Source organism: Paenibacillus sp. FSL R10-2199 (assembly GCF_038000235.1).
Taxonomy (GTDB): Bacteria; Bacillota; Bacilli; order Paenibacillales; family Paenibacillaceae; genus Paenibacillus_AQ; species Paenibacillus_AQ phytohabitans.
The window spans coordinates 115,344-230,686 of record NZ_JBBOBO010000001.1 but is presented as its reverse complement, the minus strand read 5'-3'; the positions used below and the strand labels follow the sequence as shown (position 1 = coordinate 230,686).

Genomic DNA, 115,343 nt, shown 5'->3' with positions numbered 1-115,343 from the left:
CCAGCCATGCCTGGAGCGGATGGTTTCCCGGATTCAAATGTAGTTAAATCGTTCCTGTCCTGTATAGCGGCAGGCAATCCTTCATATACATAGGACTACATAGGACAGCAGCCAAAACGGGAAGGGGAACGGCTATGCCGCCCTTCAAAAGGACGGCACAGTTTCAGCGGGAAATAGAAGGATTATTTATAGTGCCAGAGCCTATAAATTCTTATATTTGAACGAAAGGGCGGAGAATGAATGGAGCAGCAGTGGAAGAAAAGTCTCTATGTCTATGTGGATCAGCTGAACAAGGGGCGGGTTGCACCTGGAATTGAACCGCGCCAAACCACAATCAAGGATCCGCGGTTCCTGGACGAACAGCGTACACGCTTCCGCCGTATTGCGCAGTGGTACAGCCAGCGGGGGATCACTCCGCTGCGCGGGGAAACAGGCGTCAGGACACTGCGTACCGTGCGGCAGAATCCCGCCGAGGTGGTCGCCGATGTGGCGCTGCACAGCGCATTCTATTATGAGAAGGGCGGAATGACTCACCGCGAGGATGTGATTGAGTCCGAGCGGCTGACCTTTGTGCGGAAAGGTGGAGACTGGGAGATAATCAACGTGGAGCGCAGTGTTCCCGAGCGGAATGCTGTGCGCAAAGTGGTGGAGACTGAGCCTGCCTTGCGGCTGTCGCAGTGGGGGGAGGTGCTGCCTTCACCGCGGCCATCCCAGCCGCTGCTGAACCGCAGGGTCCTGCGCGGAGTGAGCGGCGCAAGAGAGGTCCGCTACCGCCGCGAAGAGGCGGCGGCGTATGCCGACCGCTGGTGGAAGGACGGCAATCCGGAGTTCGAGATTTTCGAGGTGGACTGCACCAATTATGTCTCCCAATGTCTCTTTGCAGGGGGAGCACCTATCAACTATACTGGTAAAAGAGAAACGGGCTGGTGGTACAAGGGCTACAACGGGGCACAGGAATGGTGGAGCTTCAGCTGGGCGGTTTCAGACAGCCTGCAGCGTTATTTGAGCGGCAGCCGCAGCAGCGGTCTGCGCGCTGAAGTTGTCGAGCGGCCGGAGCAGCTGATGTTAGGCGATGTGATCCAATACGACTGGGACGGCAACGGACATTACCAGCACAGCACGATTGTTACCGCCTTTGATGCGGGAGGCATGCCGCTGGTGAACGCCCGGACGGTGAGCAGCCGCCACCGCTTCTGGGATTACAAGGATTCCTACGCCTGGACGGACCGCACGGCCTACCGTTTTTTTCATATTAATGACTACTTATAATTCAGAAAGAGGTTAGGGCATGGGGAACGCTAAATTGACCGTAGGACTAGTGTACGGCGGCAAATCCGGAGAGCATGAGGTATCGCTCCAGACGGCTTATGCGGTTATGAACGCTTTTGACTACGATAAATATGAAATTATTCCATTCTACATTTCCAAACAGGGAGTGTGGAAGGTAGGGGCAGCCCTGGAGGCTCCATTCAGCGGAATTGAAGAGCTTAAGCTGTCCGGAGCTTCCGGTGATATGGGGATGGCCCTGAATGCGTTATTCAGCGGTCTCAGCGGCGGAGATTCCATTGTGGATGTGATGTTCCCGCTGCTGCATGGTACGAACGGGGAAGACGGTACCATCCAGGGGCTGTTCGAAATGGCGAATATTCCGTACATTGGCGCAGGTGTGCTGGCTTCATCGGCAGGTATGGATAAGGTTGTCATGAAGAAGCTGTTCGGCGAGGCAGGGCTCGAGCAATGTGAATATTGTTATTTCAATGCTGCTAACTGGAAAAGCAAAAGCCATGAGCTGATCGTTGGTGTAGAGGATAAGCTGGGGTATCCGGTATTCGTGAAACCGGCCAACCTTGGCTCCAGCGTAGGCATCTCCAAAGCAGCCGACAAAGAAAGTCTGATCAAGGCTGTTGATTACGCCTTCCGTTATGATACCAAGGTCATCATCGAGGAATTCATCGATGCCCGTGAGGTAGAAGTTGCCGTACTTGGCAATGAAGAGCCAGAAGCCTCAGTTCCGGGTGAAATCGTCTCTTCCGGCGAATATTATGATTATGCGGCCAAATACACGGACGGCAAATCGCAGATGCTGATCCCGGCACCTGTCGATCCCGAGGTGGCAGACCGCCTGCGCGAATCGGCACTGCTGGCTTTCAAGGCCATTGAGGGCAGCGGCATTACCCGGGCTGATTTCTTCCTGCGGAAGTCTGACGGCAAAATTCTCATTAATGAAGTGAATACAATGCCCGGCTTCACCCCGTTCAGCATGTATCCTCTGCTGTGGCGCGAGACCGGCGTATCCTACCAGGTGCTGCTGGACCGGATGATCGGGCTGGCGCTGGAGCGGTACCAGTTCAGACAAGGGCTTAAGTACGATAACGAATAACATATGGTGATCGGCGGGAGCATTCCGGCCGGGAAGGAGAGAGAAGCATGGGGTTTCAATCAGAATTCAATTCAGTGTGCAAATTCAAGAATGAACAGGAGCTATATGAGCTGCTGGAGTACGGACGAACCAAAATGGTGAAGCAGGGCTTCCGTGTATACCCGACCGGCCAGAAGGTCATCGCCTACAATCCGGAGAATGTTGCTGTAGCGATCGTCAAAATTTCTGCTTCCATTGCTGAAATCAACTTCCAGGGCAATGAGGTTACAGCTGTGGAGATGGATCTGGTACGCAAGCTGAATGAGGAAGAGTCGCGGGTACAGACGGCCCTTGCCTACGAAATGTTCTTCGGAGAAGAAGGATGATTGTCCGCTTCGGCTATGTCGCCATGTCTACTGTCATCCCGGACTGCTCACCCTCTAAGACAATGACTATGGCAAGCTTTAACAAGCTGGGCGACCGGGAAGCCGGATTGCGTAAGCTGGAATCAATCGCACGGATCAATCTGCATAATACACTCCGCCTGCTGAAGCATAATGCAGGCTCGGATATTATGGTCTACCGCCTGACCTCCAAGCTGATTCCGCTGGCGACCCATCCTGATCTGGCGGATTGGCATCCGCTGTCCGCACTGGCGGAGGAGTTCGCTGAGGTGGGCACTTATGTGAAGAAGCACGGCATGCGGGTCAGCTTTCATCCGGACCATTTCACGGTTCTGAGCACTCCGCGTCCCGAGGTGCTCGCAAGCTCGATCCGCGACCTGCAGCATCATGCCGATATGCTTGAGGCCATGGGGCTGCCGGCAACCGCCAAGAGCAATATCCACATTGGCGGTGCTTATGGGGACAAGCCTCTGTCTGCGGCGCGTTTCTGTGAGCAATGCTCCGCGCTTCCGCTTGCACTCCGGGAACGGATGACGCTGGAGAATGACGACAAGACGTTCAATGCGGTGGAGACACTGGAGGTTAGCCGGAGCCTCGGACTGCCGATGGTGCTGGATATCCATCATCAATGGGTCAACAACGAAGGCGAGCTTCCCTGGGAGCTGTGGCCGGAGATCCAGAAGACATGGACAAGCAGTCTGGCCCGGAAGGATGTCCTGCCCGGGGAAGTACTGCCACCGAAGATTCATGTCTCCAGCCCGCGCAGCCCGTCCGATCCGCGGAGCCATGCCGACGGTGTGGAGCCGGCTCCGCTGTTTGCTTTTCTGAAGCGGATCGCCGCAGATACCCCGGCAGTGGATGTCATGATCGAAGCGAAGCTCAAGGACGGAGCCTTGTTTGGCCTGATGGAGGCCATGAAGGAGCTTGCACAGGGCGGGAACGGAATTACGGTACTAAACGGAGCCAGCGTGAATATACAAGCATAACAGGCAACAAACAAGGGGATTAGGCCTTATTACGGTGCCAGTATTAACTTGATAAGTGGGCGGAAATAGGGTACGTTGAATGAAAGTTGAGCAGCAATTTGACGTCCTGCGCGTAACAGCGTTCCATGGGAGAACGATCATGCTCAAAGAAAGCGGAGTGAAGAGATGAGTCCTGTAAGTCCTGATAACCGAAATGAACGGGAACCCTATGTAGTTACAAGCAAGGGACATACGGCGGCGGCAATTAATGCTGCAGCCAAAGCGGGGGAATGGATCAAGAGCAGACAAGGCCAGGTGAAGGAGCTGGGCAGCAAGACATCCGCCCAGGATCTGGTTACAGAGGTCGATAAAGGTGTGGAGCAAATGATCCGCCGGCTGATCCTGACCCATTATCCCGACCATGCCATCCTTGGGGAGGAAGGCGTTCAGCCGGGAGCGGACGCGCTGACTGCCGCCCTGGATGAAGCGCGGGAGCATGAGTATTTGTGGATCGTTGATCCCATTGACGGGACTACCAATTTCGTACACGGCTTTCCTTTCTACTGTGTCTCAATAGCCCTCGTCGTTAAGGGGGAGCTGACAGTCGGTGTTATTTATGATCCGATCCGTGACGAAATGTTCGTTGCCGAGAAGGGCAAGGGTGCGTATATGCACGGGATTCCTACCGCCGTGTCAGCGGAGACGGAGCCTGGAAGCAGTCTGATTGCCATGGGCTTTCCGCCGGACCGGGTATTCGCCCAGCCTGCCAATATGGCCGGACTGCAGCAGATTCTGCCGCAGGTGCGCGGCGTTCGCGCCGGCGGCTCGGCAGCGCTGCACCTGGCATATGTTGCGGCAGGCCGGGTGGACGGCTACTGGGAAGTGGGCCTGAGTCCGTGGGACTGTGCGGCAGGCGTGCTGCTGGTGCTGGAATCCGGCGGGAAAGTCACTGATACCCAGGGCAATCCCTACGATATCAGTACACGCCATGTGGTGGCGAGTAATGGACGGATACATGATTATCTGGTGAACTCCCTGCAGGCAGCTGATGCCACGGGATTCAAGAAGCAGTAAGGAGGCGGCATTGCCATGAGTGACAATGATGATCTGGAGCGCAGACTGAGTGAGCTTCTGGAGGATGGCGAGATGGAGCCGGATGACCGGCAGGCCAAGGAAATCCGCCAGATTTCGCCCAAGTATGAGATCCGGATACAGACTACGCTTGATCCTATAGTTGAAGAAACGCGCCGATACCGCAAAATCGCTTACGAATTGGACAGCCGGTATGATAAATATGTGCAGCGTTCTGAACAAATCAGCGGCCCGTCTAGCGCGGGCGGCCATAAGAATTCTACAGAATCCGGCAGCGGAGAGCAGTAAGCCGCAGCAAGCCTCAGGAGCGGTTTTCCGAACAATCGGGAAACCGCTCTTTTGCGCAGCGTGGCTGGGTGTTAGAATGGAATTATACTAATTTAGGGGGAATACGATGCTGAAGACATGGAGAAGATTCATATCAGCCGGAACTAGCGGGCTGCTGCTGTTCGCTGTATTAATTAATGTGCATGCAGGCCCTGCCGGTGCCGCTGCAGCAGCCGTTACGACGGCCCCGGAGCAGGATGTCTTTCGCATCGTGGCACTTGGAGATTCCATTACTGCCGGATATGAGCCGGGGATGACTGATTCCAGTGTGAAGCCGTACGGATATGCCGAGAGATTACTGGAGCAGGGCTGGTATCATGGCAGAAGCACGTTAAGCAATTACGGTATATTAGGTCTGAAGACATCCGGATTGCTTCAGTATACCGCATCCATCAAAGACGGCATCGCAACTACGGCAGAGGCAATCCAGCCGGGGCTGCCTGATCCGCGCATCGCCCAGTTTGCCGCTATGACGCCGCAGATTAGAACGGAGCTTGCTGCAGCGGATTTGATTACGCTCACTATAGGCGGCAATGATGTCAGCAGTCTGTTTCTGAATGTTAAGACACTAACGGAGGCTGACTTCACAGCCCAGCTTGCGGAACGCCTCGCGGCGTACAGCAGCAATGTGAAATCGGCACTGGACAATATCCGGGCCGTGAATCCCCTGGCAACGATTCTGCTGGCCGATCAATATCAGCCTGCTCCCAGAATTGCCCTGGGTGCTTCGTATGACAAGCTGATGAGTGCCGCTGCACAGTTTACAGTAGCCGCCGAGAATATTGCAGCTACCCTGAACCAGGCGGGAGCACCTGTAAAGGTAGCCCATGTAGCCGCCAAGTTTGCCGGTGTAGAGGGATCGCTCACCCATATTATCGGGGCTGGAGCGGCAGACTTCCATCCGACGCAGCTGGGCTATGAACGGATCGCCACGGTGTTCGCAGAGCTGCAGTGGGGGGAATACCTTACTCCGGCAGCTGCAGTGATGACTTCAGCCTCCGCACCGATGTCAATTGTAGTGAATGGGACCACGCTTAACACTCCCAATAAGCCCATTCTGAAGAATGGACAGAATTTCCTGGCGCTGAAGGACATTCTGAATGCGGTAGGCGCAACTGGTAAATGGGATAACAAAACATCCAGCGCGACGATTATTTACGGCGGAAGAACCGTGGTAATTACGATTGGCTCGAAGACGATTAAGGTGAACGGAACGGATGTAGCGATTGATACCCCGGCATTCCTGCAAAAGGTCGGCAAAGAGGATAAAACGTACCTGCCGCTCGCCGCGCTCGCTACCGGGCTTGGCTTCGATGTGAATTACAGCAGCAAGCTGCGGACAGCTTTCATTAATCCATAATCCAGCATAATATATCAATATTGCATAATAAAATCAGGCCCGTAAGGCAAAGGTGGATGAACGCAGTTGTCTAGTACAAAATATAATGCCGGATATATAATCACGATGGATGATATCGTGCGTGAAGGGGATCCCGTACTCCGTGCGGTAGCAGAACCCGTGCAGCTGCCGTTGCAGGAGGAAGACCGCGAGGCGCTGAAGTGTATGATGCAGTTCCTGAAGAACAGCCAGGATGCCGAAATGTCTGCCAAACATAAGCTCCGTTCAGGGGTGGGCTTATCCGCCAATCAGGTGGGGCTGAAGAAGCGGATGTTCGTGATGTGCCTGAAGGACGATAACGGCAAGAATGTAGAGTATACCTGGGTGAACCCCAAGATCATCAGCCATTCTCTGGCGATGGTGTATTTACCGGAGAGCGAAGGCTGCCTGTCCGTGGACCGGCCTGTACACGGCTTTGTGCCGCGGTATGAAACCTTGAAGGTTCGGGGATTTGATCTGAACGGTCAGGTGATTACCCAGAAATTCAAGGGTTATCAGGCGATCGTGATTCAGCATGAGATGGATCATCTGGACGGGATCATGTTCTATGACCGGATCAATCAGCAGAATCCGTTCAAGCTTCCGCAGGATGTGGAAATCCGCAGCCTGTATGAACAGAAGAGCAAGGGGTAATGATGGATATTCAAGGATTGCCGCTAACCCTTCTATATATAGGATTGGCACTTGTCATTGCGCTGGTTTTTGTCTACAGGATTAGAAAAGGTATATTCCACAAGCACATCATGGCGGAAGCGGCCATCGTTGTAAGTTATGTGGTTGTCGCTATTGCGGGAGGCAGTATGCCGCTCGCAGTAAGGCTGGTGACCCCGCTCGCGGTTGCTGCGCTGTTCATGTATGGACAGCGCAAGAGCGGCGGGAGCTGATCATTTCAACCTTGAAATCGGGAGTGAAGCGGTTTGGAGTGGAACAGAATAGCCATAAGAGGCTTGCAGAATGTATACAACGATGAAGCGAAGCAGATTGATGAGCAGATTCTAAGATTAGTACAGCAGAGGAAGTCGGTCGCGGAAGGGAAACAGCTGTTTCCGGATCCGGAGATGATACAGCAATGGTCTGCTGAACTGGGGCTGGAGCTTTCGGAAATATCGCTTGTACTGGGCAGCTTGAATGAATCGGTGCCCAGACGCCACTTTTGGGAAGAGCCGGGTGAATTACGCGGAGTGCTTCCGATCATGAAGACAACACGGGATGGGGATTTCGAATATGCTCTTACTCATTCCATGCAGTATGAGAACCTGAGTATTCTCTCGGTCGAGATCAAGTGCCTGACAGCGGCCGTAGAAAGCGTCAGCATCGAAGCCCCTCTTACGCTCGCAATTTTGGGAGAGGCTGAATATGAGGTGCAGATGCATGGTGGCCGGGGCGGCGGTGCCCAGGTAGAGATGCGGTTTCTAATTTGGCCCCCGCTGCCGGAAGCGCTGGATTCCATTGAATTCTCACTGGTCCCTGACGGCAGAGGACTTAGACGTCCGCGCCATAAGGAAGTCACTCTGGACAAGCAGATTGATTTCTAAGGAACCTGCACGTTATATTGGGTGTGAAAAGAGGCTGGCCCCATTGGGGCCAGCCTCTTTATCTAGAGTTTCTTACAGCTGTTGCTGCTCCGCTGCCATAGCCGCGAACGAGGCCTCTGCTGCCTCCAGCGTAATATCGATGTCGGCGTCCGTATGGGCAGTGGTCAGGAACCACGCTTCATATTTGGAAGGCGCCAGATTAATGCCGCGGTTCAGCATATGGCGGAAGAAGCTGGCGAACATTTCACCGTCGGTATCCTGCGCTTCATCGTAATTAGTAATCGGATGATTGCAGAAATGCGTAGAGAATGCACCGCGTATCCGGTTGATGGTCAGTGGAATGCCGTGCCGTCCGGCAGATTCCTGCAGCCCTTCAGTCAGGCGGATAGCGAGCCGTTCCATCTCGTCATACACACCCTCGGCACTCAGCACCTCAAGGCAGGCAATCCCTGCCGAGATCGAGGCTGGGTTACCAGCCATCGTTCCGGCCTGATATGCCGGACCCAGCGGAGCGACCTGCTCCATGACATGCTTACGTCCGCCGTAAGCGCCGATAGGCAGCCCGCCGCCGATGATTTTGCCCAGTGCGGTCAGATCGGGAATGATATCCTCATGGCCCGCAAGACCTGCATAGGTCTGAGTGGAGCCGTAATGGAAACGGAAAGCGGTGATGACTTCATCGTAAATGACAAGCGAGCCGTTCTCATGCGTCAGCTTGCACAGGCCTTCGAGGAAACCGGGATGCGGCATGACCATGCCGAAGTTGCCGACAATCGGCTCGACCATAACGGCAGCCACATCTTCGCCCCACTGCTTAAGCGCCGCGCGTAGCCCGTCCAGATCATTGAAGGGTACAGTGATGACTTCCTGGGCGATGCTGGCCGGAACGCCTGCACTGTCCGGGATGCCCAGCGTAGACGGTCCAGAGCCTGCAGCTACAAGCACCAGGTCGGAGTGGCCATGGTAACAGCCGGCGAACTTGATGATCTTGCTGCGCTTCGTGTAGGCACGGGCCACGCGGATGGTCGTCATAACGGCTTCTGTACCAGAGTTGACGAAACGTACCTTGTCCATGGAGGGGATAGCTTCCTTCAGCATTTTGGCCAGCCTGATTTCAAGCTGGGTTGGCGTGCCATAGAGCAGTCCATTCTGTGCAGCCTCTGTAATGGCAGCGGTGATATGCGGGTGGGCATGTCCGGTAATGATCGGGCCATAGGCGGCCAGATAATCAATATATTCATTGCCGTCCTCGTCCCAGAAGCGGGAGCCTCCGGCGCGTTTCATGAATACGGGAGCGCCGCCGCCTACGGCCTTGAAGGAACGGGAGGGGCTGTTGACGCCTCCGACGATATGCTGCAGAGCTTCCTGGTATAAATGTTCTGATGTGCTGCGGTTCATGGAATAACATCCTTTCGTATGCCGGAGGCGCAAGGGAAAGGGCGAACTGGCGGTGTATCCCGCTGTCCGCCCGCCCCTGTGTGCCAAGCATGGTTATATTGTATTCTAGTTAGATCCCGGTGTAGCGGAAGGGCTGCTGCCCGGGGAAGCCTCTGCCTCAGGAGTCGGAGTAGGATCAGGCGCAGTGACTGTATCCTGCACGAACTGCTTCAATTCTTCATCACTGGTGAAGCCGATGACCTGGGAGCCATCCTTGGTGGTTTTCTCTCTGATCAGCTCCATCGGCGGGATTTGCGCACTGCCGCCCATGGAGCTGTCATAGCCGACGCTCCCCAGCTTCCACATATCACTTAAGGTAAGATTGGTATCAATATAAGGCGTAACCTCTGACAGAATCGTGGGCAGCTTAATAATAGAAGTGGTACTGATCACCTTGTCCGCCACGGCCTTGAGGAATCCGCGCTGACGTTCCGTCCGGGTGAAATCGGAAGTGGCGTCATGGCGGAAGCGCACGTACTGCAGCGCCATATTGCCATCCAGGTGCTGGAAGCCTTTTTTGAGATCAATATCGAACTCAGGCCCGTCCGCCTTGGAAGTATAGTGCATGTCTTTCTCAACCTCATAGTCGACACCGCCAACGGCATCTACAAGCTTCATGAAGCCCTGGAAATCGGTATACACATAATATTGAATCGGGATGCCGAGCAGGTCGCTTACCGTCTGCATCGCCGTATTGGGTCCATAGGTAATTGCAGCATTGATCCGCTGTGTCCCGTGGTCAGGGATAGGGATATAAGTATCGCGAAGAATGGAGAAGACATAGAATTTTTTCTTGACCGGGTCTAATGAGGCAACCAGCATGGTATCCGAACGTGGGACCTCGCCTTTCTTCACTCCGCGCGCATCGACACCCATAAGCAGGATGTTCACAGGCTCTGTACCTTCCCATTCGGGGGGCTGAACAGTTTCCGCCGAGGCTGTTGGCACATTGGCAAACGGAGAATCTTCACCTGTCTTGTGCAGGTTGTCGAGCTGGTTGTAGATTGCGGTGAAATAATAAACCAGACCTCCGATAATTAGAAGGAGTATGATTGCCAGAGTCCAGAGCAACGTCTTCTTTTTTGATTTGCCGGCTTTTGCGTGCCGGTTCTTTCTTGGCGGCATTTCGTTCTTCCTTTCCGGTTCACATTCTCTACATTATAATTTCTTTTGGGAATACACGCAATTTCCGAATCATCAGCCATATCCATAAGGAGTGAACATTAAATGAATATCAAGCTTGGACAAGCGGTTCCGGACTTTACGCTCCCCGCTTCCACAGGGCAGGAAATCAGCTTAAGCCAGTATCGCGGCAGGAAAGTCCTGCTCTACTTCTATCCCAAGAATATGACACCCGCCTGCACGCAGGAAGCCTGCGATTTCCGTGATGCCCATGACAGGGTTACAGCCCATGGAGCGGTTCTGCTGGGAATCAGCCCCGATAATCTCGCCTCACACGGCAAATTTATCGCGAAGAACGGTTTGCCATTCCCTCTGCTGTCCGATGAGGAGCATAAGGTAAGCGAATTATTCGGAGTGTGGCAGCTGAAGAAGCTCTACGGCAAAGAATTTATGGGCATTGTGCGCTCCACCTTCCTGATTGACGAAGAAGGAATTCTGATCGCGGAATGGAGAAAAGTCCGGGTCAAGGGCCATGTGGAGGCCGCATTAGAACAAATCGTGAAATAATTAAGTATGCTAGGAGTTAATTGTATTTGTCTGTTACTTTTTTAACAGCTTTGGTCAGCCTCTCTCATGATATAGTTGCCTCATATTACTTCAAATTTGGAGCAAGGCATGGGGGATGGCATGAAAATACTGCGTATTGGGCTTGACGTCGGATCAACTACGGCCAAATTGGTTGTTATGCAGCGGGATACAATTATTTATCAAGATTATGTGCGTCATTTCAGCGATATAAAAAAAGCGGCGCTATCTCTCTTGTCCGATGTACAGGACCGGTTCCCGGATAGCGAAGCAGCACTCACTGTAAGCGGCTCCTCCGGTTTATCACTATCCAAACTGGGGGAGATTCCGTTTGTCCAGGAGGTCATTGCCTGCACCAAGGCGATCAGCGAACGGATTCCGCAGTGCGATACAGCGATTGAGCTTGGCGGGGAAGATGCCAAGATTATCTATCTCAGCGGCGGCATTGAGCAGCGGATGAATACCGCCTGTGCTGGCGGTACCGGAGCGTTCATCGATCAGATGGCCTCGCTGCTGCAGACCGATCCCGGCGGGCTCAATGAGCTTGCAGTGAAGCATGAACGGATCTATCCAATCGCTTCACGCTGCGGGGTATTTGCCAAGAGTGATGTGCAGCCGCTGCTTAATGAAGGAGCACGCCGCGAGGATGTGGCGGCCTCCATCTTCCAGAGCATTGTGAACCAGACGATCAGCGGACTTGCCTGCGGACGGCCGATCCGCGGCCGTGTGGCTTTTCTGGGCGGACCGCTGACGTTCTTGTCTGCACTCCGCGACCGTTTTGCGGATACGCTGGGACTTAAGGAAGGCGACATACTGTTCCCGGAGCATTCACAATATTTTGTAGCGATCGGTTCGGCGCTTGCGCAGTCGGATCCCCTGTTCCTGCCGCTGTCTAGCTGGATCTCGCGGATTGCTTCCGTGGACTTCTCGCTGGACCGTGCGGAGGATGCCGAGCTGGCACCGCTGTTTGAGACTGCGGATGATCTGGCGCAGTTCAGACTCCGCCACGGCCAAGCGACAGCACCGCGTTCCGAGCTATCCGCCTATCGCGGACCTATTTATCTCGGCATTGATGCCGGCTCTACAACGACAAAGCTGGTGATTACCGGGTCGGCGGATGAGATTCTATACACTTCCTATGGAAGCAATAAAGGCAATCCGCTGCAGTCTGTTACGGATGCGCTGAAGGAAATCTACCGGATTCTGCCGGAGGGCTGCTACATCGCCGGAGCTTATGCTACCGGTTACGGCGAGGGATTGGTCAAGGCCGCACTGCGGACAGACGGCGGCGAAGTGGAGACGGTAGCGCATTATAAAGCGGCCTCCAAATTCATGCCGGAAGTAGACTTTATCCTCGATATCGGCGGCCAGGATATGAAGTGCATCAAGATCCGCGGCGGCGCTATCGACAGCCTGATGCTTAATGAAGCCTGCTCGGCAGGCTGCGGCTCCTTCCTGGAGAGCTTCGCTTCCGCGCTGGAGCTTGGCATTGAGGAGTTCGCGCAATCGGCGCTCGAATCCAGCAAGCCGGTGAATCTGGGATCACGCTGCACCGTGTTCATGAATTCCAAGGTGAAGCAGGTACAGAAGGAAGGCGCGTCTCTGGCCGATCTCTCGGCCGGACTTGCCTATTCAGTTATCAAGAATGCCCTGCAAAAGGTAATCAAAATCCGCAATCCTGAGGATTTGGGCCGCAACATTATTGTTCAGGGCGGCACTTTCTACAATGAAGCCGTACTGCGGGCCTTCGAGCAGCTGACCGGGAGAACCGTGGTCAGACCTGATATTGCCGGCGTTATGGGCGCCTACGGCTGTGCGCTGATTGCCAAAGAACAGGCTGGCCCGGAAGGGATTAGCACTATTCTGGGACCTGAAGAGCTGCATACATTCCAATACTCAGTCTCTCCCGGCCGCTGCAGCCGCTGTGCCAATAACTGCGCGCTGACCATCAGCCGCTTCCCGGACAAGAGCTTCCACGTGACCGGGAACCGCTGCGAGCGCGGGGCAGGCGGCAAGAAAGAGAAGAATACGCTGCCGAATCTGATGCAGTATAAATATGAACGTTTCTTCGATTATGAGGGATTGCCTGAAGAAGCGGCGGTACGGGGCACGGTCGGAATTCCACGGACGATGAATATGTTCGAGAATTATCCGTTCTGGCATACCTTCTTCACCTCTCTGCGCTACCGGACTGTACTGTCGCCGAAGTCCACCAAGAAGCTGTATGAGAGCGGAATGGATACCATTCCGTCGGAATCCATCTGTTATCCGGCCAAAATGGCTCACGGGCATGTGCAGAGTCTGATCGGCAAAGGCGTCGACTTCATCTTCTATCCTGCGGTTGTCTTTGAGAAGAAGGAGGATGAAGCCGCCCAGAATCATTTCAATTGCCCGGTGGTTGCCTCTTATCCAGAGGTAATCCGCAACAATATGGATGGGTTGAAGGAGCAGGGGGTTCCTCTAGTCAGTCCGTTCCTGACCTTCGATGATATTCCGGCGCTGACGCGGGTGCTGGTGAAGACCTTTGCCGATGTTCCCAAGGAGGAGATCGCTGCAGCTGTACAGGCGGGACTTGCGGAAGCCGATCAGGCGAAGAATGATGTGCGTACGAAGGGTGAAGAAACGCTGGTCTTCCTTACGGAGACAGGGACGAAGGGGATTCTGCTCTGCGGACATCCGTACCACGCTGATCCGGAGATCAACCACGGTATTGCCGATATGATCACCGGCATGGGTCTTGCGGTGCTGACCGAGGATTCGGTCTGCCATCTGGACCACAGTGAAGGAGACGTAGGCGTAGTCAACCAATGGACCTACCATGCGCGGATGTACCGTGCGGCCCGGCTGGCTGCGGGAAGAAACGATCTGGAGCTTGTCCAGCTGACTTCCTTTGGCTGCGGTATTGATGCGATCACCTGCGATGCCGTTCAGGAGATTATGGAACGCCACAATAAGGTCTATACGCTGATTAAGATTGATGAGATCAGCAATCTGGGGGCCGCACGTATCCGTCTGCGTTCCCTGCTGGCAGCTATGCGTGAGCGGGAGCAGGGGGATGTGCAGCCTCAGCTGCTGTACAAGACGCAGGCAAATGTGCCGTTCACGAAGGAAATGAAGGAAACCTATACCATTCTGGCTCCGCAGATGTCACCGATCCATTTCGAGCTGTTTGAACGGGTGTTCCAGGATGCAGGCTATCGTCTGAAGATCCTGGAATCAACCGGACCGCAGGAGACCGAGGAAGGTCTAAGGTACGTGAACAATGATGCCTGTTATCCGGCGATTGTAACCATCGGGCAGATGCTGTCCGCGCTGAAGAGCGGGGAATACGATCCGGACCGGACTGCCGTAATCATGTCACAGACCGGCGGCGGCTGCCGGGCGACCAATTACATCTCCCTGCTGCGCAAGGCACTGAAGGATTCGAATCTGGGGCAGATTCCGGTTATTTCACTGAATGCATCCGGCATGGAGAATCAGCCGGGCTTCCGGATCAGCCTGAAGCTGGCGAACCGCCTGATTGCTGCGGCCTGCTACGGTGATCTGATGATGCGTCTTCTGCACCGCTTCAGACCGTATGAGACTGTTCCGGGAAGCGCCGGAGCCTTATTCCGCAGCGGTATGGAGCGCTGCAAAAAAAGCCTGTCGAACTTCTCGTTCCGTGAGTACAAGCGGCTATGCCGTGAGATCGTCGCTGAGTTCTCCCGGCTCGCGGTTAACCCGGCAGTGAAGCCGAAGGTGGGCATTGTCGGTGAAATACTGATCAAATTCCATCCGGACGCCAATAACCGCATTATCGATATGATTGAGGCAGAAGGCGGAGAGGCTGTAATGCCGGATTTCCTGGACTTCATTTTCTATTGTGTCTATAATCCGATCTACAAAGCCGAGCAATTCGGCAAAAGCAAACGGCTGGGATATATTAATCCCATGCTGATCTCGTATCTGGAGATTTACCGCAAGCCGGTCAAAGTGGCGCTGGAGCAAGCGGGACTGGCCAAAGGCCGGGAGAATATTTATGGGCTGGCCGAGAAAGCAAGCCGTCTGGTCTCTGTAGGCAACCAGATGGGCGAAGGCTGGTTCCTGACAGCGGAGATGATGGATCTGCTCGATAATGGCGTGAACAATATCGCCTGTATTCAGCCATTTGCCTGCCTGCCGAATCATATTACCGGCCGGGGCATGATTAAAGGACTGAAGGAGCTGTATCCGGGCGCGAATATCGTTGCCATCGACTATGATGCCGGGGTCAGCGTCGTGAATCAGGCTAACCGGATCAAGCTGATGATGTCAATTGCCAGCGGACTTGCGAGCGGCAAACAACCGTCAGCAGAGGAAATCGCACGGCTGCAGCCTACTTTAACTGGCACTGTGGGCTGCGGGATATAAGCCCAGTGATGCTGTAAAGCCCTGCATATGCCAAAGAGCGGACCGGATTAATCTCCGGCCTGCTCTTTTTAGATTCATCCGCTTTCTGTGGTGGAACTCCCGTAACTCTTCATAAATTCCTGCCCATAATACAACAATTCCCTCCTCCTATCGGCCCAAAACCAGAATTGTTGTATAAAAGGCAGCATTTCACCTTTTTCAAGCAGCTCAGCAGGAATATTCTTGCATTTCATACAACAATCCTCCCGATCACCCCGTAATCCATGAATCAAAGTTGCAAAACGTACAACATTTATGTCTACAGAGCTTCCTAAGAGGTCTCCATTCTGCCGCTAAAGAATCAAGTGTAAGGCATTGAGCATTGACGTATTCCGCCAGTCCGCAGCGACTGACCGGAATTTGAATGGTTGTTGCCTTAAGTGCGGTTAATATAGCTCACTTCTGCAGCTTCTGCTTCACGCGCATCGCTTTGTTAAGATGGACGAAATTATGCCGTGTGGAAGGCATCAGCACCAGTCCGGCAAGGGTCTTGCCGCCCCAGTAATCGAGTAGCCACTGCTCGGTTTCCAGGACGGCTTTTTCCTCCAGCACCCTGCTGAACTGCGCCGGAGTGGCTTTGCGCCCGAATTGCCCCGGCTGCACAGCGGAAATGATGGAGCGTGTTCTGATTGCTACAGCACGCCGGTATGCCGCTAATGCCCCGATATTCACCTCTGCACTGAATGCAGCCACTTCCTGATCACTCATTCCATTACCGGAGTGGATGAAAGGGGTCTGCAGGCTCTCTGCATAGTGCTCTGAATGAAGCACCTGCGCACGGTCTGCACCAAGGATGTTCATGGTGATGTCCTCGATCCGCGCGCTGTGCCATATATGCCAGACTATAGAATTACGGCTGCCGGGCGTATGAACAGGATAGCTGCGCAAAGTAGACTCTAACAGATTGTTCCATAAGGAATCCTCGAAACTAGGCTGTTCCCCGCTGCTTATGTCTGCAGCATACAGGGCTGAATGCAGCCTCAGGAATAAAGCGGCAGCTTCAGCATGCGCTTCAGGCTTTACGATGATCTCCGACAAAAGCTTATGGTCCCCGCTCCAGCTCTTACGTTGTTGCTCCAGACTCATTTGTTTTCCCCGCTTTCCGTGTAATTCATATTTTGGACCCGGGAAGTCCACAATAAACGCAAACTTTTGCCGGTGGCATCCCGGTAGGAGTGAAAGAATAATTACTTTTTCAGAAAATTTCTGCAAGTTATTGACGAATAAATAGGTAAATAGTAAAATAGTTCGTATGCGAAGTATTATTTCATATTGGGCGATTGGAGGGATTGAGGTTGGAGGAAAAGGAAAAGCAATTGGACGATATTCTGTCCTCTTTCCGATGCATCAACCATAATTTCCAGCAGCTTTTGTGGAAGGACGCAGAAGAGCTGAAGATTACATCTACCCAGCTAATGGTATTGCGTAAGTTGTCGGCACATCCCGATATCGGTATCACTGAGCTTGCAGACCTGCTGCATCTTGGCAACAGCGCGGCAAGCGGAGTGGTGGACCGGATGGTGAAGGCTGGACTGATTACCAGAGAACGCTCGCAGAGCGACAGACGTATATTTAAGCTGGCGATGACCGATAAGGGCAAGGAGATCCGGGAGTTAAGCAAACAGTCTCTGCGCAGGTATCTGCAGCCACTGGCTAATATACCTGCTGAGGATGCTGGAGAATTGCTGCGGTTGCATGGTGAAATCATCAAAATTCTAGAACAAGGGAGAGACAAAAAGAAGCTATGAGTACAATTACTGCAGACACTGCATCGTCTAAAGCGATCCGCAGAGGTCCGATTATCGCAGCGCTCCTGATCGGCGCCTTCGTGGCGCTGCTGAATCAGACACTGATGAATGTGGCGCTGCCCAAAATGATGGAGGACCTGAAGATCGCCGCCAATACGGCGCAATGGTTGACTACAGGGTTCATGCTGGTTAATGGTGTACTGGTGCCAATCAGTGCTTATCTGGTAGAGAAATTTACGACCCGCCAGCTCTTTACGACGGCGATGATGCTATTTTCCATAGGTACACTGGTTTGTGCAATAGGATCAGGCTTTGAAATGATTATGGTCGGCAGAGTTATCCAGGCGGTAGGTGCCGGGATTCTGATGCCGCTGATGAACATTGTGTTCCTGCGCATCTTCCCGATTGAAGAACGCGGCAAGGCCATGGGACTTATGGCGGTTGCGATGATTTTTGCTCCGGCAGTCGGACCTACCTTGTCCGGTTGGGTGGTTCAGAACTACTCCTGGCGCGTGCTGTTCTACATCGTGCTTCCGCTGGCGATCTTCTCGATGCTGCTTGGCATGAAGACGATGCAGAATGTAGGCAAACTGACTTCTCCGAAGCTGGATAAGCCGGGTGTGGTTCTTTCGACCCTGGGCTTTGGCGGCTTGCTGTATGGCTTCAGTGACGCAGGAACGGACGGCTGGGGCAGCACCACAGTTATCCTCTGTCTGATCCTGGGTATTGTCTCCCTGGGGCTGTTCGTATGGCGTGAGCTTACAGCGGATAAGCCGCTGCTTGAATTCCGCATTTTCCGCTACAACATGTATTCACTCACTACAGTAATTAACATTATTGTGACTATGGCTATGTACGCAGGTATGATCCTGCTGCCGATTTATCTGCAGACGATCCGCGGATTTACACCTATGGAATCCGGACTGATGCTGCTGCCGGGTGCGATTCTGATGGGTATTATGTCTCCGATCACCGGAATTATATTTGATAAAATCGGTGCAAGATGGCTGGCGGTTATCGGCCTTGCCATCACAGCCATTACGACCTGGGAATTCAGCCAGATCAGTGACAGCACAACCTATACACATCTGATCCTGACTTATACTGCGCGGATGTTCGGGATGTCCATGCTGATGATGCCAATCGTAACTGCCGGCCTGAATCAGCTGCCGCAGCGTTTGGCTTCGCACGGTACGGCAATGTCCAACACCTTGCGGACCGTTGGCGGTGCACTGGGTATGGCGCTGTTCGTCAGCCTGATGACCAACCGTACGAAGAGCAACATTACCGATGCACTGACAAGCGGTGCGGTATCGCAGACCGATAAGGCGGCGATGCTTAAGCTTACGCAGGAAGCAACAATTAACGGGATTACCCATGCGTTCACTGTAGCTACCTGGGTGACAGTTCTTGCCCTGGTGCTGGCGTTGTTCATCAGAAAGACTTCCCCGCAGCCGGATTTCCTGAAGACGGAAGAAGAGGATGCAGTACAGCCGCAGCCTAACAAGGTGAAATCGCAAAGAGCTTAGTTGTATGAACAGGCTATAATTTCAACAAAGGGACTATCCGCAAAGCCGTACGGTTTTGCCGGGTAGTCCTTTTGTTGTCCGTTTACAGCCTCAGCTAATCCCGGCTCCCTTGCTCCAGCGCTTCAGCTGCGGAAGGGAATACCCCAGCATCTGGCGGGCGGCAGCTTCATCCATCCCTTCCTCCACCAAGTACCCGGCACAGAGATCGGTCATCTCCTGCAGAGTGATATCCGGCTGCTTGAATTCACCATGCTCATAACAGTAGATGCAATACTCCTCCGTTTTGTTGCCTTCCTTGTCGCTGCCCTGCAGCTCAGTTTCGTTAACCGGCATTCCGCAGCTTTGGCAGAACAAGCCCTCCGTTTGTTTCATTGACGCCGTTTCCATATTGCACACTCCTCAGGGTTCTGGTTCAGGCGGTGTTTGCCGCCTCTTCCTGTCCAGTATAAGCCGGCAAACCTGACAGCATAGATTCAGGTTCATGTGCGGGTTATGGAAAAAAGATACTATCCCCTTCTTTGTTCAGCAGGTAGTGCTGGCTGCGGGAGGCTGGAGGCGTATTTGGCAGCAACGCCTCCGGCCAGCTCGCCTATTCTCCGGCGGATATGTTCCGGCCCAAGCACCTCCAGTACGGTTCCGAAGCTTAGCAGGAAACCGAACAGCCAATCATTCTCAGGATAATGGACGGTGAGGGTGTACCCGCCGCGGTCATCCTGCTGCAGCTCCTCGGAGTCGAAATACTCTTCCGCAAGATGCCTGCCTTCCGGTGCGAATTGCAGCCGGATCGGCTGGATATTCTGCGGTTCTTTCCAGCCGTCCGTCCAGGGCAGCTCCTTCAGCGGAATATCCTGGCGGGTATAGTGCCGCTTCTCCTTCACCAGCGCTTTCATCCGCAGCAGCTTGAAGAGCCGGAAATCCCGGCGTTCTGTGCAGAAACCGTATAAGTACCAGCTTTGTCCTTTGAGTACAAGGGTGTAGGGTTCAACGGTACGCGTACTTGCCCGGCCTTCGGCCGAGATGTATTCGAAGAAGATGACTGTATTTTCCTCCAGCGCCTCTTTAAGAAGGCTGATCCGCTCCTCCAAAGGGCCCATCAGTCCCCAAGGGGAGAGATCAACGATCATCTGGGTGGTCTTGCTGCGGAAGGCAGCTGTCTGGGAAGGGGGGATCACACTGCTGATTTTCTCCATTAACAGCTGGTGCCCTTCACCGCCATAAGAGGAGACGCTTTGCAGTGCGCCGAAGATATCGGCCAGCTCACGCTCGGATAGAACATTACGGTCCAGCCGGTAGCCTTGCATGAGGCCGATACCGCCCCCGGCCCCCTGATACGTGACGACAGGAATACCTGCGGTATTAATGCTGTCTATATCGCGGTAGATGGTGCGTACGGAGACTTCGAACATATCGGCCAGCTCCTTGGCCTGAATCAGCGGCCGGTTCAGCAGCAGAATGACAATGGAGAGGAGACGGTCTATTTTCACAGAAATGCACCCGCTTTCTTTCAGGTTAATGGTCTAAGCTTAGCAAATTGTCTGAAATAAAGCATTGCTCCAAATTTCATATTATATTATCATCTAATTAGATATTTATATAATTTAATGAGGGGCTAAAGTTATGAGCACAAATGCAGGATCACTTGCGGGACGCAATAAAGGCTATCAAAGGCTGTTTGCAGCCGGGTTAATCAATGGTATCGGCGACCGCTTCAGCAGTATTGCCATGCTGGCCCTGGTTCTTCATTTGACCGGGTCGGGAATGGCCGTAGGGATATCGCTTGGCGTGCGGGTGCTGCCTTATCTGTTCATGGCACCGCTTGGAGGGTTACTGGCTGGCAGACTGCCGCGCACAACAATCATGATGGCTGTGGATTTCCTGCGTGTCCCCGTAGCCTTGTCCTTGCTCTGGGTAGACGGGGAGCATATGCTGTGGCTGGTGTATACCGGCAGCTTTGTGATGGCAGCGGGTGAAGCCATCTATAGTCCGGTGCGCAAATCTTCCATCCCGCTGCTGGCAGCGCCGGAGGATTTGCTGCGGATCAACAGCCTGGAACAGCTTTTGAACGGCTGCGTGCTGATTCTTGGCGCCTTTACAGGAGGGATTGTCTCGCTGTATCTCGGTCCGGACATGGCCTTTGTTATGAATGCTGTGTCGTTCCTGGCGGCCGGACTGCTGATAAGGGGGATTCATTATCCCAAGCAGGCACTTGCCGGAGATGCAGGCCGGGAGTCAACACCGCATGCTGAAGGCAGAAACCATACCTTAGGCTTGTCTGCCAAAGGGACACGGCGGCGGGCGCTGTGCACAGTCCTTGGAGGCAGTCTGGCACTGCAGATTGTGCTCTGCTATGAATTACTGGTGCCGGTAATCAATGGCTGGGACAATGTGCTGATCAGCGTATATGCTGTGCAGGTATTTCATGCGGGAGACAGCGGGGTGGGGGCGTTCTACGCAGCGCTTGGCATCGGGCTCAGCCTGAGTTTCTTTGCCGGGCGTTTATTCCGCAAGAGGCTCTTAGCGGTAGCACTGGGCGGTCTGCTGCTCGAGGGCATTCTGCTCATGATGATTAGCAGCAGCGGTCATTTCGCTGCAGCATTTCTGCTGTACATTCTGCTATCGTTGGCCGGAGGGATCGGCAATGCCTGTCTGGATACGCTGGTGATGAGAGAAACGCCGCCTGCGCTGCAGCCGGCCGTATTCGGCCTGCTGGCGGCAGTAAGCGGAACCTTGCTGGGTCTGTCCATGCTAGGGGCAGGCTGGCTGCTTGATGATGTGGAGCCCAGAATGCTGGGATTCGCGGGCGGGGCGGGTTTTGCTGGGATTGCGCTGCTGCTGGGAGGTTATTACCTGCTGCGCAGCAAATGGAATAAGCGGTACAGGGAGTCCCGGCCTTAATGATCTGAAAGAATCAGCGGCTCTTGGAGGTTTCTTTGACCTTGACCTTTACTTTGGCCTTCGTCTCCAGCGGAGCAGCGGATTTGTGCCGGGACAGCCGGAGAAGGATGGCATTCCGGTAACGGTACATCACAATCAGCGCAGCAATGGCTGCTGCGAAGAGGGCAATCCAGAGGGCGTAGGTTTCGATTAAGTGGAAAATGCCCATCCACTGCGGTCCGAAGATTTTGCCGATACCCAGGAATAACAGTACCCAGAACAAGGCGCCGCCATAGGCGTACATTGCGAATTTGCGGAAAGGCAGTGCGATAATACCGGCGAAGTAGCCGGTGAAATGGCGGACGCCCGGAACAAAGTAGCCGATTGAGATCAGCACGCTGCCGTACCGCTCGAACCAGCGCTGGGTCTTTTCCAGCTTGGCCGGAGAGAACATGAACCATTTGCCGTAACGCTGGATGAAGGGCAGCCCGGCCCTAAGTCCAATGAAATAAGTAATGGTCATGCCAACTGTGGTCCCTGCAAAAGCTACGATAACCAGCGTGAAGAAATCCAGCCTCCCGGTATAGGACAGAAACCCGGCGAAGGCCATGGTAGTCTCTCCGGGAAAGGGAAGAGCAATGAATTCCAGCAAAAGCCCAAAGAACAATACGCTATATCCATAGCTGGCGAACAATTCCTGTATCCATTTCAGCATTTCCATACATTCATCACTCTCCGAAGGCGGCGCGCCTGATTCTATTCTGAAGCTTGTCTTCATACAATCTACCAAATGGCGTGAAATCGCCAATAGAATGCTGGAGGTAGAGAAGATGAAGGATAGCCGGGAAAATCCTATCCGCCGGGTTATGATCCGCGGGTTGCTTGTTATGGCAGTGCTTCTAAGTATGTCAGCCCTTGGGGGCAAGGGGCAATCCCCGGCTTCATGGAGGACATTCTCCCTGCAGGCTGAAGCAGGCAGTGCAGCATCTTTACTCTCTAAGAATAATCCTCCGGAAGTCCCGGTGCAAGATTTGCCGCCGGCTGCAGTCAAGAATGCTGAAGCAGAGCCGCTGCAGCCCCACGGTTCAGGGGGTTCAGCTTATGCACTTGCTACCGATCCGCAGGCTTCTACCCTACAGAAAGTATCCGCCGCTGCGGGCACATCTAATCAGGAAGCTAAGCACAGCAAGGCAAGACGGGTCGTCTACCTTACATTCGATGACGGGCCAAGTGCGGTTACTCCCCGGGTGCTCCAGATATTGCAGGAGCAGGGAGTGAAGGCTACCTTCTTCGTGCTGGGGGAGCAAGCTGCCAGCCGCCCCGAGCTGGTCAATGCCATCTGGGAGCAGGGGCATGCCATCGGCAATCATACCTATAACCATAATTATCATGATCTCTATAGCGGATTCACGGAGTTCTGGCGTCAGATCAAACAGACAGAGGAAACGGTCAGAGGCATTACAGGGGTTCGTCCGCAGCTGGTCCGTGCACCGGGAGGCACCTTTGGCCATTTTGACAATACTTATTTTTATCTGCTGAAGCAGGCGGGCTATGAGGTGATGGACTGGACCGTAGACAGCGGAGACTCCAGCCGGCGGGGAGTGCCTGCCGCAGAGATCCTTCAGCATTCGGTTGCTGATCTAGACTCCGGGAGTGTTATCCTGCTGCTGCATGACGGGTCGGGTCATGAGCAGAGTGCCAAGGCCTTGCCGGCCATTATTGAACGCTACAAAGCCGCCGGTTATGAATTCGGCTTACTTAATGCGCAGAGTGAGCCGGTACAGTTCAGAGTGTCGGCTCAGGCAGCGGCACTGCAGCGGGTGAAGCCGTCCAAAGCCTGGATCTCGGCGAATATTGTTCCGAATGCTGAACTGTTTGCACCCGGCAAACCGCTTGCTCTGGAGGTAGGCAGGCTGGAAACCATCCTGAAGCCTGGAGAGTACAACCTTAGAAACGGGCAATATTTCGTGCCTCTCCGTACCGCCGTGGAGCGGCTTGGCGGGCAAGTCGGCTGGGATACGGCTACCCGCAGCGGACAGGTAAGCTGGAATGGGCGGACAGTGACTGTAAATTCAAAGAAACAGCAGATAGAGGTCGTCCAGCCGGACGGAGCGGTGGAGCTTAAGACAGCAGAGATACAGCTCATTGGTTCTTCCTTATGGGTATCCCTGCGGGATTTGCTCGAAGCTACAGGACATCCGCCGCTTGCGGCCAGTGTAAATGTAGAAGAGCGCAGAGTGAAGGCACTTTGAACCGATGTGTCAGCCGTTGATATAAATAGCCGGGAGAGTCGGGGCTAAAAAGAATTCGCTGAATGTCTGGGCACCCTTTTTGATGGAAAGAATAGATAGTAATAGGCTCCCGGAAGCCGAATAGCCAGTGAAATTGCGGGCAGGCGGGGGAGCTAGTCTATGACCGAAAGAAGGGTGTCATCCTTGTCCTCCTCATCATTGATAGATCAGATCAAATATGAGCATGGAAAGCGGGATAGTTCCGGGAAATCTGCGGCTGCGTTCCTGTCCCGCCGGCGTGTCCGCAGCACTGTACAGGAGTGGGCGCGGATGCTGCTATTAACCGCAGCAGTCTTAGGGTTATATCTGTGGCGGGGCGGAGAATCACTGTTGCTGCTTCTGACGGCTGGCGTAATTGTAATGTCCGGCGGGCTGCTCATGCATCTCTGCGGTCCACGGAGGGCAGCCGTTCTCCGCACAATAACTCCCGCACGCCCGTCGGCCGGGGATACCGTTACCGTTAAGGTACAGATCAGCTTTGTCTCCAAGATCCCGCTTCCATGGATAGTTGTTGCCGATTACTGGAGTGAAGGCAGCCATCAGGAGCTGCTGTTTCCCGGATTCCGGCGCTCCTTCACTTATTCGTATGAACTGAAGTCTGTTCCCAGAGGGGTCCACCAGCTTTACGGCTGCGGTGTCACCTGGGGGGATCTGCCTGGTTTGTTCACTGGCGGCTGTCAGCCGGGCGGCAAAGAGAGCTTCAAGGTGCTCCCGAAGGCGCTGTATCTGGCCGGCAGCTTGCCGGATAACCGTGTAATGCCGGGAGACCGGATGCTTCCCGGACGGGGGAAGCAGGGCAGTGCAGAAGCAGCGGATATCCGTGACTATGCCCCCGGTGATCCGCTCAGCCGGATTCACTGGAAGAACAGCGCCCGCAAGGGAACCCTGCAGAGCAGAGTACCTGAACGGGAAGCCGGGCAAATGACCTGTATCGTGCTTGCCAATTCTCCGGAGGATTATGAGGTTCCTTACGGTGCCCTGGTACCTCGCGGGCAGCGCGGAACGGTTATGCCTGCTTTTGAACGGGCGGTGTCGGCGGCAATGGGACTGATGCTCTCTGCCGAACGTTCCAGCAGTTACCTGCAGCTCTTCAGCGGCGGCTGGCCTGAAGGGATGGCCAGATATGAAGGCCTGGGTCAAATCCCCGGCAGGGTACAAGACCTGCTGACGGAAATATCCCCATCCGGCTCACAGAGTCTCAGCCGGCTGCTGGAGGATGCTTCGCGGGGCTGGATTCCCGGTATGACGGTGTCTGTCATTACCGGCCGGCTTGAAGAAGAGTCTGCCCGGACGCTTGCCCGCTTTTTGGTCCAGGGAATTAAGGTCGAGCTGTACTATGTCTGGGATCAGCCCTCTCCGGGGGGAGGACCGGCAGAAGATCCGGTACGGAGTTCAACCGGAACCAAAGAGGCCAGGGAAGGATTCCCTGAGCCTAAAGAGAGTTATCCGGCTGTTAAGTATAGCCCTGGTTCCGGCGGCAAGCAGCGTACATCGGGCACTATAGCCGGAAGTCTGATGCGGCTGGGTGCGCGGATCCATTGTCTGAACGATGTCTCTCCTGCACAAGGGTACAAGGGGGCGGAGTATTATGGATATCCGGGCCAACCGACATCGCATTAGGGTTACTCCAGCAGACTTAGGGGGCCCTGTGAATTCTCCAGGGGGCAGCCGGCAGCCGGAAGCGGAAAGTACGGAGAACAGCTTCGCCGATAAAAGGGAGAGCAGTCCCCTGTATTATCGCGGGCTGTTCTCTTTAGCTATTATGGGGATGTTCACCCTGTGGCTGCTGCCGCTCAAGCGGCTGGCCGCATCGGCGGATACCGCCGAGCTTCTGAAGCTCCTGATGCTCTCGGCTGCCGGACTGCTGTTATGGGGATGTATTCAGCTTCCCCGCCTTCTGCAGGCCTGCGGGCAGTTCCTCCTGATCTTCCTGACCTGGTTCTACCTGTGCGCGGCACAGGAAGGAACTGCCTGGCTGCTGCTCTATGCAGCAGATATCCGTGAGGATGCCCTTCTGCTCCTGTCAGGCCGGATTTCAGCCTTAAGTGAGGACAGCCGGCTGCTGATTCTGGTGCTTGGCTGGGGCCTGTTAGTGTCATCTGTCCAGCAGCTGGCTCTTTACAGGGGAAGTATCACCTTATTTACAGGTGTAACCCTGGTATATCTGCTGGCGCTCGATATGGTCTATGCTGTCGATACGTCCGGTGATGTACTGGTCTCAGCGGGGCTGATTCTCTGGATGCGGTCATTAAGCGGACTGCTCCGTCTGCAGGAGCGGACAGGAAGCCACGCTCTTCCTTACGCCCGCTGGGGAATATGGGCGTTCTCTACAGCGGTGGCCGTGACGGTGGCAGCCTGGATAGGCGGGCAGGGACTCGGTGCCCGGCCAGTGGTTCCCATTACACTGCAGCCGGTTCTAAACAAGCTGGAGAATTGGGCGGAAACGCAAAGGCCCGGAGAATCTGCCGGACCTCAGGCGGCCAGCACCGGTTACAGTGCGGGAGACGGGGAGCTGGGAATGCCCTTGTCGCCCAGCAGAGAGGCCGTCTTTAGCGTAACGGCTGCCCGTCCGTCCTACTGGCGGGGAGAAAGCATAGCTTATTATGACGGCCGCCGCTGGATCAGAAGCGGGGTGTCCTATGAACCGCTTAATTTAACGAGCCTCCCGGTTGCGGAGCCGGAAGCGGCCGGGCCAGCGCCGCTCATTCAGCGGATTCAGTTCGCCAAGCCTTCATCCGGCGGGCTTCCTCTCTTCAGCGCCGGCACGGCAGTCGATGTACAGAATATCCGGCTGGCTGATGGGAGCCAGCTTGGTTATGTCCTTGCGAACGGCGAGAAGAGCAGCTTCCGGCTGCCGGAGGTCTCCGGGTCCGCCAAGTTAACGGAATATACGGTGAAGTCCGTGCTTCCGGAAAGTGATCCGGCTGTGCTGCGCAAGCTGCAGGGGATTGATCCTGAGCGGGTGAGCAGTCTGTATTTGCAGCTCCCCGCAGCCGTGCCGGAGCGGGTGAGGCTTCTGGCAGAGCAGCTTACCGCTGCTGCGGCTAACCGTTATGATGCCGCTGCTGCGGTTGCAGATTATTTGCAAACCGGCTACACCTACACCCTGCAGACCCGAGTGCCGCCGTCCGGTGCCGATTTCGCCGACGATTTCCTCTTCGGGACCCGGCAGGGCTACTGCGTGCATTTCGCCACGGCGATGACGGTCCTGCTGCGCAGCAGCGGCATTCCGGCCCGTTACGTCCAGGGCTACGGCCCGGGGACGCTTGTGGCCGGCTCCATGCCGCAGCGCTACAATGTGACTGGAGGCGATGCCCACGCCTGGGTCGAGGTCTATTTCCCCGGCGCCGGCTGGGTTCCCTTCGACCCCACGCCTGCTGCCTCCGCCGCTGCCGCAGGCGCGGCCGAGACGAATCCGGCGGCTGCATCCGCGTCGCCGGGAGCCCGCATGTCCGCTGCACAGCTCGCGGACGCTCTGTCCGCCGCCCTGCCGCAGGCGGGCGGCACAGCTCCGGCGCCGCTTGCCGCAGCGGCGCTGGGGCTGGCCGCCGCCATCCGCTGGCGGCGTTGCCTGGCCCTGCTGCCGGCGGTGCGCCGCGCCGGCAGATTAAGCCGTGAGCGGCAGCTTCGCGCCGCCGCTCTGGCCTGGCACGGGCTGGCGGCGCGGTATGGGCCGCCGCTGCCCGGGGTTACCGCCAGGGAGTACGCAGACTCCCTGGCCATTGAGGACGGGCGGCTGCGCGCCGCCGTCCGGGACTTCGTACGCCAGTGGGAAACCCTGGCGTACAGCGGATGCACGGGCGGGCTTGCCGCCCGCGCGCAGCCATCGCACCGGGGCGCAGTCGTCGCGGACCCGCAATCGCCGTGCCCCGGCGCAGGCGTCACGGTCCCGCAATCGCCGTGCCCCGGCGCAGGCGTCACGGTCCCGCAATCGCCGTGCCCCGGCGCAGTCGTCGCGGACCCGCAATCGCCGTGCCCCGGCGCAGTCGTCGCGGACCCGCAATCGCCGTGCCCCGGCGCAGGCGTCACGGTCCCGCAATCGCCGTGCCCCGGCGTAGCCGGCGCGGTTCCGCAGCCCCCGCGCCCCGGCGCATCCGGCGCGGTTCCGCAGCTCCCGCGTCCCGGCGCCTCCGACCCGGTCCCGCAACCCCTGCGCTCCAGTGCTCCTGCCAAGGATGCGGAAGCCAATGACGCTGCCGCGTTTATTGCCAGATGTTTGACGATTACATTCCGTCTGACCCGATAAGATGAAAAGGCGTTCACTGCTAATGCAGCGAGCGCCTTTTCATTTACATCAATATTTAAGCTGAACTTGGATGCCAACTGAAATCCTGCACGAAATACAACAATCTCCTCATAATAACGAGCCAAATCAGAAATTGTTGTATAAAAAGCAGCTTTTCCCCATAATCAGGCAGCTAAGCGCATCAATTCCTGCATTTCATACAACAATTGTTACGAATCCCCCAGTATTCATGAATCCATGTTGTAATACTTACAACATTTAGGCCTTTCTTTACAGGTGAACTTAAGTGAGCCCGCTTTGCTGCTGTGCGGCGCCCCGGAGAGTACAGCGTGACCCTTGGAGGGCTGCAAAAGTATAGCTCTGGCGTATTAGTTGGTTTTCCGGCGTATTAGTTAGTTCATAGTAACTTCCCCGGTGTCGCCCGCCGGCTAGCCCTCTGTTCTGTCCAGCATATGACGGCATTCCTGAAAGAGGAAATCACTTGTTAGCAGCGGTAGCGTCACACTTTTCCCCAGCATGCAAACGTGGAAGCGGATACGCATTCCAAGATCTGGATACTGTCTTTACAGGCTCCCCTAAATCGCCCCAGACCCCGTCACATATGGGAGAAATCCCCGAAGACAAGACGTCTCCTTTCCTTGACGCTGAGAATTAACCATGAGTATAATGAATCCAATAATCAAGGGAGGCAAGTAATGAACAAGCCAAATGAAATTATCGTTGTTCTGGATTTCGGGGGACAGTATAACCAGCTTATCGCGCGCAGAATTCGGGACCTGGGGGTATACAGCGAGCTTCTGCCGTACAATACACCAATGGAGAAGATAAAGGCACTGTCGCCAAAAGGGATTGTTTTCTCAGGCGGGCCAAGCAGTGTGTACGCTGAGGATGCACCACATGTAGATCCGGCGATTTATGAACTCGGACTTCCGATCTTCGGAATCTGTTACGGGATGCAACTGATGGCCCAGCAGCAGGGCGGCAAGGTAGAACGCGCATCCAAGCGGGAATACGGCAAAGCGGATGTGGAATTCTCGCCAGGGTCTGTGCTTGCAGCAGGTCTTGAGAGCAATCAGACCGTATGGATGAGCCACGGTGACCATGTTGTGGAGCTTCCGGAAGGCTTTAAGCTGGACGCCGGGACAGAGAGTGCTCCAATCGCAGCTATGAGCAATGATGCACGCAAATTCTTCGCCGTACAGTTCCACCCTGAGGTGCGCCACTCTGTGAACGGGAATGAGATGATTTCGAACTTCCTGTATGAGGTCTGCGGCTGCGAGGGCAAATGGACGATGGAGTCGTTTATTGACGATGCCATTAAGGATATCCGGGACAAAGTCGGCGACAAAAAAGTGCTCTGCGCACTCAGCGGCGGTGTAGATTCCTCTGTTGTGGCTATGCTGATTCACCGTGCCATCGGCGACCAGCTGACTTGTATGTTCATTGACCACGGCCTTCTGCGCAAAGGTGAAGCGGAGAGCGTTATGGAGACTTTTGTCGGCAAATTCGATATCCATGTGGTCAAAATCGACGCCCGTGACCGCTTCCTCGGCAAGCTGGCCGGTGTTTCCGATCCCGAACAGAAACGTAAGATCATCGGCAATGAATTCATTTATTGCTTCGACGAAGAATCGGCCAAGCTGGGTGATTTCGCGTTCCTGGCACAAGGCACACTGTATACAGATATCGTGGAGAGCGGTACAGCAACGGCTCAGACCATTAAGTCCCACCATAATGTAGGCGGGCTGCCTGAAGATATGAAATTCAGTCTGATCGAGCCGCTGAACACCCTGTTCAAGGATGAGGTCCGCAAGCTGGGTGAGGAGCTCGGAATGCCGCATGCCATCGTCTGGCGTCAGCCTTTCCCGGGTCCGGGTCTGGCCATCCGTGTTCTGGGTGAAGTAACCGAAGAGAAGCTGACTATTGTTCGTGATTCGGACTTTATCCTGCGTGAAGAGATTGCCAAAGCCGGTCTCGACCGTGAAATCTGGCAGTATTTCACTGCATTGCCTAACATGAAGAGTGTTGGCGTTATGGGCGACGAGCGTACGTATTCCTATACCGTAGGTATCCGCGCTGTAACTTCCGTAGATGGAATGACCGCAGACTGGGCGCGTATTCCGTGGGATATTCTGGAGAAAATCTCCGTCCGCATCGTCAACGAAGTGGATAACGTCAACCGTATCGTGTACGACATTACTTCGAAGCCGCCTGCAACGATTGAGTGGGAATAGGCCTCATCAACAGCTGACTATCAAATTCCGGAGCCGGAACGCCTTCACTGGCGTTTCCGGCTTTTTTGCTGATATAAGGGCAAGCCGTTTCTATTTGAGAATCTTCTCTTTTCTGTCCTGCATACAAACGGAAGGACAGTCAAATGCTATACACAGAAAATGATGCCACCCGGCTATCCCGCTTAGCGCTCCATCATACGTGTATAACCTGGCTTAAGTACAGTACCGTCCGCGTTTATACCGCGATGTTTGGCGGATCATCCCTGTACCAAGCGAAATTTGTCATGAAAATGTTCGATTTACGAACAATTGTATAAACCTTACGCTTAATGTTCGTATTTACCATTGACAACTCATGTCATATACACCTAAAATGATAAAGCGCTACAGCAAATACATATTCGTATAATTCCGGGGATTGGCCTGGAAGTCTCTACGAGGTCACCGTAATGACCTGGCTACGATTAAGAAGAGCAGCTTACCTGGAATTCCGGTTAACACCGGATATGCCGGGCAAGACTCTCTTTTTTCGGGCCGGTGTCTTCCCAGATGCCGGCTTTTCTGTTGCTGTGATGGCATAACATACACCTTAGGGGGAGAACAATTTGAATCGCTTTTTCAAGTTGAAAGAGAACGGCACCACAGTACGCACAGAGATCATGGCCGGTTTGACCACGTTTATGGCAATGGCTTATATCCTATCGGTTAATCCCAATACCCTGACTGCCTTTGGCCGCATTGATATGGGCTGGTATTCCGTATTCCTGGCTACAGCACTTGCAGCAGGTATTTTCACAATTGCCATGGGATTATTCATTAACTTCCCGGTAGCTCTGGCACCTGGTATGGGCCTTAATGCATATTTTGCTTCCGTAGTGTTGTCTTCGGCAACCACCGAACATGAGTTTACCTGGCAAATGGGTCTTACTGCGGTATTTATCTCCGGTATCATCTTCATCCTGCTGACCGTTACCCGGGTCCGGCAAATATTGCTTACCGCAATTCCTGACAGCCTGAAGCATGCCATCACGGTCGGTATCGGGATGTTCATCACCATTATCGGCCTGAAGAACAGCGGATTGATGACGATCGGCGTTGAAGCCGGTAATGACATTGCCGCTAATAAATTCACGGATGTTCTTTCCTTCGAAACTGTAATTCATATGGGCAGCCTGGAGAACACCGATGTTCAGCTCGTAATTATCGGCCTGCTGCTGATTTCCATCCTGATGGTGCTGCGCGTACGCGGCGCAATCCTGTTCGGTATTCTGGGTACTACGCTGGCTGCGATCCTGATGGGCGCTGTAGATTTCAGTTCCATTAATGATTCACAAGCCCATTGGATTCCGGACTTCACGCAACTCAACTTCTGGGAATTTGACTGGGAAGGCATCATGCACACCGGTATCGTTTCCGCAATTGCTACCTTTACCTTTGTAGAATTGTTTGATACCTTCGGTACACTTGTAGGTACTGCCGAACGTGCAGGAATCATGAAGGATGCTGAAGAAGGCAAAAGACGTGTTGGTAACGCCATGTTTGTAGATGCAGTAGCCGTTGCCGGTGGTGCGATGCTGGGTACTTCCACAACCACTGCTTATGTTGAGAGTGCTGCCGGTGTAGCTGAAGGCGGACGTACGGGTCTGACTGCAGTAACTACAGGCGTGTGCTTCCTGCTCGCATTGTTCCTGGCTCCGATTGTAGCGCTTATTCCCGGCCCTGCAACAGCCGCTGCACTGATTATTGTCGGTGTCCTGATGGCCCAATCCATCCGCGACATTGATTTCCAGGACATGGTCCTGGCGATCCCGGCCTTCCTTACCTTTGTTATTATGCCTTTCACTTACAACATCGCTAACGGTATTTCGTTCGGGATTGTCACTTATGTTATTCTGGCTTGCGTAGCGAATCTGGCCGGCAAGAAGAAATATGATATCCACTGGATGATGTGGGTACTGGCTGTTCTGATTATTCTGCGTTATGTTCTGATCGGCAGCCAAGGCTAAGAGAGAACGACATCCGTCTTTAAGTACACGGTTCCTTCATTAATATGAAGGGGCCGTTTTTTTTATAAAAATATAAGAATTTATTTGCTTCACGCTATCAATTATCCTTCTATTTCTCGCTGAAACGGTACCGTCCTTATAGAAGGACGGCAAAGCCGTTTCTACTTGTTATAGAAATGTTCGGTTTCACTGGAGAATCCCTCATAAGGAGGCTGCAGCCGGGGTTAACCTCTGCTTTACCCTTTTCTTCATCCAGTATTTAGATTATATTGTTGAAGAGGTGATAAACGTTGTCCGGCTTACTTACGAGAGCTTACAAGTCCTGCATTAACAATCCCTGGCCGTACCTATTGTTTCTGCTGGGGGCAATCGTTCGTATCATATACATAAATTCTATTCCTCCGGGACTGAACCAGGATGAAGCATCTATCGGCTATGATGCTTACGCCATTCTTCACTACGGAATGGACCGCAATGGTGTACATCTGCCCGTTCATCTTATCGCCTGGGGCAGCGGACAGAATGCGCTGTATGCCTACTTGTCCATGCCGTTTATTCTGCTGTTTGGCCTGACGCCGCTGTCTGTGCGGGCACTCAGTCTGGTCATGGGCTTACTGGCCATGATTGTCTTCTACCTGATTATGAAACGGCTGTCCGCCTCATCCGGAGCAGGAATCGCTGCCATGTTCTTTATTGCGATCAATCCCTGGCATATTATGATGTCCAGGTGGGCGCTGGAATCGAATCTGTTTCCTACGATGATTTTGATAGCTGTGTACCTTCTGCTAAGATCCTTCGACAATCCGCGATGGTTTTATGCGTTTACCGGCATGCTGGCCCTCTCGCTGTATGCCTATGGAACAGCTTACTTTTTTGTCCCGTTATTTGCGCTTGGTACGGCAATTCTTCTATTGTATAGCAAGATACTTAAGCTCAGGACTCTTGTGTGGAACAGCCTGCTGTTTGCAGCAATGGCCCTGCCTATACTATTATTTATTGTTATTAACCGTTACTCCATGCAGGACATAGCCACTCCATTGTTCACTATTCCCAAGCTTACGATGCCGCGTGTGGAGGAGATTTCATCCGTGTTCAGCGGACAGCTTGGGAGGGCAGCTGCGGATAACTTCAGTGCATTCAGCAAGCTTATGCTTAGCGGGACTGACGGCTTGCCATGGAATTCAATTTCTCCTTATGGCTATGCGTACCCGATCGCGCTTCCCTTTGCGCTGCTGGGGCTGGTTGTCCTCATACATTCGTGGTGGACCAGGCGGCGGGAGAACGCAGGGTATGGAGTGTTGCTGCTCTGGTTCCTGATTGCCGTGCTGATGGCGTTTATTACAAGTGTAAACATCAACCGGATCAATATTATTTTTTATCCGTTCATCATGCTGGTAAGCGCCGGATTTGTGTGGCTTGCGGGGAGAGTCAAGGGAGCTGCCGTATTGGCCGCTGCAGTGTTTACAATATTTTTTGTCCTGTTCTCAAGTGATTATTTCCGTGAGTTCCCCGGCCGGATCGGACCGGCTTTTTATGATTCTTTCGGTGAGGCGGTGCAGTATGCCTCCGAACACAGCCCGGGAGAAATCTATATTACCAATAATGTGAATATGCCCTACATTTATGTGCTGTTCTATGAGCGGATCAATCCGCATGACTTCCAGGATTCCGCCGTTTATGCTAATCCGGGAGAAGCTTTCCAGCGTGTATCCTCCTTTGGGAGATACAGATTTGACGATTTGAACATGGTGCCTGCAAATGCCGCATATATCTTTGGGAATAGCTCTCCGCTTCCTGCGGCAGGTACAGAATATACAGTTAAGCGTTTCGCCAACTACAGCGTAATGCTTACTAAAGACAAAGCGGACGGGCTTCCGGCAGCTTCGGAGGTTCCCGCTGCTGAATTTAGGAACGGGGGGTTTGAAGAAGGGACTTCGGGCTGGACATTCTCTGCGGGAGCGGGAGTGGCTGACAATAAGCCTTACGCCGGAACTAGGCTGGCTTATCTTGATGCGGGAGCTGACAGGAGCGTGTCACAGGTTTTTGCCGCGGCAGCCGGTGACTACAAGCTATCCGCAATGGTTAGTGCAGGCGGCAGCGGCGGCGGGAAGATCGGAATCCGTGCAGCCGGCACTGTGCTGGCAGAAGCCGAACTGCAGGCGGGGGAAGATTATCATCAGGTTACACTTCCTGCGGTCACGCTGGAGCAGGGGATGCAGGCAGAAGTTTACATAACCGGCGGTAACGGCTGGATTAACATTGACGAGGTGAGGGTGGAACGATGACCAAGAATACACGTGCGGCGGCAACCGTTATACTGATGCTCTTATTATTTATTCTTCCTGTAACAAACGTTTATGCTGAGGGGAATTTACTGCAGAATCCGGGTTTTGAGGATGGGGAGGACGGTGCGCCTGCCAGCTGGAGCAAAGATATGTGGATCTCGGGCGATGCCTCCGGTCTGCTGTCCGTTCAGTCCGAGGATGTTCACTCCGGCAGCAAAGCGGCAGTCATTGAGAACCTTGAACCCAATCACCTGAAGTGGGTACAGACGGTTGCCGTCTCGCCGGACAGCTACTACAAGATCTCGGGTTATGTCAAAATAGTCAGTACAGCAGGCGGAGGAATGGGTGCTAATATATTCCCGGTCGGAATTGGCGGCGGTTATCCCGCCACCCAGGATACAGCTGGCGAATGGCAGTATCTCGAGTTCATCGGCCAGACCGGCAAAGAGCAGACCGAGATCGGGATAGGTGCTGCCCTGGGCGGATATGCCAACCTGATTCAGGGCAAGGCCTATTTCGATGATCTGTCCGTAGAACAGCTGGATGCTGCTCCGGAAGGCGCGAACATTGTATCGCTGGACAGCGGAGCACCGGCGGCTGGGGCGGATGCGGGCGGCGGGAGCCAGCCGGCAGAAACACCGCATAAGGTGTCACCTGCCAAGCTGCTGCTGATATCGGCAGTGTTCAGTGTGTTCTTTGCTCTTTTATATCACAGAGCCTTCAGCAGTAAACGCCTGCTGAACCAGCAGGATGTGATCTATACACGCTGGCTGTATGTCCTGTTTGGTGTAGCATTCATTCTGCGGATCTGGATTGGCCTGACTGCGCAGGGCTATCAGAATGATATGAATACATTCATGGCTTGGAGCCATCGTCTGACAGACCTTGGTCCGGGCAAGTTCTATGAAGAAGGCTATTTCGCGGATTACCCCCCAGGCTACTTGTATGTGCTGTACCTGCTGAGTCTGCTCCGCGGATTGTTTAATTTTGCGGGCGGGTCAGGCGCAGAGACTGTGCTATATAAGCTGCCGGCCATCATCTCCGACCTCGTGCTCGGCTGGATCATCTACAAGGGCGCACGTGCCAAGATCGGACCCGGACTTGCGATCGGGCTGATGATGCTGTTCCTGTTTAACCCGGCAGTGCTGATGGACTCTGCAGCGTGGGGACAAGCAGACTCCTTCTTCCTCATCTTCCTGCTGCTCAGCATAATGGGAGTAGTGGATAGAACCTTTGTACGCGCAGCGATCTTTTTCGCCATTGCCACACTGATCAAACCGCAGGCGCTGATTTTCACACCGGTCCTGCTCTTTGCCTTCTATCATCACCGTGCCTGGAAGCAGCTTGCTCTGGGCGCTGTCTACGGACTGGGAATATTTGCTCTGCTCGCAGCCCCGTTCTTCTGGAATAACGGCGGTTTTGCCGGAGTGATTGATTTATATAAGAGCACTTTATCTTCTTATCCGTATTCTACAGTTAATGCATTCAATCTTTATGCTTTGACGGATCCGATGTGGTCAGCGCTTGATGTCACCTGGCTCGGCATACCTTACCGCATATGGGGGTTTATTTTCATACTTGTAGCGGTAGCTCTTGCAGCTTATTATTCCTTCAATACCAAGGACCGCAAGGATCTTTCTAAATCGTATTTCCTCGGCATGGTGCTGATCACGGTTGTCTTTGTATTTGGCACCAAAATGCATGAACGCTACCTGTATCCTGTTCTGCTCCTGTCTCTATTCACCTTCATTGAGAGCAAGGACCGGCGTTTCCTGACACTGTTTCTCGGATTCTCGCTGACTCAATATATTAATGTAGGCTATACGCTGGCCTATCTCAATACCGGCAGCAATCCGCCGACAGACGGAATTGTCCTGGTTACAGCGATTACTACCGTAGTTCTGGCATTATATCTGCTGTATGTTGGGTACGATGTATATATCCGCAAAGCAACAAAGCTCCTGCCAGAGCCTGTTACAACGCAGGCTGCATTTGAAGCAGATGTGCGGCTTGCAGAGGGGATTCAGCCCCTTGCCAAGCAGGAACGGCGTTCCCCGCTGAAGCTGCAGCGCAGAGATTGGATCTGGATGATCGCGATCACGGTACTCTATGGAGCGCTTGCGCTTTATCATCTGGGGGACAACAAGTCGCCTGAAACCCTGTGGGAGCCTGCCGCCAGCGGCGAGAGCTTCTATGTGGATCTGGGGCAGGCCCACCAGCTGGAGCGGGTAAATATCTTCGGCGGTGTCGGCACAGGCAAGTTTCAGCTGGAGTTCAGCCAGACTCCGGATAATTGGAGCAGCCCGCTTGATGTGAGCGAGGATGTCGGCAATGTCTTCATATGGAAAAGCCAGCCGCTGAACGTATCGGCAAGATACGTCAAGCTGACAGTCACCTCTCCGGGCTTCACCCTGAATGAAGTGGCTTTCTATGGCCAGGAGGCACCGAAGACGCCTCTGCAAATTGCCGGTGTTACACCGGATGCCGCTGCGGCCCCCAAAAGAGGGACGCCGGCCAATCTGTTCGATGAGCAGTCCATAATCCCGGAGAACTCGAATTTCATGAACAGTACGTATTTTGATGAAATCTATCATGCGCGGACAGCTTATGAACATTATCATGATATTGTCCCTTATGAGAATACGCACCCGCCGCTTGGCAAGCTGCTGATCGGTGCAGGCATGGAGCTGTTTGGCGTCAATCCGTTTGGCTGGCGTATCATCGGCACCCTGTTCGGCATTGCAATGCTGCCGCTGATCTATATCATGGCGATGCGGCTGTTCCGGAAGACTACCTATGCTGCATTAGCAGCCGGACTGTTCGCGCTGGACTTCATGCATTTCACCCAGACACGCATTTCAACGATTGATGTATACGGCGTATTCTTCATTATGCTGATGTTCTATTTCATGCAGCGGTATTATACGATGAACTTCTACCGTATGCCGCTGCGCACAACGCTGGTTCCGCTGTTCTGGTCCGGACTGTTCTTCGGAATCGGAGTTGCTTCCAAGTGGATTGTTCTCTACGGAGGGGCAGGACTTGCGGTGATGCTGGCACTGGCGCTGTTTGAGCGGTATAGGGAGTATAAGGCTGCAGGCCGTCTGCTGGCTGAGGGCAAGCTGACCGGTCAGGAGCTCAAAGCTGCCTGCCGGACAGCGGACCAATCCTTCTGGAAGAACACCATCATCACTTTGGCCAGCTGCATCGTATTTTTCATTGCTATCCCGGTTATCATCTATAGCCTGTCCTTTGTCCCGGCGCTCTCTGCTTCGGCGGAAGGCTTCACCATTAAGGGACTGATTGATGCCCAGAAAAATATGTACAACTATCACAGCCAGCTTGTAGCAACGCATCCGTTCGCCTCCTCCTGGTGGGAGTGGCCGTTCATGAAACGTCCGGTCTGGTTCTTCAGCGGCGGTGAAGGCTTGCCGGAAGGTAAGGCCAGCAGTATCGTGACCATGGGGAATCCCCTCATCTGGTGGACAGGAATCTTCGCTATGCTGGCAGCCGTGTGGCTTACCGTGAAACGCAGGGACAAGAATCTGTACATGATCTGGATCGGGTTCTTCTCACAGTATGTCCCGTGGATGCTTGTGCCGCGTGAGACGTTCCTGTACCATTATTTTGCGATGGTGCCATTTATGATTCTGTCGGTTGTCTATATCCTGAAGCTGCTTGACAGCAGATTCGGCGACGCCAAATATCTGCGGTATGCCTACGTGGCTGCTGCAGCCATCCTGTTTGTAATGTTCTATCCGGTGTTGTCCGGAATGCAGGTTAACAGCAGTTATATAAATACTGTACTGCGCTGGTTCCCTTCCTGGGTATTCTAGGGGGCACTATTTAAGAAGGCATATGTTTCAGAAGACAGTTTTATTGCGGGGTATCTCGTAGAAACTTATAGGAGGAACTAAGGTGAAAGCCAGATACAGTGTAATTGTCCCCATGTTCAATGAGGAGGAAGTCATTCAGGTAACCTATGAGCGGCTCAAAAAAGTAATGGATGGTTGCGGTGATTCCTATGAACTGGTTTTCGTCAATGACGGCAGCCGGGACCGCACGGCGGAGATCATGCGCGAGATCAGCAGCCGGGATGAGCATGTCAAGCTGATCGACTTCTCCCGTAATTTCGGCCACCAGGTGGCGATTACGGCTGGTATGGATTATGCCGAAGGCCAGGCAGTCGTGGTGATTGACGCAGATCTCCAGGATCCTCCTGAGGTTATTCTGCAGATGATTGCCAAGTGGAAAGAGGGCTACGAAGTCGTGTATGCCAAGCGGTTGAAGCGTCACGGGGAGACTTTCTTCAAGAAAGTCACCGCTAAGATCTTTTACCGCCTGCTCAGCAGTATGACCAGTGTTGAAATCCCTACCGATACCGGGGACTTCCGGCTGATCGACCGTAAAGTCTGTGATGTGCTGCGCGGTCTGAAGGAGAAGAACCGGTATGTCCGGGGTCTGGTAAGCTGGGTAGGCTTCCGGCAGACCATGGTAGAATATGTGCGGGAGGAGCGCTTTGCCGGGGAAACGAAATATCCGCTCAAGAAAATGATCCGGTTTGCGCTCGACGGCATCACCTCCTTTTCCCACAAACCGCTCAAAATCGCATCCTATATCGGATTCTTTCTGTCCTTTTCCAGCTTCATCTATCTGTTCCTGGTATTGTTCCAAAAAATCTTTACCTCCTGGACCGTACCCGGATGGGCATCTATAGTCGGCGTGAACCTGCTCTTCAACGGGATTGTGCTGATGCTGCTGGGGGTAATTGGTGAGTATATCGGACGGATCTATGATGAGTCGAAGGACAGACCGCTCTATATTGTACGTGAGACCAAAGGCTATCCGGATGCGGAAATAGAAGACACGCGGAAGGAAAGCGATTATGCCAGATAAGAAATGGAGTGCGGGGTTCATCCAGTTCCTGAAATTCAATGCGGTAGGCCTGCTGAATACACTGATTGATTTTGCTGTATTCACACTGCTGCATTCCCTTGGGATGATCAACACCCCTGCGCAGATTATTTCCTACAGCGCCGGTACGGCCAACAGCTTCTTCTGGAACAAAAAGGTAACCTTCCGTGATCGGGACAGAGGCAATAAAGAGGGCTTCGACCGGATGCAGCTGATCAGGTTTATCGTGCTGAATCTGTTGGTGCTGGGTATATCGGTGCTGCTGATTCATATATTGACCGATTCTCTCGGTATTCAAGTGCTGGTCGCCAAAGTGCTGGTCACATTTGTTACGGTGATCATTAATTTCTTCGGAAGCCGGAAATGGGTATTCTGATAATTAAGAAGCATTGCTTCTTAATTATTCCGGAAGGGTAACATCTATTCTATATTACGGAGGCGATTGTCATGCGGAAATTATCCTATTTGATTATACTTGCCGGGGTGCTTATTATGCTCTATCCCAAAGGAAGCGAATGGTACAATGACCGTCAGCAGCAAAAGCTGCTGGAAGAGGCTGAACAGGCCTACAGTGAAATCGTTCCGTCTGCGTCAGCTCCGGCCAGTGCTGATCTAAGTAAGCCTTACGCGGAAGTAACCCAGCTGCTGGCGGATGAGTCGGCTGCGGAAGAGCCAGAACCCTCTGCTGCGCCTGAGATTGAAGTCGGAGGCAAGGTGATGGCAATCATCGAAATCGACAAAATAGATCTGAAGCTGCCTGTCCTGGAAGGCGCCACCAAGGCGAATATGAAGCATGCTGCTGCGCATATGAAGGAGACGGCTCCGCTTGGCTCTGCTGGGAATGCTGCAATTGCAGCGCATAGATCAAGAACTACGGGAAGGCTATTCAACAGATTGAATGAAGTTGGAGTCGGGGACACTATTTCCGTTACAACCGGCAAGCAGGCATACAATTATGTAGTTTATGATGTGACTATTGTGGAACCAACCGATGTATCCGTATTGAAAGGGAATAAGGATGACAAGATTCTAACACTCATTACTTGTGATCCGCTGGTGAATCCAACGCATAGACTTATCATTCACGCAAAGTTATCGTGATGTTTGTAGAATAATGACGGAAAAACTTAAAATACTTAAAATTTTTATTTGTTTTCGCGGAAATCTAGTGATTTAGGTCTTGATAATAGAAATAGATATGGTAAGATATAACTATACAAAGCTAATACACGATAAACGGCAAACCTATCGAAAGGTAGGGACGCAAAGCTAGAGGGCCTTCCCGTAAGGATGGCAGCCAGCTACCGAATGAAGAGGCTTTTTTTGTTTGTTCTTATTGTGAATCTAGCATTTTATGGTAGAAGCAAGGACAGATAAAGCTTATACGATAACGGCAAACCTATCGAAAGGTAGGGACGCAAAGCTAAAGGGCCTTCCCGTAAGGATGGCAGCCAGCTACCGAAAGGGGTTTTATCCAATGAAGAAGTTCTATTTAATGTTGGTTACACTATTCGTAGTGGTTACGTCGGTGCAGACAGGTACAGCTCAAGCTGCTAATGCAGATGCAAGCTGGTTGAACATAGGTCAACTTGATCAGGGTGTTATCGGAGTTTCTTATAATGTTCCTAAGGATAAGAAGATTAAGCTGATGATCACCAAAGATAATAACAGCTACACCTACAACTTATACACTTCCAAACCAACTGAAACATTCCCGCTTCAACAAGGTAACGGTTCATACAAGGTTTCCGTACTTGAGAACACTACCGGCAACAAATACAAAGTAATCTCTTCCGAGACGGTAGATCTTAGCCTGAGCAACGCCAACGCCGTATATCTGAGCTCCGTACAGAATGTTAAATGGAGTTCTTCCGATAAAGCAGTTCTGAAAGCAACACAGCTTACACAAGGTTTGACATCAGATGAAGACAAAGTGAAGGCTATCTATAATTATATCGTAGCCAATGTGAAATATGATTATTCCCTGGCTTCCAGTGTTACTACAGATTACATCCCTAACAACGACAGCACCTTGGCTACCAAGAAGGGGATCTGCTACGATTACGCTTCCTTGTTCGCTACTATGCTTCGCAGTGAAGGCATTCCTACCAAACTGGTTATGGGTAACACAAGTTATGTGACTTCTTACCACGCTTGGAATGAAGTGTTCCTTAATGGCAAATGGGTAACTATTGATACTACAGTTGATGCTGGACTTGCCAAGAACAGCAAAACAGCAGATCTGGTTAAAGTAGCAAGTAAATATACTGCAGCTAAGTTCTACTAAGAGCACAGATGCATTCATAGTTTCATTGAGGATAACCCGCTTAGTAATTAAGCGGGTTATTTTTATTTTGGAAAAGGTTGCTTTTTGGTAGAGAGATAGGGTATTATAAATAAGCGTTGTTGGAGCGGCAAACTTAATAAGAAATGGCTTAAATAAGTGATTTCAAAATAAAGCTTGCATTACTCGAATGAACGTGATATATTATAAGAGTTGCTGGTGACGCGATGAGCGGCGCTAACGACGAGCTTGATCTTTGAAAACTGAACAACGAGTGAGTATCGGAAATCACGAAAGTGACTTCCAAAAAAGAGAATGAAAATTCTCGTCAGATGTTTCAAAATGAGCAATCGCTCTTTCTAAATACAATTTGGAGAGTTTGATCCTGGCTCAGGACGAACGCTGGCGGCATGCCTAATACATGCAAGTCGAGCGGAGTTTGAATGGAAGCTTGCTTCCATTCATGCTTAGCGGCGGACGGGTGAGTAACACGTAGGCAACCTGCCCTCAAGACTGGGATAACTACCGGAAACGGTAGCTAATACCGGATAATTTCTTTCCTCTCCTGAAGAGAGAATGAAAGGCGGAGCAATCTGCCACTTGGGGATGGGCCTGCGGCGCATTAGCTAGTTGGTGGGGTAACGGCTCACCAAGGCGACGATGCGTAGCCGACCTGAGAGGGTGAACGGCCACACTGGGACTGAGACACGGCCCAGACTCCTACGGGAGGCAGCAGTAGGGAATCTTCCGCAATGGGCGAAAGCCTGACGGAGCAATGCCGCGTGAGTGATGAAGGTTTTCGGATCGTAAAGCTCTGTTGCCAGGGAAGAACGTCCGGTAGAGTAACTGCTACCGGAGTGACGGTACCTGAGAAGAAAGCCCCGGCTAACTACGTGCCAGCAGCCGCGGTAATACGTAGGGGGCAAGCGTTGTCCGGAATTATTGGGCGTAAAGCGCGCGCAGGCGGTCATTTAAGTCTGGTGTTTAAACCTTGGGCTCAACCTGGGGTCGCACTGGAAACTGGGTGACTTGAGTACAGAAGAGGAAAGTGGAATTCCACGTGTAGCGGTGAAATGCGTAGATATGTGGAGGAACACCAGTGGCGAAGGCGACTTTCTGGGCTGTAACTGACGCTGAGGCGCGAAAGCGTGGGGAGCAAACAGGATTAGATACCCTGGTAGTCCACGCCGTAAACGATGAGTGCTAGGTGTTAGGGGTTTCGATACCCTTGGTGCCGAAGTTAACACAGTAAGCACTCCGCCTGGGGAGTACGGTCGCAAGACTGAAACTCAAAGGAATTGACGGGGACCCGCACAAGCAGTGGAGTATGTGGTTTAATTCGAAGCAACGCGAAGAACCTTACCAGGTCTTGACATCCCGATGAAAGCATTAGAGATAGTGCCCCTCTTCGGAGCATCGGAGACAGGTGGTGCATGGTTGTCGTCAGCTCGTGTCGTGAGATGTTGGGTTAAGTCCCGCAACGAGCGCAACCCTTGACTTTAGTTGCCAGCAGGTAAGGCTGGGCACTCTAGAGTGACTGCCGGTGACAAACCGGAGGAAGGTGGGGATGACGTCAAATCATCATGCCCCTTATGACCTGGGCTACACACGTACTACAATGGCCGGTACAACGGGAAGCGAAACCGCGAGGTGGAGCCAATCCCAGCAAAGCCGGTCTCAGTTCGGATTGCAGGCTGCAACTCGCCTGCATGAAGTCGGAATTGCTAGTAATCGCGGATCAGCATGCCGCGGTGAATACGTTCCCGGGTCTTGTACACACCGCCCGTCACACCACGAGAGTTTACAACACCCGAAGTCGGTGGGGTAACCCGCAAGGGAGCCAGCCGCCGAAGGTGGGGTAGATGATTGGGGTGAAGTCGTAACAAGGTAGCCGTATCGGAAGGTGCGGCTGGATCACCTCCTTTCTATGGAGAATCGTCACCTGCAACGGTGACATTCAAATCGGAAGCTAAAGCTTCCACAACGAACCTTAGGGTTCAAACACTCACTCGTTGGTCAGTTTTGAGAGCTCAAACTCTCATCTTTAAACTTGATCCTTGAAAACTGGATACCGAAACGAATTTGCGTTTTAGAACATCTTTTAGCTGGAACTTGTGTAAGCAAGTTGAAATAGTTATTAGTTGCTACAGCGATTTTCCTAACGGAAAACGCATTGGTTAAGCTAATAAGAGCACACGGAGGATGCCTAGGCGCCAGGAGCCGACGAAGGACGTGGCGAACAACGAAACTGCCTCGGGGAGCTGTAAGCAAGCTTTGATCCGGGGGTGTCCGAATGGGGAAACCCAGCTGTGGTAATTCGCAGTTACTCGTATCTGAATACATAGGATACGCAGAGGCAGACCAGGGGAACTGAAACATCTAAGTACCCTGAGGAAGAGAAAACAATAGTGATTCCGTCAGTAGCGGCGAGCGAACGCGGAACAGCCTAAACCAAGGGGCTTGCCTCTTGGGGTTGTGGGACGTCTCACATGGAGTTACAAAGGAATATGGTAGGCGAAGAGGTCTGGAAAGGCCCGCGATAGAGGTAAAAGCCCTGTAGCCTAAACTGTGTTCTCTCCGAGACGGATCCCGAGTAGTGCGGGGCACGTGAAACCCCGTATGAATCCAGCAGGACCATCTGCTAAGGCTAAATACTACCTGGCGACCGATAGTGAAACAGTACCGTGAGGGAAAGGTGAAAAGCACCCCGGAAGGGGAGTGAAATAGAACCTGAAACCGTGTGCTTACAAAAAGTCAGAGCCCGATCTATGGGTGATGGCGTGCCTTTTGTAGAATGAACCGGCGAGTTACGTTTAACATGCAAGGTTAAGGTGAGAAGCCGGAGCCGCAGCGAAAGCGAGTCTGAATAGGGCGAATGAGTATGTGGACGTAGACCCGAAACCGTGTGATCTACCCCTGTCCAGGGTGAAGGTGCGGTAACACGCACTGGAGGCCCGAACCCACGCATGTTGAAAAATGCGGGGATGAGGTGGGGGTAGCGGAGAAATTCCAATCGAACTCGGAGATAGCTGGTTCTCCCCGAAATAGCTTTAGGGCTAGCCTCGGTGAATGGAGTGGTGGAGGTAGAGCACTGATTGGGTGCGGGGCCCGCAAGGGTTACCAAGCTCAGTCAAACTCCGAATGCCATTAACTTCTTGCCGGGAGTCAGACAGTGAGTGCTAAGATCCATTGTCAAAAGGGAAACAGCCCAGACCATCAGCTAAGGTCCCCAAGTGTGTGTTAAGTGGGAAAGGATGTGGAGTTGCACAGACAACCAGGATGTTGGCTTAGAAGCAGCCACCATTGAAAGAGTGCGTAATAGCTCACTGGTCGAGTGACTCTGCGCCGAAAATGTAACGGGGCTAAACACACCACCGAAGCTATGGCTAGATGCTCTGCATCTGGGGTAGGGGAGCGTTGTATGTAGGTTGAAGGTGTACCGTAAGGAGCGCTGGACAGCATACAAGTGAGAATGCCGGTATGAGTAACGAAAAGATCAGTGAGAATCTGATCCGCCGAAAGCCCAAGGTTTCCTGAGGAAGGCTCGTCCGCTCAGGGTAAGTCGGGACCTAAGGCGAGGCCGAAAGGCGTAGTCGAAGGACAACAGTTTGAAATTACTGTACCACCGTAATCCGCTATGAGCGATGGGGTGACGCAGGAGGGTAGTGACGCGGACTGATGGATATGTCCGTCTAAGCAGTGAGGCTGATGTGTAGGCAAATCCGCACATCACTAAGGCTGGGCTGTGATGGGGAGCGAAAATTGTAGTAGCGAAGGTCATGATCTCACACTGCCAAGAAAAGCCTCTAGCCAGGAGAAGGTGCCCGTACCGCAAACCGACACAGGTAGGCGAGAAGAGAATTCTAAGGCGCGCGGAAGAACTCTCGTTAAGGAACTCGGCAAAATGACCTCGTAACTTCGGGAGAAGAGGTGCCTCGGTAGGGTGAATAGCCCGAGGGGGCCGCAGTGAAAAGGCCCAAGCGACTGTTTAGCAAAAACACAGGTCTGTGCGAAGCCGCAAGGCGAAGTATACGGGCTGACGCCTGCCCGGTGCTGGAAGGTTAAGGGGAGTGGTTAGGAGCAATCCGAAGCTGTGAACCGAAGCCCCAGTAAACGGCGGCCGTAACTATAACGGTCCTAAGGTAGCGAAATTCCTTGTCAGGTAAATTCTGACCCGCACGAATGGCGTAACGACTTGGGCGCTGTCTCAACGAGAGATCCGGTGAAATTTTAATACCTGTGAAGATGCAGGTTACCCGCGACAAGACGGAAAGACCCCATGGAGCTTTACTGCAGCTTGATATTGAATTTGGGTACGATCTGTACAGGATAGGTGGGAGCCGGTGAGGCAGGAGCGCAAGCTTCTGCGGAGGCGCCGTTGGGATACCACCCTGATCGTATCTAGGTTCTAACCTAGTGCCCTAATCGGGTACGGGGACCGTGTCAGGCGGGCAGTTTGACTGGGGCGGTCGCCTCCTAAAGAGTAACGGAGGCGTTCAAAGGTTCCCTCAGAATGGTTGGAAATCATTCGCAGAGTGCAAAGGCATAAGGGAGCTTGACTGCGAGACCTACAAGTCGAGCAGGGACGAAAGTCGGACTTAGTGATCCGGTGGTACCGCATGGAAGGGCCATCGCTCAACGGATAAAAGCTACCCTGGGGATAACAGGCTTATCTCCCCCAAGAGTCCACATCGACGGGGAGGTTTGGCACCTCGATGTCGGCTCATCGCATCCTGGGGCTGAAGTAGGTCCCAAGGGTTGGGCTGTTCGCCCATTAAAGCGGTACGCGAGCTGGGTTCAGAACGTCGTGAGACAGTTCGGTCCCTATCTGTCGTGGGCGCAGGAAATTTGAGAGGAGCTGTCCTTAGTACGAGAGGACCGGGATGGACGTACCGCTGGTGCATCAGTTGTTCCGCCAGGAGCATGGCTGAGTAGCTACGTACGGACGGGATAAGCGCTGAAAGCATCTAAGCGTGAAGCCCCCCTCAAGATGAGATTTCCCAACTAGTAAGACCCCTTGAAGACGACGAGGTAGATAGGTTGGAGGTGGAAGTGCAGCAATGCATGGAGCTGACCAATACTAATCGGTCGAGGGCTTATCCAAATTCTTAGAGCGCAGATTCGTTTCGGATTCAGTTTTCAGGTGATCAAGCCTGTACGCCATGAAATTCATTCACACGTCCGTGATGAACCGAATTTCAAGCGGCAGCGTCTGTTTCACAGACGCATGTTTGGTGGCGATAGCGGAGGGGTTCCACGCGTACCCATCCCGAACACGACCGTTAAGCCCTCCAGCGCCGATGGTACTTGGACCGAAGGGTCCTGGGAGAGTAGGACGCCGCCAAGCACATGAAGCCATTGTTGAGTAATCGACAATGGCTTTTTTGTGTCCTTTAGAGAATAGTATTACAATTACTTAGGGCCCTATTTCTGGTACTGCTTGTGCATTTTGTGCATAGCTTGTGTATAATTCGGTGGTAAATAGAAAGAAATGAAAACTTATACACATGTGGATAGATTATATTTTTTAACAATTACTCCCCAATTCATGTGGATATCATATTAGATAATGTGGATACAACAGAGGGAATTGTGGATGAATGCGTAAAGGAGCGTAAAGTTATGGACAAGCACGGCAACCTTTTGTGGACAGAGGAATTTATGGTTCATGCAAGTGACACTGATTTTCGGTCAAGAGGCAAGCTCTCCTTTCTTCTTGATATTATGCAGCGTGCTGCGGATTCGGCTGTAAGCAGCCTGGGTCTAAGTATTGATACAATGCTTAATGCAAGAATGGGCTGGATGGTTATCACACTCGATCTGGATCTTCGACGTTTACCGTCGCCTAACGAGCTTCTTAATGTGCGTACCTGGAGTAAAGGAAACAAAGGAGCGCTCTGGCAGCGGGATTATCGGATTTTTGATAGTAATGCTGTAGAACTGGCGGCGGCACGCTCAATCTGGGCACTTGTGGATATGGATAAGCGAAAGATCCTTCGTCCTTCAGCCCTTCCCATTGCTGTAGAGCCTTATCTGGAGGATTCGGTAGGAAGCCTCCCGGACAAAGTAGTGATTCCCGCTGATCTTTCTCTGCAGGAAGCCTATCGCTATCAAGTAAGGTATAGCGGGCTCGATAACAACGGGCACCTTAACAATGCAAGGTATGTAGATTTATGCTGCGATGCGCTGACTTTGGAGGAATGGGAAGAGCTGGAGCTTACCGGTCTTCACATAACCTATGCGCAGGAAGCCCAGTATGGTGAGGAAATTAGCATTTTACGGTCTTCGCGGACTGAAGAAGGAATATATGTACGTGGCCAAGGCGGCGACAAGGTGTTTTTTGAAGCTTGTCTAAGGTTTGAGAGATAAACCTTTAACAACAACAGTCTTAAATGTAATATCTTCTTATGGCAGCCACTCTGTTTTCAGAGAACTGCCTTTTTTTCGTATCCGGCCCATTTCGTGATGTCACAAATAAGCAGTTGGCATTCGTTATACAGGTGTAAAAGGAAAATGGAGGTGATTCTTTTGGAGCAAGGCAACCCCGGGGGCCAAGTGAATCCAAAACGAATTGAAGAAGCAATTGATAAGGTGCGTGCAGGTGAAAAGCATGCTTTTACTTCAGTGATAACTGCATATGAACGGCAAATATATACATATTGCTATTATATTTTGAGGAGCCGTGAAGAAGCAGAGGATGCTGTGCAGGATATATTTGTGAAGGTGTATCAGGAGCTTGGGCGTTATGAGAAGCGTGTCTCTTTTTCAGCGTGGTTATATAAGGTAGCTTATCATCATTGCCTGGACCAGCTTCGCAGGAATAAGCGCCGCAACCGATTAATGTCACTTTATAAATTGCAGCTGGTACGGGAAGCTCCTGAGTCTCCAGACGATTCGCCTGTGGACAGAATATTCGGAGACCTAACTTCGGAGGAGCGCAGTTTGTTGATCCTGCGTGTCATTGAACAATACAGCTTCGAAGAAATTGCGCAAATTACCGGGAGAAGTTCAGCGGCGCTCCGCAAGAAGTATGAACGGCTCCGGAGAAAACTGATCCAGCAAAAAGCGAACGAAGGAGGATGCACTCGTGGAGAAGTGGCAGAATCAAACTGAGAAGCAAATGTTGGAGCAGATTCGCAGCAGCATCGGAAAGGTTCAATTCCCTGTGGACAGCTATAATGAGCAAATTATGAACCGTATTGAGCATATGGAGATAAAAAGAGGCGGTAAATTGTATAAAAAGACGTTAGCATCCGCATGTGTGGCCGTAATGATCGGGTTAGGTACAGTAACAGCAGGATTCATCTCCCCTGTGTGGGCCGATACATTGAGTCAATTCCCCGTATTCAGCAGTATATTCAAGCACATGGAGGACCCTGGTTTGAAATTGGCGGCGGAAAAGGGCCTGACTACTTCACCTAACATGAGCGTTACAAAGGATGGAGTTACATTAAGTGTTACAGAAGTATTTTATGACGGTACCCGTTTGGCTTTTGGATTTAAAAGAGAGGGAGTTATGGATGAACGGGTTCAGGCGCAAATTACTGATCATAAAACCCATGATTTTGATCAATCGACCAAAGGGATGGTGGGCTGGCCGGTCGTTACCCTGCCATCAGGGGAGCCTGTGAGCTTCGGCTCCGCTTCAACAGGTGACGTACATGGACAACCTCATACTCTTCTATTAGAGCTGAATAATCTGCGGAACACAGCAGCCTTAGGAGACGAATTCAAGGTGGATATCCAGGTGCCTGTTGCTCAGATCGCAGAGCCTTTCGAGTTCCAGGTAACGGTGAAGAAGCTAACGGAGGGGATAATCAACCTTACTCCGGATCAAGGTGCAAGCAGGGGCTCCTTCCATTATAGAGTCAAGAACCTCGACATCACACCTGTTACCATGAGGTTGATCATAACCAGTGAAGGAGAAGTGCCTGCCTCACCGGAGCAGACAGGAGAATACGCTCCAACTGAGGTATTCTATGAGCTTGTAGATGATGTTGGAAATGTTATCAATCCCGGGCAAATGGGATATGGGATGGGCAAAGCACTTCGGCATCCTATTCTGGATAATATATACGACGTCTTCCCGCAAAAACCAAAGACGGTTACGGTTAGACCGTATACTTGTACTTTTGATAGTGAATTCAATCTCTTGCTGGATGGTAATGGTGAAAGGTTAAAAACTTATTATAAAGAACTTGAGACCACTATAGTAATTCCTTAAATCAGAAAATTAGTTATGTGTAAAATGAACTGTATTCTTGTCCGCGTCTGCTCTGCAGAGGCGGACTTGTTTGTATTCAAAGCAAAGTTAAAGGAATGTAGATCTCACTTACCGAGTCCGGATTATCCGGGCCAAGATAACCTGCACCGTAATATTCAAATTCAAAAGTGAGGTTTAGGCGATAATCAGTTCCGGGCAGAAATACGCCATATATATATTTGTATGTAGCGGAGACTTCTGCTGAGGGACCTTTATGCAGAAATTTAAGATAACGCGCTGGTGGCAGGATGTGGACGGGAAGATTGCTATCTGCTTGTCCTCTGTTTGCCCGAAATGTAGTGCCGGATGGTAAAGGCGATGATGCGTTCAACTCACAGGCACAGAGAAAAGAGATGCCGCTATCCTCATAGTTATCCGGCCAATAACCAAGCTGATAATACCTCTCCGGAAGCTTACGGCAGGGAATAGAGGCGATACCGCTGAATAGCTGTTCCCAAGCTGCACCTATAATAGAAGGATCGTTGTTAACCGTAATAAACGGTCCCTGAAGTCTGATTTCCCCAAGCTCAATGATTTCCGGAGATCCGGTGTTGTGGACAGTCCAGTGCGGCAGATCCATTCCCCGTATAGGATGCAGCAGCAGAGGGATGTCCGGATTTGATTTTTGGCGGATACAGGTGGGAGTGGTATGGAGCAATCTTTTGAAGGCACGGGTGAAGGTCTCATAATCGTTAAAGGAATAATCCAGCGAAATATCCTGGAAGCTGCGGTCAGGCGTTCTCAGAATCTCACGTGCAGCCTCGGAAATTCGACGTCTTGCGATATAGTCGCCGGGTGTCAGCCCGGTAACCCCCTGGAACAGCCGGATAAAATGATAAAGCGAGTAACCGTTCACTCTGGATAGGGTCAGGACAGACAATGGTTGCTTCAGATTGGATTCAATGTACTCAATCGCTTGCAGAATAAGCTTGCAGTTAGTCATGAGCTCTCTCCTCGTACTAGTTTACTCTAGAGCCCACTCTCCCCAAGAGGACGCCCATACAGGGACTCTGACATGACGGACACGGTCGGTAGCAGGAAAATAGGCTTTGATATCGAGCACAGGCGTCCCCGGATAGGCATCCAGTCCGGTAACCTCAACAATTCCCTGTTCAACATCAACGGACACAATTTCGGCCACAGAAAGGCCAATAGGATTAGGGCGTACGGGAGAACGTGTGGCAAATACACCCGTTACCGGAGCCTCATATGGAGGCTCAATCTGCGTAGTACGCCGGAAGGCATCGTCTGCAAATTCATGAATCCACCAGAGAATCTGGCAGTGGCTGAAATCAGCCAGCCCCTTCAAGGCAGGTCTGTATTGCAGTTTAATCTCGAGACGCAGGTTGTGCTGTGATCCGGATACGGATACTACACCTACTGATATAACATTATACGGTTCTGTTGTGAGCATTGGCTGTGACTCCTTTCGGCTGGGGAATAATTCTAGTTTATCTGAAATGAAGCGAAATCAGCCTGATGATATTTGCGGTCTTTTATCCCGTGGTATAATAGGTTGTTGATATGGAGGGGAGAGAATTATGAAGGTACTGGTACTGGCGGAGAAGCCATCGGTTGCCCGGGAGATTGCCCGGGTGCTGGGCTGCGGAAATAAGCAAAAGAGCTATATGGAAGGTCCGAAATATGTGGTTACCTGGGCTCTGGGTCATCTGGTTGGCCTGGCTGAGCCTGAGGACTATAACAATAAATATGCTACCTGGGCATTGGAGGATTTGCCGATTCTTCCGGAGAAGGCCAAGCTGAAGGTGCTGCGGGAGACCAGCCAGCAATACAAAGCGGTACAGCAGCTGATGAAACGGCAGGATATTGAGGAACTGATCGTTGCGACGGATGCTGCGCGTGAGGGTGAGCTGCTGGCACGCTGGATCATGAATATGGCTGGCTGGAAGAAGCCGTTCAAGCGGCTGTGGATCTCCTCGCAGACGGATAAGGCGATTAAGGAAGGCTTCGCCGCGCTTCGTCCGGGCAAGGACTTCGACCGGTTGTATGAGTCTGCCCGCTGCCGTGCAGAGGCGGATTGGATGATCGGACTGAACATTACGCGCGCCTTAACCTGTAAGTTCGGTGCGCCGCTCTCGGCAGGACGTGTACAGACACCTACGCTTGGCATGATTATGGACCGGGAAAATGAAATTACGGGCTTCCGTTCCCAGGAATACGATCAGCTGACTGCCGATTTCGGCAATTTCCAGGCGGGATGGCGTGCGCAGGGCGGGGACGGGCGGATTTTTGATAGAGACAAGACGGGTATCCTGAAGGAGAAGCTGACCGGCCGCAGCGGACGGATTACCAAGGTGCACAAAAGCGAGAAAAGCGAACCCCATCCGCTGGCCTATGACCTGACGGAGCTGCAGCGGGATGCAAACCGTAAATTTGGCTTTTCGGCCAAACAAACCTCAAGCCTGCTGCAAAAGCTGTATGAACAGCATAAGCTGGTTACTTATCCGCGTACGGACAGCCGCTACCTGACTGCCGATATGACCGGTACGCTAAAAGAAAGATTGGACAGCGTAGCAGTCGGACCGTATGCGGCCCTCGCTAGACCGCTACTGCGCAAAACGCTGCTGGTTACGAAACGGATTGTTGACGACAGTAAGGTCAGTGACCATCACGCAATTATTCCAACAGAGCAGACGGTATTGCTTAATCTGTTAAGTGCAGAAGAACGGAAGCTGTATGATCTGATTGTACGGCGGTTCATCAGCCTGTTCTATCCACCGGCACGTTATGATGCAGTGGCTGTGACGGTGAGCGTGGAGGGAGAAACGTTCCAGGTTAAAGGCACTACGGTTAAGGACGCGGGCTGGCGCGAAGTCTATGGCGGGGATATGAGCTCGGATGAGGAGGATGAGAACGCGGGCGACGAGCCTGCAGCGGGCAGTGTGAAGCTGCCGGAACTGCGGGAGGGCGACAGCGTGAAAATTGAGCGCTGCATCATCAAGCCCGGCCGGACGCAGCCGCCGAAGCGTTATAATGAAGCTTCGCTGCTGACGCAGATGGAGAAGTACGGGCTGGGAACACCGGCAACCCGTGCGGATATCATCGAGAAGCTGGTCAGCTCGGATACGATTGAGCGGCAGGGTAATCTGCTGCATCCGACCGGCAAAGGCAAGCAGCTGATCGGACTGGTCTCAGGACAGCTGCGCACTCCGGAGCTTACGGCACGCTGGGAAGCGGAGCTGGAGAAGATCGCGCGCGGGCAAGGGCGTCCGGAGCCTTTTCTGCAGGGAATCCGTAATATGGCCCAGGAGCTGGTGTCCGGGGTAAAGAATAGCGGAGCGGAATACAAGCCGCATAATGTCTCTAACAGCCATTGTCCGGAATGCGGGACAAGAATGCTGGAGAAGAAGACCAAACGCGGCAAGCTGCTGGTCTGTCCCAAAGAGGACTGCGGCTATACCCGGGCAGGGGAGAAGCAGTTGTCGAACCGCCGCTGTCCGCAGTGCCATAAGAAGATGGAGCTTAAGGAAGGCAAGGCAGGGATGTATGTGCAGTGCCTCGGCTGCGGGATTACGGAGACGATGGATAAGGACCACAAGCATATCAACAAACGTGAACAGCAGAAGCTGGTCCAGCAGTACAGCAAGCCGGAAAGCGCCGGCGGCTCTAACCTTGGTGAATTGTTGAAGGCAGCGATGGAAGCCAAGCAGAAGGGGAAATAAAATAACCTAAAGTGTAAGGGCAACAGTGCATTATATGAAGTGAGTGGCAAAAAAAAGAGGAAGATACAACGAAGATAAAAACAAAGATAAGAACAAAGATAAAAACAAAGATACAAACGAAGATACAACGATGATTCAAACAAAGATAAAAACAAAGATACAAACAAAGATAAAAACAAAGATACAAACGAAGATACAAGCGTAAGACTAGTTAACGTAAGAGCAGCATGTTTATTCTAAGCTCTTATAAAGAAGTTAGTTTCCCTTCCAGAGAGGGAAGGCTTCGAGACAACAAGACTGCCGGAGCATCCGGTGGTTTTGTTGTGTCTATGGAAATCGCGGGGCTGGCTGGTGTATGACAGAAGATTAAGTGTAATGTTACTTTACGAAGGCTGTCCAAGGGGCGGCAGATATGTTTTACTTAGAAGATTGAAGCTGGACAGGGTTATTAGGGTTCCAGCAAATATAGTGGAGCGGGTGATGAAGTGGCGGCGGCTAAGCAACAAGAGGATCAAATTCAATCGGTACAAGGCTCAGGCAAGAGGGGGGGCAGCCGGTTTTTCTTTTTGGTGATTGTCTTTATGTTCTGGTTCTCTTCTTATATCTATGTGCCTGTGTTGTCTCCGTATGTGGAGCATCTGGGAGCTTCTTATGTCATGGTTGGAGCGGTGCTGGGCGTATACGGCCTGATGCAGATATTGTTCCGGTTGCCGATCGGGATCGGTTCGGATTATCTTAACCGGCGGCGGCCGTTTATTTATCTGGGGCTGATCGCCAGCGGAGCAAGCTGTCTGCTGTTCCTGGCTGGTGCACATCCGGGCTGGGCGCTGGCTGCACGTGCCGTCTCAGGGATTGCGGCCTCCGCGTGGGTCGTGTACTCGGTGATGTTCGCGGGGTATTTTCCGAAAGAAGAGGCTGGTAAAGCGATGGGCATGCTGCAGTTCACAACGGTTATTGCCCAATTGACCAGTATGATGATCAGCGGCTATATGGTCGATCACTGGGGCTGGAACACTCCGTTTATTATCGGCGGGATTGTGGCGGCGGCTGCGCTGCTGCTTTCACTACGTCTTCCTGAACAGAAGCAGGAGAAGCGGAATGCGATTCAGATTAAAGATCTTGCCGGAGTAGTACGGGAACCGCTGCTGGTCAAGGTCTCGCTTTTGTCCGTGCTGGCGCATTGTGTACTGTTCATTACGATGTTCGGCTATACGCCGAATCAGGCGCTGGATATTGGAGCGAGCAAAGAAAGTCTCGGCTGGCTGACGCTGGCTTTCATGCTGCCGCATGCGATTGCCACACTGTACGGCTCACGTCTATTCGGCAAATGGCTTGGGGACCGGGGAACGTTAATGCTGGGTTTTGCCGGGAGTGCGGTATTCACGCTGCTGATTCCCTCTATGCCTACTCTAGCCGCTCTCTGTGCAACGCAGATTGGGAACGGCTTCATGCAGGGTCTTATTTTCCCGCTGCTGCTGGGTAAATCGGTGTCGGGAGTCGCTCCGTTCAAACGGGCAACGGCTATGGGCTTTTATCAGGCGGTGTATGCCATAGGGATGTCAGGGGGACCATTTGTTGCAGGATGGATGAGTGCGGCGTATGGACTGACCGGCGGTTTCTGGCTTGGCGGAATTGCGGCGCTGCTTGCTGCAGTGTTGTCCTGGCTATGGATCAGAGAGGCCGGGGAACCGGGCACAGGGAGCAGACAAGAGCGGCGGATACTTGGCAGGCAGGGTTAGGTTTATTGTAATAGAAGGGGTCCCCGCAAAGTACCTGAGTGATCACCTGCGCCAAAACCTCACTTTGTGGGGGAACTTATTGGTTTTTTGCCGAAAAGGGTAATATAATAGAGAGTAGATAGGATGCAAGGAGGAGGGGCCGGAAGGATGGTCAAGGTTGTATTGCTGTGGTTCGCACTGATCAATATTATCGGGTATGTAGTGATGTCGGAAGACAAGAACAAGGCCCGCAAAAGACGGGATCGGGTGCCGGAGAAAACACTGTTTCTGCTCGCGTTCATGGGCGGCGCGCTGGGTGTGCTGATTGCCATGTACCGCAAGCGCCACAAGACGAGGCATACTTCCTTCAGGATTGGAATTCCGCTGCTGCTGCTGCTGAATATCCTGCTGTATGGATATTTTTTGAGTTAAGTTTCTTGTAGTTTGGCTAAGGCTGTACACAATAGAAAGAGGTGGCGTATATGTTATTCTCTAAAATTTTGCTAGCCTATGACGGTTCGAAGGCTTCCAATCAGGCATTGGAACGTGCGATTGAACTGGCCAAGGTAACTCCAGGGTCCTCCCTGTACGTCGTACACGCATTTGAATTCCCGCGGTTCTTCATCGGGGAAGCTCTCGCGCCTCTGCCGGCATCAGTGAACAAGGATTATTATGACCTCGCGGTCCAGACTACGGATGAAGTGAAAAGCCGGCTGGAAGCCGAAGGCCTGAACGCTACTGTAGAATTGCTGCAGGGATCGCCTGCCGAAGTGATTCTGGCTTATGCCAAAGAGCACACGGTGGATGTCATCGTTATCGGCAGCCGCGGGCTTGGCGGAATCCGGGAGTTCGTTCTGGGCAGCGTCAGCCACAATGTAGTGCAAAGCGCGCGCATTCCGGTGCTGGTTGTTAAATAATAGAGATACTTGCAGAGGAGCGCTTAGGCGTTCCCCTTTTTTTCTGCGGAGATGGCCGGAATAGGCGGAATAAGAAAATTAAATGTGCCCAAAAGCGAACATTTGAGAGACATGATATGACAATGTTCGTGTTTAAGTTGACACGAAGTGTAGGGCATTGTTAAACTGAACCTATGAAGAGCTCGTATAAAACCGGGGATAGGGCCCGGAAGTTTCTACCCGGTAACCGTAAATTGCCGGACTACGAGGAAATAGGATGACTGAAACGGCCAGCCGCCGCCGCATATACCGGGGGTGTGCTCTGCGCCGGCTCTCTTAAAGGCCGGGTATCTGTAGATGCCGGAGCAGTACTCTCCTAATTCCTTAGTAGTCCGGGTCCACCCGCAGCAAAATGCGTCTGGAATCCGGGCTATTTTTTTCGGATTTATGGGAAACTAGAGGGAAATGGGACACACTTAAATCCAAGGAATATCAATAAAGGGAAACGGAAGGCTGGGTGAACAATGTCTGTGCAAGTAGGTGTCATTATGGGCAGCAAATCGGACTATGAAACTATGGAGCATGCATGTGCTGTGCTTGAGGAGCTGGGTGTGCCTTATGAGAAAAAGGTCATCTCGGCACATCGCACGCCGGATCTGATGTTCCGTTATGCCGAGGAAGCGGTGGAGCGCGGCTTGAAGGTGATTATCGCCGGAGCGGGCGGTGCGGCGCATCTGCCGGGTATGGTGGCAGCCAAAACTACGTTGCCGGTCATCGGGGTGCCTGTGCAGTCCAAGGCGTTGAACGGCCTGGACTCGCTGCTGTCGATTGTGCAGATGCCGGCTGGCATCCCGGTAGCCACGGTAGCCATTGGCCGTGCCGGAGCTACGAATGCAGGGCTGCTGGCGGCGCAGATCATCGGTGCTTTCGAGCCGGAGGTGGCGAGAAAGGTGCAGCTGCGGCGCGAGGCGATCCAGCGCGAAGTGCTGGAAAGCAGCGAGACGCTATGAGACCGGTGGAGTCGAAGACCGGAGGCTTGGAGAACTTGGAGCAGCAACGAGCAGAGCGGGATCAAGCTGGAGCTGAGAGAATGGAGCGCCGGGAGGAGGCAGCCGCTGGTGCTGTTGAAGCACCAGGGGCGGGAACGCCCCGGACGCTGCTGCCCGGCGCGACGATCGGCGTGCTCGGCGGCGGGCAGCTCGGGCGCATGATGGCGCTGTCCGGCAGCGCCATGGGGTACCGCTTCGTGGCGCTGGACCCTGCGCCGGATGCGCCCTGCGGGCAGGTTACGCCGCAGATTATTGCGGCGTACAACGACCGGGACGCGGCGCGTGAGCTGGCGCAGCGCGCGGACGTGATCACGTACGAGTTCGAGAACGTCGACGCGGGCGTAGCCGCGCTGCTGACGGAGGAATCGTACGTGCCGCAGGGCAGCGCGCTGCTGTATACGACGCAGCACCGGCTGCGCGAGAAGGCGGCCATCGAGGCGGCGGGCGTGCCCGTTGCCCCGTACCGCAAGGTCGGCAGCCTGGCGGAGCTTGAGGCCGCGGCTGCCGAGCTGGGCCTGCCCTGTGTGCTGAAGACAGCCACAGGGGGGTACGACGGCAAGGGACAAGCCGTCATCCGCCGGCCGGAAGAGCTGGCAGCAGCGTTCCGGCAGGTAGCACCGGGAGCGGCGGCTCCAGCACCGCAAGCAAGCGGGGTAGCGGCTTCGCCCGACTCGCCGGGAGCGGCTGAAGCGAAAGACGCTGCCGAGGCCAGGCCACATGCACCCGAGCTGGTGCTGGAGAAATTTATCGCCTTCCAATGCGAAATTTCGGTCATAGCCGCCCGCAGCGCGTCAGGTGAAGTCAAGAGCTTCCCGCCCGCCGAGAACATACACGTAGACAATATCCTGCATCTCTCGATTGTACCCGCCAGGGTGCCGGAGGTGATTCAGCGGCGGGCCTGCGAGCTGGCTGAGCAGATTGTGTCCGGCATGGATGCCGTTGGACTGCTGGCTGTGGAGATGTTCGTGACGGAGGACGGAGAGCTGTTCGTTAACGAGCTGGCTCCGCGCCCGCATAACTCCGGGCATTATACAATGGATGCCTGCGTAACCTCGCAGTTCGAGCAGCATGTGCGGGCGATCTGCAATCTGCCGCTGGGCGACACTACGCTGCTTACGCCTGTAGTCATGGTGAATGTGCTCGGCCAGCATCTGGAGGGCGCCATTCAGGCGGCCTGCAGTGCGGATGAAGAATCAAACCGGCTTGGGGTATCCCCTAAGCTTCATATATATGGCAAGACTGAGAGCAAGACCGGCCGCAAAATGGGCCATATCAACCTGCTCTGCAAGGACACCGGAGACGGCCTGTCCTGGGTAGAGCAAACTAACCTTTGGAGGAACTGACAAGCTATGATCGAACGTTACAGCAGACCTGAGATGCGGGCCATTTGGACCGAAGAAAATAAATTTAACGCGTGGCTGGAAGTTGAAATTTGCGCCTGTGAGGCTTGGGCCGAGCTGGGAGTGATCCCGCATGAGGATGCCGCGAAGCTGCGCAAGGACGCCAAATTCGACATCGCGCGGATCGACGAAATTGAACAGGAAACGCGTCATGATGTGATTGCTTTTACCCGTGCAGTATCGGAGAGCCTGGGTGCAGAACGCAAATGGGTGCATTACGGACTGACCTCCACGGACGTTGTCGATACGGCGCTCGGCTACCTGCTGCGTCAGGCCAACGAAATTCTGGAGCAGGATATTATCCGGTTCATTGAGATTCTTAAAGATAAAGCAGTAGCTTACAAGGATACCCCGATGATGGGCCGTACACACGGCGTACACGCTGAGCCGACGACTTTTGGACTCAAGATGGCGCTGTGGTATGAGGAAATGAAGCGTAATCTGGAGCGTTTCCGTCATGCGGCGAGCGGCGTCCAATTCGGCAAAATCTCCGGGGCTGTCGGCACCTATGCCAATATCGACCCGTTCGTTGAAGAATTTGTCTGCCGCAAGCTGGGCACCAGCCCGGCACCGATCTCCACGCAGACCCTGCAGCGTGACCGTCACGCTGAATACATGGCTGCGCTGGCACTGGTCGCCACTTCGCTGGACAAGTTCGCTACTGAAATCCGCGCTTTGCAGAAGAGTGAGATCCGCGAGGTGGAGGAAGCTTTTGCCAAAGGTCAAAAGGGTTCATCCGCTATGCCGCATAAGCGCAACCCGATCGGCTGCGAGAATATCTCCGGCCTGTCACGCGTGATCCGCGGCCATATGGTTACAGCATACGAAAACGTGCCGCTGTGGCATGAACGCGATATCTCGCATTCCTCGGTAGAGCGGATCATCCTGCCGGATGCGACCATGCTGCTGAACTATATGCTGAACCGCTTCGGCAATATCGTGAAGAACCTGACCGTGTTCCCGGACAACATGAAGCGCAACATGAACCGCACCTTCGGTGTTCCGTTCTCCGGCCGCATCCTGACGAAGCTGATCGACAAAGGCTTCAGCCGCGAGCAGGCTTACGACACCGTGCAGCCGCGTGCGATGCAGGCCTGGGAGGAACAAACCCAGTTCCGTGACATCGTTGAAGCTACACCGGAAATCACTGCCGTGCTTAGTCCGGAGGAGATCGAGGATGCTTTCAACCCTTCCTGGCACCTCAAGCATGTGGACACCATCTTCCGCAAGCTGGAGCTTATCTAATTAAAAAAGGTGAGTCAGTGGTGAACTGATGAGCTGGAGAAGATATGGGCGGAGCGAAGGGGAGTTGTTGTTCTGGAGCGAGTAGCTGCAGAATTGAATGGAATAGGCCAGTTAATAAGGAACGGAGAGGAATTTTGGGACTGGAAGAAGCGTCAGCGTTCGCCTTTATCCTCGGATTTCTACCGCGGTCAGCGGTTTAAATCAGGAAATCTGAGGATAACAGCGATCGGAAGTCCAAAATTTTTTGTAGTGTTACCGATTAGCTAGCCGTTCAGTTCATATCTCAAAGGCAAAGCGGAGAATGACAGCGTCCCAGGCGCTTTTAGCCCAAATATAAGCAAGATCATTTGTTCAAGGGAGGAAAGGTCATGACATCAACGGCCGTATCCACTGCCGTGGAACTCGTAAATGCACCGCTGCTCTACAAAGGTAAGGTTCGTGAGCTGTACGATTTGGGGGATGAGGTACTGATTGTCGTTACGGACCGCATTTCCGCATTTGATTACGTGCTGGACCCGGCAGTGCCGGACAAAGGCAATGTGCTTAACCGGCTTAGCGCGTTCTGGTTCGGTCAGACCAAGGAGCTTATTGAGAACCATGTGGTTCATATCGACGTGGACCGGCTCGGGGATATTGTGCGGGACCGCGAAGCGCTGAAGAACCGCATCATGGTTGTCCGCAAAGCAGAGCGGATTGATATCGAATGTGTCGTGCGCGGCTGCATTACCGGCGGCGGCTGGCGGCAGTATCAGGAGACCGGCAAAGTGAACGGCATCGAGCTCCCCAAAGGGCTGCGCAAGAATGCGGTGCTGACCGAGCCGATTTTCACACCGGCAGCCAAGAATGATGTTGGCCATGATGAGGACATTCCTTTTGAGCAGATGCAGGAGCTGATTGGCGCGGAGCTTGCACTGGAGCTGAAGGAGAAGAGCCTGAAGCTGTTCGCTTTTGCCAGAGAATATTGTAAAGACCGCGGCATCATCCTCGCTGATTGCAAATTCGAGTTCGGGTTGCTGGACGGCAAGGTCATCCTGATTGACGAGATTTTCACACCGGATGCTTCCCGCTTCTGGGCCAAGGACAAATACGCGCTGGATATCGAGATCGACAGCATGGATAAGGAACCTGTACGGACTTACCTTTCGGCATCCTCCTGGGATAAGAATAGCACGCCGGATCCGCTGCCGGTTGAAGTGGTGGAAGAGACCTCACGCCGGTACCTGGACATTTATCACCGCCTTACCGGTAAGTCCTTATAGATTATATGATACGCCTGTTCCGACCAGCAGCAGCCAACTTTTAATTGTATTCTCTGCAGTTATTTTGCCCGAAAAAGATGCCATTTGCTCTTTAACTGTATCTGATACAACTAAAATGTGTGAAATGGCCTGAAAAGCAGATTTTCAGAGAAATAGCTGTACGAAATGCAACTATAGTTGTTATCACAGAAGATATTGAGATTATAGCTGTACATTATGCAGTTAAGTTAGCTGCCCGCAGTGAAGTGAGTTGTTGCAGCTCACCGTTAGAGGTTAGCACATCGTTGTAATGTTGAGTTACGGTAAGTTTTCATTCGAGGTACCCAGTCCAGCTCATTAAATTTTAGGAGGAACTACAAGCGTATGTTAAAAGCGACAGTCTACGTCACCATCAAGAAAAGCGTGCTCGATCCCCAAGGTGTAGCCGTGCAAGGGGCGCTGCATTCCGTAGGTTTTCAGGAAGTTGAAAGTCTGCGTATCGGCAAATATATGGAGCTGACCCTCGATACCGACAACCGCGCTGAAGCGGAAGGACGCCTCAAGGATATGTGCGAGAAGCTGCTGGCCAACACGGTGATCGAGGATTACCGCTACGAATTGGAGGACTAAAAGTCATGAAATTTGCTGTACTTGTCTTTCCAGGCTCCAATTGTGACATTGACTGCTACAAAGCAGTAGAAGACAGCCTCGGCGAACCTGTAGATTATGTGTGGCATACGGCGACAGATCTGTCGGCTTATGACTGCATTCTCGTGCCGGGCGGCTTCTCTTATGGTGACTATCTGCGCTGCGGCGCGATTTCCCGGTTCGCTCCGGTGATGGCTGAAGTGGCCAAAGCGGCGGAACAGGGCAAATTCGTGCTCGGCATCTGCAACGGGTTCCAAATCCTGACCGAAGCCGGCCTCTTGCCAGGCGCTCTGCGCCGCAACATGTCGATGAAGTTCCGCTGTCATGACACGGTGCTTAAGGTAGTGAATAACACAACTCCGTTTACGATCGACTATGCGCAGGATGAAGAAATCGTTATTCCGATTGCGCATGGCGAAGGCAATTACTATTGTGATGAAGAGACGCTGGCTGAGCTTAAAGCTAATAATCAAATCGTATTCACTTACAGCGACAACCCGAACGGTTCAGTCGCCGATATCGCCGGAGTCAGCAATGTAGCGGGAAATGTGGTTGGTATGATGCCTCACCCGGAACGGGCAGCGAACAGCCTGCTTGGTTCGGAAGACGGCAAACGGATGTTCACATCCATTCTTACATCGTGGAGGGATCGTTATGACGCAGCAAGTATCCGCTAAGGAGCCGACCGCAGAGCAGATCGCGGAGCAGAAAATCTACAGTCAGTTCGGTGTATCGGACAGCGAATATGAGCTCATTACTTCCTTCATGGGACGTAAGCCTAACTATACAGAAATCGGTGTGTTCAGCGTGATGTGGTCTGAGCACTGTGCCTATAAGAACTCGAAGCCGCTGCTCAGCCGTTTCCCGACAAGCGGACCGAAGGTGCTGATGGGACCGGGCGAAGGCGCAGGGATTGTTGATATCGGAGACAACCAGGCGGTTGTTTTCAAAATCGAGAGTCACAACCATCCATCGGCAGTTGAGCCTTATCAGGGCGCGGCGACCGGGGTGGGCGGGATTATCCGCGATATTTTCTCCATGGGTGCAAGACCGGTGGCGCTGCTGAATTCCCTGCGTTTCGGGAAGCTTGAGAGCGACCGGGTAAAATATCTGTTCGAGCATGTTGTGTCCGGGATCGCAGGCTATGGCAACTGTATCGGCATCCCGACCGTCGGCGGGGAGATCATGTTCGATGACAGCTATGATGGTAATCCGCTGGTTAATGCGATGTGCGTGGGCCTGATAGATCACGATAAAATCCAGCGCGGTGTCGCCAAAGGGGTAGGTAATCCCGTATTCTACGTGGGTCCTCCAACAGGCCGTGACGGCATTCATGGTGCGACCTTCGCCTCGGTTGAGCTTAGTGAAGAGTCAGAAGCGAAGCGGACGGCGGTTCAGGTTGGCGATCCGTTCATGGAGAAGCTGGTTATGGAATCATGCCTGGAGCTGATCGACAGCGGTATCGTCCTTGGTATTCAGGATATGGGTGCAGCCGGACTCACGTGCTCCAGTGCTGAAATGGCGAGCAAAGCGGGCAACGGCCTGGAGCTGTATCTGGATCAGGTGCCGCAGCGCGAAGACGGCATGACGCCTTATGAAATGATGCTCTCCGAATCCCAGGAGCGGATGCTGTTCGTGGTTGAGCCTAAGGATGAAGCACAGGCACAGGAAATCTTCGACCGCTGGGGCGTGATTTGCCGCAAAGTGGGTAAGGTAACGGATGACGGCCGCCTGAAGCTGTTCCATCACGGTGAAGTGGTCGGCGACATGCCGGTAACAGCTCTGGTTGATGAATGTCCGATTTATAACAAACCATCGGCAGTTCCTGCTTACTATGAGGAGAATGCCTCGGTGGATACGCTTCGCTATGATGAAGTAACCGATCTGGGCGGCGCCTTGCGAACCGTACTGGGATCACCTACAGTAGCCAGCAAAGCATGGGTATATAACCAATATGATTATATGGTGCGGACCAGCACGGCCGTTCGTCCGGGTTCCGATGCAGCAGTAGTAACGATCCACGGCACACGCAAAGCTCTGGCGATGACTACGGACTGTAACGGACGTTATGTCTATCTCGATCCTGAAGTGGGCGGGCGGATTGCCGTCAGCGAAGCAGCACGTAACATTGTCTGCTCCGGTGCCCAGCCGCTGGCGATTACGGATAACCTGAATTTCGGCAGTCCGGAGAAGCCGGAAATCTTCTGGCAGATGGAACGTGCGGTAGACGGTATGGCTGAAGCCTGCCGTGTGCTTGATACCCCTGTAATTGGCGGTAACGTCAGTCTCTACAATGAAAATGCTTCAGGAGCTATCTATCCGACACCGGTTGTCGGCATGGTGGGTCTTGTAGAAGATACCGATCATATTACAACTCAGGCCTTCAAGCAGGAAGGCGATTCGATTCTGCTGCTCGGTGTTACGAAGGCAGAGCTAGGCGGCAGTGAATTCCAGTATGCTGTTCACGGCGTGACTGAAGGACGTCCGCCAGAACTCGATCTGGCAACGGAACGCAAGCTGCTGGATGCCGTACTTGCTGCGATCCGCAGCGGGCTGGTCCGCTCGGCGCATGACCTATCCGAAGGCGGCCTGGCCGGAGCGCTTGCAGAAAGCTGTATCAGCGGCAAAACCGGAGCAAATATTGAGCTGTCCGCTGGCGGATTGCGTCCAGATGTGGCGCTGTTCAGCGAGAGCCAATCCCGGATTATCCTGACTTCTGCGCCTGACCGTGCGGAAGAACTGAAAGCGGCGGTTGCCGCATACGGCGTACCTGTAGAGATTATTGGAACCGTCGGCGGAGACCGCCTGCGTGTTGCTCTGGACGGCGCGGCTGCACTGGATGAAGCAGTTACTGAACTCAAGACCATTTGGGAGGATGCTATTCCATGTCTTATGAAATAAAGACCGGGAAAGAGCAGGAAGCCCCTATCCTGTGGACCGGCGACTTTTACAACGAAGGAACGGGCTCGGGAGATATTTTTGACACGTTAAAAGAAGAATGCGGCGTCTTCGGGGTCTTCGGACACCCGGAAGCCGCTTCCATGTCCTATTACGGCCTGCATGCCCTGCAGCACCGCGGGGAAGAGAGCGCGGGCATCTGCGTAGCGGATGGACGGGACTTCAACTACCACCGCGGCATGGGCCTGGTGAAGGAAGTCTTCGACAAAGACAAGATCGCTTCGCTGATCGGAGATATGTCTATCGGACATGTGCGTTATTCGACCAGCGGAGACAGCCGGCTGACCAATGCGCAGCCGCTGGTCTTCAAATACCGTGACGGTGATCTCGCGATTGCCACGAACGGCAATATCGTGAATGAACCTCTGATCCGTAAGCAGCTGGAGCAGGGCGGCTCGATCTTCCAGACCACCAGCGACACTGAGGTGCTGGCGCATCTGATCGCGCGTTCACAGAAGGATTTTGTCGAAGCCACGAAGGATGCCCTGGCCCAGCTGGTTGGTGGTTTCGCCTTCCTGCTGATGACAAACGACAAGCTGATTGTTGCTTCTGACCCGCATGGCTTGCGTCCCTTAGTGATGGGCCGGCTGGGCGAAGCTTATGTCTTCGCTTCCGAATCCTGTGCACTCGAAGTCATCGGCGCTAAGCTGGTACGCGATATTGAGCCGGGTGAGCTGCTCGTGCTGGATAAGGATGGTTTCCGGGAGGACCGCTTCGCGGAGCCTAAACGCAAAGCGCTGTGCGCGATGGAATACATCTACTTCGCACGGCCGGACAGCGATCTGAACGGCTCCAACCTGCACTCCGCCCGCAAGCGGATGGGCAGCCGGATGGCGCTCGAAGCCTTCGTGGATGCCGATATCGTAACCGGCGTGCCGGATTCCAGTATCTCCGCAGCCATCGGCTACGCTGAGCAGACTGGCATCCCGTACGAGCTTGGACTGATCAAGAACAAGTATACCGGCCGGACCTTCATCCAGCCGAGCCAGGAGCTGCGTGAGCAAGGCGTGAAGATGAAGCTCAGCGCGGTGCGACGTGTCGTGGAAGGCCAGCGTGTAGTCATGATCGACGATTCCATCGTGCGCGGCACGACCTCGCGCCGGATCGTCAACCTGCTGCGCGAAGCCGGAGCGCTCGAGGTTCACGTGCGGATTACCTCGCCGCCATTCAAGAATCCCTGCTTCTATGGCATCGATACCCCGGACCGCCGCGAGCTGATCGCCTCTTATAAGACAATCGCTGAGATGTGCGAGGAGATCAATGCGGACTCGCTTGCGTTCCTTTCACCAGAGGGACTCATCCAGTCCATCGGCGGCTATAATAGTGACGATTACAAAGGCGGACTATGCCTGTCCTGCTTCGATAATGATTACCCGACACAGGTTGATTTCGGCGGGGAAGAGAAGGACGGATGCAGTTGTTAACATCCCCCTAAATCCCCCTTGCAAAGGGGGACCCCGGAGGGCGCTGCCCTCCGGCCACCCGAAAGTTTGGTGGAAGGAGTTTGCTCTAAACTTGCTAAGAGGGCGTGGGTGCGGGTGCCCGCTTTGTCCCTGTGTGCTGCGCACGGCCGGGACACGCTTTACGGCGCTGCGCGCCCTGGCGGCATGCTGCCCGCCGGCCCTGGCTCCAGAACCTGTCCTGTTTGCTGCCGCAAATCCGGAGGTTCTGTCGCCTAAGGATGCGCACGGCTTCGCCCCGTGCGCCTGAAGCCTGCATAACCTGTCCTGTTTGCTGCGCAAAGTCGGGAGTTTTGTCGGCTTAGGAGGCGCTGGGCTTCGCCCACAGCGCCGAAACAGTGCTGCTGTGCAAGGCGCGAAATTTCGGCTTGCGGCACGGGTTTGACCCCGGTGGTTGGAGTCATGAAGAGGAATTTTGGAACTGTAGGAGCGTCAGCGTTCGCCTTTATATTTGGATTTCTACCGCGGACAGCGGTTCAAATCAAGGAAATCCAAATATAACAGCGGCCGGAAGTCCAAACATTCTTCGTAATGACGACTATAACCACCAAAAGATTCAAATCCCTGCCGCCCCGAACCCGCGCTCTAAACTAACTTAAATGAGGTGTCCAAAAGTGTCGGAAGCTTATAAAAACGCCGGAGTGGATATTGCGGCTGGCAATGAAGCGGTAGAACGCATGAAGAAGCATGTGAAGCGCACCTACCGTCCTGAAGTGATGACGGAGCTGGGCGGATTCGGCGCACTGTTTGGCCTGAATAAGGACAAATATGAAGAGCCTGTTCTCGTATCGGGAACGGACGGCGTGGGCACGAAGCTCAAAATCGCGTTCGCAGCGGACCGCCACGACACGATTGGCATCGATGCCGTAGCCATGTGTGTAAATGACATCGTAGTGCAGGGCGCAGAGCCGCTGTTCTTCCTCGACTATCTGGCCTGCGACAAGGTAGTGCCGGAGAAGATCGAGGCGATCGTTGCCGGTATCGCCGAAGGCTGCCATCAGGCAGGCTGTGCCTTGATTGGCGGCGAAACGGCCGAGATGCCGGGTATGTATTCGGCCGGTGAGTATGATATCGCCGGATTTACCGTAGGCGTTGCCGACAAGGCGAAGCTGGTAACCGGCGCGGACATTGCTCCGGGAGACACGGTAATTGGCCTTGCTTCCAGCGGTATCCACAGCAACGGGTTCTCGCTCGTGCGTAAGCTTCTGCTGGAGGAAGACGGCTACGGACTGAATGACGTAGTGCCTGAACTGGGCGCTCCGCTCGTGGATGTACTTCTGGCTCCAACCAGAATCTATGTGAAGCCGCTCCTGGCCCTGCTGGAACAGCTTCCGGTTAAAGGGATGGCTCATATTACCGGAGGCGGGTTCATCGAGAATATCCCGCGCGTACTGCCTGAGAATGTAAATGTAGAGATTAACTACGGCTCTTGGCCGATTCAGCCGGTCTTCGGCTTGATGCAGAGCAAAGGCAACGTAAGCAACCGTGATATGTTCACCACATTTAACATGGGCATCGGTCTTGTGCTGGTAGTAGCTGAAGCGGACGGAGCGCGCGCGCTGGAGCTGCTGAAGGCCAGCGGGGAAGAAGCTTATCTTATCGGGACTGTAACGGAAGGCGAACGCAAGGTAACCTTTACAGGAGCTGAAGTCTGATGCAGTGGAGCCGGATCGCTGTATTTGCCTCCGGACAGGGCAGCAATTTCGCCGCACTGGTCCAGGCGCAGCAGGAGGGGAAGCTCGGCGGAGGCAGCATAGAGCTGCTGGTCTCGGACAAGCCGGAAGCGCCTGTGGCACAGCGGGCGGAGGAAGCGGGAATTCCCGCCCTCCTGCTGCGGCCGAAGGACTTCGCGGGTCGGGAGCTGTACGAGGCAGCGATTGTTGCCGAGCTTCAGCGCCGGGACATCGGGCTGATCGTGTTGGCCGGGTATATGCGGCTGATCTCACCGGTGCTGCTTGGGCTTTATGCGGGACGGATCATCAACATCCATCCATCGCTTTTGCCGGCCTTCGCCGGTAAAGACGCGATCGGACAGGCGCTGGATTATGGCGTGAAGCTGACGGGAGTTACGGTGCATTTTGTCGACGGAGGCATGGATACCGGACCGGTTATTGCCCAGCGCAGCGTTGAGGTGAACCCGGGAGATACCGCTGAATCATTGGCAGAACGGATCCATCAGGTAGAGTACGGGCTGTATCCCGAAGTGGTGGCAGCTTTGGCAGCCGGCAGAGTGGATCTGAACGGAAGAATAACGACAATTGGCGAATAATAGCAGAGCCATATCAGCCGGATCTGACAAACACAAAAAATGTAGTTCAGGCAGGTGCGGCTGATTCTGATATTTCTCGGGAAATATTGCACAAAGTCTGCAAGATGTCGGATTGGCTGACTGAGCAGTTTGAAATTGCCGGAATTACGGGTTTGCTGACATGCCGGTTGCTGTCGATATAGCAATTGGATTCACTCCACTTAATTTGTCTGAATACCAGTGATCGCAGAACGTAATTGGATAAAGTACAACTAATTCTGGCGTTTGTAGGCTCTAAGGCGCATATGGCATCATTTAGATGGACAATTTCCAACTACTTTTCTATCTGGCTGATAACAAGCCGAAATTAAATGACGTAAATCCACTTATTCTATAAACACTCTAAAACTCAAGTTATAAGCACGGGCTAACCGGCGACAATGATCCTGCGATCATAGGCCACAACCTAATCTAGCGTGAATCCAGAGGAGGACTATTCAAAGTGAGTATCAAAAGAGCGCTGGTCAGCGTATCGGACAAACAGGGCATCGTGGATTTTTGCCGCGAGTTGTCTGCACTAGGCGTAGAAATTATCTCCACAGGCGGCACCAGCACACTTCTGGCTAAAGAAGGCGTTCCGGTCATCGGGATTTCCGATGTGACAGGCTTTCCCGAAATTATGGATGGACGCGTCAAAACGCTGCATCCTGCTGTACACAGCGGCCTCCTTGCGGTTCGTGATAACGAAGAGCATACACGGCAGATGACCGAGCTTGGACTCGACTACATCGACCTCGTAGTGGTGAATCTGTATCCGTTCGCGGAGACCATTGCCAAGCCGGATGTATCGTATGAGGAAGCTATCGAAAATATCGATATCGGCGGACCTACGATGCTGCGTTCGGCGTCGAAGAACCACGCCTTTGTCAGTGTGGTAGTGGACGCGGCAGATTATGCTACAGTGCTTGAGGAAGTTCGTGCGGGTGGAGATACCACCCTTGCAACCCGCAAACGTCTTGCGGCCAAAGTCTTCCGCCATACGGCGGCTTACGATGCCCTGATTGCCGATTATCTGGCGAATGTAACCGGTGAACCGCTGCCGGAGCGCTATACTGTCACTTATGAGAAAATCCAGGATCTGCGTTACGGGGAGAACCCGCATCAGAAGGCTGCTTTCTACCGCAAGCCGCTGGCTGCGCAGGATACACTCACCGCTGCCGAGCAGCTGCACGGCAAGGAGCTGTCCTACAACAATATTAACGATGCTAATGCGGCTCTGCAGATTGTAAAAGAGTTTGAAGAACCGGCTGTAGTGGCTGTTAAGCATATGAATCCTTGCGGCGTAGGCGTGGGGGCGAGTGTATATGAGGCTTATCAAAAAGCTTACAATGCCGATCCAACCTCCATCTTCGGCGGAATTGTTGCGGCGAACCGGATTATCGATGAGGATACGGCTAATATGCTGAAGGATATTTTCCTAGAGATCGTTCTGGCTCCGGGCTTCACGGATGAAGCGCTGGAGATCCTGACGAAGAAAAAGAATATCCGCCTGCTCAAGCTTGGTAACCTCAGCACGGCAGCTTCCCGCAAAACCAGCTTTGTCGTAACCTCCATTGAAGGCGGAATGGTTGTGCAGGAAAGTGACGTTCATTCCGTGAATCCGGAGGAGCTGCAGGTCGTAACCGACCGCAAGCCAACGGAAGAAGAACTGAAGCAGCTGCTGTTCAGCTGGAAGGTGGTTAAGCATGTGAAGTCGAACGCGATCGTGCTGGCGGCTGATAATATGACCGTAGGCGTAGGTGCCGGACAGATGAACCGTGTCGGCGCGGCCAAGATTGCGATTGAGCAGGCCGGAGAGAAATCCAAAGGCTCCGTACTGGCGTCAGATGCCTTCTTCCCGATGGGCGACACCCTGGAGATGGCTGCCAAGGCTGGTATTACGGCGGTTATCCAGCCGGGCGGATCAATTAAGGACGAGGAATCCATTAAGGTTGCTAATGAATACGGCATTGCCATGGTCTTCACCGGCGTTCGCCACTTCAAACACTAGAACGCTGGGAGGGTAACATACTTATGGATATTTTAGTGGTCGGCGGCGGCGGCCGGGAGCATGCGATCATCTGGAGCTTAACCCGCAGTCCCAAGGCCGGTAAAATCTACTGTGCACCCGGCAACGCCGGGATTGCGCAGCTTGCCGAATGTGTGCCGATCGGCGTATTCGAGTTCGATAAGCTGACCGCGTTTGCCAAGGAACGGGAGATCGGGCTGGTCGTCATCGGACCGGATGATCCGCTGGCAGCGGGGATCGTCGATGCATTTGAAGCGAAGGATATTCCTGTATTCGGCCCGCGGAAGAATGCGGCGGAAATCGAGGGCAGCAAGACCTTCATGAAGGATCTGCTGCATAAGTACAGCATTCCGACAGCGGCGTATGAGAAGTTCAGTGATTATGGGACTGCACTTGCCTATCTGCGTACTCAGGAGCTGCCGATTGTAATCAAGGCGGACGGATTGGCCGCAGGCAAAGGTGTGACCGTGGCGTATTCCCTTGAGGAAGCGGAGGCGGCTCTGCAGGATATCATGGTGGCTAAGGTGTTCGGTGAAGCCGGCGCACAGGTCGTGATTGAGGAGTTTCTGGCCGGGCAGGAAATGTCGATTCTGGCCTTTGTGGATGGCGAAACAGTGCGGCCGATGGCGGCTGCACAGGACCATAAGCCGGTATTCGACGGCGATAAAGGACCTAATACGGGAGGCATGGGGACATACTCCCCGCTTCCGCATATCGATGAGGCTATTATCCGCGAAGCAGTGGAGACCATCATCGAGCCGACAGCCAAAGCCATGGTGGCTGAGGGGCGCCCCTTCAGCGGCGTACTGTTCGCAGGGCTCATGATCTCGCCGGACGGCAGACCGAAGACGATAGAATTCAATGCCCGCTTCGGTGATCCCGAGACGCAGGTTGTTCTTCCCCGGCTACAAAGCGACTTGCTGGAGATCTTTCTGGCTGTTACAGAAGGCAGGCTGGCGGATATTCAGATTGAATGGAGCGATGAGGCCGCAGTCTGCGTGGTCCTGGCTTCGGAAGGTTATCCCGGTCCGTATCCGAAGGGTGTGCCGATCAGCGGACTGGAGGAGAACGGTACAAGTCTGGTCTTCCATGCGGGAACTGCACGCGGTGAGGATGGCAGCTGGGTAACCAGCGGCGGCCGGGTGCTTGGAGTTGTAGGCATGGGTCCTACGATTGCTGAAGCGCGTGCAGCAGCCTATGCCAGTGCCGGAAAGATCACCTTCCCGGGCAAACAGTGCCGTAGTGACATCGCTATGAAGGCTCTGATCTGAGGATAAAGCACTGTATTTCAGCCAGATAAGAGTGCCTATGCTTTGGGGCCAATGCAAATTACCCGTATACTCATCGAAGCTAAAGCCCCACTTTGCGGGGTTAGTTTATGCTATTAGTCCCAAAAAAAGGACTGACAAGTAGTAGGAGAAGTGCTATAATACAACTCGTACGGGGGAAAATGTGCGGATATATACAGATAAAGGGTCTTTCCTTTCATGGAAAGGCCTTTTTTAAAATTTAGGGATTTATATTTTTGAACTGTCCTTAACAGGATGGGCAAGCCGTTTCCACTTGCTGAATGTTCAGGGGATATAGAAAGCCCCATGCCGGGAAATGATACTTAAATAATAAGTACAATAACAGCGATGCCGTTTTTTACGGATGCTTAGTTACAGATTTAAGGGGGAATTGTTTTTGAGTAAGGTCGGAAGAAATGACTTATGCCCATGCGGAAGCGGGAAAAAATATAAGAAGTGCTGCTTGGATAAAGAAACGTCAGCGGTCGAATCCATACTGCGGCTGGTAACGACGGAGGATGCGGCAGCACAAGAGGCTGTATTCAGCGAATCCGTACAGGAACAGTCAGCAGCGGAGGCCGCGGTACGTACCGAGAGTAAGCTTACACTGCCCAAGCTGAAAAAGATGGTCGCACGCGAACTGAAATGGGAGCATCCGGCCCATGAACAGCTGGCGTTGCAGCTCATTGAGAGCATGAGAAATCAATACGACCGGGAACTGATTCTGGAAGCCCTGGTGCTGTGGAATGGCTTCTCCCGGCAGACCAAACCTGCGGTGAAGAAAGCCGGCTCGTTCTGCGCGGCCATCGAATATCTGCTGTCAGAGGAATACGGCTTCATGCTGTCGCAGACGGAGCTTGCCGATAAATACGAAGTTACGGCGGCCACCATCTCCCGTAAAGTCAAAGAATTATATAATTATGTCGAAGAATACGGAATGGGCGGAGAAGCTGATGAGCTGATCACGCTGAATGGTCCGGGTACTCCCCAGGAGAAGGCGCAAGCCCTTCTGTACAAAGCGGTGGAGGCCACTTCTGCGAAACGCCGTGTTCAGCTGGCGGAGACGGCACTGGAGATTTATCCGGACAGTCCGGATGCCTATCTTATCCTGGCCGAGGAATCGGAGAATGAGCATGAGGCGCGTAAATTCCTCAAAGCGGGAATTGCTGCAGGCAGACGTGAACTGGGCGAGCTTTATTTTACCAAGAACAAAGGGTATTTCTGGGGGCTTACGGAGACCCGCCCTTATATCCGTATCTGCCAAAGCTATGCGGAATCCTGCTGGTTTGGCGGGAAGGCCGAGGAAGCAGCGGAGATTCTGGAGCATATTCTCGAGCTTAACCCGGATGACAATACCGGTGCACGCTATCTTTTGACCGCTGTCTACTTGTACAGCAACCAGTTGAAGGAAGCGGAGCGGGTGATCAAGAACTACGGGGAAGACGATGCCGCAGCGGCTTTTGCCTATGACCGGATTGTACTGGAGTTCAAGAAGAACGGAATTACCTCACAGCTCAAAATGCTGTACCGTGTTGCGCGCGGGGTGAACAAGCATGTGCCTGATTATCTGCTGGGTGTGAAGCGGCTGCCGCATAATCTCCCGGATTTTGTCGGAATGGGCGATTCCAATGAAGCCATTGAATATGTCATTATGCATTCGCGTTTGTGGGCAAGCCTGCCGGATCTGCTCAAATGGATGCTGAAACAATAGAATATAGATGATCTATATATAATCTGAACATGAAATATCTGACACAGTCCTCCGGGGCTGTGTTTTTTTGTATAATAATCCTTGCCACTTTAGTCTAATTAGACTATATTATGTGATGTGGTCTAATTAGACTAAATTTTCGGAAAAGAGGTCCTTGTAATGTTATTTATTACTGGAGCAACTGGAACCGTTGGAAATCGGGTTATACATTACCTCAAGCTTAAGGATATCGAATTTAAAGCCCTCACCCGAACACCTGAGAAGCTGTTAACAGACCGGACAGAGCATATGATGATCGTCACCGGCGATATCAAGAATTGCAGTGCCTGGTCAGACAGCCTGCGCGGCGTGGAGACCTTATTCCTGATCCTTCTGGATGATGCTGAAGAGATTCTGCAGGCTGCCCGGGCCAAGGGTGTCCGGAACATCGTGTTCTTATCCTCAGCCTCCATCAACCGCTCGGATGCCGGTTACAACGAGAATGCGATTAAACATAAAAAAGTCGAGGATCAGATTCAGGCGTATGGCTTTCAGTATGTGTTTATCCGTGCTGAGGCCTTCATGCATAATACCATTTACTGGGGGGACCTTTTTAGATACAATAGGGGGACGATCCGGTTACCGGCCCTGGAGGCTAAGCTGGCCAGTGTGCACGAAGCAGATATTGCTGAAGTTATCAGCGTGGTTGTTACCGATTTTGACAGATTCTCTGGGCAGGTCTTAACGCTTACAGGGGCGAGTATTCTCAGCCAGCGGAACATATTGACAGAAATTTCCAAACATTTAGGACAATCGCTTGAACTGGAAGAGCAGACAATCGATGACTTCCGATCCTATATGGGCAAGTACATTGCTGAAGAGTATATTACTCTTAGAGTCCAGGACTGGGAGTATACCCTGAAGCATAAGCTCGCCGTGACGGACACGGTACTGGCTATTCTGGGACGGGAGCCTTATACGTTCAGAGAATGGATATCTGAGCATATCCTTGATTTTCAATAATCTATAGAAAGAGGAATTATTATTATACCCTTATTAATACTGGGTTTGCTGAAGGATTGCGGACCATCCAGCGCTTATGAATTGATGAATGTCTTTAAGGAACGGGACTACAGGTATCTCGCTCATATGACGAAGGGATCACTGTATTACAACCTGCAGAGGTTAGCGGGTGAGGGCTTGGTCCGGCTGGTTGAAGTCGTTAGCGTTAACAACTATCCTGAACAATACATCTACGAGATTACGACGCAGGGCGACGAGCATTTCAAAGCGCTGATGGCTAAATATTCGCTGCAGACGGACGATATCACGTTAGCCTTTTATATGACCACGCTATTCGCCCACCAATATGATTCTGAGCGGTTCAAGTCGGCCGTAGCGGTGCAGATGGAGCAAACACGGCGCAAAATTGCTGAAATTGATTCTGCGCTGGATGCCAAGCAAGATAGGATCTACTACACGGCAAAGTCGATGATGAATAATGTCAGAGCGCACCATGAATTGAACCTGAAATGGTTTCAGGAGCTGCTCGAGCAGTAGGGCGGCGTACTCCCGGATAATAGGAACTGAATATTGGTGTATGAACTCATACTCCCTTTTATTTGCTGAATAGCGCAGATACAAGGGTTTTTTTGTGCAAATAACCTGACATGAATAAGCAGAAATGCGGGATATTCAGATGATGGACATGACATTTGTGAGAAAATATCTGACATGGTCACAGTTTTTTCACAGCTTACGGGGAAACGGTAAAGGGATAAAGGGGATTTTTGCAGAAATAAGTCGAAAGATAGAGAAGATTCGGAGCAGCATAGCTGACCTGAGTCTTTATACATGGAAGGTGGAAGGACCTATGACACTGGGGAAGAACAGAAGGGGCAGGGAGAGGAAGCTTATAGCCTCTTTCAGCAATATGGGAATCCGCGGCAAGCTGTTTATGTCCGTGATCCTCTCTGTGATTGTTATTCTTGTGATTGTATCCGTAGTGATTTACAGCAATGCCAAGCAGATTATAGTCAATGGCCTGAACAATTCGCTGACCTATCAGAAAGGAGAGATAAGCGTTAAGGTCAACGAGCTGCTGCAGCCCGCTTCGGACAGTGTAGAGCTTCTGAATGCCAACGCCTATATCCGTGACTATATCGCCAGTGTAAGTGATCCGGAAACAGCGAAGACCACCAGCGGGTACAGTGAACTGATCCGCACCCTGAATCTGGTCAAGAACAACAATAAGAACCTGCTGAATGTGTATATAGGTCTGGATGCTGCGAACAAGGTGATTACGCAGGATGAGTTCGAGCCGCCGGCGGACTTCGTGCTGAAGGAGCGGGGCTGGTATGCCAGCACAGCCAAGAATAAGCGTGTTACGGTTACGGATCCCTATATTGATGCCGGCTCCGGCAAAATGGTCGTCAGTGTCAGCGCACCGATTCTCGATGATGCCGGCAAGCTGATCGGTGTGGCGGGTGCGGATATCTCCACGGAGCAGATTACCCAGGCGCTGAGCGCTTTTAATTACAATGGCAGCGGGTATGCCGTACTGATTGATAAGACAGGAACCTTCATCTACCATCCGGATACAGACAATATTCTGCTGAAGAAAATGTCCGATCTCGGTGAAGACTGGAAAGCTGTCGGGGATAAGATGGTACAGTGGGGCTCGAATGTGATAAAGACGGATATTGACGGCGAGGCCAGTTATGTGTCGTATTCGCCGGCTGTAGAGAACCAGTGGTCCGTGGCACTGATTGTGCCGGAGAAAAAAGCGGAGCAGGAATTGAAGAAATTCGAGCTGATCTTTATTCTCTCGATTATTGCTTCAATTGTAGTGATGTCTGTGTTGCTGTACTTTGTTTCCAACAGTATTTTGAAGCAGATTCCTATCCTGACGGCTGCCTTCCGAAAAGCGATGTCCGGCGACCTGTCGGTAAGAGCAAAGGTCACCGCAAAAGGGGAAATCGGCGTACTGGCAGAGGGCTTCAACGATATGATCTCCTCACAGCAGTCGCTGATTCAGGAAATCATGCGCAGCTCGCAGAGCATCTCTGGCGCAGTGGAGAATACGGAGAAGAATGTGTTTGTGCTCGACGGCAGCATCACCGATATTTCGGGGATTACCGAAGAGCTGTCAGCGGGCATGCAGCAGACGGCGGCTTCGATGGAAGAAATGAACGCCAGCACGATCGAATTCGAGCATGCCATTAACGGTATCGCCCGCAAAGCCCAAGAGGGGGCAGATGCGGCCCGGGAAATTAATGTGCGGGCGGATAAGCTGAAAGAGGGAGCATTTGAGTCACGCAGGCAGGCGGATCATATCTACGGACAGAGTGAAGAAAAGCTGCGCATGGCGCTTGAACAGTCGAAGTCGATCTCGCAGATAGGCGCGCTCACAGGAGCGATTCTGGAAATTGCCGCCCAGACCAATCTGCTGTCGCTGAACGCTTCCATTGAGGCTGCTAGGGCCGGGGATGCGGGCAGAGGCTTCGCCGTTGTGGCGGAGGAAATCCGCAAGCTGGCTGATAACTCGCGGGAGACGGTGACCGAAATCCAGGGAGTTACTGAAGCGGTAGTCCAGGCGGTATCCAATCTGGCCGAGGGCGCGGAGAGCATGCTGCGCTTCATGGACCGGCAGGTGCTGAAGGATTACGATGCGATGCAGGAGACGGGTGAGCGGTACAGCGAAGATGCCAAGTATATTGATGAGCTGGTAACGGACTTCAGTGCCACCTCCGAAGAGCTGCTGGCTTCCATTCAGAGCATGCTGACTGCGATCAGCGAGACGGGCAGTGCAACGAATGAAGGCGCAGAAGGGGCCGGGGTCATCGCCGTCCAGGCGGAGCAGATCATCGGCAAGTCCGGCAGCATCGTTGCCGAGATGGAGGAGATCAAGATGAGCTCGGCTCAGCTGCTGCAGACGGTATCGCGGTTTAAGGTCTAGTTATAGTGAAGGATGGACGGTCCTGCCGGTTTACGGCAGGGCCGTTTGCTTGTTGCGTATGGAAAGTAAGCATAGGCGCATAGGCGGGGTGTTTGGAGTGCGATATGAGGAAATGAGGAAATGAGGAGATTAGGGTAGGACGCCGTGAAGGGATTACGGTATATGCCTAGGAGTGTCTTCCGGTAGGCTTAATTGCACTTTGTACAACTAAAACGTCTGATTTACAACCAATTATCCGTTTAGTTGTATTTCGTGCAACTAAACTGCCAGTTATTCCTTGGGATCGCCCATTCGGGCAGATTTAGTTGTACAGAATACAGTTATAAGAGGCGGGCCTCCCTTTTCGCTGTTTTTAATTGCACATTATACAACTATATAAGATGAACTTAAGAATGAGGGGTGGAGTAGCAGGATTCCACCGGCAGTGGATTCTGTATTGTGTGAGGAGGACAAGGGTTGAAAAAATGTCCTTGGAAGAGTATGTTACAAGAAGCGAAACGATAAGAAAGAGACAGTGAGGCGAGGAAAAGATGAGAGAAGGCGAAAACCGGATCGTAGGAATGGAAGATATTGTACGCGCACATCATGTGCTGCGGGAGGTTATCGTCCGTACGCCGCTGCAGCTGGATGCGGTACTGTCAGCTAAATACGGCTGTAATGTGTATTTGAAACGCGAAGATTTGCAGATTGTACGCTCCTTCAAGATCCGTGGAGCCTACAATATGATCCGCAGTCTGTCCGACGAGGACAGAGCGAAGGGGATTGTCTGTGCAAGCGCGGGTAACCACGCCCAGGGTGTGGCGTATTCCTGTAAGGCACTGGGAATCAAAGGCAAAATCTTTATGCCGAGCACTACACCTAATCAGAAGATTAAGCAGGTCCGGCGTTTTGGCGGCGAATTCGTGGAAGTGATTCTGAAGGGGGATACCTTCGACGATGCTTACGATGAAGCGCTGCAGGCTTGTATAGACTATAGCATGACGCTGATTCACCCGTTTGATGAGCCGCGCATTATCGCCGGCAATGGTACGATTGCGATGGAGATTATGGAGAGCCTGGACAAGCCGGCTGACTTTGTATTTGTTACGATTGGCGGAGGCGGCCTGGCGGCAGGTGTAGCCACCTATGTGAAGACCGTGAGCCCGGCGACCAAGGTGATTGGTGTGGAGCCTACGGGAGCAGCTTCCATGAGCGAGGCGATGGAATGCGGTGAGGTGATCACCCTGAAGGAAATTAATAAGTTTGTGGACGGTGCGGCGGTGAAACGTGTCGGCGGCTTAACCTTCGACATCTGCTCGAAGCTCCTGGATGATGTAGTCAAAGTGCCGGAAGGCAAGGCTTGTACAACCATTCTGGAGCTGTATAACGAGAATGCGATTGTTGTGGAGCCGGCAGGTTCGCTTCCGATTGCTGCGCTGGACATGTACCGGGATCAGATCCGCGGCAAAAGCGTGGTCTGCATCGTCAGCGGCGGCAATAATGATATCGACCGGATGCAGGAGATCAAGGAGCGTTCACTGATCTATGAAGGCCTGAAGCATTATTTCATGGTTAATTTTCCGCAGCGCGCGGGTGCCCTGCGTGAATTCCTGACTGAGGTAGTCGGACCCGACGATGACATTACCCGGTTCGAATACACGAAGAAGAACGAGAAGGAGAACGGCCCGGCACTGGTGGGCATTGAGCTGATGTCCACAGATGCCTACGCCCCGCTGATTGAGCGGATGAAGCAGAAGGGCGTGGATTACGTAGAGATCAACAAGGATGTCAATTTATTCAGCATGCTGATCTAATATAATCGTTGTCAGCGGCAATAGCCGTTTATATGGATATGAATAAGACCCGCCCGGATTCAACCCGGGCGGGTCTTATTTCATAGCGATAAGTTTGCTGCGCACATCCGGTGCTGCTGAGTTATACGCTTATCAGGACTGGGGCACTTCTGTCTTCAGATACTGCTCGGCGTCATCATCCAAGAGATAGCCGTTGCTCTTCATCAGCTTCATGAAGCCATCGAGCTTCTGCAGGAACGGGCTGGTGCTGCTGTTTTTGGCCAGGATGCTGCTGTAGGCTTTCTGTGCCTCCAGATCCATTTCCAGATTATCGTAATGGAAGAGCGGCGTGTTGTTCTGGCCATAAAATGTATTCACTGCGTACATGTTATAAAGTGTCTTGACTGCTGATAGGCGGTTGGATTTGGGATAGGTCTGAATAAACTGCTCCTGGGTTAGTGCACGGGAAGCGACATCCCCCCAGGCGATCACAAGCCCGTTATCCTTGGAAGGGGGCAGATCCGACTCGGTCGCCATTATTGAAATATAATCACGGATATCCTCCGTCACGTACAGTTTATATTTGCGGTAAGCGGCATAATCAATCACCGGGAAAAAGGTGCCTTCGGCCGTCTCCAGCTTATAGCCGCTCTCTCCCGCGCTTTTCAGCAGCGCACGAAGTGAAGCATTCTCCGTACTCTCGGCCAGCTTCACCATGCTGACTCCCGCCTTATAGACGGAGATGAGCTTCCGCTGTACCTCACTGCTGCTGAATTTCTTCTCCCAGGAAGGCAGGAGCGATTTGTGCAGGTTCTCCAGCTTCAGTGTCAGAACAGTCGCCTGATAAGGAGTGACAGCATACAGATTGGTATTCATATAAGTAATAGCACCCGGCAGGTTGCCTGAGGAGAACAGCGGCAGCGCAGCCCTGTAGACAGCCTCAGCATGGCTGAGGACGGCTGCACCGGTAACACCCGCCTTAGCGCTGGCAGCCGCCTCAGACGTGCCTGTGCCGCGGCCCGCGCTGCTCTCAGCAAGGGCAGGAGCGGAGCTTGCTGCCTTCAGCCCCATGAGCAGAGCAATAGCGGCGGTTAGAACGATGTGCTTCTTCATACAAGTCTCCTCCTGTGTGGAATAAAAGTTGAATATATTCTCTATGATTTGAAAAATATTAATTTCAGTCCGAGACCACCGGCTGCGGCAAGAACCAGACTGACCCAAGGTGCAATCCGGATGACCGGGAACAGATTATCGAGGAACATTCCGGCAAATACGGCAGCAATCGCAATTCCGACATAGAGTCCCAGCCCTTTGATATCAAAAGCCTTGGGCTTCGGGCTATCGTCCTCAGACAACGAGGCCATCCATTTCATAATTAGCTCAATCAGAACAATCGAGCCGATACCTACTATGATAAGGGTGAAAATACTGATCTGGCCGAAGATTTCATCCGGACCTCCGCTCCACTGCATGATCAGTCCGGCAGCGCCCATCACTCCGAACAGAATGGTCAGGGCGGACAAAGAGATCATCAGGGAGTTCTTCAGCTTGCTGCGCGGAGAGCGCGGGGGGCTGCTGTTCATCACATCTTTGAAATAATCTCCGGGGTTCTCGCCGAAGATTTGCTTGGCATTCCGGCCTTTGGCCTGCCCCTTCAGCAGCAGTTCAGCCGCCTCCAGCAGCAGCTCCTCTGCACGGACAGAGTCTACCGAGCTGGCCCGCATGGCCAGAATCATATCTTCAAAAAAAGAGCGGTTAAATGGCGTCATCTGCTCACGCAGCAGGTTGTTTTGCTTAATCATAGCTTTAACTTTCATAGTATGGACGTATACCTCCAAGGTGGATTAATCAGGTTAGCCTTTAACCTAGAGTATACGTTTGTGCAGCAGTGGTGTGCAAGGACAACCCTTGCAGGCGGATCAGAAGATTCCGCTTCTGCGTAACTTTTCTTTCGTTAATCCCTGAATAATCCGTTTGGAAGAGTGAACACTGAAGAGGTGGTTGCTTCACCAAATATAGCTAGAGGAAGGCAGGGAGCGTTATGAAACAGGAGAACAAACAGGAACCCGGCAAATTTGTGGGCGACGGCTTCGCGCCTGCACCTGCTAATGAAGTGGGGGATTGGGGCAATTCTGACGGCTTCAGTCTTTGGGATGCTGCGGGCGTGACACCGGAGAACGGACTTGAAGACTGGGAAGGCCGGCAGGAGACCCATGATATGTTTCACGACAGCTATGACTGAGTGAAGCTCAAGCTTGACCCACGGCCTCTTTTGCTCCTGCGGGAGCGGAAGGGGCTCTTTTCAGGAAATCCGGAGGACTATGGTTATTGACAAGAAATTAAGGAGAATCGTATAATAAAGATATAAATCATACTAAATTAATCGGAATAATTATAATTTGAAATAAATCAGCTTTCAGGGAGGGCGCAGCAATGGAACGGAATATTATCATCCGGCATAATGGAGAGGAACTGACAGCGAGCATACACTATCCATCCGCAGACAAGGCAGGCACCGGACGGTGCAAGAACCGGGTGCCGCTTGCAGTGATCTGCCACGGCTTCGTGGGCAGCCGGATTGGTGTAGACCGGATCTTCGTTAAGGCAGCCCGTGAGCTGGCGCAGGATGGCTATATGGTTATCCGCTTTGACTACGTAGGCTGCGGGGAGAGCAGCGGTAATTACGGAAGCGAAGATATGGAGTCGATGATCAGCCAGACCCGGGCGGTGCTGGATTACGGCATCAGCTCGGCCGATGTGGACCCGCAGCGTGTGACGCTGATCGGACATAGTCTGGGCGGTGCAGTAGCGCTGCTGACCGGTGTCCGTGACCGGCGGGTGAAGAACCTGGTGCTGTGGTCTGCGGTCGGCTATCCGTTCAATGATATCGTAAAGATTGTCGGAAGGGAAGCCTATGACCGGTCGGTGAAGAGCGGCTCAGCCGATTATTCCGGCTATTCGTTCACCCCGGTGTACTTCAACTCACTGGCAGCGTTCCAGCCGTTCCAGGAGGCCGGGAAATTCAGCGGTGATGTGCTGGTCATCCACGGGACCTCCGATGATGTTATTCCCGTTGACTATGCCTTCCTCTACCAGAAGCTGTTCTGGACACGTCCTGAAGGCCGCTGCGACAAGGAGATTATTTTCCAGGGCGACCATACCTTCTCGTCAGGTCCGGCACAGGAGCAGGTGCTTAAGCGCACCAGGGAATGGATGAATCAGCAGGAGCATCTGCAGGAGGAATGGCAGAACTGGATGATATAGGAGAGGTCCCATGCGTGCAATACGTAAGAATAAGCGGTAAAATAAAAGGGCAGACCATATACTGGGTTATGGAGGTTGGCACCCTATGAAATTACCGGCATTCTTTATTGCGCACGGCTCTCCGCTGCTGGCTCTTGAGGATAACGAATACACACGTTTCCTGGAGCGGCTGGGTTCTGATCTGGGGAAGCCCCGCGGCATTGTAGTTTTCTCGGCGCACTGGGACAGTCCCCAGCAGCTGATTACAGTGGACGCACAGCATGAAACGCAGCATGATTTCTATGGTTTTCCGGAAGAGATGTATAAGCTGGCCTACCCGGCCCCGGGCGATCCCGCGTTAAGCAGCAGGATTTCCGCACTCTTCAAGGATAGCAATCTTTGTCATCAGCCTATACTCGGCCGGGGCCTTGACCATGGGGTCTGGGTTATTCTGAAGAAAATGTTCCCGCAGGCCGACATTCCCGTCGTAGCCTTATCCGTCGATTCGATGCGTTCTCCCGAAGAGCAGTACAATATCGGACGGATGCTGGCCCCGCTGCGCGATGAAGGAATCCTCCTGATCGGAAGCGGAGGACTGGTCCACAATCTCAGGCTGCTGAAGCAGGATGATCAGCCCGAGCCCTGGGCGCTCGACTTCGATGCCTGGATCGCTGAGCGGCTCGAAGCATGGGATCTGGCTTCACTTTTTGCATTTGAGAAGCAGGCTCCGCATGTGCGGGAGGCCGTTCCCACCTACGGGAAGGAACATTTCGTACCGCTCTTCTATGTAATGGGTACAGCCGATGAGGGCAGACGGGCGCAGTTAATGATTCAGGCCTATCAATACGGTACCCTAAGCTTAAACTGCTGGATGGTCGACTAATACACAAATAAATGCAGGATACAGCCGCTTTAATGGCTGTATCCTTTTTTGTATGCAGATTTTCCCGTGTGCTCAAGACAAACTCTGCCAGCTATGATTAAATGAAAGAAAGCTTACTGACAAAACTTTAGGAGGAACAACAAGTTTATGACGATAAACCGGTCTTCAGCCCGTCCTATATCAGTCTTCGTCCTTGCTGCCGCGCTGCTCTCCGCCTGCGGGACAGAGAATGCAGTAACGGTTCCAGTGCCGACTACAGTAGCAGCTACTGTTGAACCCCAGCCGACAGAAGCTGCGCAGCCCACTCCGACAATAGCGCCTGCAGCGGGAATAGTATCCGGATTAACGGGGCTTCCGGCTACGGACGGAACGCTGCCCCGGCCGCTCGCAGTCATGATCAATAATGCCCCGGCTGCCCGGCCGCAATCCGGAGTCAGCGAAGCGGATATCCTCTACGAAGTACTGGCGGAGGGCGGAATTACCCGGCTGATCGGAATCTTCCAGAGTCATACCGGGGTGGTGAAGATCGGCCCGATCCGCAGTATCCGCCCTTATCTGCTCGACATTGGCGAGAGCTACGGCGGTGTGACTGTGCATGCGGGAGGCAGTCCGGCGGCTTACGCCATTCTGCAGAAGCAGAAGAAGGAGGACATGGACGAGATCGGCCGTGCAGGTGCCTACTTCTGGCGGGACAAGGAGCGCAAAGCCCCGCATAATCTATACAGCAATGCCGCCAAGCTGCGGGAAGGTGCAGGGAAGCTGGGATTTGCCGAAAGTGTGGAGGTTCCCGGGTTGCTTTTCATAGATCCGGATTATGCGCCTACTGAGGGGAAGCCCGCGCTGGAATTCAATGTAAGCTTCCTGCTGAAGAGCTATACGGTGGGGTATAAATATAATGCTGAGCAGCGCACCTATGTCCGCTGGGTGAACGGCAAACCGCATCTGGATCTGAATAATAACAGTCCGGTGGCAGCGGCGAACGTAATCGTAATGGGCTCTGACCATAAGGTGCTCGATGATGTCGGCAGGCTGCAGGTGGATGTGGAGCTGGGCGGGGAAGCGCTGCTGTTTCAGCGCGGAGTAGCGATTCCCGGCAAATGGTCGCGCAGGCCCGGAGACATCATCCGGTTCGTGAAAGAAGACGGCAGGGAAGCGCTGATGTACCCCGGCATAACGCATATTCTGATTGTACCGAACAGTCCATCCTTCGGCAGCCATGTCGATTATGCGCTGGCACCTAGTCCCACCTGATAAGCACCGGATAATTAACCGTTCATATGATTATTTTCGCAATTACAGGGAATTGTTATTATAGTGTAAAAAAGTTCGGTTTTTTACTTCTATCCATTCTATTGATATGATAAGATAACAAGGGTTGTCATTCATTTTCATGCTGTTTACATTTGGGTGGCTTCACGTTTTCACGGCAATTTTATGTAAAGGGGTTTAAAGCTAATGAAGTTGAGAAAAAAGGATATATTCTTTGAGACGCTGGAAAACATGGCCGATACCATTGTTCAGGCGGCAGATTACTTCGCTCAGAATATTTCAACTCTCCAGGACAATGTTGAGAATTTCGCCGGGGTGATGAAGAAATACGAATCCCAGTGCGATACCTACACGCACACCGTCATCAAGGAACTGAACAAAACTTTTATTACGCCGCTGGAACGTGACGACATCATGGACCTGATCACAAGCATGGATGATGTTATTGATGGTCTGGAGGCTTCTGCCTCGCGTTTCTATATGTATAACCTGCTGGATGCGGATGAGTATATCGTCCAGTTCGCGGAAATTCTGCGCCAAAGTGCGTATGAAATCCAAAAAGCGGTTCATTTGCTCTCCCAGAAGAAGCTGCTGGCGATCCGTGAATACACGATCCGTCTGAATGATCTGGAGAACCAAGGCGATGAAGTGCTTCGTATCTGTACGAAGGCCCTGTTCGAAACTGTAAAAGACCCGATTGAACTGATTAAGCGCAAAGAATTGTACGAGCGGTTGGAGACGACCACGGATAAATGTGAAGACGTAGCCAACATGCTGGAATCGATCATCATGCGCAATTCATAAGGGGCTCTGAAATATGGATACATCTATATATGTACTAGGTTTTGTTATATTTCTTGCGCTGGCGTTTGACTTTATCAATGGTTTCCATGATACAGCCAACGCAATCGCTACCTCAGTCTCTACACGCGCGCTGAAGCCGCGTACAGCCATTATGATGGCAGCAAGTATGAACTTTATCGGTGCGCTGATGTTTGAAGGCGTAGCGAAGAAGATCGGCGGCAGCATTGCTGACCCGGCACTCCTGGATAACGGGATAGATATTCTTATTGCGACGCTCATTGCGGCGATTATCTGGAATCTGGTAACCTGGTGGCTCGGGATTCCATCATCGTCCTCCCATGCGCTTATCGGAGCTTTGGCCGGAGCGGTATATGTAGGTGCAGGTTCGGAGAATGTGAAATGGCATGGCTTCATTGAGATTGTGGAGGGGCTGATCTTCTCCCCGCTGATCGCATTTGCCATCGGTTATGTTGTGATGATGATTCTAAAGTGGATCTTTGCAAAGCGCAGTCCGCATACCGTGAACAAGGGTTTCCGTTCCATGCAGATCATTACGGCGGCGCTCCAATCCTTCACACATGGTACGAATGACGCCCAGAAGGCGATGGGGATTATCACCTTTGCCCTCGTAACATCGGGACGGCTCGACACTATGCATGTACCACTCTGGGTTAAGATTGCAGCGGCAACATCCATGGCGCTCGGAACGTCCATCGGCGGCTGGAAGATCATTAAGACTATGGGTACCAAAATTTTCAAAATTGAACCGATTAACGGCTTCGCAGCAGATATTTCGGCCGCGTCCGTTATCTTCACAGCTACACTGCTTCATCTGCCGGTAAGTACGACACATGCCATTACCTCTGCAATCCTCGGGGTAGGCTCAGCCAAACGCTTCTCCGCCGTGAAATGGGGAGTAGCCGGACGTATCGTGGTGACCTGGTTTATTACCATTCCGATCAGCGCAGTGCTGGCGGGAGTAATCTTCAAACTCTTTTTCTAGACTTGAATTGAATAGATTGCCCGTACAAGATGTCGCGGAAGCCACGAATGGCTGCGGACATCTTTTTTTGTGTTTCCAGCTTTTTTTGTGTTTCCGGCTTTTCTTGATTTTGCGGGGAGTATTTTGGTTTTTCAAGAGAGGAATGTCACAATAAGTTACAGCGAACTGATAAAAAACATTAATAGGCGTAAAAAGAAAATGAAATACGTCACATTTAGAAAAGAAAATGACATGAGTGATTAAAGGTTTTCGTAGTTTTTTGTAGTTTTCGGTAGTCTTTAAAGTAAGGTGTGTTTTAAGTGTTACCATAGCTGACAAACACATAATGATATACAAAGGAGGCCCTGTCGTTGATCGACTTTCATCAGGTAGACAAACATTACGGACATTTCCATGTACTGAAAGCCATTGACCTGCATGTTCAGGAAGGGGAAGTGGTTGTCGTAGTCGGTCCTTCCGGCTCCGGCAAGAGCACTATGCTGCGCTGCATTAACCGACTGGAGACTATTACGAGCGGCGGACTGACCGTTGACGGTATAACTGTAAATGAACGCAAGACAGATATCAACAAGCTGCGCAAAGAAATCGGAATGGTCTTCCAGCATTTCAATCTGTACCCGCATAAAAAAGTAATCGATAATATCACACTCGCGCCGATTAAGGTGCTTGGACTAAGCAAAGCGGAAGCCGAGAAGACGGCGATGTATTATCTGGAAAAGGTCGGGATTGCCGATAAAGCACAGTCCTATCCTTCACAGCTGTCCGGCGGACAGCAGCAGCGTGTGGCGATTGCCCGGGGGCTGGCGATGAAGCCGAAGATTATGCTGTTCGATGAGCCGACCTCGGCGCTTGACCCGGAAATGGTCGGGGAAGTACTCGATGTTATGCGGACCCTGGCCCGCGAAGGCATGACGATGGTTGTCGTTACCCATGAGATGGGCTTCGCCCGCGAGGTGGCCGACCGGGTAATCTTCATGGATCAGGGACAGATCGTGGAAGAAGCGGAGCCGGAGCAATTCTTCGCCAGTCCGCGTGAAGACCGGACACGAACGTTTCTCAGCCGTGTATTAAGTCATTAAACAAATATATAGGATTCAGGGGAGGAACAGAAATGAAAATGTCCAAAAGCTTCAAAATGTTAAGTGTACTGATGATTGCGGCTATGCTCGTGATTGCCGGCTGCGGCAACAACAATGCCAAGAACAATGCCGGAGGGAATGACGCTGCTGCAGGAACGGCTACTGACTCTGAGGCGATTGCCAAGATCAAGGAACGCGGCAAGCTGCTCGTAGGCGTGAAGTACGACACCCGCCTGTTCGGTCTGAAGGACCCTGCATCCGGCAACGTAGAGGGCTTCGACATTGATATCTCCAAAGCCATCGCCAAAAAAATTCTGGGTGACGAGAACGCGATTGAGCTGAAGGAAGTTACCTCCAAGACACGTATTCCGATGCTGAATAACGGCGAAATCGATATGGTTGTAGCTACAATGACCATCACTGAAGAACGCAAGAAGGAAGTTGATTTCTCCGACGTCTATTTCCAGGCAGGCCAATCCCTGCTGGTGAAGAAGGGCAGCCCGATTACCGGACTGGATGACGTAACGAAGGATACGAAGATCCTGGGCTCCAAGGGCGCAACCTCCATTAAGAATATCAAAGAAAAAGTGCCGGGTGTAACCGTGCTTGAATTCGATAACTATCAGGATGCATTCAGCGCCCTGAAGGCCGGCCAAGGCGATGCACTGACTACGGATGATGCGATTCTGTACGGTATGGCTTCGCAGGACCCGGGCTATGAAGTTGTAGGCGAGCCGTTCACCGATGAGCCTTACGGCATTGCAGTACAAAAGGGCAACACCGATGTAGTTAAAGCCGTGAATGATACACTGGCTGAACTGAAAGCAAACGGTGAGTATGATGCCATTTATACGAAATGGATTGGTAAAGCTCCAGCGAAATAAGCATGTGCTAAGCTTCAGCTTACTTAACAACCTGCCTTATATTACTCGCAGAAACGGATGCCATCCCATGAGGATGGCACTGCCGTTTCTACTTGTTTATAGGAAGGATTCCTATGTGGGGCAAGAATGAACTCATCTTTGGGCAAAGGCAGGTGAAATCTATGGAATTTTCAATATTAACGAATTATTTCGGGCTGTATATGGAAGGGTTCTACGGCACCGTGCTGTCCAGTGTATTGGCCCTGATCGGCAGCTTCCTGATCGGAGCGGTGATTGCGGTCTTCCGCATTACTACTGTGAGAGCGCTGCGCTGGTTCGGAACGGCGTATGTGGAGTTCATCCGCAATATCCCGCTGCTGCTTGTAGTGTACATCTTCTATTATGGACCTTCTGCTCTGGGCTTTACGCTGGACGGCTTCAAGGCAGGAACGATCGGACTTGCGGTATACACCTCGGCCTTCATCGCCGAAGCGATCCGCGCCGGAATCATGGCTGTTCCCAAGGGACAAATGGAAGCCTCGCGTTCATCCGGCCTAAGCTACATACAGACGATGCTGCATATCATCCTGCCGCAGGCGATCAAGCTGGTTATCCCGCCGCTCGGCAACCAGTTCATCAACCTGATCAAGAACTCCTCGGTGCTGACGCTGGTAGCCGGCCTTGATCTGATGTATTTTGCAGACAGTATCTCAACAGAGACTTACCGTACCTTCGACACCTACATCTTCGTGGCGTTGTTCTATCTGGTACTTACCCTTCCGCTCAGCTACGGCGTACGCGTGTGGGAACGCAGACTGCAGCGCAAATATTAAGAAGCCACTCAAAGCATAAAGGAGGGATATCATGGATTTTATTGGTGCATACTCCGCCGATAATTTGAAGTTTTTGCTGGACGGACTGTATATTACGCTGATCGTTGCTTTTGTATCGATCATCCTGAGTTTTGTTATTGGCTGTATTATTGGAGTCATCCGCTACTCGGAAGTGCCGGTATTGTCTCCGGTGATGTTCTACCTGGTCGAGCTGATCCGTAATCTGCCGCTGCTGCTGATCATATTCTTCATCCGCTTCGCTTTGCCGGAGGTAGGGATTAAGCTTGGACTGATAACGGCGGCGATTGCTGCACTAACGATATTCGAGGCGGCGATGATCGCTGAGATTGTCCGGGGCGGGTTGACGTCCATTGATAAAGGGCAGATTGAGGCTGCGCGTTCCTCCGGTCTCAGCAATTTCCAGACCCTGTGGCATATCGTGCTCCCCCAGGGACTGCGGCGGATGGTTCCGCCACTGGTCAGCCAGTTCATTTCGCTGCTGAAGGATACCTCACTCGCGGTAGTCATTTCATTGCCGGAGCTGATGCACAATGCCAATATCGTAATCGGGCACAGTTATGGCTATGCGATACCGACGCTCGCGCTTGTGGCACTGATCTATTTCACCGTAAACTTCCTGCTGTCGATGCTCTCCAGAAGACTTGAGAACAAAACAGCATAAATCGAGCGGGACCGGGGCAAAGCCGTATAAAATAAAGTGCGGGTATGATACTATAGTTGTCAACATCTCTAGGCAGGAGCAGTGGCGATGGGACAATCTATTCTGAGAATGAGAGTTGCACAGATTCTGCTGGTAGCGGCCGTTACGGCTGTAGCCGGTGAATTCAAAATAAATCCGTTTGATGGCGACATCTTCCGGATTGCTATGGGCAGCAGCGCTTTTCTGCTGTTTTTGCTTTTAATGAGGCAGTTGCCGTATATCAGTACAGGCATTGCTACGGGTGTGGTCGTTCTGCTGTTCCGCACGGCAATGGATGCAGTAGAAGGAAGCGGACTGACGTTTGAGCAGAGCCTGAACAGTCATTTCTCCGCGATGGTCTATTATATTGTGTTCGCCTTGCTGATGCATGCCATCAAAAGCCGGCTGGATACCTTCCATCCGCTGGTGCTGGGCGCTGTTGCCGCAGTAATCGATCTCTTGTCGAATGAAATGGAGCTGCTGACGCGGCTGATTGTGCTGGATTCGGCCTCCTTCCGGCTGAACGAGTGGACTTATCTGATGGCGATTGCTGTCCTGCGTACGTATTTCACAACCGGGGTATACAGTAGTATCTCGGTCAGCCAGATGCGGATCAGGGCGCGTGAGCAGAATGAGCGGATTGAGCAGATGCTCGGATTCGGCTCCGGCCTGTACGGCGAAGTATTCTATCTGAAGAAATCCATCGGAACACTGGAGAATGTGACGCTAAACAGCTTCGAGCTGTACCGCAATCTGAAGGCAGGGGAAGGACCGGAGCCGTATAGCCGGCAGGTGCTGGATATCACCCAGCAGATCCATGAGGTGAAGAAGGATTCCCAGCGGATTCTGGCCGGGCTTGTGAAGCTGGTGGAGCGCGAGGTCACCGCTGATATGCCGTTATCGGGAATTCTGCGGTTCACGGTCAAGAGCAATGCCAAATACGCCGAAATGCTGGGCAAGCAGATCGATTTTCATATTCATATTACCTCCGATTACACAACCGACAGTTATATTCCTCTGCTGACTCTGCTTAACAACCTTACCGCCAATGCGGTGGAAGTCATCAAACGTAAAGGCAGCATCAACCTGGATGCTTATGAGAAAGCCGGCATGACCATTTTTACAGTGACCGATAGCGGGGCAGGGATTCATAAGCGTGACCTGGAGCTGCTGTTCGAGCCGGGTTTTACTACGAAATTTGATGAAGAGGGAATCGCCGCTACGGGGATTGGACTCTCTCATGTACGGGATATAGTGAATATGTTCGAGGGAACGATTACCGTTCAGCCGGTGTCGCATGCCGGAGGGGCCATGTTCCAGATTATTGTGCCGAGTGCAAAGCTGCGGAAGGAGGAATAGAGAATGCCGCTTTCTTTCTGTATTGTAGATGACGACGCGTCGGCAAGAAGAATGCTGCAGCATATTATTGAGGATAGCGGACTTGGCGAAGTGGTGGGTACGGCGGAATGCGGGCAGGAGGGGGTAGCCCTGATCCTGAGTGAGACGCCGGATATTGTGCTGATGGATCTGCTGATGCCGGACCAGGATGGTATTGAGACGATCATTTCCCTTCAGGCGCAGGGCTGCCGGTCCAAGTTCGTGATGATCTCACAGATTGAGAATGGTGATATGGTCAGCCGCGCATACAAAAGCGGAATTGAATTCTTCATCCGTAAGCCGATCAACAAGATTGAAGTCGAATCTGTGCTGTACAAGGTGAATGAACGTTATGCGATGGGCCGTTATCTGGATGAGATCAAGCTGACGCTCGGCAAGCTGGAGGGGCTGCAGTTCGGAATGCCGCAGATGCCGTCCGGCAAACGTTCCGTCAAGGAGATTATCCAGCCGATACTGATGAATATGGGAATGATCTCGGAGAACGGCAGCAGGGATATTATCACCATCATGGAGCTGGCGGTAGCGGGCGGGAACAGCGGGAGCCTTCCGCCGCTGAAGGAATTATACGAAATGGCTGCCGCTACGTACAAGCCGGTGCCGGCTGATGCCGCCAAAGAAGTCAAAGCCATTGAACAGCGGCTGCGCCGCGCGCTCGCGGCCGGACTGGCGAACCTGGCTTCCATCGGTCTGACGGATTACGGCAATCCGAAGTTCGAGCATTATGCGCCGCTGTATTTCGACTTTGAAGAAGTGCGCCTGAAGATGAAAGAGATTGAACAGGGGCGCGACACCGGCAAGGTGAAGGTGAACATCAAGAAGTTCCTGCAGGTGCTTCATTTGGAAGTGCTGGAGGGGATGGGCCGCTAGAACGGAATTGATACGGAAAATGAAGCGAAAAATAAACCTCCGGAACCGCTGCCCAGCGGACTGGCGGTTATTTTTTTGAGATAACGGGAGCCCGGGCGGATACAGAAGTTTCATAATAGTAGACCTCATGCGTTACAATAGTAGCAGGCCGACAGGCAACGGGATGTTGCCGTGCGGATAGCAGGATAAGGTGGAGGACTCATATATGATACGAACGCTTGCGGTAACACATAAGGGCGAGGTGCTGACTGACCTGCCGCTTCAGAGTATAGTGCTGGATGACTATGCCTGGATTTGGGCGGATTTTGCCATGCCTACGGAAGAAGAGACATTGCTGCTGGACACTTATTTTCATTTTCACCCGCTGGCCATTGAAGACTGTATGCATGTGCTGCAGCGTCCGAAGCTGGATTACTACGAGGATGTGCAGTTCTTTGTGCTGCATGCGCTTAATGAGCGTACGCTGGAGGCGGAAGAGGTTGACCTTTTTCTCAGCAAAAAATTCCTCGTCTCCTACCATCACCAGAATAAATCGGAAATGGAGGAAGCGTGGCAGATGGTTCAAGCTGAAATTCATAGCCGTAAGGGCTGGTCGGGCGGGCCGATGGCTGCAGCTTACACGGTAATGGACAAGCTGGTCGACAGGTATTTCCCGTCACTGTACACCCTGGAGGATGAACTGGCAGATCTGGAGAGCAAGAGTGACAGTGAATCGGTGGAAGAGCTGATGAGTCAGGTGTTCAACGTGCGCGGAAGACTGCTCAAGCTGCGCCGGACGATCGTGCCGATGCGTGATCTGATGTACCGGATTGTCAACTCGCAGCATGTGCAGAGCAACGGGGAGGAGCGGATCTACTTCGGTGATATTTATGATCATCTGCTGAAGCTGACCGACATGATTGAAGTTGACCGGGAAATGACCGCCGATCTGCGTGACAGCTACATCTCGCTCAACTCCAACCGGATGAATTCCATTATGAAGACACTGACGGTAATCACTACCGTATTTATGCCGCTGACGCTGATCGCCGGAATCTACGGGATGAACTTCAGGGTAATGCCGGAGCTGGACTGGGATTATGGTTATTTCGCGGTATTGCTGCTGATGCTGGTGCTGGGAGTAGGGATGTTCAGGTGGTTCCGGCGGAGCGGCTGGTTTAAGTGAACCTGTGCTGAAATCTGGACAAGCACCGGCGGTAGACAAGAATGATTGTGACTGACGACGCATGGGTATTCATGGAATACAGCGGTCTGGCAGCAGACAGAGAAGGCGTGTTAAACGCCGCCGCTTAAGAACGGCGGCGCTTAACAGAGGAAGGGGCCCCGGTTTTGCGGCTTTTGGAGGTATTTTTGCGGCGCTGCGTGGTTGGGCGTCTTTTTTTGCGCCGTTTGGGGGTATACAGTGCCGCATCTTCTTCCGCCGCAAGTGCTCCCGCTGCGCTTCCCTTGCCTTTGCCGAATCCGCCCATCACCAGCTTCACCATCGGAGCCATCTGCGAAAAGCCCTGCATAACCTTCTGTACCTTGCCCATGGAGTTGACGATCCCGTCAATCCCGCCCATCCGGTCGACAATTCCCTTGATCTGCTCCATATTCGCGAGACTCCCGAGGTTGCCCAGCCCGCCCAGCAGACCCCCGGCCTTCGCAGTAGCAGCTTCGGCAGCGGGCACAACAAGTGCAGTATCGGCAGCTTCAGCACCGAAGGCAGGCAGTATTCCGGGTTCTCCGGGAAGCGGGGCAGGGGCGTAGGAAGAGAGGCCCGGATAGGGTGACGGATTGTACGGCTCAGCCAGTGAACGCCCTTCCCTGCGGGAATGATTATAGTAATGCTCAGGCATAATATCACATTCCTTCGTTAGTGGTTTGCTATACTGTATGTCATGGGCGAACATACGGTATAGACGAATGCCCGGGTAACCGGGATACTAGCGGAAAAGGGCGGATGCCTACAAGTACCCTCCGGAAGTGAAGAAACCGTGTCCATGCTTGATTTCGTGAGGTTTTGTAGTACTATAGTTAAGGCGGTAGAACCTAGGAATCAGAGGAAGAAGGCCGTAAGCTCCATTAGTGGTGTGCGCCCGGGGTGGACGTTTGTCCATCATTTTCGTTCTTTACAGCGTGAAACCGTTAATGCTTGAAAAATGTGCTCCAGTGCAATATAGTAGAGGCAAGATAGTCACATTAAGTTTATGCTTCCGAGTATCTAATTTGTACGAAGCTTAATCAGTGATGCTAATGCTGACCAAACTTTTAGGGGATGATTAACGATGCAGCTTAAGAAGCTAAACGATAAAAGTATCGATCAATTATTTGAGGCTATTTTAACATTGAAAAATATGGAAGAATGCTATGTGTTCTTTGATGATTTGTGCACGGTGAACGAAATTCAATCGCTCTCGCAGCGCCTTGAAGTCGCGCGGATGCTGGGCAAAGGGTCTACATACAATCAAATTGAAGCAGAAACAGGTGCCAGCACAGCAACAATCTCCCGTGTGAAGCGCTGCCTGAACTACGGCAATGACGGCTACAAGCTCACGCTGGAACGTCTGGGACGTTAATTGATGCAGCCGGGTGTGCTGATGATCAGTCACGGCTCCCGCGATAAGACCTGGGTGTCGATCGTAGAGGAAGCCGTGAGTCATTTATCGCTGGGGGAAGAGATTCCCGTGGCGGTATCTTTCCTGGAGCTGGTAGAAGGACGATTGATTCAGGACGGTATAGACGAGCTGGAACATGCAGGGGTCACAGATATTATTGTGATCCCCTTGTTTGTGTCCTCCGGCAGTACGCATATCGATGAGATAGAGTATGCACTGGGCGCTAAGCCGGTTCCAGAACGGGAGACGGATCTGGAACGGTTCCGGGTTACAGCGCAGATTCACTTCGGCTATCCCGTTGACGACGATCCGGACATTGCGCTGATGATCTGGGATAAGCTCCGGGAACTCTCGAAGAATCCGGAGCGGGAGACCCTGCTGCTTGTCGGACACGGCAGCAGGCATGAGGGCTTCCGGCAGCGCTGGGAGCAGGGGATTTCCTCACTCGCGGCGCGGGTACGGGAAATAAGCGGGTTGGCTGCGGCCGATTACGGGCTGCTGAACCCGGACAGCGTAAGAAGCAGAGTGGAGTATTGGCAGGAGCAGGGCCATGATGTACTGGTGGCTCCGCTCTTTTTAAGTGAGGGGTATTTCACCAAGGTTGTTATTCCGCAGCGGCTGAAAGGGCTCGAATATGCCTACTCCGGCCAGACCCTGCTGCCGCATCCGCTGCTGCCGCGCTGGATTGAACGGCAGGTGGAGGCGGCGCTGCTGCGTCTGCGGTGCCGGGGTTAGAAAATAACATATGCGAGAAGGATCGAAGGGGATTTTGGAACTGTAGGAGCGTTAGCGATCGCCTGAAAGCTTTCCGCAGGAAAGCTCGCTACGGAAGCGGCGTGCCCAGTCACCGGATATTCACCGTAGTGACGATTGAGCTTGAAGTTAGTATTTTAAGTTCAGCTTATATAGAAAAAATAGAATGCGTCCAGTATTTATTTTGGCCGCCGCCGCATACATATATCTATACTTTCTGCCGGGCTGAGGGGTCTTCGGCGCTGCGCGGGAGTATAAATATAATCCTCTAAAGCTCCCTGACATTGCTTGTGGGGTCCTGAATTGGGTATAATCAGTAAGGTTATCCATTATATAAACAGGTGGCGTTCCGGTAATGAAAACTGCGAGATTGATTTATAATCCCACTTCTGGTCGGGAAGAAATGAAAAGACGACTCGCCGATATTTTAGACCGGCTGGATGTTGGCGGCATTGAAGCCTCCTGTCATGCAACAACCGGAGAGGGCGATGCCACAGCAGCCGCAGCTGAGGCTGTAGAGCGCGGTACGTATGATCTGATCATAGCTGCCGGAGGCGACGGTACGCTCAATGAAGTAATCAACGGGATGGCTGAGAAGCCTAACCTTCCCCCGCTCGGCTTATTACCGCTCGGGACTACCAACGATTTTGCCAGGGCCATGGGCATTCCGAAGAATTGGGAGGATTCCTGCGACCTGATTCTGCGCCAGGAGTCGCGCCTGATTGACCTCGGCAAAGCCAATGACCGTTATTTCATTAATATAGCTGGCGGCGGCCAGCTGACGGAGCTTACCTATGAGGTTCCCAGTAAGCTGAAGACCATGATGGGCCAGCTTGCCTATTACCTGAAGGGTATTGAGAAGATGGCCAGCCTTGCTCCGCAGGAGCTGTACATCCGCGCGAACGGCCAAGAGATGATCCATGACGAGTTCATGCTCTTCCTGATCGCCAATACGAACTCCGTCGGCGGCTTCGAGAAGCTGGCTCCGGGTGCCAGAATCGATGACGGTCTGCTCGACGTAATTGCCGTCAAGAAATGCAACCTGGCCGAATTCATCCGGCTGGTCCGGCTTACGATCCGCGGCGATCATCTGAATGACAAGAAGGTTATCCATTTCCGCACGGATGCGATGGAGGTTACCTCCCCAGGCTACGTCCAGCTTAATCTGGACGGCGAACTCGGCGGCACGCTGCCGGGCAATTTCAGTATTCTGCCGCATCATCTGCGGATCTTCGCGCAGAATAATTAACAAGATTAATAGTGAAGATAATGAAAGAAGTGAACCTATACACATGAGTAAACACCGCAGCGGGCGCAGCGCAAGCCGCCGGGAACAAGGGCCGGCTTCTGTCGCCGGACTGCCAGTGAATAAGAATGATGAGGTCCTGCTCGATATTATCGGCATGACCCATGAAGGTGAAGGGGTAGGCCGTGTAGAGGGCTTTACCCTTTTTGTGCAGGGTGCTCTTCCCGGTGAGAAGGTCCGCGCCAGAGTGCTGAAGACCAAGAAGCAGTATGGCTATGCCAAGCTGATGGAGCTGGTGCAGGCCAGCCCCGACCGAATAGGGCCGCCATGCCCAATCTATGATCAATGCGGCGGCTGCCAGCTGCAGCATATGGACTATACCGCCCAGCTGGCGTGGAAACGGCAGCTGGTGGTGGACAACCTGCAGCGGATCGGGAAGCTGCAGGTGGCGGGTGCGGCTGACGGTAATGCCGCAACAGCTGAAGGGATCCGCGTCCTGCCTACCCTTGGCATGGACGAGCCTTGGCGTTACCGCAACAAGGCTCAGGTGCCAATTGGCGTGACCGATGGCGGCCTGGTCGGCGGCTTCTACGCACGCGGCAGCCACCGGATCATCGACATGGAGACCTGTCTGATCCAGCATGAAGATAATGACAAGGTCGTCGCCACCGTGAAGAGCCTAGGCCGTGAGCTTGGCATTACCGCCTATGACGAAGAGACCGGCCGCGGGCTGCTGCGCCACGTTGTGGTGAAGAAGGCCTTCCGCACGGGGCAGATGATGCTGGTGCTGGTAACCAATGGCCGGGATATCCCGCATCTGGATGCCTGGCTCGGCAGTATCCGTGAGCAGCTTCCTGAAGTGGCGAGCATCTGCCAGAACATTAACACCCAGAAGACCAACGTTATCTTCGGTAACGATACCCGCGTCTTATGGGGCAGCGATGTGATCTACGATTATATCGGAGATGTGCAATTCGCCATTTCAGCGCGCTCCTTCTATCAGGTGAATCCGGTACAGACCGAGGTACTGTACGGCAGAACCCTGGACTACGCTGCGTTAACCGGCAGCGAGACCGTAATCGACGCCTACTGCGGCATCGGAACCATTTCCCTGTTCCTGGCCCAGCATGCCGACCAGGTCTACGGCGTGGAAATTGTGCCTGAGGCAATCGAGGATGCCCGCGCGAACGCGAAGCTTAACCACATGAACAATGTGAAGTTTGAAGTCGGTGCATCTGAGGATGTTATCCCTGCGTGGAAAGAGCAGGGCATCACCCCGGATGTTATCGTCGTCGATCCGCCGCGCAAGGGCTGCGACCCTAGGTTATTAGAGACAATCCTGCTGATGAAGCCGGAGCGTGTGGTGTATGTATCGTGCAACCCGTCCACCCTGGCCCGCGATTTGCGGGTCCTGGAAGATGGCGGGTACAGAACCGCGGAGGTCACTCCGGTGGATATGTTCCCGCATACGGTGCATGTGGAGTCGGTGGCTTTGTTGGTTAAGAGTGGCACAGTGAGTTGAAATCCTTTTATTTACTTGGATTTTCAATATGGTACAGATTAAAATCTTTGGTGATACAGATAGCGGAGAACAGGCTTGATGTAAAATTGATGTGAAAAACTACCGAGTTGCAGCCTAAAAGAACAGAAGACACCAAGGAATTGAAGTTATCCCTGTCAGGTAGACATGTACAAAACAAAATTTAAGCAGCCTGAGTTCGGTATACATAGTGACTCAGGCTGCTTAGTTTCATTTGGAAACTTATATGGTTGTAACAGATGTATAGATAATAAAAGTATTGAATTGAGATCCAAAGTAGAAAAGTACGAATAGCTTGTCCTATTTTATTCTTTGCCCCCCGTCCCTAAACATAAAGAATAAGCCTGCTGGATGGCAGTATCTTTGCAGTCCAGCAGGCTATTAGTGTTAGGAACTTAATGACCGGGCCAATGACTTCTCATTCCTTAGTTACACCTGTCCAAGGAGGGCCGATCGTACTAACAGGGAGGATGTGAAGATTAAGTAAAGGTAACCTTATCATAAGTAGGGTGAAATACGTCTAAGCACAAGCTTAAAATAGAATCAATCCGTTGTTCAGGGAACGATCATAATCATTCAGGGTATTCAATTAGTGTATGTTCGTCTTCATTCATGGAGAAACGGGGGCGTTCATTAAGCAGATTATCAAAATCATCACGTAGATCATCACGATATCCAACACCATTGCCTGCGTAGAATAAATGTGGATTTATCATGTAACCGCCGTCCGTTTTTGCAATGAATTGCTTAGCACATAGTTTCTTCAAACACCTGGAAACATTGCCCTTGTCCATTGCAAGATCTATTGAAATCGCCTTCTGTCTCACATAGGCTCTGTTGTCGTCGGTTATCATCTTTGCACATAAGTAGAAGAGTATTCGATAGTCAGCCGCACTTAACTCATGGTCTTGCAGATGCTTAAACCAATCTATAACAAAAGCGCCCCAATATACATTACGTACACGGCGTCGTCCTCCAGCCATACCATCCTCCAAAGTTGTAATATTTGCAATAAATATATCAAATTGTTGAAAAATAAACAACTTTAATATGTGAATATTACAACTTTTTATGAGTTGTAATAAATACAGATGTCGCATTATCATTGATATGAAAGCGCTAACAATTAATATTGTATCCCTCGCCTATAATATATGGCATGTTGTATGATTCGGAGTGTAAGGACAATGTGCTATTTGGAAGGGGTACCTGAAAATGAAGCGGTGGTTTCAGAATAATATCTGGTGGGTTGGTTTCGTCATTATGCTTGCAGTTGCATTGTTCCCTAATGCCTTTGTGATAATAGGAGAGTTAGTGGTTGCTTATTGTTCAGCTTACTGGTTACAGGGTACATTACTACTTATCGTTGCGTTGCTCGTGATAATTATGGTACGGGTAGGAAAAAAAGATAACAATGCCCCATAAATTTAAAACAAAAGTGTCAGAGTGCAACTGTTAGTGAGTGATTCAGTATCAGGTCTTTCTCTGCTAAAAGAAAGGTCCATTTCGCCATATTGTTAGCGGAATGGGCGATGCTTAAAAAATGATTATCAGTCTCTTCATTAAGAGTGAGTTCTACGCTACCAAAGCACTTCCCGTCATCCAGCGTGATCCTCTTCACAATCAGGTGCATTAGGGTCTTGCTTTGCGGGAATGGTGAGCGGCTGAGTAGAGTGTTGAACCTGCCCATCGGGGATTGGACAAGCTCGTAAAAAATGGGGTCAAAGAGTAGATGAGTGTAAACAAAGCATCGAAGTTTGTAGGATATATATATAGAAAAAAATACCACTAAACTGGTACAATAGACTCAGCCATTGTTATTGCGGTGAGAATAATGTGGAGGCGAATTTAATGGGTATACGTGGAGATCCGCTATTTGATTATATCAACTATCTAGCAGTTCATAATTAAGTATACGTCCCGTTTTTGTATAGACCATTGTTGTCTTTAGAACAGTTTTCTCAAACATTAGTCATCTGAATTTTTTTGAATTAGTGAAAATAGAAAAAACCATTACTTTGTAGAAGGTTGGAATCGCATGGGGAATTATGGTGATAATATCAAATTTTTAAATGATCAGTTGATACTTGCTCGCAATGATGCTGGTGTAAAATTGAAAGAAACGTATTCTTTGTTACAATCCGACGCTATGTTGGAAGTAAAGAAGAAAGAAGAAATCTCCGTATTATTGTCTTCCGTGCTTCAATTACAGAACGACATATTTGAGGTTATCACGCCAGAATATATTAAACCGGCTACAATGAGCGAGTTGTTTCAAATTGCAGAAGCTATACAGCATAATTCCCAGCTCAAACAGCGGATTGAAGAGGCCAAACAATCCATTTTATCATTCAATCGTTTGCAGTGTTTAGATGATGAGGCCGCTTATGAATTTGTACAGCATCAAACGAAAGCGGAGGGCATGCTTCAGCAATTATCCGACGAAGAACTTGTGGTGGCCAGTGGAATCTATGAGAAAGTTATCCGGCTTATTCGTAATCCAGAGGAAAACTTTGACCGTCCAGAGCTTTATAAACAGATTACTAAGTCAATAGGTTACGCTACCCGTCAGGCACTGGAACAAGGATGGCTTATATGGCCAACGGGTGATTTATTGGGGGACGGTAATGAATTTATAAGCGCTGGATTAGTAGGGTGTACCGATGAAGAACGGGAAGAGGAAATAGAGGAAGATAAGGGCGGCAGCATAAATCCAAAAGATTTTGTGGAAGTAACCGCTGGCCTAAAATTCACAGAAATTCCATCGGGGCTTTCCACTGACGATATAGGTAATTCGACGTCAGAAGGTTTAATGTTATCTACGAATTTGCCTATTAATAACTCTGAATTTTCTGAAGTCACAATTGTGAACTCATTCACTCAAAATGAGCAAGAGACTACTAATTCAAAAATAGCTGATGATTTTGCGGATATTCCGCGAAGCTTGTTTAACTTTTCTATAGTTAAATATGAATGCATCGAAAAAAAGAAGAATGCCGATAACTTCTCTGCCAATAAATTTGAAGGAGACTTAAAACAGGCGTCGTTAATGCCTCGTTTGGCTGCATTTGTTATGTGTTACTTGTATAACAATGGTGTTGTAGCGGACAACCAACTGGAATTGTTAATGGGAGATCCGGTCGATAGTACTGATACGTCATCCAGCAATCCCGCAGACATTATGCGTGTTACATTTCGTAAACTATGTCAAAAAGGCTATCTGGCTGAGCATACTATAATGTTAATGGAACAATCCGATGTATTCTATACGCTCAGTGCATATGGAGCAGCGGCATTTCGCAAGGAATCCAGTAGGAAATTGCTACAGACGCGTTCCCAAATGAGACTAATCGTCAAAGCTGAAGAAGATCCGCTGGTATTGAATGCTGATAATGTGGCCGTAGCTCCATTCCGGTTACAGTCGATCAATCGAGCGGTGCAAGCTTTGAGTAAGCGGATGCCCAAGCGTCTGTCAATGTCACATACGATCATGTTGCCATTTCCACATCGAGAATTTTTCGATAAGCAGACGGAAAAAAAATATTTGCTTATACCCGGAATGCTTGATGCAAGTGAACCGCAAGCGGATTTGAAAAGAATGATTGATACAGTCAGTATGTATAACGACTTCCCTCCAATCGTTGTAGTCGACTCGAAGGATGAAGGCGGATATTGGGTTGAAAGGCTTTCTTCTGCAGAGAGGCAGACGTACTTCATATTTATAGAAAATCAAGATATTATCATTGGAAATAGTGAAGCAATGAACCAACTAACTGTTCTATTCGAACTGGAAGAAGATGTGGACAACGGTGTAACAGATGATTCAGCAGTTCCTACGGATGAAATTCATAGGGAACCGCATGAAATGGTGCAAACCTCAGCGATGAGCCATGAGGGATTGGATTCACTGGATGAAGTATTGGCTTTAAGTACATCTAAAGTTAACACATCCGTAATAATTGAAGCAACGCAATCTCAGCAAGAGGTTCAAGTACAGCCACAGTTTGAAGTATCAGCTTCGATTAAAGCTGAAGACCTTAAGCTCATTGTAGAGACGGCGCTTAGCCGATTGGCGGAAGGTGGTTATGCCGAAGGAATGTTGTTACTCCATGAGGCTGCTGAGCATTCAAATGAAGTAGAGGTTCTGCGCGACAAAGTTTCATTTATTTTAAATGATCCACTTTGTAGGGATGAGGACTGGCATATGCTTGCCGATATGCCAATAAACCTACCGTTTGGCGACTTCGAAACACTCGACGATTGTCTCAACGCGGCTATGTGGCTGAGGATTTTTTTCGAGCCTGAAGATCCCAATGATTATCGGTTAAACAATCGATGGAAGCAAATTAATAGCGATTTATCGAGTCGTGTCTTAGAACAATTTTCTGGTATCAAGCAACTAATTAGTTATTTTTGGAAGTTTATCGATCGCCATAACATTAGTATCAAGTATTGCGCATCATCTGACGTTCGCGATCAACTCGGTGTTAATCTGGCGTTAGAGCAGGTGGAAAAGCGCATTGGCGAGACGCTTACAAGCATTTTTCCACGTAATACTATGTCTGAGATCAATCATCCGAAGATTAAGCAAATGGTCATGCAGCTATATGGCAACAGTGGCGTTATGACGCGTCATTTGCAGGGTGCGTTCGATATGCAGTTAGATGACTTGCGTGTTGTATGTCAATTGTTCACAGAGACAGATCTTTCTGTTGACTTGGGTAGTCTTGACCTTAAACCAGATGATAGTAAGCTGGAGCAATTTCTGGATAGACACTGGGTTAGTATGAACAACTGGTCGAGCAATGATAAAAGCACCATGCTTACCGGTGCCTTGCGCAACCGGATGCGAAACTGGCTGCGTGAAGCAACGGAGCCACTATTAACCTATTATGCTTGCCGTAACGCGGTAGATAATAAGCGTGGGAGAAGTTATATTTCTCCTGAGACGGCTAGCAAGACGCGCAGCAAATTGCAAGAACTAATGCTTGAAGCAATGCGTCAGCTTGATGAGCAGCAAATTGTATTACATGGTGTAGGGTACAGGCTACTCCAATCAACTATTAATGACTTTCAATCTGTCTTTGTAGATAAATCTGTTGATCCAAAACAGTACTTTTATGAGCCGTTGCTGCTTTCTGGAGAAATAGAGCTAGATGCTGACTATTTGCCTATAAAAGACAAGCAGTTGCTTCAGACACTTCAGCCAGTTGCAGGGTATAGCCTTTGGGAGCGTTTACTTCGGCATTGTAGCCTAGAATTACGAACGTGGGAAGAGGCGGCGAGCCAAGCCCTGCGTAATTACGACATGGGAATGTACGATTTGATCACCAAACGAGCTGGAGAATGGCCAAATGAATCAATGGTAAAAGAGACGCGAAAAAAGGCCCCACAGCAACTTGTGAAGTACAATGACGACTTCAGGACGGAAGTAGAACTAGCTCAAAACTATGGCCAAATGGCTAGCAATGATGAAATGTATGGCTATATCAAGCTTGCGGAAGCGGCGAAGAAGCACGCAGAAAAAACGCTTAACGTCGGCTTTTTCAAAAGGATGCTTAATGAATGCCGTACTCAAATTGAACAAGGTTCTGACACCCGTATGGAGGCAACTCGAATTCGGCTGGAGGCTTTGAAAGAGGATACTCTTTTAAATGGAGATCGTGATGATCAAATTAGCGACGAAGATGTATTGCGGCAATGGCCGATTCTGGACAAAATTGAGCGTGCGTTGGACAAACGAAATATGACGGTTGCAGAGGATTATATTCAGCTAGCAGCAAGCGGTCAAAAGGATACTCCGTCAATTCATGTGCTGGACAGCGATATTCACAAGTCTTTTCTTGAACGCTACCAAATGCTTTTCAATGGTTGCAATGCCCATAAGGGCGAAGATTTGTATCGTACATACGATCAATCGGTTCGGAATCTGTTGTTTCCTAATCAGAAAAACCGTAATACGGCTAGCGCAGAGCGGTTCATCAAGTTATGGTATAAGCTGCAGCCGCAGCAAATTAGTGAGTTTATGGAACAACTACTATTTCACAAAGTGGAACGGGTTGAGAAAGGTCGCGAAAACGAATTTTATGTGTTTCCATCTGCTCGTGATGCTCAGTTAGGGCACTATCCACATCCATTTAAGGAGTTTGGAACTGAGGCTGTACAAAAAGGTATTCGTGTATTGGCGCTAGCTGGCGTACGTACAGCAGACAGTATTCTGGACGACGTCATGAAGCGCGGAGCGGGAAATGGTGCGGGAACAATTGTAGTACTGGATTATGCGCTACCACTAGCTGATCGTAGGCTTTTGGCCAAGTCAATAAAGTTACGCTCAATCCCGGAAATCATTGTTGTCATTGACAGAGTTATGGCATTATTTCTGTCGGGATATAGTCAAACCGATCGCGGTAATGCTTTTCTCATGGTTGCTTTGCCATCTAGTAAAATTCAGCCTTATATCCCAGTCGGTGGTATCCCACCAGAGATGTTTATCGGCCGAGCTGATGAACTGGAAAAAATCAGGATTATGAACGGTCCGGTTTTTGTCTATGGAGGACGGCAACTTGGCAAAACAGCACTGTTACGAGAGTCGAGGAACCGTGAACATGACCCCGACCAAGGACGATTTGCAATCTTTGTCGATTTGCGAGATAAGGATGTCGATGACTCCCTTCGCAGCATAAGTGAGGAATTAATGAGTGAAAATTTATTAGCACAACCTTGCAAGACATGGGATGACTTGCGAACAGCGCTTCGTGTAAAACTCAATGCTAAGGATCGTCCGATTCACAAGTTGATGCTGTTGCTCGATGAGGCTGATGCTTTTCTAGAAGCGTGCGAGAGCAATCAAAATCGACCGCTTGAGGTTCTTAAGGAGCTTAAGGACACGTTCAATGGTCAATTCAAATTTGTTCTTGCAGGATTGCGTGACGTAGTTCGATTTGACAAGCGACGGCTCGGCGGTAATAGCGTACTTGCTCATTTGGGGCATATCACAATTCGACCGTTGCAATATCTGGATGCTCGTGACTTGCTGCTTCGGCCTTTGCAATATCTCGGATTTCGAATAGAAGCAAATGGTGAGGATATCATTAGCTTAATTCTTGCTAAGACAAACTATTATCCAGGCCTAATTCATCTTTATTGCCAAAAATTGATTGAAGCGATTACCGATAGTTATCGCAATGGCAATTATAACGAGAATACGAATCCACCTTATCTACTTGACGAGAAACATATCAAGACACTGCTGGGGCAAAAAGAGTTGCTTTCAGAAATTGAAAATAAGTTCCGGATTACGTTACAACTTGATACCGACAATTTGTATGATATCTTGGCGAAGGCGATTGCTTACCGTTATTATGAGGCTGGAATTGGTCGTAGTTCTTCTGCGCAGGATATTATTCGGATTTGCAGAGAATTTAACATCAATAAGATAGCCGGCTTGCCGGAAGATAGCGTAAAGGCACTACTTGAAGAAATGGATGAGCTAAACATTATCCGCTGTGAGACACGCGGCTCAGCCAATTACGTATTCAATCGGTATAGTTTCTTCCAGATGCTTGGCAGCAGTGAGGATGATCTGTTTTATCAGTTGTGCGAGTTGGGAGAGAACTAGCATGGAAAAACCATCACTATGGTGGAATTATGTGTCTGGCGCTGCACGGTATCTTGAAGATACCGTGTCGGCAACTAGCAAATATCGTGTCTTGTTTGTTGAGGAGGCTCCGTACATGGAGCAATTTCTTCATTTGCTCAGTGAAAGGCTGCAGCAATGGGATAGCAGTCTTCATATAGATGAGATTCAGGCTGATGAATGGAATAGCGCTCAGGATGTAGGTGAGTCATTAATGTATCATTATGCGAATCAAACTGAATATCATCCGATGGATGGAACTCGACCTGAATATATAGCCAGAAACAATTTACTTGCAGGCAGAGTACTAATTGTGCGAGAAACGAATCGTAGGAAGGAATGGATCGACACTGCTATTGAATATGCCAAGTTCAGTTCGCAAAGAAACGGTCTAATCATTCTGACATACAGCGTATCACTTCCACTTGTGGCTAGCCGTAAAGGTGTGCAATTGATAAAATGGGACAATTACATTACTAATTATGACATGCAATTGTTTGCCTCCTATTGCATCGCCGATAGACCAGGGATGAAGTTAGAACTGCGTAACTATATTACGCAACTCGCCTCAAGAATGTCTGGAATCGACCCTGAGCTTTGTAGCAGGCTAGCTATTGAAGAAGCTGCGAATGATACTATGGAGTTACTGCAAACATTGGCTTCTAACAACGAGAAAGCGAAAAAGCTTGTTGAGCATCCGCAGTTCGTTTATTCAATTATATGGGAGGCACAAATCCAAATTGTGTTTCCAATTATAGAGAGACTGCGTCGCTGCTTTATAGAAAGATACAGTGACGAACTGCAAAGCGTGTTGCCGCAAAGGGATGATTTTGACAAGGTATTGCAATCCCCAGAGGATATGGAGCTGCGACATATGTGGTACTATTACTTTAAAATAAAGGGTTTCCGAAGTTCGGATGACGATCGTTCCTTTAGGCTGTTATACAATGCACGAAATGATCTGGCACATTTAGATCCATTAGATAGTGAGACGGTGATGAAGATTGTTTCATTGGAATAAAGGGGGCTGTATTCCAGGCGAAAATCTCGCTAATTACAATTTGTTGGAAAAAAGAATATCTGAAATGTAACTAATTATCTTTGGAAATAATCAATTACGTAGCAGTCTTTTCGATTACTTGTTATTACCCCAAAGAACTTCCTGAAATAGGGCGTTCCAAGCAACCATTTTCATAGCGTTTGGGACGCCTCCCTTAAACTTCGCCCTAATAAATGTTACGTTGAACCGAAAATAACCTATGGCCAACGGGAAACGTTCAATAGTTTCAATGAATCGCATAACAATAGTGGTTTTATTCTGGTCGAAAATCAACATCAAACGAATGTAGAGCTTTTTGTAAAAAGAGATAAAGTCATCATTGAGTAATACTGTGGCTGGTTTCTATTAATTAATTCAAAGGGAGATTATTTGAGCTGGCTGATCCAAAAGCTGATTTATGTGAGGATAAGGGACCGCTAACACAGACTGCGCAAGTCAAAGTGGGAGTGTTCTGAAAATATGTATTCTTCCATAAACCCAGAGAGAAAAGAAGACGCCAGGAAACTCCAAACTCCTGTGCGTCTTCTTTATTGTCCTTTTGCAGCATCAGATGTAAAAAACGATTCGAACTTATCAGCTGCAGCTTGGTCGGCAGTACGGAGCGCATGTCCATAAATATTCATAGTGGTGGCGATGCTTCCATGTCCAAGTCGCTCAGAAATAATTTTAGCATGAACGCCTTGGTTTATCAGAATCGTGGCTGAGGTATGCCGGAGATCATGAAACCGAATGTACCGGAAGCCATTTTTCTTTATGAACTGTCGAAACCAAAGGTAGGGACGCTCATGGTGAAAAGGCTGTCCATCGGGATGTGAGAACATAAAAAACCAATCTCCGCTATACCATGAATCGCCAACGTCATTTCGTTCTTGCATTCTGTAAGCGTAGTATTCTTTCAACTCCTTTAACATAGAACTTGGTAACGCTACTTTCCGAATAGATTTTTTTGTTTTGGGAGATTTGACAATGACCTCACCTTTAAGAGCATGAATCAGTGATTGTGACACATCCAAAATCCCATTGTTGAAATCAAGATGCTTCCATTCCAGCCCGAGTAATTCGCCCCGCCGCAATCCGGTTGTAAGAGCTAAAGTAACCATGACCCTCCAGTGATATGGCTCTCGTTGCAAAGCTCGAAGCATTTGTTCAACTTCTGTTTCATTATAGGGGACGATCACTTTTGCATTGACCTTTGGTTTCTGCACATCGATAACCGGGTTTCGCTTAATAATTCTCCATTCCACTGCACGTTTGAGTATGTTTTTTAAGATACGGTGTTGAATTTCGATTGTTCCAGAAGCTAAGCCTCCTGCTTTTTTATCTCCACGGCTACCTGCCTTTTCGAGCTGATTCAGATAGTTTAAAATGTGAAGTGGTTTAATTTCTTCCAGTCTTAGATGCTGAAAGTACGGAAGAATTCGGGTCTTAAGATTAGAGTCATATGTGTATAACGTCTTGAATCCCAGATGCTTTACGGCATACTTATCTCTCCATTCTTCGACGAACGCCCCAAATGTTAGTTTTTGAGGCGATACATATTCATCCGCCTCCACTTCCATCCGAAATTTAGCATATTCGCTTTCCACTTCTCGTTTTGTTCGGCAATGAACGGTTTTTGTGAAACGAACGTATTTTCCTCTAGCGTCTTTACCAGCATTAACTGTTAAGAACCATGAATTATCACCACGTTTTTGGATATTAGCCAAGTCAAAACACCTTCTACAATGGATTTTTATATTAGTCATTATGTCCATTCATGAAGAAGTGAGACCTTACCTTAATAGATTAATATTGATTGGTATCACCTTAGGTATCCTCAAGAATCTTAGTCAAATCATTCAAAGGTGGTACATATCGCAACGTTGTTCCTACATTTTTATGTCGCAGCTGATGCTGAATATCGATGATGTTCATACCACCTGTCTGCATCAAATATCCTGCTGTTCGTCTAAGATCATGTGGCCGAATATGTCTGCCAAGGCCTGCATCTTGAGCTAATTCAGATAGTATCTGTTTAATCTTATCAACGGTCATGATTTCTCCTTGCTGATGGAATAGGTACTCATCCCCCTGATTAGCATACTTAAGATATTCAGGATGTTGGATGTACCGTTCAAGTTCTGACGTGAGATCTTTAGGGAGGGCGACAGGTCGTTTTTCGGTTTTTTGTGCATCAAAAACATGGACGATCCGTGTATCCAAGTGTACCCGTTTCCGCCTTAGAAAGCGGACCTCTGAAAGTCGAAGACCCGTGATCAGCATGAACCAGAGAAACACAAACTCTTGCCGGTAGAATGGGCTTCTATGAAGTGCAGCTTGAAGAAGGGCGAGACACTCTGCTTTTGACAAGGCTGTGTTTTGAATGGGGGACTCGAATTTTGGCCTAGGATATCCGAGTAGTGGGTTATGTTGAATCAGATCCGCTTCATACAGGAATTCAAAGAAACATCTTAACACGGTAATGGTCGCTGCCAAATTCATATTCGACATACGCTCATGTTGTTTTAAGTCCATAAAAAAACGATCAAAGACCTGTCGCTGAATCGGGAGAAATCTGCCGGGGTGCTCGCGACTGGCATGAAATCGATCAAAATCAAGTTCGCCTTCAAAACCATTGTGAAGTAAGAAAGCTTCGAATTTCTTGAGTACACTTATATATTTTTGTTTGGTTGAATTTCTTAATGTGCATTGATTGCTCCAGAATTGGAAGTAGGCGGACTGAAGTAAAAAAGCCATAAGGTTTACCTCCTGATTCAAAAGAGATCGCTTGCTTTAAGCTGAGCGAGTGGATGCTGGTCGATTGCTTTGACCAGCATGCCATCAAATAACTTTAGATAAACCTCCGTTGAACTTAGCCACGAATGCCTCATGAGCTCCTTAATCGTGTATAGATTTACACCGGATTCAAGCAGATAGAGAGCAAAGGAATGCCGTAAAGAGTGCACGGAAAGCTTATATGGTTTTTTGTCGGATTCGGGTATAGTTGTTGCTTGATCAATCAAGGCGGCAAACATCTTCTGAATAGTGCTTTCGTGTAGAGGAGATTTTCCTCTATCATCCGAAAAAATATATCGTTCTAGATAATCGTGAGCGTCTTTCACACCGTGATAACGAAAGCTCACATATTTGCTCAGTATTTCAAGGGAGGATTTGGTTATTTTGCTAGGTTGCTTATATCCCTTTTTCCCTTTTCCGCGTACAAGGATCTCTTGCCGGGAAGAAACAATATCACCAATCTGTAGATGTAACAATTCGCTCAGCCGAATACCCGATCCTAGAAAGGTCCATAAAATGGTGAAATTTCGGTGAGCCTCGCGCCCAAGTCTAACAAGGCACAGAAGTTCATCCAGCTGTTCTTTGGTAAACGCACGTGGCTCACGGTTTTGATCTATTTTTACAGAGAGGGTTCGTTTGAGTTTCCGGATATCTTGGTTGAAGAAATGAGCAAAAACCTCTCCTAGAAAACTTTTCAAAAATGCATTTTTTTTGTTGCGTGTATTAAGGCTTTGAACGGGGGCTAAGTATTCGTTTAAAAAGGCAGTAGATGAAATTTCCTTGATGTTTGGGTTTGCTCCTTTTAGGCGTTCGCAATACCGTATGAACAAATTCATTTCACAGCGATATGCTTGTTGTGAGGTTTGTGCTAAGCTCTGAAACGCATCACTCTCGTAATAATGAAGAACTGCATCATCCAGTAGAACCGATTCCTTCATTTTTATCGCTTCAGCATTGTTTTGAGGAGAGAGGCGCTGCAACATGCGTTGAAACGTTTCCGGTCCGTATTGATCCGCCAGTTGGAGGAGGTTTTCTTCAAAAGCAATATCATTGGCTATCGTATCATCAAATATAGGCATAACGTACCTCCTCCTTACTCATATTTAAGCAAATCAATTTGACTGATCATGCGCTGGTCTCGGTGCGTCATATGAATATATAACCCTACAGTATCCAGCATTCGTACACGGGCTAATTCTTTTATCGCTTGCGGGAGGATGCCTTTATAGGCAAGGCGAGTAATAAACATATGACGGAAGATATGAACGCCGCCTGGAAACGGCCAACCGGTGATCATGGCATAGAGAATAAAATATTCATATACATCGTGTTTAATCGTAGAGATTCTTTGTCCCAAGAGGTAGGTTGTTCTAGGCTGAGATTGAAGCTCTTGTAAGAGGGAACAAAGTTTTTCGGCTAGTGGTAAAACGTGACTCTTTTTACCTTTGCTATGGATAACAATCGTTCGTATTCCTAAATTAATATCACTCCATTTGATATGAGCCACTTCAGATAATCGGAGCCCCAGATGGAACATCAATCGATACCCAATCTGTTCACGGACAGGATTTCTTGCGTACTGCTCCACGACCTGAAAAAAGGCTTCGATTTGCTGATCCGTTGGAAGCTCACGAGGGCTGTATCGGGGTGCTTTAATGGAACGGAAGCGCTGTAAAGGAGACTCAAAGCCAAATCTTTCATGTAAAAAACGATAGAATGAGCGAATGGCATATATACTATGTGTAAATGAGATTTGACTGCACTCTCCATCCCTTACGAGCTTAAGTTTGTAGGTGCGGTACATCAGCAAATGTTCATTTTGAATTTGAAAAACGGAGATTGTGTCAGGAGTAGCTTGCTTAAATGTCTGGACGTTTGCACAAAGCCAAACAAAGAGCTGGGTGACGTGGGTAGAGGTGTTTCGAATATGTTTACGAGAAAATCCTTTTTCCTCCATATGCATTTGGAAGCCCAGGATTCTCGGATGCATATTTGTCTGCTTGTCTGATGTTTTAAAGAACGGGAAGATCTTTTCTAACCTTCCGCTTTGAATGGATCTTCGCATTAAAAATTGGAATAGGGTTGATGTGTACGCATCCTTCGCTAGGTGTTCGAACCCCTGATGAAGGGTCTTGGGATCAAGCAAGTGTCCATCTTCAATCTGAGAAGGTGCGATCTCAAAAAGTTCTGCAGTGTGAAGCACCAGGTTGCGAGTAAGTTGGAATTTCCTGAAAAAGACATGGGGTGCATTGCGCATACTACGACTTAAATACTCTCGTAATAAGCTTTGGGATATTTCAGCGTGTATTTTGTTCTCCCAGATCCATTGATTAATACCTTTTGCCCCTAGATAGGTCTTGTCTTCAATAGGTTGAATTTCCGGTATCAGTTGTTTGGCATACAGCATATGTTCCACCTTCTCACGCGTGACTTTTCTAATATCATGATCGTCACTGATCGTGGGAAACATACCCTGAACGTCAAGAATCTTTTCGGCAAAAGAAAAATTCTGCCGAAAAGATTCTTGGGTTTCGAGGTTGTTTTGATTTTCTAAATGAGGGGATGTATCAGAAGATTGTTTCTTCATAAGCGTAGCCTCCATTAGGTTTGTTAGCACTAGCCTAACCACGTTGATGATTTGTAGTTAATCACTCATCAACGTGAGAAAAGCCAACATAATGGAGGCGATGTATGCCTTTTTCTAAAGGGGCAATACAGAGGTGAATTCGCGCTTCTCGATAACTTTCAATAATTCTGCAAATGCAGTTTGCTTTTTTGGTTTTGGTCCTAGAATCCAAAAAGAACGTTTATGCATTGGCTGCAGAGGTGTGTAGGTGGTCACCAGATGCGTTGCGAACGGAAACATTTTCTTAATGGTTGTTCTTTTTTGAGGATAGAGTGAGGTTTCGTAATTTAAATGGAATTCGAGATACTCTATTTCTGGATAGCTTCTTACCCATCTTGCTGTAATGGGGTTATTCTCCCCCTCAAAAAGTAAAATGGGATTACTGATCCAGTAACCACGTATGCTATGGACCTGATTTCGCTCTTCATTAAGTTCATCGATTCGTTTTTCAACGGAAGCTCCGTTAAACCAATATTCTGTTGGAATAGAAAAATACTTCTGATCAGGGTTTTCCTCTACGATCGTTTGCCAAGGAACGTTGCACATGGCTGCATAGGAATGAATGACGCTGAGAGGTGGCTCCTGAGTTGCGTTTAATAGGTTGTGAGCAGATCCCGTTGAAACTCCTAGTCCTTCCTTAATCATTTGTTGGCTTAAAGCAAACGATTTTGCATAGAGCTGTCTTCGAAAGAAGATATCCGGATACAGAATTAACTGCTCCCAGAGTGATTTATAAATTTGAATACGGAAAAGTAAACGATAGTTCGCATCAAGTATATAGCTGCGACATTCGGCTCTACTTTTATTATCTGTTGTATTCAACAATTCCTGTGCTTTACGTATTGGTTGATCCCAAAATTCATCTCTTATATTCATCAGCATTCACCACATCTATCATAACCATGGAGAGAATCACATGCTGGGTTACTCATATATGTGAGTGATCGACTAAACAACCCAGAGTGGGAGATTAATGTATTCAGGGTCATTCGAAAGGTCAAGGGTTCTCACCACACTTCTCTTTAAATATGTAGTTTGTGATTTGGAAATAAACATTCATAGAACTTAGATAGAAATTAACCTTTAAATTACAGATCTATATTGAAGATCTCTTCAAGAATAAGAATAAGGGTGAACGTTATGAGAGAATATGACTTGTTAAGAATTCATTTATTAAAAACATTAGTACAAATGGAAGAACAGCTGCTAGTCAGTGTCGGAAAAGAAAAGTTTCAATCTAACACAAGTGCTGATTGCAGTGACGGAAATTCAACCTTACAACAAGCTGAACCACAAATGAAAGCTGTATTTTCTGTATCGGAGTTGTCTGATTATCTTGGTGTTTCAACAGACTGTATCTATACCATGGTACGTGAAAATCAAATTCCCTTTGTAAGAGTACGCAGAAGAATATTATTTTACAAAGACTCAATCAATTCATGGATTCACACTAACACCCCATATCCTTAAATAACGGTTGAACGTTAATCAGCTTAATTGCTTCTTAAAAATGTTCAATTAAAAAAAACCACCACAAACTATCTCATCCTATATGGATGAAATTTCTTGTGGTGGTTGATTATTTTAACAGTACAGCAGTATTAACATTCAAAACAAGCGGTAAATAATTCCTGACTTTTTAAGAGTCTGAGGAATGACTATATCGTCAATAAAACTATTCCAGCAGATAATACTTAGTGAGGTTTAAGGTATGTTAGGTATTGAGGAAGGTAAAGATATAATTGAAAAATTCTAATAAGAACCCTATATTAGACAAGCCAAGGAATTCATTTTATTGCTCATTTCGATTCTTATATGAGGAGTGGAACGTATATGACCCAGAGTGAATCTCAACGTACGATGAGTGAAATATATATGAAGGCGGTAATAAAACAGTTGCAACAAATCAAGGGTTTGGATGAACCCAAGGCCACACAGTTGTTTGAAAAATACTATCATCCCGTTTACAAGAATTGTGGAATGGAACCAAATGCCGAAGAATTCGCCGAGAAGATTCAGAAGATCGATGAAATTGCTAATCGAATAGATACGGGAGTAAACTCGGAAACCTCTGCCCTCAAAGTGAGCTCTATGACAGGAGGAAATTGGTTAAGCTAATAATGGGTTTGCCGGAAGAGAAGTTGTTACTTATCGATGAATATGTTAAAAAAATTAATGCGTTTTGAAACATCGGAACTCCGTTTCTTGCTTCCACGCCTCCTAACTGTTCCAGAACGGTAGCGCTTCGACGTCTTTACGATTATTATAAGTTTATATCCAATAATAATTTAAATAGAGCACCCAGCGTTCAGCGGCTAGGGTGCTCTATGCGTTTATAGTAGAGGGAAATAACTCATGATGGGAAGTGTAGTGGAACTTTTTCCTCAAACCTTGCATAAAGACTTGAATAACTAAAGAAACGAAATACTAAAAGAAATTATTATCCAAATGTTATCAAAACGAATGGAGAAAGTCATGAATAGATATTTCATTATTACCATAAGTTCAGAATGGATGGTGA

At 51.1% G+C, this 115,343-nt stretch carries 90 protein-coding genes, 3 rRNA genes and 4 riboswitches; of the genes, 75 read left to right on the top strand and 18 right to left on the bottom strand.

The features are described 5' to 3' along the window. Nucleotides 1–240: 240 nt before the first annotated feature. The 10 genes from NYE33_RS00935 (at nt 241) to NYE33_RS00890 (ending at nt 8,081) form a co-directional block, all read left to right on the top strand. Nucleotides 241–1,269, top strand: a complete 1,029-nt coding sequence (locus tag NYE33_RS00935; RefSeq protein ID WP_039308652.1) for an amidase domain-containing protein — start codon at nt 241–243, stop codon at nt 1,267–1,269. 19 nt (nt 1,270–1,288) lie between these two features. After that, nucleotides 1,289–2,380, top strand: coding sequence for a D-alanine--D-alanine ligase (locus NYE33_RS00930; protein ID WP_042133340.1), 1,092 nt, complete (start codon nt 1,289–1,291; stop codon nt 2,378–2,380). Nucleotides 2,381–2,427: 47 nt separating this feature from the next. Then, nucleotides 2,428–2,745, top strand: coding sequence for a hypothetical protein (locus NYE33_RS00925; protein ID WP_039308646.1), 318 nt, complete (start codon nt 2,428–2,430; stop codon nt 2,743–2,745). Beyond that, nucleotides 2,742–3,749, top strand: a complete 1,008-nt coding sequence (uvsE, locus tag NYE33_RS00920; protein WP_076246268.1) for a UV DNA damage repair endonuclease UvsE — start codon at nt 2,742–2,744, stop codon at nt 3,747–3,749. The genes NYE33_RS00925 and uvsE overlap by 4 nt, the downstream gene beginning before the upstream one ends. A 165-nt stretch (nt 3,750–3,914) precedes the next feature. Beyond that, on the top strand, nt 3,915–4,802 hold the full coding sequence (locus tag NYE33_RS00915) for an inositol monophosphatase family protein (RefSeq protein WP_336101134.1): 888 nt from the start codon (nt 3,915–3,917) through the stop codon (nt 4,800–4,802). Nucleotides 4,803–4,817: 15 nt separating this feature from the next. After that, nucleotides 4,818–5,108, top strand: a complete 291-nt coding sequence (locus tag NYE33_RS00910) for a hypothetical protein (RefSeq protein WP_042133348.1) — start codon at nt 4,818–4,820, stop codon at nt 5,106–5,108. 106 nt (nt 5,109–5,214) lie between these two features. Beyond that, a complete protein-coding gene (locus NYE33_RS00905; protein WP_341064444.1) occupies nt 5,215–6,507 on the top strand; it encodes a stalk domain-containing protein in 1,293 nt (430 codons plus the stop codon). A 105-nt stretch (nt 6,508–6,612) separates the two neighbouring features. Then, entirely contained in the window at nt 6,613–7,179 is a 567-nt protein-coding gene (def, locus tag NYE33_RS00900; protein WP_341068560.1) for a peptide deformylase, read from the top strand. Continuing rightward, nucleotides 7,179–7,430 (top strand): hypothetical protein, encoded by a 252-nt coding sequence (locus NYE33_RS00895; protein ID WP_076246277.1) that lies wholly within the window; start codon nt 7,179–7,181, stop codon nt 7,428–7,430. The genes def and NYE33_RS00895 overlap by 1 nt, the downstream gene beginning before the upstream one ends. A 33-nt stretch (nt 7,431–7,463) precedes the next feature. Then, on the top strand, nt 7,464–8,081 hold the full coding sequence (locus NYE33_RS00890; protein ID WP_076246279.1) for a hypothetical protein: 618 nt from the start codon (nt 7,464–7,466) through the stop codon (nt 8,079–8,081). A gap of 72 nt (nt 8,082–8,153) precedes the next feature. Here the strand turns inward: NYE33_RS00890 and NYE33_RS00885 are convergent, their stop codons facing one another. Both NYE33_RS00885 and NYE33_RS00880 read right to left on the bottom strand, forming a co-directional pair. After that, nucleotides 8,154–9,479 (bottom strand): glutamate-1-semialdehyde 2,1-aminomutase, encoded by a 1,326-nt coding sequence (locus NYE33_RS00885; protein WP_042133354.1) that lies wholly within the window; start codon nt 9,477–9,479, stop codon nt 8,154–8,156. 105 nt (nt 9,480–9,584) lie between these two features. Continuing rightward, a complete protein-coding gene (locus tag NYE33_RS00880) occupies nt 9,585–10,643 on the bottom strand; it encodes an LCP family protein (RefSeq protein ID WP_341064441.1) in 1,059 nt (352 codons plus the stop codon). A gap of 102 nt (nt 10,644–10,745) precedes the next feature. On the opposite strand from NYE33_RS00880, the gene bcp reads away from it, so the two are divergent. Both bcp and NYE33_RS00870 read left to right on the top strand, forming a co-directional pair. Beyond that, nucleotides 10,746–11,207 carry a thioredoxin-dependent thiol peroxidase gene (bcp, locus tag NYE33_RS00875; RefSeq protein ID WP_076246284.1) on the top strand — a complete coding sequence of 154 codons (462 nt, stop codon included), beginning with the start codon at nt 10,746–10,748 and terminating at the stop codon, nt 11,205–11,207. A 120-nt stretch (nt 11,208–11,327) separates the two neighbouring features. Beyond that, on the top strand, nt 11,328–15,614 hold the full coding sequence (locus NYE33_RS00870) for an acyl-CoA dehydratase activase-related protein (protein ID WP_341064439.1): 4,287 nt from the start codon (nt 11,328–11,330) through the stop codon (nt 15,612–15,614). Between the two features lie 74 nt (nt 15,615–15,688). Here the strand turns inward: NYE33_RS00870 and NYE33_RS00865 are convergent, their stop codons facing one another. Together NYE33_RS00865 and NYE33_RS00860 are read right to left on the bottom strand one after the other, a co-directional pair. Continuing rightward, entirely contained in the window at nt 15,689–15,847 is a 159-nt protein-coding gene (locus NYE33_RS00865; RefSeq protein WP_340948099.1) for a hypothetical protein, read from the bottom strand. Between the two features lie 202 nt (nt 15,848–16,049). Further along, complete coding sequence (locus NYE33_RS00860) at nt 16,050–16,739, bottom strand: DinB family protein (RefSeq protein ID WP_341064438.1); 690 nt, start codon at nt 16,737–16,739, stop codon at nt 16,050–16,052. A 209-nt stretch (nt 16,740–16,948) separates the two neighbouring features. Here NYE33_RS00860 and NYE33_RS00855 point away from each other — a divergent pair, with 209 nt between their 5' ends. Further along, the gene (locus NYE33_RS00855; protein WP_039310060.1) at nt 16,949–17,401 is read left to right on the top strand and encodes a MarR family winged helix-turn-helix transcriptional regulator; all 453 of its coding nucleotides are present in this window, start codon (nt 16,949–16,951) and stop codon (nt 17,399–17,401) included. Next, nucleotides 17,398–18,930: a DHA2 family efflux MFS transporter permease subunit gene (locus tag NYE33_RS00850; protein ID WP_076246289.1), complete on the top strand. Its 1,533-nt coding sequence runs from the start codon at nt 17,398–17,400 to the stop codon at nt 18,928–18,930. The genes NYE33_RS00855 and NYE33_RS00850 overlap by 4 nt, the downstream gene beginning before the upstream one ends. Nucleotides 18,931–19,020: 90 nt before the next feature. Here the strand turns inward: NYE33_RS00850 and NYE33_RS00845 are convergent, their stop codons facing one another. Continuing rightward, nucleotides 19,021–19,317, bottom strand: coding sequence for a zinc ribbon domain-containing protein (locus tag NYE33_RS00845; protein WP_063779776.1), 297 nt, complete (start codon nt 19,315–19,317; stop codon nt 19,021–19,023). A 119-nt stretch (nt 19,318–19,436) separates the two neighbouring features. Next, a complete protein-coding gene (locus NYE33_RS00840) occupies nt 19,437–20,414 on the bottom strand; it encodes a helix-turn-helix transcriptional regulator (RefSeq protein WP_341064435.1) in 978 nt (325 codons plus the stop codon). A 133-nt stretch (nt 20,415–20,547) separates the two neighbouring features. Between NYE33_RS00840 and NYE33_RS00835 the strand changes: the two genes are divergently transcribed. After that, the gene (locus NYE33_RS00835) at nt 20,548–21,825 is read left to right on the top strand and encodes an MFS transporter (RefSeq protein WP_341064433.1); all 1,278 of its coding nucleotides are present in this window, start codon (nt 20,548–20,550) and stop codon (nt 21,823–21,825) included. Nucleotides 21,826–21,838: 13 nt separating this feature from the next. Here the strand turns inward: NYE33_RS00835 and NYE33_RS00830 are convergent, their stop codons facing one another. Continuing rightward, complete coding sequence (locus NYE33_RS00830; RefSeq protein WP_076246299.1) at nt 21,839–22,525, bottom strand: DedA family protein; 687 nt, start codon at nt 22,523–22,525, stop codon at nt 21,839–21,841. A gap of 109 nt (nt 22,526–22,634) precedes the next feature. Here NYE33_RS00830 and NYE33_RS00825 point away from each other — a divergent pair, with 109 nt between their 5' ends. The 17 genes from NYE33_RS00825 to NYE33_RS00745 all read left to right on the top strand — a co-directional run bounded on the left by NYE33_RS00825 (nt 22,635) and on the right by NYE33_RS00745 (nt 50,288). Then, nucleotides 22,635–24,056 carry a polysaccharide deacetylase gene (locus tag NYE33_RS00825; protein ID WP_042133366.1) on the top strand — a complete coding sequence of 474 codons (1,422 nt, stop codon included), beginning with the start codon at nt 22,635–22,637 and terminating at the stop codon, nt 24,054–24,056. 159 nt (nt 24,057–24,215) lie between these two features. Then, complete coding sequence (locus NYE33_RS00820) at nt 24,216–25,715, top strand: DUF58 domain-containing protein (protein ID WP_341064432.1); 1,500 nt, start codon at nt 24,216–24,218, stop codon at nt 25,713–25,715. A 28-nt stretch (nt 25,716–25,743) separates the two neighbouring features. After that, a complete protein-coding gene (locus NYE33_RS00815) occupies nt 25,744–28,341 on the top strand; it encodes a DUF4129 domain-containing transglutaminase family protein (protein ID WP_341064431.1) in 2,598 nt (865 codons plus the stop codon). Nucleotides 28,342–29,036: 695 nt separating this feature from the next. Then, a complete protein-coding gene (gene guaA, locus NYE33_RS00810) occupies nt 29,037–30,575 on the top strand; it encodes a glutamine-hydrolyzing GMP synthase (RefSeq protein WP_039309743.1) in 1,539 nt (512 codons plus the stop codon). A 381-nt stretch (nt 30,576–30,956) separates the two neighbouring features. Then, nucleotides 30,957–31,056, top strand: a riboswitch (purine riboswitch). Nucleotides 31,057–31,180: 124 nt separating this feature from the next. Then, nucleotides 31,181–32,581, top strand: a complete 1,401-nt coding sequence (locus tag NYE33_RS00805; RefSeq protein ID WP_039309746.1) for an NCS2 family permease — start codon at nt 31,181–31,183, stop codon at nt 32,579–32,581. Between the two features lie 290 nt (nt 32,582–32,871). Continuing rightward, nucleotides 32,872–34,866: a hypothetical protein gene (locus tag NYE33_RS00800; RefSeq protein WP_341064430.1), complete on the top strand. Its 1,995-nt coding sequence runs from the start codon at nt 32,872–32,874 to the stop codon at nt 34,864–34,866. Further along, nucleotides 34,863–38,702, top strand: a complete 3,840-nt coding sequence (locus NYE33_RS00795) for a phospholipid carrier-dependent glycosyltransferase (RefSeq protein ID WP_341064428.1) — start codon at nt 34,863–34,865, stop codon at nt 38,700–38,702. Before NYE33_RS00800 ends, NYE33_RS00795 begins: the two co-directional genes overlap by 4 nt. A gap of 82 nt (nt 38,703–38,784) precedes the next feature. Next, a complete protein-coding gene (locus NYE33_RS00790; RefSeq protein WP_076246315.1) occupies nt 38,785–39,762 on the top strand; it encodes a glycosyltransferase family 2 protein in 978 nt (325 codons plus the stop codon). Then, entirely contained in the window at nt 39,752–40,156 is a 405-nt protein-coding gene (locus NYE33_RS00785; RefSeq protein WP_042133375.1) for a GtrA family protein, read from the top strand. Before NYE33_RS00790 ends, NYE33_RS00785 begins: the two co-directional genes overlap by 11 nt. Nucleotides 40,157–40,227: 71 nt before the next feature. Next, nucleotides 40,228–40,881: a class D sortase gene (locus NYE33_RS00780; protein ID WP_042133377.1), complete on the top strand. Its 654-nt coding sequence runs from the start codon at nt 40,228–40,230 to the stop codon at nt 40,879–40,881. Between the two features lie 127 nt (nt 40,882–41,008). Then, nucleotides 41,009–41,089: riboswitch (cyclic di-GMP riboswitch) on the top strand. Between the two features lie 73 nt (nt 41,090–41,162). Next, a riboswitch (cyclic di-GMP riboswitch) is annotated at nt 41,163–41,243 on the top strand. Nucleotides 41,244–41,275: 32 nt separating this feature from the next. Continuing rightward, nucleotides 41,276–42,067, top strand: a complete 792-nt coding sequence (locus NYE33_RS00775) for a transglutaminase-like domain-containing protein (protein WP_246354543.1) — start codon at nt 41,276–41,278, stop codon at nt 42,065–42,067. Between the two features lie 364 nt (nt 42,068–42,431). Beyond that, nucleotides 42,432–43,989: ribosomal RNA gene (locus NYE33_RS00770) — 16S ribosomal RNA — on the top strand. Between the two features lie 250 nt (nt 43,990–44,239). Next, nucleotides 44,240–47,168 (top strand): 23S ribosomal RNA (locus NYE33_RS00765). Between the two features lie 126 nt (nt 47,169–47,294). Continuing rightward, nucleotides 47,295–47,411 (top strand): 5S ribosomal RNA (rrf, locus tag NYE33_RS00760). The 16S, 23S and 5S rRNA genes sit together here, the layout of an rRNA operon. Nucleotides 47,412–47,614: 203 nt before the next feature. Beyond that, nucleotides 47,615–48,433, top strand: a complete 819-nt coding sequence (locus NYE33_RS00755; RefSeq protein WP_341064427.1) for an acyl-[acyl-carrier-protein] thioesterase — start codon at nt 47,615–47,617, stop codon at nt 48,431–48,433. A gap of 96 nt (nt 48,434–48,529) precedes the next feature. Beyond that, complete coding sequence (locus NYE33_RS00750) at nt 48,530–49,177, top strand: RNA polymerase sigma factor (RefSeq protein ID WP_231575392.1); 648 nt, start codon at nt 48,530–48,532, stop codon at nt 49,175–49,177. Continuing rightward, a complete protein-coding gene (locus tag NYE33_RS00745) occupies nt 49,152–50,288 on the top strand; it encodes a DUF4179 domain-containing protein (protein WP_341064425.1) in 1,137 nt (378 codons plus the stop codon). The genes NYE33_RS00750 and NYE33_RS00745 overlap by 26 nt, the downstream gene beginning before the upstream one ends. A 76-nt stretch (nt 50,289–50,364) precedes the next feature. Here NYE33_RS00745 and NYE33_RS00740 read toward each other — a convergent pair whose 3' ends face one another. Beyond that, entirely contained in the window at nt 50,365–51,270 is a 906-nt protein-coding gene (locus NYE33_RS00740) for an AraC family transcriptional regulator (RefSeq protein ID WP_341064423.1), read from the bottom strand. A 21-nt stretch (nt 51,271–51,291) separates the two neighbouring features. After that, entirely contained in the window at nt 51,292–51,741 is a 450-nt protein-coding gene (gene tsaA, locus NYE33_RS00735; RefSeq protein WP_341064421.1) for a tRNA (N6-threonylcarbamoyladenosine(37)-N6)-methyltransferase TrmO, read from the bottom strand. Nucleotides 51,742–51,868: 127 nt separating this feature from the next. Between tsaA and NYE33_RS00730 the strand changes: the two genes are divergently transcribed. The 22 genes from NYE33_RS00730 (at nt 51,869) to ilvA (ending at nt 79,668) form a co-directional block, all read left to right on the top strand. After that, nucleotides 51,869–54,010, top strand: a complete 2,142-nt coding sequence (locus NYE33_RS00730; RefSeq protein ID WP_341064418.1) for a DNA topoisomerase III — start codon at nt 51,869–51,871, stop codon at nt 54,008–54,010. 43 nt (nt 54,011–54,053) lie between these two features. Beyond that, nucleotides 54,054–54,215 carry a hypothetical protein gene (locus tag NYE33_RS00725; protein ID WP_341064417.1) on the top strand — a complete coding sequence of 54 codons (162 nt, stop codon included), beginning with the start codon at nt 54,054–54,056 and terminating at the stop codon, nt 54,213–54,215. 280 nt (nt 54,216–54,495) lie between these two features. Next, nucleotides 54,496–55,749 carry an MFS transporter gene (locus tag NYE33_RS00720; protein ID WP_341064415.1) on the top strand — a complete coding sequence of 418 codons (1,254 nt, stop codon included), beginning with the start codon at nt 54,496–54,498 and terminating at the stop codon, nt 55,747–55,749. Nucleotides 55,750–55,896: 147 nt separating this feature from the next. Next, a complete protein-coding gene (locus tag NYE33_RS00715; protein ID WP_039310312.1) occupies nt 55,897–56,160 on the top strand; it encodes a DUF1294 domain-containing protein in 264 nt (87 codons plus the stop codon). A gap of 50 nt (nt 56,161–56,210) precedes the next feature. Further along, on the top strand, nt 56,211–56,645 hold the full coding sequence (locus NYE33_RS00710) for a universal stress protein (protein WP_042133392.1): 435 nt from the start codon (nt 56,211–56,213) through the stop codon (nt 56,643–56,645). 162 nt (nt 56,646–56,807) lie between these two features. Next, nucleotides 56,808–56,909: riboswitch (purine riboswitch) on the top strand. 239 nt (nt 56,910–57,148) lie between these two features. Next, a complete protein-coding gene (gene purE / locus NYE33_RS00705; RefSeq protein ID WP_042133394.1) occupies nt 57,149–57,634 on the top strand; it encodes a 5-(carboxyamino)imidazole ribonucleotide mutase in 486 nt (161 codons plus the stop codon). Nucleotides 57,635–57,714: 80 nt separating this feature from the next. Beyond that, entirely contained in the window at nt 57,715–59,016 is a 1,302-nt protein-coding gene (locus tag NYE33_RS00700) for a 5-(carboxyamino)imidazole ribonucleotide synthase (protein ID WP_341068557.1), read from the top strand. 6 nt (nt 59,017–59,022) lie between these two features. Continuing rightward, entirely contained in the window at nt 59,023–60,318 is a 1,296-nt protein-coding gene (purB, locus tag NYE33_RS00695; protein ID WP_042133396.1) for an adenylosuccinate lyase, read from the top strand. Nucleotides 60,319–60,686: 368 nt separating this feature from the next. After that, nucleotides 60,687–61,577, top strand: a complete 891-nt coding sequence (locus tag NYE33_RS00690; RefSeq protein WP_042133399.1) for a phosphoribosylaminoimidazolesuccinocarboxamide synthase — start codon at nt 60,687–60,689, stop codon at nt 61,575–61,577. Between the two features lie 363 nt (nt 61,578–61,940). Further along, complete coding sequence (gene purS / locus NYE33_RS00685; protein ID WP_039298247.1) at nt 61,941–62,186, top strand: phosphoribosylformylglycinamidine synthase subunit PurS; 246 nt, start codon at nt 61,941–61,943, stop codon at nt 62,184–62,186. Nucleotides 62,187–62,191: 5 nt separating this feature from the next. Further along, on the top strand, nt 62,192–62,881 hold the full coding sequence (purQ, locus tag NYE33_RS00680) for a phosphoribosylformylglycinamidine synthase subunit PurQ (RefSeq protein ID WP_039298250.1): 690 nt from the start codon (nt 62,192–62,194) through the stop codon (nt 62,879–62,881). Next, nucleotides 62,859–65,105, top strand: a complete 2,247-nt coding sequence (purL, locus tag NYE33_RS00675) for a phosphoribosylformylglycinamidine synthase subunit PurL (protein ID WP_076248044.1) — start codon at nt 62,859–62,861, stop codon at nt 65,103–65,105. The genes purQ and purL overlap by 23 nt, the downstream gene beginning before the upstream one ends. Further along, nucleotides 65,090–66,586: an amidophosphoribosyltransferase gene (purF, locus tag NYE33_RS00670; protein WP_336102289.1), complete on the top strand. Its 1,497-nt coding sequence runs from the start codon at nt 65,090–65,092 to the stop codon at nt 66,584–66,586. Before purL ends, purF begins: the two co-directional genes overlap by 16 nt. Nucleotides 66,587–67,236: 650 nt before the next feature. Further along, the gene (gene purM / locus NYE33_RS00665) at nt 67,237–68,277 is read left to right on the top strand and encodes a phosphoribosylformylglycinamidine cyclo-ligase (protein WP_341064414.1); all 1,041 of its coding nucleotides are present in this window, start codon (nt 67,237–67,239) and stop codon (nt 68,275–68,277) included. Continuing rightward, nucleotides 68,277–68,891 (top strand): phosphoribosylglycinamide formyltransferase, encoded by a 615-nt coding sequence (gene purN, locus NYE33_RS00660; RefSeq protein ID WP_341064412.1) that lies wholly within the window; start codon nt 68,277–68,279, stop codon nt 68,889–68,891. The genes purM and purN overlap by 1 nt, the downstream gene beginning before the upstream one ends. A gap of 481 nt (nt 68,892–69,372) precedes the next feature. Then, a complete protein-coding gene (purH, locus tag NYE33_RS00655) occupies nt 69,373–70,920 on the top strand; it encodes a bifunctional phosphoribosylaminoimidazolecarboxamide formyltransferase/IMP cyclohydrolase (protein WP_042133411.1) in 1,548 nt (515 codons plus the stop codon). Between the two features lie 23 nt (nt 70,921–70,943). Beyond that, entirely contained in the window at nt 70,944–72,209 is a 1,266-nt protein-coding gene (gene purD / locus NYE33_RS00650; RefSeq protein WP_076248051.1) for a phosphoribosylamine--glycine ligase, read from the top strand. 382 nt (nt 72,210–72,591) lie between these two features. Then, nucleotides 72,592–73,938 carry an SEC-C metal-binding domain-containing protein gene (locus NYE33_RS00645; RefSeq protein ID WP_336102288.1) on the top strand — a complete coding sequence of 449 codons (1,347 nt, stop codon included), beginning with the start codon at nt 72,592–72,594 and terminating at the stop codon, nt 73,936–73,938. Nucleotides 73,939–74,097: 159 nt separating this feature from the next. Next, complete coding sequence (locus tag NYE33_RS00640; protein ID WP_042133417.1) at nt 74,098–74,940, top strand: NmrA family NAD(P)-binding protein; 843 nt, start codon at nt 74,098–74,100, stop codon at nt 74,938–74,940. Between the two features lie 45 nt (nt 74,941–74,985). Beyond that, nucleotides 74,986–75,477: a PadR family transcriptional regulator gene (locus NYE33_RS00635; RefSeq protein ID WP_052421656.1), complete on the top strand. Its 492-nt coding sequence runs from the start codon at nt 74,986–74,988 to the stop codon at nt 75,475–75,477. A 313-nt stretch (nt 75,478–75,790) separates the two neighbouring features. Then, nucleotides 75,791–77,875: a methyl-accepting chemotaxis protein gene (locus NYE33_RS00630; protein WP_341064410.1), complete on the top strand. Its 2,085-nt coding sequence runs from the start codon at nt 75,791–75,793 to the stop codon at nt 77,873–77,875. A gap of 530 nt (nt 77,876–78,405) precedes the next feature. Then, nucleotides 78,406–79,668, top strand: a complete 1,263-nt coding sequence (gene ilvA, locus NYE33_RS00625; protein ID WP_039298277.1) for a threonine ammonia-lyase IlvA — start codon at nt 78,406–78,408, stop codon at nt 79,666–79,668. A gap of 132 nt (nt 79,669–79,800) precedes the next feature. On the opposite strand, the gene NYE33_RS00620 is transcribed toward ilvA, so the two are convergent. Continuing rightward, nucleotides 79,801–80,760 carry a hypothetical protein gene (locus NYE33_RS00620; protein ID WP_341064408.1) on the bottom strand — a complete coding sequence of 320 codons (960 nt, stop codon included), beginning with the start codon at nt 80,758–80,760 and terminating at the stop codon, nt 79,801–79,803. 41 nt (nt 80,761–80,801) lie between these two features. Beyond that, nucleotides 80,802–81,464 (bottom strand): DUF1129 family protein, encoded by a 663-nt coding sequence (locus NYE33_RS00615; RefSeq protein WP_042133420.1) that lies wholly within the window; start codon nt 81,462–81,464, stop codon nt 80,802–80,804. Nucleotides 81,465–81,688: 224 nt separating this feature from the next. Between NYE33_RS00615 and NYE33_RS00610 the strand changes: the two genes are divergently transcribed. The 13 genes from NYE33_RS00610 (at nt 81,689) to corA (ending at nt 93,754) form a co-directional block, all read left to right on the top strand. Further along, nucleotides 81,689–81,889 carry a hypothetical protein gene (locus NYE33_RS00610; RefSeq protein WP_042133422.1) on the top strand — a complete coding sequence of 67 codons (201 nt, stop codon included), beginning with the start codon at nt 81,689–81,691 and terminating at the stop codon, nt 81,887–81,889. Between the two features lie 191 nt (nt 81,890–82,080). Next, nucleotides 82,081–82,911, top strand: a complete 831-nt coding sequence (locus tag NYE33_RS00605) for an alpha/beta hydrolase family protein (protein WP_039298286.1) — start codon at nt 82,081–82,083, stop codon at nt 82,909–82,911. 85 nt (nt 82,912–82,996) lie between these two features. Continuing rightward, nucleotides 82,997–83,773: a DODA-type extradiol aromatic ring-opening family dioxygenase gene (locus NYE33_RS00600; RefSeq protein WP_042133424.1), complete on the top strand. Its 777-nt coding sequence runs from the start codon at nt 82,997–82,999 to the stop codon at nt 83,771–83,773. 147 nt (nt 83,774–83,920) lie between these two features. After that, nucleotides 83,921–85,024, top strand: coding sequence for a DUF3048 domain-containing protein (locus tag NYE33_RS00595; protein WP_341064405.1), 1,104 nt, complete (start codon nt 83,921–83,923; stop codon nt 85,022–85,024). 204 nt (nt 85,025–85,228) lie between these two features. Beyond that, a complete protein-coding gene (locus NYE33_RS00590; protein WP_039298293.1) occupies nt 85,229–85,846 on the top strand; it encodes a DUF47 domain-containing protein in 618 nt (205 codons plus the stop codon). Nucleotides 85,847–85,859: 13 nt separating this feature from the next. Beyond that, nucleotides 85,860–86,849: an inorganic phosphate transporter gene (locus NYE33_RS00585; RefSeq protein ID WP_039298295.1), complete on the top strand. Its 990-nt coding sequence runs from the start codon at nt 85,860–85,862 to the stop codon at nt 86,847–86,849. A 350-nt stretch (nt 86,850–87,199) separates the two neighbouring features. Continuing rightward, complete coding sequence (locus tag NYE33_RS00580) at nt 87,200–87,928, top strand: amino acid ABC transporter ATP-binding protein (RefSeq protein ID WP_076248059.1); 729 nt, start codon at nt 87,200–87,202, stop codon at nt 87,926–87,928. A gap of 32 nt (nt 87,929–87,960) precedes the next feature. Next, a complete protein-coding gene (locus NYE33_RS00575; protein WP_039298300.1) occupies nt 87,961–88,812 on the top strand; it encodes a glutamate ABC transporter substrate-binding protein in 852 nt (283 codons plus the stop codon). A gap of 161 nt (nt 88,813–88,973) precedes the next feature. Further along, complete coding sequence (locus NYE33_RS00570) at nt 88,974–89,624, top strand: amino acid ABC transporter permease (protein ID WP_039298474.1); 651 nt, start codon at nt 88,974–88,976, stop codon at nt 89,622–89,624. A gap of 31 nt (nt 89,625–89,655) precedes the next feature. Next, nucleotides 89,656–90,306, top strand: a complete 651-nt coding sequence (locus tag NYE33_RS00565) for an amino acid ABC transporter permease (RefSeq protein ID WP_042133429.1) — start codon at nt 89,656–89,658, stop codon at nt 90,304–90,306. Between the two features lie 87 nt (nt 90,307–90,393). Then, nucleotides 90,394–91,683 carry an ATP-binding protein gene (locus NYE33_RS00560; protein ID WP_341064403.1) on the top strand — a complete coding sequence of 430 codons (1,290 nt, stop codon included), beginning with the start codon at nt 90,394–90,396 and terminating at the stop codon, nt 91,681–91,683. Nucleotides 91,684–91,686: 3 nt separating this feature from the next. After that, complete coding sequence (locus NYE33_RS00555) at nt 91,687–92,589, top strand: response regulator (RefSeq protein WP_039298308.1); 903 nt, start codon at nt 91,687–91,689, stop codon at nt 92,587–92,589. Between the two features lie 205 nt (nt 92,590–92,794). Beyond that, the gene (gene corA, locus NYE33_RS00550) at nt 92,795–93,754 is read left to right on the top strand and encodes a magnesium/cobalt transporter CorA (protein ID WP_042133434.1); all 960 of its coding nucleotides are present in this window, start codon (nt 92,795–92,797) and stop codon (nt 93,752–93,754) included. A gap of 124 nt (nt 93,755–93,878) precedes the next feature. Here the strand turns inward: corA and NYE33_RS00545 are convergent, their stop codons facing one another. Next, nucleotides 93,879–94,427, bottom strand: coding sequence for a hypothetical protein (locus NYE33_RS00545; RefSeq protein WP_042133435.1), 549 nt, complete (start codon nt 94,425–94,427; stop codon nt 93,879–93,881). A 429-nt stretch (nt 94,428–94,856) separates the two neighbouring features. Here NYE33_RS00545 and NYE33_RS00540 point away from each other — a divergent pair, with 429 nt between their 5' ends. From NYE33_RS00540 to rlmD, 4 genes are all read left to right on the top strand, one after another. Continuing rightward, a complete protein-coding gene (locus NYE33_RS00540; protein ID WP_019913624.1) occupies nt 94,857–95,147 on the top strand; it encodes a YerC/YecD family TrpR-related protein in 291 nt (96 codons plus the stop codon). A 3-nt stretch (nt 95,148–95,150) separates the two neighbouring features. Continuing rightward, nucleotides 95,151–95,921: a sirohydrochlorin chelatase gene (locus NYE33_RS00535; RefSeq protein WP_336103557.1), complete on the top strand. Its 771-nt coding sequence runs from the start codon at nt 95,151–95,153 to the stop codon at nt 95,919–95,921. Nucleotides 95,922–96,294: 373 nt separating this feature from the next. Continuing rightward, nucleotides 96,295–97,188, top strand: coding sequence for a diacylglycerol kinase (locus tag NYE33_RS00530; RefSeq protein WP_042133438.1), 894 nt, complete (start codon nt 96,295–96,297; stop codon nt 97,186–97,188). A gap of 43 nt (nt 97,189–97,231) precedes the next feature. Next, a complete protein-coding gene (rlmD, locus tag NYE33_RS00525; protein WP_341064401.1) occupies nt 97,232–98,707 on the top strand; it encodes a 23S rRNA (uracil(1939)-C(5))-methyltransferase RlmD in 1,476 nt (491 codons plus the stop codon). Between the two features lie 590 nt (nt 98,708–99,297). On the opposite strand, the gene NYE33_RS00520 is transcribed toward rlmD, so the two are convergent. Then, a complete protein-coding gene (locus NYE33_RS00520) occupies nt 99,298–99,768 on the bottom strand; it encodes a helix-turn-helix domain-containing protein (RefSeq protein WP_341064399.1) in 471 nt (156 codons plus the stop codon). Nucleotides 99,769–100,763: 995 nt separating this feature from the next. Between NYE33_RS00520 and NYE33_RS00515 the strand changes: the two genes are divergently transcribed. Next, entirely contained in the window at nt 100,764–106,343 is a 5,580-nt protein-coding gene (locus NYE33_RS00515; protein WP_341064398.1) for an AAA family ATPase, read from the top strand. A 1-nt stretch (nt 106,344) separates the two neighbouring features. Further along, on the top strand, nt 106,345–107,382 hold the full coding sequence (locus NYE33_RS00510) for a hypothetical protein (protein WP_341064397.1): 1,038 nt from the start codon (nt 106,345–106,347) through the stop codon (nt 107,380–107,382). 566 nt (nt 107,383–107,948) lie between these two features. On the opposite strand, the gene NYE33_RS00505 is transcribed toward NYE33_RS00510, so the two are convergent. The 5 genes from NYE33_RS00505 to NYE33_RS00485 form a co-directional block, all read right to left on the bottom strand. After that, nucleotides 107,949–109,127: a tyrosine-type recombinase/integrase gene (locus NYE33_RS00505; RefSeq protein WP_341064396.1), complete on the bottom strand. Its 1,179-nt coding sequence runs from the start codon at nt 109,125–109,127 to the stop codon at nt 107,949–107,951. A gap of 100 nt (nt 109,128–109,227) precedes the next feature. Beyond that, nucleotides 109,228–110,157, bottom strand: coding sequence for a tyrosine-type recombinase/integrase (locus tag NYE33_RS00500; RefSeq protein ID WP_341064394.1), 930 nt, complete (start codon nt 110,155–110,157; stop codon nt 109,228–109,230). A gap of 17 nt (nt 110,158–110,174) precedes the next feature. Further along, nucleotides 110,175–111,275 carry a tyrosine-type recombinase/integrase gene (locus NYE33_RS00495; protein WP_341064392.1) on the bottom strand — a complete coding sequence of 367 codons (1,101 nt, stop codon included), beginning with the start codon at nt 111,273–111,275 and terminating at the stop codon, nt 110,175–110,177. A 14-nt stretch (nt 111,276–111,289) separates the two neighbouring features. Beyond that, the gene (locus NYE33_RS00490; protein WP_341064391.1) at nt 111,290–112,783 is read right to left on the bottom strand and encodes a tyrosine-type recombinase/integrase; all 1,494 of its coding nucleotides are present in this window, start codon (nt 112,781–112,783) and stop codon (nt 111,290–111,292) included. A gap of 114 nt (nt 112,784–112,897) precedes the next feature. Beyond that, complete coding sequence (locus NYE33_RS00485) at nt 112,898–113,698, bottom strand: hypothetical protein (protein WP_341064390.1); 801 nt, start codon at nt 113,696–113,698, stop codon at nt 112,898–112,900. Nucleotides 113,699–113,962: 264 nt separating this feature from the next. On the opposite strand from NYE33_RS00485, the gene NYE33_RS00480 reads away from it, so the two are divergent. Next, entirely contained in the window at nt 113,963–114,292 is a 330-nt protein-coding gene (locus NYE33_RS00480; RefSeq protein WP_341064387.1) for a helix-turn-helix domain-containing protein, read from the top strand. A gap of 363 nt (nt 114,293–114,655) precedes the next feature. Then, complete coding sequence (locus NYE33_RS00475) at nt 114,656–114,940, top strand: hypothetical protein (RefSeq protein WP_341064386.1); 285 nt, start codon at nt 114,656–114,658, stop codon at nt 114,938–114,940. Nucleotides 114,941–115,343: the final 403 nt, after the last annotated feature.

Bases quoted from the DNA above. Each gene is read 5' to 3' on its own strand.
- NYE33_RS00935 (WP_039308652.1), top strand. From the start codon at position 241: ATGGAGCAGCAGTGGAAGAAAAGTCTCTATGTCTATGTGGATCAGCTG.
- NYE33_RS00930 (WP_042133340.1), top strand. From the start codon at position 1,289: ATGGGGAACGCTAAATTGACCGTAGGACTAGTGTACGGCGGCAAATCC.
- NYE33_RS00925 (WP_039308646.1), top strand. From the start codon at position 2,428: ATGGGGTTTCAATCAGAATTCAATTCAGTGTGCAAATTCAAGAATGAA.
- uvsE (WP_076246268.1), top strand. From the start codon at position 2,742: ATGATTGTCCGCTTCGGCTATGTCGCCATGTCTACTGTCATCCCGGAC.
- NYE33_RS00915 (WP_336101134.1), top strand. From the start codon at position 3,915: ATGAGTCCTGTAAGTCCTGATAACCGAAATGAACGGGAACCCTATGTA.
- NYE33_RS00910 (WP_042133348.1), top strand. From the start codon at position 4,818: ATGAGTGACAATGATGATCTGGAGCGCAGACTGAGTGAGCTTCTGGAG.
- NYE33_RS00905 (WP_341064444.1), top strand. From the start codon at position 5,215: ATGCTGAAGACATGGAGAAGATTCATATCAGCCGGAACTAGCGGGCTG.
- def (WP_341068560.1), top strand. From the start codon at position 6,613: ATGGATGATATCGTGCGTGAAGGGGATCCCGTACTCCGTGCGGTAGCA.
- NYE33_RS00895 (WP_076246277.1), top strand. From the start codon at position 7,179: ATGATGGATATTCAAGGATTGCCGCTAACCCTTCTATATATAGGATTG.
- NYE33_RS00885 (WP_042133354.1), bottom strand. From the start codon at position 9,479: ATGAACCGCAGCACATCAGAACATTTATACCAGGAAGCTCTGCAGCAT.
- NYE33_RS00880 (WP_341064441.1), bottom strand. From the start codon at position 10,643: ATGCCGCCAAGAAAGAACCGGCACGCAAAAGCCGGCAAATCAAAAAAG.
- bcp (WP_076246284.1), top strand. From the start codon at position 10,746: ATGAATATCAAGCTTGGACAAGCGGTTCCGGACTTTACGCTCCCCGCT.
- NYE33_RS00870 (WP_341064439.1), top strand. From the start codon at position 11,328: ATGAAAATACTGCGTATTGGGCTTGACGTCGGATCAACTACGGCCAAA.
- NYE33_RS00865 (WP_340948099.1), bottom strand. From the start codon at position 15,847: ATGAAATGCAAGAATATTCCTGCTGAGCTGCTTGAAAAAGGTGAAATG.
- NYE33_RS00860 (WP_341064438.1), bottom strand. From the start codon at position 16,739: ATGAGTCTGGAGCAACAACGTAAGAGCTGGAGCGGGGACCATAAGCTT.
- NYE33_RS00850 (WP_076246289.1), top strand. From the start codon at position 17,398: ATGAGTACAATTACTGCAGACACTGCATCGTCTAAAGCGATCCGCAGA.
- NYE33_RS00845 (WP_063779776.1), bottom strand. From the start codon at position 19,317: ATGGAAACGGCGTCAATGAAACAAACGGAGGGCTTGTTCTGCCAAAGC.
- NYE33_RS00835 (WP_341064433.1), top strand. From the start codon at position 20,548: ATGAGCACAAATGCAGGATCACTTGCGGGACGCAATAAAGGCTATCAA.
- NYE33_RS00830 (WP_076246299.1), bottom strand. From the start codon at position 22,525: ATGGAAATGCTGAAATGGATACAGGAATTGTTCGCCAGCTATGGATAT.
- NYE33_RS00825 (WP_042133366.1), top strand. From the start codon at position 22,635: ATGAAGGATAGCCGGGAAAATCCTATCCGCCGGGTTATGATCCGCGGG.
- NYE33_RS00820 (WP_341064432.1), top strand. From the start codon at position 24,216: ATGACCGAAAGAAGGGTGTCATCCTTGTCCTCCTCATCATTGATAGAT.
- guaA (WP_039309743.1), top strand. From the start codon at position 29,037: ATGAACAAGCCAAATGAAATTATCGTTGTTCTGGATTTCGGGGGACAG.
- NYE33_RS00795 (WP_341064428.1), top strand. From the start codon at position 34,863: ATGACCAAGAATACACGTGCGGCGGCAACCGTTATACTGATGCTCTTA.
- NYE33_RS00785 (WP_042133375.1), top strand. From the start codon at position 39,752: ATGCCAGATAAGAAATGGAGTGCGGGGTTCATCCAGTTCCTGAAATTC.
- NYE33_RS00780 (WP_042133377.1), top strand. From the start codon at position 40,228: ATGCGGAAATTATCCTATTTGATTATACTTGCCGGGGTGCTTATTATG.
- NYE33_RS00775 (WP_246354543.1), top strand. From the start codon at position 41,276: ATGTTGGTTACACTATTCGTAGTGGTTACGTCGGTGCAGACAGGTACA.
- NYE33_RS00750 (WP_231575392.1), top strand. From the start codon at position 48,530: ATGTCACAAATAAGCAGTTGGCATTCGTTATACAGGTGTAAAAGGAAA.
- NYE33_RS00740 (WP_341064423.1), bottom strand. From the start codon at position 51,270: ATGACTAACTGCAAGCTTATTCTGCAAGCGATTGAGTACATTGAATCC.
- tsaA (WP_341064421.1), bottom strand. From the start codon at position 51,741: ATGCTCACAACAGAACCGTATAATGTTATATCAGTAGGTGTAGTATCC.
- NYE33_RS00730 (WP_341064418.1), top strand. From the start codon at position 51,869: ATGAAGGTACTGGTACTGGCGGAGAAGCCATCGGTTGCCCGGGAGATT.
- NYE33_RS00715 (WP_039310312.1), top strand. From the start codon at position 55,897: ATGGTCAAGGTTGTATTGCTGTGGTTCGCACTGATCAATATTATCGGG.
- NYE33_RS00710 (WP_042133392.1), top strand. From the start codon at position 56,211: ATGTTATTCTCTAAAATTTTGCTAGCCTATGACGGTTCGAAGGCTTCC.
- purE (WP_042133394.1), top strand. From the start codon at position 57,149: ATGTCTGTGCAAGTAGGTGTCATTATGGGCAGCAAATCGGACTATGAA.
- NYE33_RS00700 (WP_341068557.1), top strand. From the start codon at position 57,715: ATGGAGCGCCGGGAGGAGGCAGCCGCTGGTGCTGTTGAAGCACCAGGG.
- purB (WP_042133396.1), top strand. From the start codon at position 59,023: ATGATCGAACGTTACAGCAGACCTGAGATGCGGGCCATTTGGACCGAA.
- NYE33_RS00690 (WP_042133399.1), top strand. From the start codon at position 60,687: ATGACATCAACGGCCGTATCCACTGCCGTGGAACTCGTAAATGCACCG.
- purS (WP_039298247.1), top strand. From the start codon at position 61,941: ATGTTAAAAGCGACAGTCTACGTCACCATCAAGAAAAGCGTGCTCGAT.
- purQ (WP_039298250.1), top strand. From the start codon at position 62,192: ATGAAATTTGCTGTACTTGTCTTTCCAGGCTCCAATTGTGACATTGAC.
- purL (WP_076248044.1), top strand. From the start codon at position 62,859: ATGACGCAGCAAGTATCCGCTAAGGAGCCGACCGCAGAGCAGATCGCG.
- purF (WP_336102289.1), top strand. From the start codon at position 65,090: ATGTCTTATGAAATAAAGACCGGGAAAGAGCAGGAAGCCCCTATCCTG.
- purN (WP_341064412.1), top strand. From the start codon at position 68,277: ATGCAGTGGAGCCGGATCGCTGTATTTGCCTCCGGACAGGGCAGCAAT.
- purD (WP_076248051.1), top strand. From the start codon at position 70,944: ATGGATATTTTAGTGGTCGGCGGCGGCGGCCGGGAGCATGCGATCATC.
- NYE33_RS00645 (WP_336102288.1), top strand. From the start codon at position 72,592: ATGCTTAGTTACAGATTTAAGGGGGAATTGTTTTTGAGTAAGGTCGGA.
- NYE33_RS00640 (WP_042133417.1), top strand. From the start codon at position 74,098: ATGTTATTTATTACTGGAGCAACTGGAACCGTTGGAAATCGGGTTATA.
- NYE33_RS00630 (WP_341064410.1), top strand. From the start codon at position 75,791: ATGACACTGGGGAAGAACAGAAGGGGCAGGGAGAGGAAGCTTATAGCC.
- ilvA (WP_039298277.1), top strand. From the start codon at position 78,406: ATGAGAGAAGGCGAAAACCGGATCGTAGGAATGGAAGATATTGTACGC.
- NYE33_RS00620 (WP_341064408.1), bottom strand. From the start codon at position 80,760: ATGAAGAAGCACATCGTTCTAACCGCCGCTATTGCTCTGCTCATGGGG.
- NYE33_RS00615 (WP_042133420.1), bottom strand. From the start codon at position 81,464: ATGAAAGTTAAAGCTATGATTAAGCAAAACAACCTGCTGCGTGAGCAG.
- NYE33_RS00610 (WP_042133422.1), top strand. From the start codon at position 81,689: ATGAAACAGGAGAACAAACAGGAACCCGGCAAATTTGTGGGCGACGGC.
- NYE33_RS00605 (WP_039298286.1), top strand. From the start codon at position 82,081: ATGGAACGGAATATTATCATCCGGCATAATGGAGAGGAACTGACAGCG.
- NYE33_RS00600 (WP_042133424.1), top strand. From the start codon at position 82,997: ATGAAATTACCGGCATTCTTTATTGCGCACGGCTCTCCGCTGCTGGCT.
- NYE33_RS00595 (WP_341064405.1), top strand. From the start codon at position 83,921: ATGACGATAAACCGGTCTTCAGCCCGTCCTATATCAGTCTTCGTCCTT.
- NYE33_RS00590 (WP_039298293.1), top strand. From the start codon at position 85,229: ATGAAGTTGAGAAAAAAGGATATATTCTTTGAGACGCTGGAAAACATG.
- NYE33_RS00585 (WP_039298295.1), top strand. From the start codon at position 85,860: ATGGATACATCTATATATGTACTAGGTTTTGTTATATTTCTTGCGCTG.
- NYE33_RS00575 (WP_039298300.1), top strand. From the start codon at position 87,961: ATGAAAATGTCCAAAAGCTTCAAAATGTTAAGTGTACTGATGATTGCG.
- NYE33_RS00570 (WP_039298474.1), top strand. From the start codon at position 88,974: ATGGAATTTTCAATATTAACGAATTATTTCGGGCTGTATATGGAAGGG.
- NYE33_RS00565 (WP_042133429.1), top strand. From the start codon at position 89,656: ATGGATTTTATTGGTGCATACTCCGCCGATAATTTGAAGTTTTTGCTG.
- NYE33_RS00560 (WP_341064403.1), top strand. From the start codon at position 90,394: ATGGGACAATCTATTCTGAGAATGAGAGTTGCACAGATTCTGCTGGTA.
- NYE33_RS00555 (WP_039298308.1), top strand. From the start codon at position 91,687: ATGCCGCTTTCTTTCTGTATTGTAGATGACGACGCGTCGGCAAGAAGA.
- corA (WP_042133434.1), top strand. From the start codon at position 92,795: ATGATACGAACGCTTGCGGTAACACATAAGGGCGAGGTGCTGACTGAC.
- NYE33_RS00545 (WP_042133435.1), bottom strand. From the start codon at position 94,427: ATGCCTGAGCATTACTATAATCATTCCCGCAGGGAAGGGCGTTCACTG.
- NYE33_RS00540 (WP_019913624.1), top strand. From the start codon at position 94,857: ATGCAGCTTAAGAAGCTAAACGATAAAAGTATCGATCAATTATTTGAG.
- NYE33_RS00535 (WP_336103557.1), top strand. From the start codon at position 95,151: ATGCAGCCGGGTGTGCTGATGATCAGTCACGGCTCCCGCGATAAGACC.
- NYE33_RS00530 (WP_042133438.1), top strand. From the start codon at position 96,295: ATGAAAACTGCGAGATTGATTTATAATCCCACTTCTGGTCGGGAAGAA.
- rlmD (WP_341064401.1), top strand. From the start codon at position 97,232: ATGAGTAAACACCGCAGCGGGCGCAGCGCAAGCCGCCGGGAACAAGGG.
- NYE33_RS00515 (WP_341064398.1), top strand. From the start codon at position 100,764: ATGGGGAATTATGGTGATAATATCAAATTTTTAAATGATCAGTTGATA.
- NYE33_RS00510 (WP_341064397.1), top strand. From the start codon at position 106,345: ATGGAAAAACCATCACTATGGTGGAATTATGTGTCTGGCGCTGCACGG.
- NYE33_RS00500 (WP_341064394.1), bottom strand. From the start codon at position 110,157: ATGGCTTTTTTACTTCAGTCCGCCTACTTCCAATTCTGGAGCAATCAA.
- NYE33_RS00495 (WP_341064392.1), bottom strand. From the start codon at position 111,275: ATGCCTATATTTGATGATACGATAGCCAATGATATTGCTTTTGAAGAA.
- NYE33_RS00490 (WP_341064391.1), bottom strand. From the start codon at position 112,783: ATGAAGAAACAATCTTCTGATACATCCCCTCATTTAGAAAATCAAAAC.
- NYE33_RS00485 (WP_341064390.1), bottom strand. From the start codon at position 113,698: ATGAATATAAGAGATGAATTTTGGGATCAACCAATACGTAAAGCACAG.
- NYE33_RS00480 (WP_341064387.1), top strand. From the start codon at position 113,963: ATGAGAGAATATGACTTGTTAAGAATTCATTTATTAAAAACATTAGTA.
- NYE33_RS00475 (WP_341064386.1), top strand. From the start codon at position 114,656: ATGACCCAGAGTGAATCTCAACGTACGATGAGTGAAATATATATGAAG.